Source organism: Streptomyces sp. NPDC014676, from assembly GCF_043084105.1.
GTDB lineage: Bacteria > Actinomycetota > Actinomycetes > Streptomycetales > Streptomycetaceae > Streptomyces.
This window is the reverse complement of the sequence record NZ_JBIBZI010000010.1, coordinates 115,013-228,429: the sequence shown is the minus strand read 5'-3', so window position 1 is coordinate 228,429 and position 113,417 is coordinate 115,013. Positions and strand designations below refer to the sequence as shown.

Annotated in this window: 97 protein-coding genes, 1 tRNA gene and 6 pseudogenes (2 of these 104 running past the window's edge); 50 read left to right on the top strand and 54 right to left on the bottom strand. The window is 72.4% G+C overall.

Features of this window, described 5'->3' with window-relative positions; all coding sequences use genetic code 11:
- From ACF1DX_RS26805 to ACF1DX_RS26780, 6 genes and pseudogenes are all read left to right on the top strand, one after another.
- Positions 1-264: the 3' portion of a winged helix-turn-helix transcriptional regulator gene (locus ACF1DX_RS26805; protein WP_391793689.1), read on the top strand. Its footprint begins 156 nt before the window's first position; only the last 264 of its 420 coding nucleotides appear in the window; the start codon falls outside the window, past its left edge; the stop codon is at positions 262-264.
- A 104-nt stretch (positions 265-368) separates the two neighbouring features.
- Entirely contained in the window at positions 369-1,031 is a 663-nt protein-coding gene (locus ACF1DX_RS26800; RefSeq protein ID WP_391793688.1) for a hypothetical protein, read from the top strand.
- 12 nt (positions 1,032-1,043) lie between these two features.
- The gene (locus tag ACF1DX_RS26795) at positions 1,044-1,238 is read left to right on the top strand and encodes a hypothetical protein (RefSeq protein ID WP_391793687.1); all 195 of its coding nucleotides are present in this window, start codon (positions 1,044-1,046) and stop codon (positions 1,236-1,238) included.
- Positions 1,239-1,286: 48 nt separating this feature from the next.
- Complete coding sequence (locus tag ACF1DX_RS26790; protein ID WP_391793686.1) at positions 1,287-1,457, top strand: hypothetical protein; 171 nt, start codon at positions 1,287-1,289, stop codon at positions 1,455-1,457.
- A 127-nt stretch (positions 1,458-1,584) separates the two neighbouring features.
- Positions 1,585-1,893, top strand: a complete 309-nt coding sequence (locus ACF1DX_RS26785) for a hypothetical protein (RefSeq protein ID WP_391793685.1) — start codon at positions 1,585-1,587, stop codon at positions 1,891-1,893.
- A gap of 63 nt (positions 1,894-1,956) precedes the next feature.
- Positions 1,957-2,433, top strand: a pseudogene (locus ACF1DX_RS26780) (DUF4291 domain-containing protein); the annotation flags it as partial.
- 333 nt (positions 2,434-2,766) lie between these two features.
- On the opposite strand, the gene ACF1DX_RS26775 reads toward ACF1DX_RS26780, so the two are convergent.
- The 4 genes from ACF1DX_RS26775 to ACF1DX_RS26760 all read right to left on the bottom strand — a co-directional run bounded on the left by ACF1DX_RS26775 (position 2,767) and on the right by ACF1DX_RS26760 (position 6,987).
- Positions 2,767-4,290 (bottom strand): fused MFS/spermidine synthase, encoded by a 1,524-nt coding sequence (locus ACF1DX_RS26775; protein ID WP_391793684.1) that lies wholly within the window; start codon positions 4,288-4,290, stop codon positions 2,767-2,769.
- 436 nt (positions 4,291-4,726) lie between these two features.
- On the bottom strand, positions 4,727-5,782 hold the full coding sequence (locus ACF1DX_RS26770) for a PP2C family protein-serine/threonine phosphatase (RefSeq protein ID WP_391793683.1): 1,056 nt from the start codon (positions 5,780-5,782) through the stop codon (positions 4,727-4,729).
- A gap of 210 nt (positions 5,783-5,992) precedes the next feature.
- A complete protein-coding gene (locus ACF1DX_RS26765) occupies positions 5,993-6,451 on the bottom strand; it encodes a Fur family transcriptional regulator (RefSeq protein ID WP_391793682.1) in 459 nt (152 codons plus the stop codon).
- Positions 6,448-6,987, bottom strand: a complete 540-nt coding sequence (locus ACF1DX_RS26760; RefSeq protein ID WP_391793681.1) for an ATP-binding protein — start codon at positions 6,985-6,987, stop codon at positions 6,448-6,450. Before ACF1DX_RS26760 ends, ACF1DX_RS26765 begins: the two co-directional genes overlap by 4 nt.
- Positions 6,988-7,377: 390 nt before the next feature.
- On the opposite strand from ACF1DX_RS26760, the gene ACF1DX_RS26755 reads away from it, so the two are divergent.
- Entirely contained in the window at positions 7,378-8,112 is a 735-nt protein-coding gene (locus tag ACF1DX_RS26755; RefSeq protein WP_391793680.1) for a D-Ala-D-Ala carboxypeptidase family metallohydrolase, read from the top strand.
- Between the two features lie 124 nt (positions 8,113-8,236).
- Here the strand turns inward: ACF1DX_RS26755 and ACF1DX_RS26750 are convergent, their stop codons facing one another.
- Positions 8,237-8,608: an STAS domain-containing protein gene (locus ACF1DX_RS26750; RefSeq protein ID WP_391793679.1), complete on the bottom strand. Its 372-nt coding sequence runs from the start codon at positions 8,606-8,608 to the stop codon at positions 8,237-8,239.
- Between the two features lie 28 nt (positions 8,609-8,636).
- Complete coding sequence (locus ACF1DX_RS26745) at positions 8,637-9,833, bottom strand: PP2C family protein-serine/threonine phosphatase (RefSeq protein ID WP_391793770.1); 1,197 nt, start codon at positions 9,831-9,833, stop codon at positions 8,637-8,639.
- A 641-nt stretch (positions 9,834-10,474) separates the two neighbouring features.
- Here ACF1DX_RS26745 and ACF1DX_RS26740 point away from each other — a divergent pair.
- A pseudogene (locus ACF1DX_RS26740) lies at positions 10,475-10,906 on the top strand (MFS transporter); the annotation flags it as partial.
- Here the strand turns inward: ACF1DX_RS26740 and ACF1DX_RS26735 are convergent.
- Together ACF1DX_RS26735 and ACF1DX_RS26730 are read right to left on the bottom strand one after the other, a co-directional pair.
- A pseudogene (locus tag ACF1DX_RS26735) lies at positions 10,898-11,672 on the bottom strand (transcriptional regulator); the annotation flags it as partial. The pseudogenes ACF1DX_RS26740 and ACF1DX_RS26735 sit on opposite strands and share 9 nt — an antisense overlap.
- Positions 11,673-12,301: 629 nt before the next feature.
- On the bottom strand, positions 12,302-13,906 hold the full coding sequence (locus ACF1DX_RS26730) for a CocE/NonD family hydrolase (protein ID WP_391793678.1): 1,605 nt from the start codon (positions 13,904-13,906) through the stop codon (positions 12,302-12,304).
- 180 nt (positions 13,907-14,086) lie between these two features.
- Between ACF1DX_RS26730 and ACF1DX_RS26725 the strand changes: the two genes are divergently transcribed.
- Positions 14,087-14,803, top strand: coding sequence for a TetR/AcrR family transcriptional regulator (locus tag ACF1DX_RS26725; protein ID WP_391793677.1), 717 nt, complete (start codon positions 14,087-14,089; stop codon positions 14,801-14,803).
- A 340-nt stretch (positions 14,804-15,143) separates the two neighbouring features.
- Here ACF1DX_RS26725 and ACF1DX_RS26720 read toward each other — a convergent pair whose 3' ends face one another.
- Entirely contained in the window at positions 15,144-15,701 is a 558-nt protein-coding gene (locus tag ACF1DX_RS26720; protein ID WP_391793676.1) for a TetR family transcriptional regulator, read from the bottom strand.
- Between the two features lie 262 nt (positions 15,702-15,963).
- Here ACF1DX_RS26720 and ACF1DX_RS26715 point away from each other — a divergent pair, with 262 nt between their 5' ends.
- Positions 15,964-16,836, top strand: a complete 873-nt coding sequence (locus ACF1DX_RS26715) for an SGNH/GDSL hydrolase family protein (protein ID WP_391793675.1) — start codon at positions 15,964-15,966, stop codon at positions 16,834-16,836.
- Positions 16,837-17,157: 321 nt separating this feature from the next.
- Here ACF1DX_RS26715 and nadE read toward each other — a convergent pair whose 3' ends face one another.
- Together nadE and ACF1DX_RS26705 are read right to left on the bottom strand one after the other, a co-directional pair.
- Entirely contained in the window at positions 17,158-17,988 is an 831-nt protein-coding gene (nadE, locus tag ACF1DX_RS26710) for an ammonia-dependent NAD(+) synthetase (RefSeq protein WP_391793674.1), read from the bottom strand.
- Positions 17,989-18,209: 221 nt separating this feature from the next.
- Positions 18,210-18,512, bottom strand: a complete 303-nt coding sequence (locus tag ACF1DX_RS26705) for a hypothetical protein (RefSeq protein ID WP_391793673.1) — start codon at positions 18,510-18,512, stop codon at positions 18,210-18,212.
- Positions 18,513-18,537: 25 nt separating this feature from the next.
- Here ACF1DX_RS26705 and ACF1DX_RS26700 point away from each other — a divergent pair.
- Together ACF1DX_RS26700 and ACF1DX_RS26695 are read left to right on the top strand one after the other, a co-directional pair.
- Positions 18,538-18,609 (top strand) — tRNA-Pro (locus ACF1DX_RS26700).
- A gap of 3 nt (positions 18,610-18,612) precedes the next feature.
- Positions 18,613-20,913 carry a hypothetical protein gene (locus ACF1DX_RS26695; protein WP_391793672.1) on the top strand — a complete coding sequence of 767 codons (2,301 nt, stop codon included), beginning with the start codon at positions 18,613-18,615 and terminating at the stop codon, positions 20,911-20,913.
- A 199-nt stretch (positions 20,914-21,112) separates the two neighbouring features.
- Here ACF1DX_RS26695 and ACF1DX_RS26690 read toward each other — a convergent pair whose 3' ends face one another.
- The 5 genes from ACF1DX_RS26690 to ACF1DX_RS26670 all read right to left on the bottom strand — a co-directional run bounded on the left by ACF1DX_RS26690 (position 21,113) and on the right by ACF1DX_RS26670 (position 24,340).
- Positions 21,113-21,451: a peptidase inhibitor family I36 protein gene (locus ACF1DX_RS26690; protein ID WP_391793671.1), complete on the bottom strand. Its 339-nt coding sequence runs from the start codon at positions 21,449-21,451 to the stop codon at positions 21,113-21,115.
- 6 nt (positions 21,452-21,457) lie between these two features.
- Entirely contained in the window at positions 21,458-21,793 is a 336-nt protein-coding gene (locus tag ACF1DX_RS26685; protein WP_391793670.1) for a beta/gamma crystallin domain-containing protein, read from the bottom strand.
- A gap of 175 nt (positions 21,794-21,968) precedes the next feature.
- Positions 21,969-22,802: an alpha/beta fold hydrolase gene (locus tag ACF1DX_RS26680; RefSeq protein WP_391793669.1), complete on the bottom strand. Its 834-nt coding sequence runs from the start codon at positions 22,800-22,802 to the stop codon at positions 21,969-21,971.
- 57 nt (positions 22,803-22,859) lie between these two features.
- Positions 22,860-23,699: an alpha/beta fold hydrolase gene (locus ACF1DX_RS26675; protein ID WP_391793668.1), complete on the bottom strand. Its 840-nt coding sequence runs from the start codon at positions 23,697-23,699 to the stop codon at positions 22,860-22,862.
- Positions 23,700-23,890: 191 nt separating this feature from the next.
- On the bottom strand, positions 23,891-24,340 hold the full coding sequence (locus ACF1DX_RS26670) for a DUF5707 domain-containing protein (RefSeq protein ID WP_391793667.1): 450 nt from the start codon (positions 24,338-24,340) through the stop codon (positions 23,891-23,893).
- A gap of 240 nt (positions 24,341-24,580) precedes the next feature.
- On the opposite strand from ACF1DX_RS26670, the gene ACF1DX_RS26665 reads away from it, so the two are divergent.
- The 3 genes from ACF1DX_RS26665 to ACF1DX_RS26655 are packed head-to-tail and all read left to right on the top strand — an operon-like array spanning position 24,581 to position 27,953.
- Positions 24,581-26,917, top strand: a complete 2,337-nt coding sequence (locus ACF1DX_RS26665; protein WP_391793666.1) for a histidine kinase — start codon at positions 24,581-24,583, stop codon at positions 26,915-26,917.
- Positions 26,914-27,597: a response regulator gene (locus tag ACF1DX_RS26660; RefSeq protein WP_391793665.1), complete on the top strand. Its 684-nt coding sequence runs from the start codon at positions 26,914-26,916 to the stop codon at positions 27,595-27,597. The genes ACF1DX_RS26665 and ACF1DX_RS26660 overlap by 4 nt, the downstream gene beginning before the upstream one ends.
- A 44-nt stretch (positions 27,598-27,641) precedes the next feature.
- Positions 27,642-27,953, top strand: a complete 312-nt coding sequence (locus ACF1DX_RS26655; protein ID WP_391793664.1) for an SCO4225 family membrane protein — start codon at positions 27,642-27,644, stop codon at positions 27,951-27,953.
- A 77-nt stretch (positions 27,954-28,030) separates the two neighbouring features.
- On the opposite strand, the gene ACF1DX_RS26650 is transcribed toward ACF1DX_RS26655, so the two are convergent.
- Positions 28,031-30,025, bottom strand: a complete 1,995-nt coding sequence (locus tag ACF1DX_RS26650) for a flavin monoamine oxidase family protein (protein WP_391793663.1) — start codon at positions 30,023-30,025, stop codon at positions 28,031-28,033.
- A gap of 289 nt (positions 30,026-30,314) precedes the next feature.
- Between ACF1DX_RS26650 and ACF1DX_RS26645 the strand changes: the two genes are divergently transcribed.
- From ACF1DX_RS26645 to ACF1DX_RS26635, 3 genes and pseudogenes are all read left to right on the top strand, one after another.
- Complete coding sequence (locus tag ACF1DX_RS26645; RefSeq protein ID WP_391793662.1) at positions 30,315-32,213, top strand: NAD-binding lipoprotein; 1,899 nt, start codon at positions 30,315-30,317, stop codon at positions 32,211-32,213.
- Between the two features lie 142 nt (positions 32,214-32,355).
- Positions 32,356-32,472: pseudogene (locus ACF1DX_RS26640) on the top strand (3-oxoacyl-ACP reductase); the annotation flags it as partial.
- Positions 32,469-32,627, top strand: coding sequence for a hypothetical protein (locus ACF1DX_RS26635; RefSeq protein ID WP_391793661.1), 159 nt, complete (start codon positions 32,469-32,471; stop codon positions 32,625-32,627). The pseudogene ACF1DX_RS26640 and the gene ACF1DX_RS26635, both read left to right, overlap by 4 nt.
- A gap of 156 nt (positions 32,628-32,783) precedes the next feature.
- Here the strand turns inward: ACF1DX_RS26635 and ACF1DX_RS26630 are convergent, their stop codons facing one another.
- The gene (locus ACF1DX_RS26630) at positions 32,784-34,844 is read right to left on the bottom strand and encodes a BTAD domain-containing putative transcriptional regulator (RefSeq protein ID WP_391793660.1); all 2,061 of its coding nucleotides are present in this window, start codon (positions 34,842-34,844) and stop codon (positions 32,784-32,786) included.
- Between the two features lie 154 nt (positions 34,845-34,998).
- Between ACF1DX_RS26630 and ACF1DX_RS26625 the strand changes: the two genes are divergently transcribed.
- Positions 34,999-35,880, top strand: a complete 882-nt coding sequence (locus ACF1DX_RS26625; RefSeq protein ID WP_391793659.1) for an alpha/beta fold hydrolase — start codon at positions 34,999-35,001, stop codon at positions 35,878-35,880.
- A 244-nt stretch (positions 35,881-36,124) separates the two neighbouring features.
- Here ACF1DX_RS26625 and ACF1DX_RS26620 read toward each other — a convergent pair whose 3' ends face one another.
- The 4 genes from ACF1DX_RS26620 to ACF1DX_RS26605 form a co-directional block, all read right to left on the bottom strand.
- The gene (locus ACF1DX_RS26620; RefSeq protein WP_391793658.1) at positions 36,125-36,505 is read right to left on the bottom strand and encodes a VOC family protein; all 381 of its coding nucleotides are present in this window, start codon (positions 36,503-36,505) and stop codon (positions 36,125-36,127) included.
- A gap of 213 nt (positions 36,506-36,718) precedes the next feature.
- On the bottom strand, positions 36,719-37,342 hold the full coding sequence (locus tag ACF1DX_RS26615; RefSeq protein WP_391793657.1) for a histidine phosphatase family protein: 624 nt from the start codon (positions 37,340-37,342) through the stop codon (positions 36,719-36,721).
- A gap of 153 nt (positions 37,343-37,495) precedes the next feature.
- Positions 37,496-40,087 (bottom strand): MXAN_6230/SCO0854 family RING domain-containing protein, encoded by a 2,592-nt coding sequence (locus tag ACF1DX_RS26610; protein WP_391793656.1) that lies wholly within the window; start codon positions 40,085-40,087, stop codon positions 37,496-37,498.
- A gap of 1,058 nt (positions 40,088-41,145) precedes the next feature.
- Positions 41,146-42,390, bottom strand: a complete 1,245-nt coding sequence (locus ACF1DX_RS26605; RefSeq protein ID WP_391793655.1) for an MFS transporter — start codon at positions 42,388-42,390, stop codon at positions 41,146-41,148.
- A 132-nt stretch (positions 42,391-42,522) separates the two neighbouring features.
- Between ACF1DX_RS26605 and ACF1DX_RS26600 the strand changes: the two genes are divergently transcribed.
- Positions 42,523-43,458, top strand: a complete 936-nt coding sequence (locus ACF1DX_RS26600; RefSeq protein WP_391793654.1) for a LysR family transcriptional regulator — start codon at positions 42,523-42,525, stop codon at positions 43,456-43,458.
- 104 nt (positions 43,459-43,562) lie between these two features.
- Here the strand turns inward: ACF1DX_RS26600 and ACF1DX_RS26595 are convergent, their stop codons facing one another.
- Positions 43,563-43,856, bottom strand: a complete 294-nt coding sequence (locus ACF1DX_RS26595) for a hypothetical protein (protein WP_391793653.1) — start codon at positions 43,854-43,856, stop codon at positions 43,563-43,565.
- 109 nt (positions 43,857-43,965) lie between these two features.
- On the opposite strand from ACF1DX_RS26595, the gene ACF1DX_RS26590 reads away from it, so the two are divergent.
- The 3 genes and pseudogenes from ACF1DX_RS26590 to ACF1DX_RS26580 all read left to right on the top strand — a co-directional run bounded on the left by ACF1DX_RS26590 (position 43,966) and on the right by ACF1DX_RS26580 (position 46,041).
- Positions 43,966-44,499, top strand: coding sequence for a hypothetical protein (locus ACF1DX_RS26590; RefSeq protein ID WP_391793769.1), 534 nt, complete (start codon positions 43,966-43,968; stop codon positions 44,497-44,499).
- Positions 44,500-44,912: 413 nt separating this feature from the next.
- Positions 44,913-45,554 (top strand): annotated as a pseudogene (locus tag ACF1DX_RS26585) (GAF domain-containing protein); the annotation flags it as partial.
- 55 nt (positions 45,555-45,609) lie between these two features.
- Positions 45,610-46,041, top strand: a complete 432-nt coding sequence (locus ACF1DX_RS26580; RefSeq protein ID WP_391793652.1) for a hypothetical protein — start codon at positions 45,610-45,612, stop codon at positions 46,039-46,041.
- A 315-nt stretch (positions 46,042-46,356) separates the two neighbouring features.
- On the opposite strand, the gene ACF1DX_RS26575 is transcribed toward ACF1DX_RS26580, so the two are convergent.
- A complete protein-coding gene (locus tag ACF1DX_RS26575; RefSeq protein WP_391793768.1) occupies positions 46,357-47,736 on the bottom strand; it encodes a DEAD/DEAH box helicase in 1,380 nt (459 codons plus the stop codon).
- A gap of 564 nt (positions 47,737-48,300) precedes the next feature.
- Complete coding sequence (locus tag ACF1DX_RS26570; RefSeq protein WP_391793651.1) at positions 48,301-49,239, bottom strand: SDR family oxidoreductase; 939 nt, start codon at positions 49,237-49,239, stop codon at positions 48,301-48,303.
- A gap of 241 nt (positions 49,240-49,480) precedes the next feature.
- Here ACF1DX_RS26570 and ACF1DX_RS26565 point away from each other — a divergent pair, with 241 nt between their 5' ends.
- The gene (locus ACF1DX_RS26565) at positions 49,481-50,323 is read left to right on the top strand and encodes a helix-turn-helix transcriptional regulator (protein WP_391793650.1); all 843 of its coding nucleotides are present in this window, start codon (positions 49,481-49,483) and stop codon (positions 50,321-50,323) included.
- 423 nt (positions 50,324-50,746) lie between these two features.
- On the opposite strand, the gene ACF1DX_RS26560 is transcribed toward ACF1DX_RS26565, so the two are convergent.
- Complete coding sequence (locus ACF1DX_RS26560; protein ID WP_391793649.1) at positions 50,747-51,706, bottom strand: DUF1152 domain-containing protein; 960 nt, start codon at positions 51,704-51,706, stop codon at positions 50,747-50,749.
- Positions 51,707-51,797: 91 nt separating this feature from the next.
- Between ACF1DX_RS26560 and ACF1DX_RS26555 the strand changes: the two genes are divergently transcribed.
- Positions 51,798-52,028 (top strand): hypothetical protein, encoded by a 231-nt coding sequence (locus ACF1DX_RS26555; protein WP_391793648.1) that lies wholly within the window; start codon positions 51,798-51,800, stop codon positions 52,026-52,028.
- Between the two features lie 79 nt (positions 52,029-52,107).
- Here ACF1DX_RS26555 and ACF1DX_RS26550 read toward each other — a convergent pair whose 3' ends face one another.
- Both ACF1DX_RS26550 and ACF1DX_RS26545 read right to left on the bottom strand, forming a co-directional pair.
- Positions 52,108-53,460 carry an APC family permease gene (locus tag ACF1DX_RS26550; RefSeq protein ID WP_391793647.1) on the bottom strand — a complete coding sequence of 451 codons (1,353 nt, stop codon included), beginning with the start codon at positions 53,458-53,460 and terminating at the stop codon, positions 52,108-52,110.
- Positions 53,457-54,365: a carbon-nitrogen hydrolase family protein gene (locus ACF1DX_RS26545; protein ID WP_391793646.1), complete on the bottom strand. Its 909-nt coding sequence runs from the start codon at positions 54,363-54,365 to the stop codon at positions 53,457-53,459. Before ACF1DX_RS26545 ends, ACF1DX_RS26550 begins: the two co-directional genes overlap by 4 nt.
- A gap of 111 nt (positions 54,366-54,476) precedes the next feature.
- Here ACF1DX_RS26545 and ACF1DX_RS26540 point away from each other — a divergent pair, with 111 nt between their 5' ends.
- Positions 54,477-55,106 (top strand): TetR/AcrR family transcriptional regulator, encoded by a 630-nt coding sequence (locus tag ACF1DX_RS26540; protein WP_391793645.1) that lies wholly within the window; start codon positions 54,477-54,479, stop codon positions 55,104-55,106.
- 364 nt (positions 55,107-55,470) lie between these two features.
- Here the strand turns inward: ACF1DX_RS26540 and ACF1DX_RS26535 are convergent, their stop codons facing one another.
- Positions 55,471-56,340, bottom strand: a complete 870-nt coding sequence (locus ACF1DX_RS26535) for a hypothetical protein (RefSeq protein WP_391793644.1) — start codon at positions 56,338-56,340, stop codon at positions 55,471-55,473.
- Positions 56,341-56,559: 219 nt separating this feature from the next.
- On the opposite strand from ACF1DX_RS26535, the gene ACF1DX_RS26530 reads away from it, so the two are divergent.
- On the top strand, positions 56,560-56,856 hold the full coding sequence (locus ACF1DX_RS26530; RefSeq protein WP_391793643.1) for a GlsB/YeaQ/YmgE family stress response membrane protein: 297 nt from the start codon (positions 56,560-56,562) through the stop codon (positions 56,854-56,856).
- Between the two features lie 111 nt (positions 56,857-56,967).
- On the opposite strand, the gene ACF1DX_RS26525 is transcribed toward ACF1DX_RS26530, so the two are convergent.
- Positions 56,968-57,756 (bottom strand): MBL fold metallo-hydrolase, encoded by a 789-nt coding sequence (locus tag ACF1DX_RS26525; RefSeq protein WP_391793642.1) that lies wholly within the window; start codon positions 57,754-57,756, stop codon positions 56,968-56,970.
- A gap of 96 nt (positions 57,757-57,852) precedes the next feature.
- Between ACF1DX_RS26525 and ACF1DX_RS26520 the strand changes: the two genes are divergently transcribed.
- Positions 57,853-58,449: a CGNR zinc finger domain-containing protein gene (locus tag ACF1DX_RS26520; protein WP_391793641.1), complete on the top strand. Its 597-nt coding sequence runs from the start codon at positions 57,853-57,855 to the stop codon at positions 58,447-58,449.
- A 215-nt stretch (positions 58,450-58,664) separates the two neighbouring features.
- Here ACF1DX_RS26520 and ACF1DX_RS26515 read toward each other — a convergent pair whose 3' ends face one another.
- Positions 58,665-59,531 (bottom strand): endonuclease/exonuclease/phosphatase family protein, encoded by an 867-nt coding sequence (locus ACF1DX_RS26515; protein ID WP_391793640.1) that lies wholly within the window; start codon positions 59,529-59,531, stop codon positions 58,665-58,667.
- Positions 59,532-59,975: 444 nt separating this feature from the next.
- On the opposite strand from ACF1DX_RS26515, the gene ACF1DX_RS26510 reads away from it, so the two are divergent.
- On the top strand, positions 59,976-60,851 hold the full coding sequence (locus tag ACF1DX_RS26510) for a PhzF family phenazine biosynthesis isomerase (RefSeq protein WP_391793639.1): 876 nt from the start codon (positions 59,976-59,978) through the stop codon (positions 60,849-60,851).
- 229 nt (positions 60,852-61,080) lie between these two features.
- On the opposite strand, the gene ACF1DX_RS26505 is transcribed toward ACF1DX_RS26510, so the two are convergent.
- Both ACF1DX_RS26505 and ACF1DX_RS26500 read right to left on the bottom strand, forming a co-directional pair.
- The gene (locus ACF1DX_RS26505) at positions 61,081-61,248 is read right to left on the bottom strand and encodes a hypothetical protein (protein ID WP_179167568.1); all 168 of its coding nucleotides are present in this window, start codon (positions 61,246-61,248) and stop codon (positions 61,081-61,083) included.
- A 456-nt stretch (positions 61,249-61,704) separates the two neighbouring features.
- Complete coding sequence (locus ACF1DX_RS26500) at positions 61,705-61,947, bottom strand: hypothetical protein (protein ID WP_391793638.1); 243 nt, start codon at positions 61,945-61,947, stop codon at positions 61,705-61,707.
- Between the two features lie 171 nt (positions 61,948-62,118).
- Between ACF1DX_RS26500 and ACF1DX_RS26495 the strand changes: the two genes are divergently transcribed.
- Positions 62,119-62,763 (top strand): hypothetical protein, encoded by a 645-nt coding sequence (locus ACF1DX_RS26495; protein ID WP_391793637.1) that lies wholly within the window; start codon positions 62,119-62,121, stop codon positions 62,761-62,763.
- Between the two features lie 48 nt (positions 62,764-62,811).
- Here ACF1DX_RS26495 and ACF1DX_RS26490 read toward each other — a convergent pair whose 3' ends face one another.
- Positions 62,812-64,353 (bottom strand): SulP family inorganic anion transporter, encoded by a 1,542-nt coding sequence (locus ACF1DX_RS26490; RefSeq protein ID WP_391793636.1) that lies wholly within the window; start codon positions 64,351-64,353, stop codon positions 62,812-62,814.
- Positions 64,354-64,727: 374 nt separating this feature from the next.
- Here ACF1DX_RS26490 and ACF1DX_RS26485 point away from each other — a divergent pair, with 374 nt between their 5' ends.
- A complete protein-coding gene (locus ACF1DX_RS26485) occupies positions 64,728-65,141 on the top strand; it encodes a MerR family transcriptional regulator (protein WP_391793635.1) in 414 nt (137 codons plus the stop codon).
- Between the two features lie 32 nt (positions 65,142-65,173).
- Here ACF1DX_RS26485 and ACF1DX_RS26480 read toward each other — a convergent pair whose 3' ends face one another.
- Positions 65,174-65,794 (bottom strand): TetR/AcrR family transcriptional regulator, encoded by a 621-nt coding sequence (locus tag ACF1DX_RS26480; protein WP_391793634.1) that lies wholly within the window; start codon positions 65,792-65,794, stop codon positions 65,174-65,176.
- Positions 65,795-65,885: 91 nt separating this feature from the next.
- Here ACF1DX_RS26480 and ACF1DX_RS26475 point away from each other — a divergent pair, with 91 nt between their 5' ends.
- Positions 65,886-66,827: an aldo/keto reductase gene (locus tag ACF1DX_RS26475; RefSeq protein WP_391793633.1), complete on the top strand. Its 942-nt coding sequence runs from the start codon at positions 65,886-65,888 to the stop codon at positions 66,825-66,827.
- 75 nt (positions 66,828-66,902) lie between these two features.
- Positions 66,903-67,364, top strand: a pseudogene (locus ACF1DX_RS26470) (SMI1/KNR4 family protein); the annotation flags it as partial.
- A gap of 7 nt (positions 67,365-67,371) precedes the next feature.
- Here ACF1DX_RS26470 and ACF1DX_RS26465 read toward each other — a convergent pair.
- Positions 67,372-68,136, bottom strand: coding sequence for an SDR family oxidoreductase (locus tag ACF1DX_RS26465; RefSeq protein ID WP_391793632.1), 765 nt, complete (start codon positions 68,134-68,136; stop codon positions 67,372-67,374).
- 101 nt (positions 68,137-68,237) lie between these two features.
- Here ACF1DX_RS26465 and ACF1DX_RS26460 point away from each other — a divergent pair, with 101 nt between their 5' ends.
- The 3 genes from ACF1DX_RS26460 (at position 68,238) to ACF1DX_RS26450 (ending at position 71,187) form a co-directional block, all read left to right on the top strand.
- A complete protein-coding gene (locus tag ACF1DX_RS26460; RefSeq protein ID WP_391793631.1) occupies positions 68,238-69,086 on the top strand; it encodes a helix-turn-helix transcriptional regulator in 849 nt (282 codons plus the stop codon).
- 312 nt (positions 69,087-69,398) lie between these two features.
- Positions 69,399-70,181 carry a DUF899 domain-containing protein gene (locus ACF1DX_RS26455; protein ID WP_391793630.1) on the top strand — a complete coding sequence of 261 codons (783 nt, stop codon included), beginning with the start codon at positions 69,399-69,401 and terminating at the stop codon, positions 70,179-70,181.
- A 235-nt stretch (positions 70,182-70,416) separates the two neighbouring features.
- Complete coding sequence (locus ACF1DX_RS26450; protein WP_391793767.1) at positions 70,417-71,187, top strand: GNAT family N-acetyltransferase; 771 nt, start codon at positions 70,417-70,419, stop codon at positions 71,185-71,187.
- A gap of 119 nt (positions 71,188-71,306) precedes the next feature.
- Here ACF1DX_RS26450 and ACF1DX_RS26445 read toward each other — a convergent pair whose 3' ends face one another.
- The 4 genes from ACF1DX_RS26445 to ACF1DX_RS26430 all read right to left on the bottom strand — a co-directional run bounded on the left by ACF1DX_RS26445 (position 71,307) and on the right by ACF1DX_RS26430 (position 76,883).
- Positions 71,307-71,906: a hypothetical protein gene (locus ACF1DX_RS26445; protein ID WP_391793629.1), complete on the bottom strand. Its 600-nt coding sequence runs from the start codon at positions 71,904-71,906 to the stop codon at positions 71,307-71,309.
- 9 nt (positions 71,907-71,915) lie between these two features.
- Positions 71,916-72,185, bottom strand: coding sequence for a hypothetical protein (locus ACF1DX_RS26440; protein ID WP_391793628.1), 270 nt, complete (start codon positions 72,183-72,185; stop codon positions 71,916-71,918).
- Positions 72,186-72,288: 103 nt separating this feature from the next.
- On the bottom strand, positions 72,289-74,046 hold the full coding sequence (locus ACF1DX_RS26435; protein ID WP_391793627.1) for a lectin: 1,758 nt from the start codon (positions 74,044-74,046) through the stop codon (positions 72,289-72,291).
- A 17-nt stretch (positions 74,047-74,063) separates the two neighbouring features.
- On the bottom strand, positions 74,064-76,883 hold the full coding sequence (locus ACF1DX_RS26430) for a lectin (RefSeq protein ID WP_391793626.1): 2,820 nt from the start codon (positions 76,881-76,883) through the stop codon (positions 74,064-74,066).
- Between the two features lie 356 nt (positions 76,884-77,239).
- On the opposite strand from ACF1DX_RS26430, the gene ACF1DX_RS26425 reads away from it, so the two are divergent.
- The gene (locus ACF1DX_RS26425) at positions 77,240-77,680 is read left to right on the top strand and encodes a DapH/DapD/GlmU-related protein (protein WP_391793625.1); all 441 of its coding nucleotides are present in this window, start codon (positions 77,240-77,242) and stop codon (positions 77,678-77,680) included.
- 29 nt (positions 77,681-77,709) lie between these two features.
- Here the strand turns inward: ACF1DX_RS26425 and ACF1DX_RS26420 are convergent, their stop codons facing one another.
- Together ACF1DX_RS26420 and ACF1DX_RS26415 are read right to left on the bottom strand one after the other, a co-directional pair.
- Positions 77,710-78,522: a class I SAM-dependent methyltransferase gene (locus tag ACF1DX_RS26420; RefSeq protein ID WP_391793624.1), complete on the bottom strand. Its 813-nt coding sequence runs from the start codon at positions 78,520-78,522 to the stop codon at positions 77,710-77,712.
- A 238-nt stretch (positions 78,523-78,760) separates the two neighbouring features.
- A complete protein-coding gene (locus ACF1DX_RS26415) occupies positions 78,761-80,470 on the bottom strand; it encodes a SpoIIE family protein phosphatase (protein ID WP_391793623.1) in 1,710 nt (569 codons plus the stop codon).
- 458 nt (positions 80,471-80,928) lie between these two features.
- Here ACF1DX_RS26415 and ACF1DX_RS26410 point away from each other — a divergent pair, with 458 nt between their 5' ends.
- The gene (locus ACF1DX_RS26410) at positions 80,929-81,132 is read left to right on the top strand and encodes a DUF2087 domain-containing protein (RefSeq protein ID WP_391793766.1); all 204 of its coding nucleotides are present in this window, start codon (positions 80,929-80,931) and stop codon (positions 81,130-81,132) included.
- Positions 81,133-81,242: 110 nt separating this feature from the next.
- Here the strand turns inward: ACF1DX_RS26410 and ACF1DX_RS26405 are convergent, their stop codons facing one another.
- Positions 81,243-81,728 (bottom strand): hypothetical protein, encoded by a 486-nt coding sequence (locus tag ACF1DX_RS26405; protein WP_391793622.1) that lies wholly within the window; start codon positions 81,726-81,728, stop codon positions 81,243-81,245.
- A gap of 594 nt (positions 81,729-82,322) precedes the next feature.
- Positions 82,323-82,883: a peptidoglycan-binding protein gene (locus tag ACF1DX_RS26400; RefSeq protein WP_391793621.1), complete on the bottom strand. Its 561-nt coding sequence runs from the start codon at positions 82,881-82,883 to the stop codon at positions 82,323-82,325.
- Positions 82,884-83,523: 640 nt separating this feature from the next.
- Between ACF1DX_RS26400 and ACF1DX_RS26395 the strand changes: the two genes are divergently transcribed.
- On the top strand, positions 83,524-85,032 hold the full coding sequence (locus ACF1DX_RS26395) for a hypothetical protein (protein WP_391793620.1): 1,509 nt from the start codon (positions 83,524-83,526) through the stop codon (positions 85,030-85,032).
- Between the two features lie 5 nt (positions 85,033-85,037).
- Here ACF1DX_RS26395 and ACF1DX_RS26390 read toward each other — a convergent pair whose 3' ends face one another.
- Positions 85,038-86,489, bottom strand: coding sequence for a hypothetical protein (locus tag ACF1DX_RS26390; protein WP_391793619.1), 1,452 nt, complete (start codon positions 86,487-86,489; stop codon positions 85,038-85,040).
- Between the two features lie 1,068 nt (positions 86,490-87,557).
- Here ACF1DX_RS26390 and ACF1DX_RS26385 point away from each other — a divergent pair.
- Positions 87,558-87,743: a hypothetical protein gene (locus ACF1DX_RS26385; protein WP_391793618.1), complete on the top strand. Its 186-nt coding sequence runs from the start codon at positions 87,558-87,560 to the stop codon at positions 87,741-87,743.
- An 11-nt stretch (positions 87,744-87,754) separates the two neighbouring features.
- Here ACF1DX_RS26385 and ACF1DX_RS26380 read toward each other — a convergent pair whose 3' ends face one another.
- Complete coding sequence (locus tag ACF1DX_RS26380) at positions 87,755-88,681, bottom strand: ketopantoate reductase family protein (RefSeq protein ID WP_391793617.1); 927 nt, start codon at positions 88,679-88,681, stop codon at positions 87,755-87,757.
- Positions 88,682-88,801: 120 nt separating this feature from the next.
- Here ACF1DX_RS26380 and ACF1DX_RS26375 point away from each other — a divergent pair, with 120 nt between their 5' ends.
- The gene (locus tag ACF1DX_RS26375) at positions 88,802-90,844 is read left to right on the top strand and encodes a DUF4139 domain-containing protein (protein WP_391793616.1); all 2,043 of its coding nucleotides are present in this window, start codon (positions 88,802-88,804) and stop codon (positions 90,842-90,844) included.
- A 6-nt stretch (positions 90,845-90,850) separates the two neighbouring features.
- Positions 90,851-92,410: a DUF4139 domain-containing protein gene (locus tag ACF1DX_RS26370; RefSeq protein WP_391793615.1), complete on the top strand. Its 1,560-nt coding sequence runs from the start codon at positions 90,851-90,853 to the stop codon at positions 92,408-92,410.
- A 153-nt stretch (positions 92,411-92,563) separates the two neighbouring features.
- On the opposite strand, the gene ACF1DX_RS26365 is transcribed toward ACF1DX_RS26370, so the two are convergent.
- Positions 92,564-94,051 carry an MFS transporter gene (locus tag ACF1DX_RS26365; RefSeq protein ID WP_391793765.1) on the bottom strand — a complete coding sequence of 496 codons (1,488 nt, stop codon included), beginning with the start codon at positions 94,049-94,051 and terminating at the stop codon, positions 92,564-92,566.
- A 268-nt stretch (positions 94,052-94,319) separates the two neighbouring features.
- Here ACF1DX_RS26365 and ACF1DX_RS26360 point away from each other — a divergent pair, with 268 nt between their 5' ends.
- From ACF1DX_RS26360 to ACF1DX_RS26345, 4 genes are all read left to right on the top strand, one after another.
- Positions 94,320-95,180 (top strand): hypothetical protein, encoded by an 861-nt coding sequence (locus tag ACF1DX_RS26360; RefSeq protein ID WP_391793614.1) that lies wholly within the window; start codon positions 94,320-94,322, stop codon positions 95,178-95,180.
- A gap of 130 nt (positions 95,181-95,310) precedes the next feature.
- Positions 95,311-96,282: an alpha/beta fold hydrolase gene (locus tag ACF1DX_RS26355; protein WP_391793613.1), complete on the top strand. Its 972-nt coding sequence runs from the start codon at positions 95,311-95,313 to the stop codon at positions 96,280-96,282.
- A 137-nt stretch (positions 96,283-96,419) separates the two neighbouring features.
- Entirely contained in the window at positions 96,420-97,307 is an 888-nt protein-coding gene (locus tag ACF1DX_RS26350) for a diiron oxygenase (protein WP_391793612.1), read from the top strand.
- A gap of 47 nt (positions 97,308-97,354) precedes the next feature.
- Entirely contained in the window at positions 97,355-98,881 is a 1,527-nt protein-coding gene (locus tag ACF1DX_RS26345; protein WP_391793611.1) for an FAD-dependent oxidoreductase, read from the top strand.
- A 91-nt stretch (positions 98,882-98,972) separates the two neighbouring features.
- Here the strand turns inward: ACF1DX_RS26345 and ACF1DX_RS26340 are convergent, their stop codons facing one another.
- Positions 98,973-99,950, bottom strand: coding sequence for a GlxA family transcriptional regulator (locus ACF1DX_RS26340; RefSeq protein WP_391793610.1), 978 nt, complete (start codon positions 99,948-99,950; stop codon positions 98,973-98,975).
- 131 nt (positions 99,951-100,081) lie between these two features.
- Here ACF1DX_RS26340 and ACF1DX_RS26335 point away from each other — a divergent pair, with 131 nt between their 5' ends.
- Both ACF1DX_RS26335 and ACF1DX_RS26330 read left to right on the top strand, forming a co-directional pair.
- A complete protein-coding gene (locus ACF1DX_RS26335; RefSeq protein WP_391793609.1) occupies positions 100,082-101,044 on the top strand; it encodes an NADP-dependent oxidoreductase in 963 nt (320 codons plus the stop codon).
- Positions 101,045-101,183: 139 nt separating this feature from the next.
- Entirely contained in the window at positions 101,184-102,275 is a 1,092-nt protein-coding gene (locus tag ACF1DX_RS26330) for a DUF475 domain-containing protein (RefSeq protein WP_391793608.1), read from the top strand.
- Positions 102,276-102,280: 5 nt separating this feature from the next.
- On the opposite strand, the gene ACF1DX_RS26325 is transcribed toward ACF1DX_RS26330, so the two are convergent.
- Positions 102,281-102,769, bottom strand: a complete 489-nt coding sequence (locus ACF1DX_RS26325; RefSeq protein ID WP_391793607.1) for a hypothetical protein — start codon at positions 102,767-102,769, stop codon at positions 102,281-102,283.
- A 137-nt stretch (positions 102,770-102,906) separates the two neighbouring features.
- Between ACF1DX_RS26325 and ACF1DX_RS26320 the strand changes: the two genes are divergently transcribed.
- Complete coding sequence (locus tag ACF1DX_RS26320; protein ID WP_391793606.1) at positions 102,907-103,416, top strand: hypothetical protein; 510 nt, start codon at positions 102,907-102,909, stop codon at positions 103,414-103,416.
- Positions 103,417-103,540: 124 nt separating this feature from the next.
- Positions 103,541-103,891, top strand: a complete 351-nt coding sequence (locus tag ACF1DX_RS26315) for a hypothetical protein (RefSeq protein WP_391793605.1) — start codon at positions 103,541-103,543, stop codon at positions 103,889-103,891.
- Here ACF1DX_RS26315 and ACF1DX_RS26310 read toward each other — a convergent pair.
- The 5 genes from ACF1DX_RS26310 to ACF1DX_RS26290 form a co-directional block, all read right to left on the bottom strand.
- Positions 103,867-104,874: a TIGR01777 family oxidoreductase gene (locus ACF1DX_RS26310; protein ID WP_391793604.1), complete on the bottom strand. Its 1,008-nt coding sequence runs from the start codon at positions 104,872-104,874 to the stop codon at positions 103,867-103,869. The two genes, ACF1DX_RS26315 and ACF1DX_RS26310, sit on opposite strands and share 25 nt — an antisense overlap.
- Before the next feature lie 384 nt (positions 104,875-105,258).
- A complete protein-coding gene (locus ACF1DX_RS26305; protein ID WP_391793603.1) occupies positions 105,259-106,998 on the bottom strand; it encodes a hypothetical protein in 1,740 nt (579 codons plus the stop codon).
- Positions 106,995-110,522 (bottom strand): DUF5682 family protein, encoded by a 3,528-nt coding sequence (locus ACF1DX_RS26300; RefSeq protein WP_391793602.1) that lies wholly within the window; start codon positions 110,520-110,522, stop codon positions 106,995-106,997. Before ACF1DX_RS26300 ends, ACF1DX_RS26305 begins: the two co-directional genes overlap by 4 nt.
- A 5-nt stretch (positions 110,523-110,527) precedes the next feature.
- Positions 110,528-111,697: an AAA family ATPase gene (locus ACF1DX_RS26295; RefSeq protein ID WP_391793764.1), complete on the bottom strand. Its 1,170-nt coding sequence runs from the start codon at positions 111,695-111,697 to the stop codon at positions 110,528-110,530.
- A gap of 35 nt (positions 111,698-111,732) precedes the next feature.
- A protein-coding gene (locus tag ACF1DX_RS26290) for a hypothetical protein (protein ID WP_391793601.1) crosses the window boundary here: on the bottom strand, positions 111,733-113,417 show its end. It continues 3,364 nt past the right edge of the window; only the last 1,685 of its 5,049 coding nucleotides appear in the window; its start codon lies beyond the right edge, outside the window; its stop codon occupies positions 111,733-111,735.

The window sequence follows — 113,417 nt, the reverse complement described above, 5'->3', positions numbered from 1 at the left end:
CGACGGCGCGAGTTGCGTGCCGCCATCGGCGGCCTCAGCGACAAGGTTCTGACCGACTCCTTGCACCGCCTGCTCACGAGCGGACTGATCGAGCGCCATGCCCACGCCGAGGCGCCGCCACGTGTCGACTACGCCCTGACCGGCTTGGGGCAGAGCTTGGTCGAGGGCCCGATGCTGGCGCTGGGACACTGGGTGATCGAGCATGGTGACGAACTTCTTGAGGCCCAGGAGTGCGGCCGCAAGAGGTCTGTGAGCGAGGCTTGACGTGGGTCATCAGGCCGCGTTCACAGACTGCAAGGGCACGCGCTTGAGCGCCGGGCTGCATCAACTCCGTTGGGCGAGCCTGCCGGAATGTGGATCATGGAGCCGTGACGAAGTGGATGAAGAAGGCGGCTCCGGTCGAACAGTCGGAGTGTGAGCCCGAGCTTTCGGCGTACCAGCAGGCGATGCGGGACCGGCTTCTCGCGGCCCCCGTGGTGCCCGCTCCTGAGCCTTGGCGGCCCGTCTTCGAGTACACATACGGCGTTGCTGTCGGCGGACTGCTCGGGATCGGTTTCGCGACGCATCCCGACAGTGGTCACGATCTGGTGATGGTCGTCTCCTCCGACGGTCACGGTCTCTTCGACGCCGTCACCGGGGAGAAGATCGCCAGGGACCGCGATCCCGACCCCGAGGACAGCACCCCCGATGCGGTTGCAGATCTGTCCTGCCCGGGGCTGGGGCCGATCACCGGAAGCCGCGTGCGCATCGCGGGGCTCTTCGGCGGAGGGCTGCACACCACCACCGGGGACGGCTGGACCCTGGAGGTCGTCACACCGGCCTGGCCGAACGACCGTGTCCTACTGTCCAGCGACGGCGGGCTGCCCCACGCCGGTCCGTACGGAGAGCAGTGGTGGCACATCTTCCACGCGAACTACTCCACACTCCGCACAGTCGGCTTCTCGCCTTCCGGACGCACCATCGCCGTGGCGACGAGCAGCGACCTCTCCCTGTGGACACGGGGGACGGCGACCCGTGTCCGCTCCCCGTGAGAAAGGACGGCGATGGACGAGGACGAGAGCCTGCGCCGATACGGTCTGTACCCCGTCGGGGTGGACCTCGAGGAGGTGCGGAGTCTGCTCACCGCGCGTGCCCGGCTGGCGGAGTGCGCACAGGGCGACGGGGACACGGAGCTGATGAGACGGTGCTGCGTTCAGTTGTTCAACGCCGGGAGTCCCGACGACGTGCTGCTCGTCTGACAGGCCAAGACCGCCAGTACGGACGCCGACTGCTCGATCGACATCCAGTTGCCGTGCGGAGGCGGACTGCCCAGGACCAAGGCGTATCTGCCGGAACAGCGCTCACCCGAAGCCGACGCGGCGCTGCGACGACTGAACCTCTGTGAGGCAGCCGGCGACTTCGAGGGCTTCTCCGTCGAGGCGCACGCCGCCCGGCACGCCGCCTACTACGCGCCCTGATGCGGGACCGGCCCCCGCCGGGCGATCTCCCTTCTCGCGGGTCCGGCCGGTGGGGCATGATGCTCAGTCGTCGACAGGACAGGGGTCCCGCCCGCGCCGTACCCACGGACGCCTGAGAGGATGCCGCATGACCCACTACCTGCGATTCTTCTTCGAGGCGGGCGTAGACACCCCCCTGTGGCCGGAGGAGGTGGACAGCCCGTACGGCTACCCCTGCGAGCTGGACAGGCTGCCGATCAGCCCGGCCACCCGAGAGGAACTGGCGAAGTTGTCCGAGTGGTATCAGTCGTCGATCGACTGGAAGTATCCGCCGGACCCCTCGCCGTGGTCGGACGAGGAGCGGCAGGCCTTCAAGCAGCGGGCGCACACGGCCCTGGACACTCTGCGCCGTGAGCTGGGTACGGGCTGGACGGTCTGGGACGAGAGCCTGCTCTGAGGGGAGTGGCGTCTCCGTCCGAGCGGTGATGGATCTCTGGCAGAAAGGGCTCATGAACACGGCTTGACGTGGATCAAGCCGTCCTTCCTGTGGATGATGTACCGCTGCGGGTGGGGCGGCAAGGAAGGCCAGGAGAGTGTCCTCGCCGTCGAGATCACCCGGGAGGGTTTCGAGTGGGCGCTGCGGCGCGCCTGCCTGTCCCACTACGAGCACGGGCTCCACACCGACCGCGTCACGTGGAAGCGGCAGTTGAGGCGGGCTCCCGCCCGGGTGCAGTGGGATCCCGAACGTGACCTGCGCCTCCAGCCGCTTCCGTACCGATCGCTCCAGCTCGGCCTCGCCGGTGAAGCCGCACACCTCTATGCCGACGAGTGGATCGTCTCCATAGCCGATGTCACACCGCTGGCCCGCGTGATCCACGCCCATGTACGGGACGGGGAACTGGACATCGCCCGGCGACTCCTGCCGCGTGAACGCCCCTACCCCGTGAGTGATGAGGATCTGGCCCACCTGCACCGGCAGGTCGGCACCGCCCATTGAGACGACTTCTCCTGCCGGATCCTCTGTGGCTTCCGGTGCCGCTTCGGAGGTGACGGGCGGGAGCAGCAGGCCGGCCACGCCTTCGAAGCCCCTTCCGGGCGGGTTCCCGCGCGGAATTCGCCGCCGACGGTGTGGGCTCGTTCGCGCATGCCCCATGATGCCGAAGCCCTGGCCCGGCGCGCCCGCGCAGGGGACGGCGGTGCGAGTCCGTACCGTTCCTCGTCGGGTCGACCGAGTGGTGTCCCCCGCCGCGCTTCCGGTACCGCCGCCGTCTGATGAGCGCGCACGGCTGCCGGGCCGAAACGGCCGTCCGTTTCGCGGTCCGGGACCGGATCACCGGCTGTAGGGCTGGAGGAGCTGGTCGACGGGCGCGTAATCGTCGGTGAGCAGTGGGGCGTCGCCGATCCAGGACGTGAGGTCGTCGCCCGTGGAGATTTCCCAGCCGGTCTTCCGGGCGTCCAGTGCTTCCCGCATCGCGCGCAGGTCGATCGTTCGATCGGAGGCGACCATCACCAGATTGCCTCCCTCGGGGGTGGTGCTCGGCCCGAGGCCGATGTCACCGGGTTCGCCGAGGAGGGCAACGTGCTCGAACGTCTCGCTCAGCGTGGCTGCTTCGGCACGTGCGAAGGCCAGATCACCGTGATCGATGAGGTTGGCGACGTACAGACCGTCCTCGTCGAGCACCCTCCGCACATCGGTCATCGCTTCCACCGTGGTGAGGTGCCACGGGACGCTGACGCCGCCGAAGGCGTCGCCGACGACGAGGTCGCGGCTGCCCGTGTCGAGTCGCCGCAGGCCCAGGCGGCCGTCCTCGGCGCGTACGTCGATATCGTGTTCCGGCCTCAGACCGAGTCGGTCGCGGTCGATGCGCACGACCCCGCTGTCGATCTCTGACACCAGACTGCGCGTTCCGGGGCGCGTGGCGGCGAGGTAACGGGGCAGGGTGAGTCCGCCGCCGCCCAGGTGGTGGGCGGCGAGCGGCTCCCCTCCGGGAAAGGCGGCATCGACCACCGACGCGATGGCACGCACGTACGTGAACTTCAGGAACGTCGGGTCGTCGACGTCGACGTAGGAATGCCGCACGCCGTCCAGGAGGAGGATGCGGCCGCTGTCCCGGTCGGGGTCGGCGACAACCCGTGCGCAGTGGTACCTGGTTTCGATGTCGCAGCCGCCCGGCGCGACCATGGTGGCGAGGCCTCCGGCGACGACCACCAGCGTCAGGGCAGGGGTGCCGCTCCACCCGCGCATCCGCCATGCGAGCAGCGCCGAGCCGACCACCAGCAGTGTTCCCAGACCGATCAGGATGCCGCTGACCGGTAACCGCGACACGAGGACGAAACCGGTCAGGACGGTACCGAAGATGGCACCGGCGGTTCCCACGCCGGACAGCCGGCCGACGACCGTTCCGGTTTCGGCGAGGCTGGTGAGTCGCAGCTTGGTCACCATGGGCGTCACCGCGGACAGCAGAGCACCCGGCACGAGGATGGTCAGCGACGCGATCAACAAGAGCACCGCGGGTGCCCGCTCCGCGGTGCCGCGCAGCACGGCGGGGGTGAGCGCCACGACCGCTCCCGACACTCCCAGCGAGGGGCCCAGGAGCCGGCGCGGATCGACCTGATCGGCTATGCGTCCGCCCAGCCATGAGCCCAGAGCGATCGCTGTGAGGGCGATGCCGATCACCATGGTGCTGGTCTCGAGGGTGAGGCCCAGGTAAGGAGCCAACAATCGCAAGGCGACGATCTCGACCACCAGGACCGCGGCCGATGACCCGAACACGAGCACGGCGGCACCACGCGGACCCAGGCCGTGGTGTCGAGGCGCGCCCCCGGCGACAGGCGGGGAAGGCAATCCGGTCACGGGCGACATCCTTCCATGCGACTCGCCGGCCGAGCGCCGCAGCGGAAATCCCGCGGTGTTCAGGGTGTCTGACGGGGTGCCGCATGGTCGGCGGTGATACGCCGGCCCCCCTGTTCGTCGATCACGGTCGTGTCGTTCTCCGCTGCGGCACGCCGCATTCGGCTGGGATCCCGCTGAGGACGCGGGCGGTGCGTTCGTCCTCGTCCCGTACGTCGAGAGGTCCTCGGAGCGCGGATGTGCCGCCGCGGCAGCCCTGGTCCCCGGTCGGGCATCCGCTCGCCGGCGCCGGCGTCCTTCGCGTCGACGAGGCGGGCCGCGTGCGGATCTCGCGGGTGGTTCGGTCACGACGACCTCGCCCGCCCGCCCCTCCGGAATCCATGGCTGCGCACCGACGGCGCGAGTGACGGCGGGCCCGCGCGTCACCCCGGGGATCGGGCTACCGCTCCGGAGCCCCGGTGTGCCGGCGGCGCACGGCGAGGGCCGCGATGTCGTCGTCGAGCTTTCCGCCCGCGTAGTGCAGCAGGTCCGCGTGCAGCCGGTCCAGCAGCTCACGGGGCGGTGTCCGGTTGTGCTGCCGCGCCCAGTCCGCCAGCGGGAAGAACGCGCCGGTCCGGTCGCGGGTCTCCGTCACGCCGTCGGTGTAGAACAGCACCTGGTCGCCCGGGACGAAGGCGGTGGTGTCCACGTAGTAGTGGTCTCCCAGGAGCGCCGAGAGGTTCAGGGGGGTCGAGGCGAGGGTGGGCTCGAGGACGTGGATCTCCCCGCCGCGCACGAACACCGGGGGCGGATGACCGCAGTTGAGGATTCTGACGTGCCCGCCGCCGTGCGGGATCTCGGCGATCAGGGCGGTGGCGAAGTGCTCCGCCTGGTCATCGGCGGGGACCGCGGCGCTGTAGCGGGACATGGTGCTCTGGAGCCGACGGATGAGGGCCCTGAGGTCGGGCTGGTCGTACGCGTTCTCCCGGAAGCAGTTGATCACCGCGGAGGCGACCCCCACCGCCGACAGGCCCTTGCCGCGCACGTCGCCGATGAGCAGCCGGACTCCGTGCGGCGTGTCGACGACCTCGTAGAAATCGCCTCCGATCCGGGCCTGCTCCTGGGCCGCCAGATACAGCGACTCGATCTCGACGTCCTGGACTCGGTGCGGCAGCGGTCGCAGCAGCACCTTCTGAGCCGCGTCGGCGACGAGCCGGACCTGGAAGAGCGTCTCCTCCCGCTGAAGTCGCAGATGGCTCGCGTAGGCGGCCGCCAAGGTGACGGCGGCGATCGCGGCAGCCGTGTACGGCGTCCCCAGATCGGAGTAGATGAAGCTGAGGCTGATCATGACCAGCAGGCAGAACGTCCCCAGCAGGACTGTCGGGAGCACGGGCCACAGTGCCGCGGCGAGGGCGGGTGCCGCGGGCAGCAGACGGCTGAAGGCGATCCCCCTCGGCGTGGAGAGCGCCAGGCCGGCGATGAGGACGGTGACGATCACCGGCGACAGCAGCAGCACGGCATCCCGTCGGCCATCGTTCGGACGATGACGACGTCGGAGTCTTCCTGAGCCGATCACAAATGGGATTCTATCGGTATGATACGGGCATCGATCGGCGACAGCGCAGGTACTCGTGTCCGGTGACCAGCCCCTCGTACGGTTCTCCGGCACGGCCGGACGGCAGCCCACGGGGCTTCCTCACCCGTCGTGGGGCCGCGACGGGCTCCGTCAGGAAACCGGCACCGCGGCCCGGCAGCCGGGGCACAGGCCCCAGAACGTGACGGCGGCCTCCTGGGTGTCGTACTCCTCCGGAAGCCGTGGCTCCATGCAGGGTGCCGCGCCCACCACGCACTCCACGTCACGGATGGAACCACAGGCGCGGCACACGAAGTGGTGATGGTTGTCGTGGCGCTCGGTCTCGTAGCGGGTGGGGTGTCCCGCGATCTGGGTGGTTCGGACCAGGCCTGCGTCCGTGAGGGCACGCAGCACGTTGTAGGTGGCCTGCAGGGACAGGCTGCCGGTGATCCGCTGAGCGCGCTCACGCAGGGTGTCGGCGTCGAGGTGACCACCCGAGTCGGAGACCGCCGTCAGCACGGCCATGCGCGGAGCGGTCACTCGCATGCCCGCCGCGCGCAGCCGTTCGGCGGCCAGGGCCATCGGCTCGTCGGCCGTACCGGACGCCGTCATGCCGCCTCACCCTTCGCGTCACCGTCGAGACCGGGCGCGCAGGAGCCGCCGGAGAGCTCGAACCACACGCTCTTGCCCTCGGCCCCGCCCTCACAGCCCCAGCGTGCGGCCAGCATGTCCACGAGGGCGAGTCCGCGACCGCTCTCGTCCTCCGGGCCCGCGTCGGCCGGGCGGGGAAGGTCCGCGGTGCCGTCGCTGACCAGGCAGCGGAGGTCGGACACCCGCTCGAGGGTGAGGCGCAGCGGACCGGAGGCATGACGCAGTGCGTTGCTCACCAGCTCGCTGACCAGCAGTTCGGCGGTCGGTACGAGGTCGTCCAGACCCCACTGCGGCAGCACGTCACGTATGACGGTCCTCGCCGAGGAGCACGCGGTCGGCGACCACGGCAGGGACCAGGGCCCGCCCACGAACGATTCCACGCGGGTCTCGGCCGCCGCACCGGACGGCAGGGCGGTAGTCGATCGCTGAGGGCCGGGGACGGCCACATCGGCGATCGTTCCACCGGGGAGGGTCTCCCGGGGAGCTGTGCGATCCATAAGGGCGTGCTTTCGAGGACGGTGGCAATCTCTCCTACGACCGTACGCCTTTTCTTGAATCGGTCAAGATTGCGGATAAGGTCCTTTTTCATGACTGAGTACAGTTTCCGGCGCATGTACTGCGGCCGTCGCCCCACAGTGCCGGCCGGGCGGGGTGACAGTCGGCGGCAGGGCTCCGCCGGCGGTCGATCAACCGCCGTGGCGGCTGCGCAGGCCCTCCGGGCCCGCGGTGCGAGGGAAGGGGAGCCGGTCGTTCCCCGCCACGGCGCGCGTGATCCCCGCCGGACGCGGGAACGTCGGCTTCGCTTCCCCGGGGCACCGTTGACGCGCGTAGCTCATTGCCGCACGCTGGGCTCCGGTTGTTGTCGACTCGACGGTCGGGAGGCCGGAATGCTCAGACGCGCGTCACGCCCGCTTCTCTCATTTGTCATGCTCATGACTTTCATGGTGGCCGGGGTGGGCACCACCACCGGAACCGCGCACGCCGACTCCTGTTACAGCTGGAACCGCGCCCTCTCCCAGGGATCCTCCGGCAGTGACGTGACCCAGCTCCAGATCCGGGTCGCCGGCTGGGTGACCTCCGGCGAGCGGCTCTCCTACGACGGCCAGTACGGCGCGCGGACCGCCGCCGCCGTCAAGAAGTTCCAGGCCGCGTACGGACTGAGCGCGGACGGGGTCGCCGGACCCGCGACCTTCAGCAAGATCTACGCTCTCCAGGACGCCGACTGCACGCCCGTCCACTTCAGCTATGCCGAACTCAACAAGTGCAACTCCGACTGGTCCGGCGGCGCGGTCTCCGCGGCCACCGCCAAGTCGAACGCGCTCAAGACCATGTGGAAGCTGGAGGCGATGCGGCACGCCCTCGGCGACGTCCCGATCACCGTCTCCAGCGGCTTCCGCTCCCGCGCGTGCAACAACGCCGTCGGCGGTTCCGCCACCAGTCGCCACCTCTACGGCGACGCGGCCGACCTCGTGGGCTCGCCGTCCCTGTGCCGCCTCGCCCAGCAGTCCAGGACGCACGGCTTCTCGGAGATCCTCGGCCCGGGCTACCCCGGCCACAACGACCACACCCATGTGGCCTTCGACCCGTCGCCGTACTGGTCGGCTCCCACCTGCGGCATCTGACCCACCGAGAACGGACAGCGGGCGGGCCGGGCGGCCTCGCGCCGCCCGGCCCGCTCTCCGGGTGCGGGCCCGCTGCCGCTGTCTCCCACCGGGGCAGCGGCTGCCGGCGGTGTCGGGCGGGCGGTCAGTCGGGGACGGAGTCCACGGTGGCGTAGCTGGGCAGTACCCGGTCGGTCCCGGTCAGCGCCAGCATGCGGCGTACGCGTTCGCCGGGTGCGATCAGCGCCAGCCGGGCGCCGGTGTTTCTGGCCGTGCGGTAGGCAGCGATCAGGCAGGTGAGCCCGGTGGAATCCAGAAAGGCGACACCGGACAGGTCCACCAGCACGCTCTGGCCGCCGGTGAGCAGCAGTGGCCGCAGGACGTCGGCGAGCCGCGAGGCGGTGTGCAGATCCAGGGCGCCCTCGGCCGTGACGAGGTGTCGGCCGGCGCCCAGGGGGCGGGTGTGCACCCGTAGGGCGTCCCGCTGATCGTCGGGGGCGGGCCGGTCGGTGCTCATGGCCGCTTCTTTCCGCAGGGGCCGCGGTTCACGGCGTCAGCTCCTGCTGGTGGCCGCCGCGCCACTCGATGAGCAGGACGGTGGCGTCGTCGTCGAGCTTGCCGTCGTGGTGCTTCATGACGGCGGCCATCAGCCGGCGCAGGGTCTCGTGCAGGGTGTGCCGGCCGGAGTGGTGACGCAGGATGAAGTCGACGAACCGGTCCCGGCCGAACTCCGTTCCGTACCTGTCGCGGGCTTCGACGATGCCGTCGGTGTGGAGCAGCAGGCGGTCCCCTGGTTCGAGCTGGTCGATGGCCGTGGTGACCGGCAGGCCGAGGTCGGCGCCCATGGGGCCGGCCGGGGGGCAGGCCAGTTCGGTGACCCAGCGGTTGCCGCGGATCAGGATCGGCAGGTGATGGCCGCGGTTGATCCACGTCAGCCGGCCCGTATCCATGTCCAGGTGGGCGAGGATGCCGGTGATGTAGCGGCTGGTGCTGAACTGCTCGATCAGGGTCTGCTCCACCTGCCGGCTGGTCTCCGTCAGCGAGGCTCCCTGCCGGCGGGCGTTGCGGCAGGCGGCCACGGCGACGTTGGCGGTGATGCCGGCGGTGGTGTCGTGGCCCATGGCGTCGAAGACGCTCAGGTGGAGGGTGCTGCCGGTGACCGCGTAGTCGAAGGCGTCCCCGCCGATCTGGTAGGCAGGCTCCATCACCGCGCCCACGGTGGTGTCGTGGCCGGCGTAGGCAGGCGGCGGAGTGAGGTTCCGCTGCATCTCCGCGGCCACGTTCATCGGCTCGGTGCGCGTCAGACGCGCGTAGGAGTCACTGAAGGACCGCTTGCTCAGCAACAGCAGGGCCGTCATCGACGCCAGGTCGCGCAGAGCCTGCCGGACGGGTTCGGTGTCGGTGTCGGTATCGGCCCGCAGCACCCCCAGGCGCTCCACCCCGTCGGTGACGGCCACCCACCACCGCCGCCCGCCCGGACGGTCACCCGCCCCGTCCCGTTCGGATTCGGGGAGCAGTTCCACGCGCTGGTAGGCCCGGCCGGGCAGACTGCCCGAAACGGTGAACTCCTGCCCGCCGCCCCCGGCATCCGCTCCCTGACCGGTGAGCCGGCGCAACACCGTCTCCCGGATGTCGACCACGAAGACCGCCACGTCGTGCATGCCCGCCACGGCGGCATGCTCGGCGATCATCCCCGGAAGCTGTTCGAGCGTGACCGTATGACCGGCCTGCATCAGCCGCATCAGCGACACAGCACTGTTCTCGGTCACACCCCTGGTTCCCTCGCCGGGCAGGCGCGCACGCCATGGTCGGATACGCCACTCCGGGACTCCTTCATGGCCCGCCTCTTTCATGGCCGCTCATGTAGTACCCATCCTCGGACACCAGGCGGGCACCCGCTCCCGGACAGCACGCGCGGCCCGGCATTCCCTTCTCCTACGAGGCCCTCCACCACTCCGGCCGGGTGCACTCCGTCTGCCCGGGCGCCGGCCGCAGCGGCTTCCACGCGGGTTTCCGGGACGTGCACGGCGACCGTGTCATGACCGGCGTCGCGAGCCACGGGGCACATCGGTCTGCCGGCACGGGGATCACCGCGCGGGCACCGTGCCTCGCTCGGGCGGTCGCGGATCGCGTGCGGGGCGAGCGAAATCGCCTTTCGTGGCGGGTCGTCGACGGCTAGGGTCCGGATGCGGTGAGTCATCCACGAGGAGCTGAGACATGGTCGGTTTTCCGAGCGCGCGTTGACGTCGTCGGCCGTGAGCGGCCTGTCATCGCGTGCTGCCCTTGATGTCGCGGCACAGCGAGCCTTTCCCCGCCTGAACCGCCGGTGCGCCCTCCGTGTGCCCGGTGGCGGGTCTCGTTGTCGGCAACCCGAGGGAATACCGTGCCGTCCGCTTCCTCCGCCGTATCCGATTCCGGTCGACCCGTTCCGTCAAGCCTGTGGCGGGACGCCGGCTTCCGCAGACTCTGGACGGGGCAGACCGCCTCCCAGCTCGGTGAACACGTAAGTCTGGTGGTTCTGCCGCTCTTCGCCGTCCTGACCCTCGACGCCGGTGCCGGCCGACTGGGCGTCCTTCGCGCGGTGGGGCAGGCACCGGTCCTGCTGCTCTCGCTCTTCGTCGGCGCGTGGGTGGACAGGTGGCGCACCCGCACGACGATGGTGCTCACGGACGCCGGCCGGGCCCTGGCCCTGGGCGCTGCCGCCGTGGCGGGCCTCTTCGGCTGGTTGGGCCTGCCCGCCCTGTTCGCGCTCGCCTTCGCCGTCGGGGCCCTGTCCGTGTTCTTCGACGTGGAGTACCAGACGTCCCTCGACCGGACGCACCTCGTAGCCGAGCTCCGCCGCGTACGCCACGGTGGGCGTGGCGGACCAGGCCGGGCCCTCGGGGCGTTCGCCCTTCGGCGCGAACGGGCTGGGCAGCAGACTCGTGTCCGGCTCCGCCCACTTGTCCTTGCCGACCTTCACCTCGACAGGTCGACGTGCGAGAGGTCGACCAGCCAGGAGCCGGGCAGCTTCGCATCGAACACCGGCGCCTTGACGTGCTCCGGCGCGCCGAGGCCGACGACCAGGCCGTTGGCTCCGGCGGCGAAGGCCGTGTTCACGTCGATGCCGACCAGGTGCCGCAAGGTGCACTCGGCCTCGGTCATCGGCCGCGCCCAGTCGTACGCCTCCTCGAACAGCTTCTCCGCCGGGCCGCGAACGTGGAAGCGCGGCAGGTCCGCCAGGAGGGGATGTCCCTCGGGGGCCTCACACGGGGCGCAGTCCACCGGGTCCTTGCCCAGCGAGCCGGGGTTGTGCCGGAGTGCCGACGGCCGTCGGCGTCGGGCTCGGAGGCGCGGGTCGGCAGGTGCAGGGCGGTCATCAGCTCCAGGCCGGTGACGGCGGTGGAGCCACGCGGCGTCATCACCCGGGAGGCGTACACGCCCAGGGTCCGGGCGGGATCCGCCGGCGGGAGCTGCCCGGCCTCGCCCCAGTGGCGGGAGTCGAGCGCGTGCCAGGGCGGGATGCACAGCTGCACGCAGGCTCGCTCGGAGCCCTGCGCGGGGCGGTAGATCCGCGCCCACGGCCCGAAGCCGCGCTTCGTCGACTACAGCATGAAGCGTACGGATTGAGTACGAGTCGAGTACGGACCGAGTACGGGTCGTATACGGATGCCGTTCGATCAGTACAGGGAGCTCGGGGCGGCGGTCAGTGGGCCCCGGCGGACCCGTCCACATGGACGCTGACGGCACCGTGGCGGTCACCGGCGCGACAGGCGCGGTCGAAGGGTCCATCGCCCTGTCCCACGGCGACGACCGTCCCGGCCCGGTGCGCGCCTGCAGCGAAGGAGCCGGCGACCGGGGTACGGCAGGGCGTCCTTCCCCTACTGGGCACCGCTCGACAAGGACGAGCCGCGCGCATCCGGGTCCTGTCCGTCATCAGCGGTCCGCGACTACCGGCATCTGCGGCGCACGGCCGGTCTCAGCCTTGCCGCGCGGCCGCCGTCGGCACAGCGCCGTGGAGACGGCCGCGGTGTCCCGCACCCGCCTCGGGCGTGTCCGTGACTCCCTCGCCATCGCCCGGCTCGCCCTCCAGCAGGTCGAAGTGGATCACGACCCCCGGGCTGCCGCTGCGTAACCCCGACTTGGTCGGCCTGGACGGCGAAGAGGGCGTAGAGGATCGAGCCGGGCCGGACGGCCCGGCTCGTCGGTCCCTTCCCGGCGAACAGGGGAATCACTCGAGCCCGGCGCCGCAAGGGAGCATCAACACCGAGTCCGTGTGAACCGTGATGCGCACCGGTGTGAAGGTGGTGGCGTCCACCGGCGATTCCCCGGTGCCGGGATTACGGGCGTAGCGGGGACTCGCGCCTCCGCTGATCTGCCAGCGTATGCGGTGACCTGCGGCGAAGCGATGGGCGGTGGCGCTCATCCCCACGGTGACCTGCGAGGGCGCGGGTCCGGTTGTCCGAAGTCGGCCCAGTCCGTCGCAGACGTTGACGGAGCGGCCTTGCGCGTCCACGTCGCACAAGCGGGCGAAGACGTCGGCGTGCCCGGTGTCCGTGGAGATGCTCAGCCGCGCGGAGACCGGGCCCAGGATGTCCACGGGTTCGGTCAGTGGTGGGCCGGTGAACGTCAGGACGTCGTCCCGGGCCTCCAGAACGCTGTTGTCGCGTGGGCCGGCGGTGCGGGAGAGCAGGGGGCCTCCGAGGGAGGGGGTGGGGTCGGCCGGGTCGTAGCGGAACGTCGTCAGTGGCGCGGATTCCGTGGGGGGCTGCTGGGTGAGATGCCCGTCCGGGGCGGGGTACCACGAGGCGGCAGCGGAGGCCGGCGGCCAGTCGTCGAGGTCCCGCCAGGCGTTCTCGCCGTTGATGTGCACGCGTACCGCGGTGGGGCGCAGGCCGGAGGGGTCGGCGCACAGGTGGGCGCGCAGCCAGGCGAGGCTTTCGGCGAACACCTCGGGCCATCCCTGCTGCAGGGCGGAGGTGTGGGTCCAGGGGCCGACGAGCAGGGCGGTTTCACATCCGGCCCGACGCAGCCGGTCGTACTGCTCGAAGGTCTGGTCGACCAGTACGTCGTGCCATCCGGTGATCAGGGCCGTGGGCACGCCGAGCCGCTCCGCCGACTCCGCCAATGACGCGCCGTTCCAGTAGGCGTCCTTGGCGTCCGGGTGCGCCATCACGTCGCGCAGCCAGGGCACTTCACCTCCCAGGACGGACTCGTACGCCCCGCGCAGGGGCTGCGCGGTGGTGACGTCGCGCAGGCGGCGCTGCAGGCGCAGCGTCGCCTTCAGGAACGGCGCCATGCCCTGGTGCTGGTAGGTCATGCCCGCGCCGACGGCGAGGACGTTCTCCAGGCGCAGCGCACCGTCCGCGTGGAACAGGGCGTAGGGGTCGTGCAGTCCTACCTGCACCACCATCGCCTTCAGTTCCGGCGGTGGGTCCAGAGCGAGGGCCCATTGCACGTAGCCCAGGTAGCTGGGGCCGACCGTCCCCAGCGTTCCGTCGAACCAGGCCTGCTCGCGCAGCCAGGAGACCGTGGCCCGGCCGTCGGCGGCCTCGTTGCGCCACAGATCGAACATGCCGCCCGAACCACCGGTGCCGCGGCAGCTCTGCAGGACCACGTGGAAGCCCTGCTCGGCGAAGAGCAGGCCGTACTGGGGCGACCACGGCAGGCCTCGGCCGTAGGGCGAGCGGACCAGGAGGGTGGGGAAGTCGCCCCGGGCCCGCGGGAAGTAGTGGTCAGTGATCAGCGAGCTGCCGTCGGCGGCCGGTACCACCAGCCCCGGCTCCCATCCGACCTCGTGCCGCTTCGCCGGCAGACCTCGCCAGATCGCCCTCATCATCCGTGAGGACAGCGGTGGTTTTCCGGCGGGTGGCACCCGGGCAGGTCCGGTCACGGCATCGGGCGTGCGTGATGGCATCGTTCCCCTCCTCATTTCCGTACGCTGTACGAGAATAGAGGATGCTTGGATGACCTTCGCAAGGACCACCCCTGCAATCGGAGGAAGGAGCACAGGACCGTGCCCGGTGACCAGAAGTCCAGCGCCGCGAGCGTCGATCCCGAACAGCTCTGGCTGCGGCCCACCGAGTTCCGCAGAGGCCGCAGGCCCTCCTTCAGCCGGGAGGCGATCACCGCGGCGGCCGTCACCCTGGCGGACACCGAAGGCCTCGAAGCGGTCACCATGCGGCGGGTCGCCGCCCGGGTCGGAGCCGGTGTCATGTCGCTCTACAGCTACGCCCCCGACAAGGAGACACTGCTGGAACTGATGGTCGACCACGTCAGCGGCGAACTGACGGTCACGGACCCGCCCAGCGGCGACTGGCGTGCCGATCTGAAGACCGTCGCCCACCTGCAGCGCGCCCACATGCTGCGCCATCCCTGGCTGCCCGTCGCCTTGACCACCCGTCGCGTTCCGGGCCCCAACACGCTGGCCTTCCTGGAACACGCGCTCGCCGTCCTACGGCCCACCGGGCTGGACGGCGCGGCGAAGCTGGAGGTCTTCGCCCAGCTCACCGCGTTCGTGGCCGGACACGTGGCGTACGAGATCGCGCAGGCCGCAGCCGCACGGTCCCCGGAACGGGCCGCAGCCGAGGCCCGCTACCTCGCCGCTGTCGCCGCCGACGGCTGCCACCCGGAGCTCGCCGAAGCTCTCTCCGCCCCCGGACGCCCACTCACCGCCGAAGCCACCTTCAGCCGGTTCCTGGGCCGCCTGATCGACGGTCTCGGCGCCGACTGACGCAACGCGCCCATGGACGCGTCCCGCCCGCGGGGCCCGGAGGAACGAGCCGACGGTACGGAGCCCGTGCGTCGCCACAGGGCGGACCGCGACGCCGATGCCCGGCGGGCCCGTGCCGGAGGGCCGAGTGCGTCGTCGTACAGTCGGCGCGGACAGGCTCCGGCCCCGCGCCGCCACCAGCCGCCCGGGCCCGGCCGCGCTTCGAGAACGAAGCCGGTTTCCCGACGGCGCCGCCCACCGACGGCTCGGTGCTCCCGTCGCGGTCGTCCGGACAGCTCGAACGTACGCGAGGACGCCCGCCCGGTGCGCGTCCTGCGCGAGATCCGGTGCCGTGACGACATCAGCGGCGGCGAGGAGTCAGCACCCCTTGGAAGAGTGCGCCGTACCGTGACACCAGTTCCGTACGGTCCATTCGGAGCAGCCCCTCGTCCCCGACCACCCACAGTGCGTACAGCAGGCCCCCCGCCAAGGCGGCCGCCATGCGCGCGCGGACGTCGGCGTCGGGGCCGGACAGGCGACGGCGCAGCGGTGCGACGAAGAGTTGCTCGTGCGTATCGCGCAGACGTTCGCGGATCTGCGGTTCGCCGCCGCTGTGCACCAGGGCCAGGAAGACGCCCCGCGCGGAACCGCCGAGCTCGACGAGGAGTCCGGCGAGCCGGTCTCCCAGGTGTTCCAGTGGCACGTCGAGCAGTGGCTCGTCATCGATCGTCAGGTGCATCGTCTCCAGGAACAGGAGTTCCTTGCTCTTGAAATGACGGATCACCAGTGCGGGGTCCGTGCCTGCCGCCGCCGCGATCCGGCGGACGGTGGTCCTGGAGAAGCCCTGGTCCCGGAACAGCCGGGCAGCGGCCGAGTGGATGGCCTCGCGGGTCGTGGTACTGGAGCCGGTCTGCAGCATGCGGGACAGGATAGGGGTCCCGGCGCTTCGCAACTGCGGGTTCGCGCGTCTGCGGGGTGAGCCGGAAGTCTTCCGTGAGCGTTTCGAGAAGTCTGGTCAACAATGTTGACTCCCCGCCGGGGGGCCTGCACATTACCTGACGGTAGAACTGTTCGGTAATGACGCGTCCCAGCGCTCCCCCACGCTCGAACCGCTCCGTTCGCACCAACGGCACGCCCCGTCGGCTGCCGCCCCACCGCTCCGTCCCGAGAAGAGGGATCACATGCCGAAGCACGCCCTGCGGAATGTCATGGCCACATCATCCGCACTCGTCGGTGCGCTCGCCCTCAGCCTCACGGGCGGCACCGCACACGCCTCCGCGTCGCTGGACTACGTCGCCCTCGGCGACAGCTACAGCGCCGGCTCGGGCGTGCTGCCCGTGGATCCCACCAACCTGCTGTGCCTGCGCTCCACCGCGAACTACCCTCATGTGATCGCCGGCCGTACGGGCGCCCATCTGAAGGACGTGACCTGCGGCGCCGCCCAGACGAAGGACTTCACCACATCGCAGTACCCCGGAGTCGGGCCCCAGGTGAACGCGCTCGGTGCGGGCACCGACCTGGTGACGCTGACGATCGGCGGCAACGACAACGGCACCTTCATCAACGCCATCACGGCCTGCGGTACCGCGGGCGTCCTCAGCGGAGGCAAGGGCAGCCCCTGCAAGGACCGGCACGGCACCTCCTTCACCGACCAGATCGACGCGAACACCTACCCCGCGCTGAAGACCGCCCTGCAGGCCGTTCGCGCCGAGGCCCCCAACGCCCGCGTGGCGGTCCTGGGTTACCCGTGGATCACACCGGCCGAGGCCGATCCCTCCTGCTTCGTGAAGCTTCCGATCGCCACCGGTGACGTGCCGTACCTGCGCGGCATACAGGCGCACCTCAACGCGGCCGTCGAACGTGCCAGTGAGGAGACCGGCGCCACCTTCGTGGACTTCTCCCGGATCTCCGAGGGCCACGACGCGTGCAAGCCCGGCGGGACCCGCTGGATCGAGCCTCTCCTCTTCGGCGGAAGCCTCGTACCCGTCCATCCCAACGCCCTCGGAGAGCGGCGCATGGCCGAGCACACCATGAGCGTCCTCGGCCTGAGCTGACGGCGGCGCGCCCCACCCTCGACGACCGGTCCGCCCCGGGGCCGACATGGAACCCGGGGCGGGGCCGGCGTCGCCGGGCCCACCGCAGGGATCAGATCATCCAGGAACGCGGCTCAGCCGCAGTGGCGTGGACGCCCGCCCGGACGTCCGGGGGCCTGGTGTCTCCCGGGGGTTCGTGAAGCGCTGTCCCCGGTGGCCGAACGGTTCCCGGGTCGTGTCCTTCACCGCCTCGGCCGAACGTCACCGTCCCGGCGGGGCATTCGCTCACCCACCCTGGTGACGAACGCGCCGGGACGCGATCCGGGGGACGGCGCCGCCTGGTCAGGGGGTGATGGGCAGCCGGCGCTTGTGGTCGGTGAGGTGGTAGCGGTGGACGATCGTCTCGAAGGCCTGCTCGTCCACCGGCTTGCCCTCCAGGAAGTCGTCGATGACGTCGTAGGTCACTCCGAGCGCGTCCTCGTCGGCCTTGCCCGCGTCGAGGCTCTCCAGATCGGCCGTCGGGATCTTCCACACCAGCGCGGCGGGTGCGCCCAGCGCGTCCGCGATGGCGCGCACCCGGCGCTTGGTCAGGCCGGCCAGCGGAACCAGGTCGGCGGCGCCGTCGCCGAACTTGGTGAAGAACCCGGAGACCGCCTCGGCGGCCTGGTCCGTGCCGACGACCAGGCCGCCGTACGCACCGGCCACCGCGTACTGGGCGATCATGCGCTGGCGCGCCTTGATGTTGCCGTGCACGAAGTCCTGGTGGTGGACGTCACGGAAGCGCACCCCGGCGGCCAGCGCGGCCTCGAGCGCGGCGTCGCCGGCGGGCTTGATGTCCACGGTCAGCACGTGGTCGGCCCGGATGAAGGAGAGCGCGAGCTGGGCGTCGTGCTCGTCTGCCTGGGCCCCGTAGGGCAGGCGCATCGCGTAGAACCGTGCTTCGTGTCCGCCGGCCCGCGCCCGTTCGACGGCGAGCTGGCACAGTCGGCCCGCGGCGGTGGAGTCGATGCCACCACTGATACCGAGCACGAGGGCACGCAGACCGGTGGAAGTCAGCCGCTCGGCGAGAAAGGCCACCCTACGCTCGATCTCCCGCTCGGCCTCGAAGGTCTCGGCGACACCCAGTTCCCGGGCGATCTCCTTCTGCAGGGCGATGGACGCCGGCTCACTCACGTCTGCTCCTCGTTCCGGCTCACGATGTACTGTCGCCTTCCCTGCTACCCGGAAGCCCTCCGGAGAATCCGGACAGGCGGACGGCGGCGACCTCGGCCAGACGGGTCTCGGCTTCGCCGAGGGCGCGGTGGTCAGCCCCTCGATCCGCTCGCGCGGGCTGTCGGCCCGTGCGGTGGTCCCTCCGTGTTCGGTCCGCAGCAGCCGCAGGAGTCCGGAGACGTTCACGCGGGCGGCTCCACCTCGGCGCGCCGGGCGGAGGCGGGGGTGGCGAGGCGGCGGAGCACGAGGGCGCCGCCGCCCTGGTCGACCAGGGCTTTCTCCAGGCGCATCCCGCATCGTCCGGCCACCTGGTCCGGCAGGACGGTGCCGTGCACCGGCGTCCCCTGCGCCGAGGCGCCCGGAACGCACCGCATCCGGTCCTGCTGCCACGCGATCCGCAACTCGCCGCACTGCTCCGGACCGGCTTCCTCCGTGAGGTGTTCGGGCGCTGCTGCCCGCAGAAAACCCGATTGCGGGGCGATCACCCCCACGTCTAACGTCAACCGTCATCGACGTGTAGCTCAGCAGCAGAGCACCGGGCTCGGGACCCGGAGGGCGCAGGGGCGGAACCTGCCACGTCGGCTTATGAACGACAACGCTGAGCAGCAGCCTCCCACCGTGGCCCTGTCCTCTCCGCAGGCCCAGCCGGCCAAGGCCTTCGTGACCGCGCTGACCCACGAGGACGCCGGCACCCGGCGCCGCGCCGAAGTGCGCGGGCAGCGCTGGCGGGAGGTCCTCACGGGACTGGTCACAGGCCGGTTGTCGGTCGGTTCGCGTACGCCCGTGGACGGGCTTCCGGCCTGGGTGACCCTTGAAGTGGTGCGGGGCGGCTTCGCCACCGGGACCGCGAGCGCGGGCGGCCCGCTCCAGGCGTACGAGACCGAGGCCGCGCGAGGTTTCGGGGTGCCCGCCGAGCGGCGCGCGCTCTTCGCCCACTGTCTCACCGAGCCCGGACTCGCCTGGCTGGGCGACCGGTTGGACAGTGGCCGCTACGAGATCGGCGTGCCCGAGGAGGCCGCGCTGCTCACCATGGCCTGGCTGGTCCGGCACGGGGAGACCGACGCGGCGCTCGACCTCGTGGCGGAACTGGAACCGTTCGCCGACCGGCTGCGGTTCCTGCCCCGCCCGGCGGACGGGCCCGTACCGGTCACCACCGCGGCCGTCCACCGGTGCACCGTCTCCGAGGCCGTCGACACCCTGATACGGCGGCGGCCCAACGCGGCCGTCGAGACCCAGCGCGAGGCACTCGCCGTATGGCAGCCGTTCGGCGACGAGCTGCTCGTCCACTGGCTGCGTACGGCGCGGGACGGACGGGTCCTCGGACTCGTCCCGGACGCCGACTGGCTGGCGCACGGCGAGATTCTGCTCAGCCGTTACCGGCTGCTCGCCGCGGAACACACCCGCTGCACCAAGCACCGCGGTCCCAAGGGGAATCTGGGCATTCTGCGCGGCGCGCTGGAGGAGACCGTCGCCGGACGGCCGCTGGACGCGCGCCGGCTCGGTCTGCTGCGGCACGCGGTGGAGTCCATGGTGCGGCGGCGCGGCCTGCCCGGCTCCACCGCTCACACGGCCCTGCGCCGGAGCCAGGCCGAGCAGGCGGCGCTTCCCTCCCACCACGCCCTGGCCCAGCTGATGCTGCGTCGGCTCGCCGTGCTCCCGCAGGAGACGGGCATCACCGATGTCGCCCCGCTCCTGGGCGCGGTGAGCGAGGAGGAGAGCCGGGAGACCGGCCTGCCCGCCGGAGCGGTCGTACCGCCCGTGATCCGCCAGGTGGTCGGGTCCACGTTGAGCGCACCGCTCGGCACACTGGTGGAGCGGGGCGTCGTCCCGTCCGCCGAGGTCCTGGCCGAGCTGGTGCCGCAGCTGGTCGCCGCCACCACCGCGCAGGCGTACGGCGACGAGACACTGCGAACGCTGATGACCGCGAACTACCGGGCGTTCCGCAACCGCCGCTCATTGCTCCTGCTCAACCTGGAACGGCAGGTGCGCGTCGAGGAACTGCCCTGGGTGCGGGCGGTGTCGGGGCAGCGGTCCGCGGTGCCGGGCAAGCCGGACGGTGAAGGCGCGCTCGTCGTGCTGCGGCAGCTGGGCGAGCTGGCCGTGCAGGCCTTCCCCGGCACGATCCTGCCCAACCCGCTGGTCCGTGAGTTCGGCGTTCTTGAACGCCGGTGCGACCTGGGTGCTCCGTTCGTGGAGGAGCTGGCCGCCGACATCTTCATGGGCACGTTCAGCCCGAAGTTCCTGACGGCGGCACGGATCGCGGGCACATTGCTCGGCGGCACGCTGTACGAGCGTTACTACGGCGTCGACTACGCGGCGATCCGCAATACGGCGATCACCGAGACCGCTACGGCCCTGACCCGTTCCCACGGTGCCCGTACCTCTCCCGGCTTCGCGCGGCTGTGCGCCGAGCGGGCCGGGACGGCGTCGCGGTCCTGGTCGGTCGCGGCGAACGGCATGGTGATCGAGCAGGCGCAGATCCTCACCACGCACAATCTGGCCACGCTGGTCCACCGGGTGGGCATCACCCCGCGGACCGGCTGGGCCGACCTGGCACGCCGCTGTTTCGTGACCGTGTGCCTGCTGGTCTCCCGTGTGCACCACAACCCGCGGCCGTTGGGCACCATCAAGGACGCCGCGTACGCATGGCGCCAGATGGTGTTCCACCTGTCCCTGTGCCCGCCAAAGGAGCAGCGGCAGGTCATCGCGGGCCTGGGCGAGGCGACGGCCCGTCACCCGGCCCACGTCGCGACCCGGCTGGCCCCCGCCCTGGCGGGCCTCGCCCTGGTGGCCGAGGGCGGCGCTTTCGGCGGTGACGGAACGGCGGACGGCAGCCGCGCCCGGCGCTTTCTGGGATGGAGCACCGACGGTCACTGGATGCGGTGAGGGCGAAAGCGCGGGCGCGGCGGGTGACGCGGCCGTCGGATCGGCGTCCGCGGCACGGCGGATCGAGTCCAGGTGTCGACGGTGGTCGAACCGGCAGGTCCCCGTGGTGAGGAAGCAGGCCTGAACCCGGTCGGGTCGCGGGCGGTCCGGCTGTTCAGCGGGGCCACCCGCGCCGGCCTTCATTTTTCGGCGGTCGGGCCTACGCGGACGCGAACCGGAAGCCGGTCAGCTGGTCGTTGTGTATCCGCATGGCCGCGGAGGCGGCGCCCGGCCCGTAGCTGCCCAGGTCGTCACCGTAGTTCTCGTGCCGGTACGGGCAGACGGCGCGGTTGCTCCGGTTCCAGAACGAGGTCGTGCGGTCGTTCATGTAGCTGCCGACGTCGGGTGTGTCACGGTTGTCCGAGAAGAAGCGGCCTCCGTGGCTGCTGTGCTGCCAGACGCAGAAGTGCCCGGAGGGGCACTGGCGAGCACCACTGCGGACAGCGGGACGCGGCGAAGTCGTGGCCCTTTCACAAGTTTCCCTCTCGTGGTCGGACACCGGTGGTCAGTGGATCTGCAGGGCGTACAGCGTGGCGTCGAGGTTCTCGACGTCGCGGATGGAGGACCACTTGTCCATGGACCTGATCTCGTTGCCCAGCCATACGTGGATGCTGTTGTCGCCGGACGTGATGCGCTCGACGTCGAGCAGGCCGGGAGTCACGGTGCCCGCGTCGGCGAAGCACTTGGTGTCGGTGCCGCCGTTGTACCAGACCTTGACGAAGTCCGTCCTGGTGCCGCAGTCGGTCTGGTCGATCGCGGCGGCCGGGGAGGCCGGCAGCGCGACCGTCATCGCTCCCGCAGCCGCTGTGGCGAGCGAGAGGCGCAGGGTGGAGCGCTTCATCGGCGGAGTGTCCTTTCGTGGGCGTTGCGGTGCCGCGGAGCAGCACCGTTCATGAGGGGCGCCCTGTGCGGCCGTCCCGTGTGCCGCACGACCGCGACGGCACCCCGCCACCGCGGCGATGGTGGCGGGGTGCGTGCGGTTCGTTTCCCGGCGGTGGCAGGCCGCCGGGTGTTCGTCACTTGGCCAGGAACGTCAGCAGGGCGTCGGTGACCTCCTGGGCGTGGGTCCACAGCAGGCCGTGCGGGGCGCCGTCGAGGACGACGTAGTCGGCCTGCGGGAGCGCCTTGTGGAACGGCTCACCGGTGGACTCGATCGGCAGGATGCGGTCGGCGGTGCCGTGCAGGATGAGCGCCGGTACGTCGATCTTGGGGATGTCGGCGCGGAAGTCGGTGGTCCAGGTGGCCACGCAGGCCAGGGACGCGTACCAGGAGGCGCCGGCGGCGGTGTTCCAACTGGCCCGCAGGGCTTCCTCACTGATGCGCGTGCCGAGGTTCTCGTCGAGGTTGTAGAAGTTCTCGTAGAAGGCGGTGAAGTAGGCGTAGCGGTCGGCGGTGACGGCCTGTTCGATGTCCTGGAAGACGCCGCCGTCGACGCCGCCTGGGTTGTCGTCGGTCTTGAGGAGGAAGGGCTCCAGGGAGGCCAGGAAGGCGGCCTTGGCGACCCGGGCGGAGCCGTAGGTGCCCAGGTAGCGGCCGACCTCGCCGGTGCCCATGGAGAAGCCGACCAGGACGGCGTCGCGCAGGTCGAGCGTCTCGAGCACGGTGTCGAGGTCGGCGGCGAAGGTGTCGTAGTCGTAGCCGGTGGTGGGCCGGCCGGAGCGGCCGAAGCCGCGCCGGTCGTAGGTGATGACCCGGTAGCCGGCCTTCAGCAGGGCGGCGGACTGCTTCTCCCAGGAGTGGCCGTCGAGCGGATAGCCGTGGATGAGTACGACCGGCTGCCCGGTGCCGTGGTCCTCGTAGTAGAGCTCGATGTCGGTGGTGTTCTCCTGGCCGACCTTGATGAACGGCATGGTGGTTGCTGCCTTTCGGTGCTGGATGTGGTGCGGGGGGGGTGGAATCGGGCGCGGTCAGCGGACCGTGCGGGCGGCCTTCTCGACGATGCGGGTCACGGCGCCGGGGCGGGAGACGGACACCGCGTGGGAGGCGTCGATCTCGGTGGTGCGGGCGTGGGCCCGGTGCGACATGAAGCGCTGGGCGGCCACGGGGATGTTGAGGTCCTCGGTGGTGACCAGGGACCAGGAGGGGATGGTCTTCCAGGCGGCCCCGGTGGACTTCTCCTCGAGCGCGGTGGCGGCGATCGGGCGCTGGCCTGCGGCCATGAGCCGGGCCTGGCCGGCCGGTACGTCCGCGGCGAACTGCTGGTGGAACTTGTCCTGCTCGATGTAGACGTCGGCGCCCCGACTGCCGTCGGGCAGCGTGTAGTTCACCGAGTCGATCACATTGCCGAGGGTGCTGCCGGGGAACTTGTCCGTCAGCCCGAGGGAGCTCTCGCCGGTGTCGGGCAGGAAGGCGGCGACGTAGACGAGGGCCTTGACCTTGTCCTCCAGGCCGACGGCGGCCTGGCTGATGACGGTGCCGCCGTAGGAGTGGCCGACCAGGACCACGGGTCCGTCGATGTGGCGGACGACGCCGCGCAGATGGGCGGCGTCGCTCGCCGGACCGCGCAACGGGTTGGCGGCGGCCACGACCGGGTAGCCCGCCCGCTCCAGGCGCTGGACGACGCCGTCCCAGCTGGAGGCGTCGGCGAACGCGCCGTGCTCCAGCACGATCGTCGGCCGGGTCTGGCGGTGGCGGGGTGCCGCGCCGGCCTCGCCGGGCAGGGTCACGGCCGTGACGGACAGGCCGACGGCCGTGACGCCGAGCAGCATGAGCAGCCGGGCGGACGGGGTCGGTCGGGTGATGCGCATCTTCGACGTCCTTCTGTGTACGGGCTGTTGCCCGGATCGGGTCGGGCCGGCGAGACGGTCCCGACCTCGCAGGAAACATAGCCTCAAATTAAATTGTGCACAACTTAATTGCCTGAACAGCACGGCCGGGGCAGGAGCATGCTGACGTCGCCGGGGCCGGACGCCCGGAGGTGTCCGGCCCCGGTGGCAGGTCAGCGGGTGACGTCGAACGTGGCCGCGCGGGGCACGAACGTCGTGTCGCCGTCCTTCGCCGTCGCCAGCACCGACACGTACCAGGTGCCTTCCGCCAGGTCGGCCGCGTCCCGCTGCGTCATCTTCAGCGTGTAGGTGCAGCGGGACGTCCCGTCCGAGGTGCCGCGGCACGTGGCCTTGTCCACGTACCGCAGTTCCTGCTCGGTCGGGTCGAGTTCGGAACTCGCCGGCCACGCGATGACCCTGACTTCGCGGACACCCGAGTCGTCGCTCACGTCCGCGGTGAACGAGAGCTTCCCCTCGCTCTTCCGGGACGGAGCGACGTAACCGGCGGAGCCGTTCTCCACGGTCGGCTCCGTGGCGGTGGAGGCCATGGCGTAGCCGCCGGCGGCGAGGGCACCGAGGGTGACGAGGCCGATGGCGGACGGGACGAGAACGTGCTTGGACATGAGGGATCCCCCTGCTTGCGAATGGCGTTTCGATGGGCGGGAAAGCTCGGGAACCGCTGGTCGGTCGGCCGCTTTCCCGATGTGATCGAGACTATGGCCGCAAGCACCGCCCGTTCCTCCCGCCACGGGACGATTGCCGTGTCGAACCGCGGGTGCAGCATCTCCACCCCAGGTAAGAGAACGGGGTCCGCCTCGAGTTCGAGGACAGCCGCTCGCCTGCGGCCATAACCTTGATCTCTTATGAAGAACAACGACGACCGGTTCCTGCCCCTCGTGCTGCTCGGCGTCCAGGCCGCGGTGTGGCCGGGGACGGATGTGATCCGCGGGAGCGTTCCGGCGGGGGCCGATCTTTTCGTGGCGGCCCTCGTCGCCGGGCTGGTGACGGCCACGCTTTCGCTGCGCCGTTCGAAGCCGGTGATCACCCTCGTCCTGGTCGCCGCCGCCTGTGCGCTGGGAGCCGGTCCCCTGCCCACCGGCGCCATGGCGGTGCTGGGAACAGCGGGTGTGGCCCTGGCCCTGTTCACCGTGGCCGGTGAACGCGACGCCTTCACCGCCCTGTTGTGCGTGACGGCGCTCGCCCTCTGGCAGTCCCTGTACGACATCACCCTGCACGGGCTCAGTGACCGCGACGGACTCGACCTCGTCCTGACGGCTGTGCTGTACGCCGCCGCGTCCGCCGCCGGCATGCTGGTACGGCGGAGTCGGCGCACCCGGCTGGCCGCCGAACAGCGTTTGAAGCGGGCCGAGATCGAGCGTCACCGGCTCCCGGCGGTCGAGCGGCGGCGGATGGAGAGGGAGTTGCACGACGTCAGTGCCCACCATCTGACGGCCGTGGTCGTCACGGCGGGTGCGGCACTCGGGCTGCGCGACCGCCGACCCGAACTGGCCGAGGAGGCCCTGCGGTTCGCTGCCGAGACGGGCCGTGAGGTCACCCGGGCGCTCGGCACGGTGAGGGCGCCGGCGCCCTCACGGGAACAGCAACCGTCGCCGAGGGAACGGATGCTGGGGCTGGTAGCCGGCTTCTCCCGGCTCGGTCAGCACGTGGAGTGCGAGATCGACGCGCTGCCGGACGGTGCCGTCGGGGACGCGGCGTACGGCATCGTGCGCGAGGCGCTGACCAACGTGGCGCGGCACGCGCCCGGTGCGCACACCACCGTGACCTGCCGGTACGACGACGCCCGCACGGAGGTCGTCGTCACCAGCGCCGCACCGCCGGCCGGTTCACCGGCGCACGGCGCCGGCCTCGGCTCGGGGCGCGGCCAGGGCTTTCTGCGCTCGCGGGCCCGGGAAGCGGGCGGCACCCTGACCAGCGGCCCGACGGCGGAAGGCGGTTGGGAGGTGAGCGCGGTCCTGCCCGGCCGGCTCTCCACCGCCTCGGTGAAGCGTCCGGTCCCGTGGCGGTACCGTCTGGCGCAGCTGACGGCCGCGACCGGTCTCGCCGTGCAACCGCTGCTTCCCGTGCTGGTCATCCGGACGGAATCCGCGTCGAGCGGTCCGGGGGTGTCGGCAGGCGTGCTCTTCGCGTTGCTGGCCGCGGGGCAGGCGCTCGCACTGCTGTGGCGGCACCGGGCGCCCCGCACCGCCCAGGGGGTCGTGTGCGGTCTGGCCCTGCTCTGGCCGGTGGCGATGGCCGTGGGCGAGTACACCGGCTGGGTGCTCCTGCCTCCCCTGCTGAGCATGGCCGCCACCTGCGCGGTGATCGCCTCCGCCGCGGCCCGCACGATCACCGGCCCGTCCGTCGCCGACGGTCGCCGGCGCCTGCCCGCGTGGACCGGCCCGGTGGTGGCCACGACGGTGCACGCGGCGGCCACCACCGCCGCCCTTCTGCACCGGGGCGCGTCCTTCCCCGGCTGGGTGCTCGCCCCAGGGGCAACGGTTCTGGCGGCACTGGTGCTCGGCGCGGCCTGGTGGGGCGGAACCCTGCGCGGGCGTCACCGCCGCGCCGCCCGCAGCGCGCAGGCGGAACATCTCGCGGCCTGGACCGAGGAGGCGGTACGGGACGCCTGGGCCGAGCGCCGCCGGATCGCCACCGGGCTGGAGACCACCGTGCTGGCGCGGACCGCCGACATGATCGCGCAGGCCGAGGCGGGCCGGCTCGACGAGGTCGCCGAACGCGCCCGCGAGGCCCTCGCCTCGATGCGCGCCCTGCTCGACACGGTCCGGGACACCGAGGCCGTGCCCGCGCTGCGGCCGCAGCCCACCCTGCAGGCCCTCGACCTCCTCGGCCAACAGATCCGGGCCACCGGCCGCGATGTCGAAATACGGCTGACCGACCGCATACCGAGACGACTGCCCAGCACCGTGGACCTGGCTGCCTACCATGCCTGCGAAACGGTGCTCGCGGCCGGCGGCGAGGAGCCGATGGCGGTGGAACTCAACGCGGACGACGCCGCGTTGACGATCACGGCGATCGGCGTTCCGGACACCGTACGTTCCGCCCTGCGCCGGCAGTTGTCGGCGCGGGCGGCGATGGCCGGCGGGACGGTCGCCGTCGGCCCGTCGGGTCCGGTGCGCGTCCTGCTGCCGCTGACCGCGGCACCGGCCGCACCACGGGACGACGAGGAGGGACAACGATGAGCCTCAGGGTGCTGGTCGTCGACGACCAGGGCATCGTACGGGCGGGGTTCGCCGCCGTGATCGACGCCGAGGAGGACATGACGGTCGTCGGCGAGGCCGCCGACGGTGCCGAGGCGGTACGGCTCGCCGGGGAACTGGCACCCGACGTGGTCCTCATGGACGTCCGCATGCCCGAACTGGACGGCATAGCCGCCACCCGGATCATCACCGGGCGTCCCGACGCGCCCCGTGTCCTGGTGCTGACCACCTTCGACCTCGACGCGTACGTGTTCGACGCGCTGCGCGCCGGCGCCTCCGGTTTCCTCCTCAAGGACGTGCACCCCGGCGAACTGCTGAACGGCATCCGGGTGGTGGCCTCCGGTGAGAGCGTCCTCGCCCCGTCCGCCACCCGCCGGCTCATCGGCCATTACGCCTCCGGACCGAGCACCGCGATTCCGGGCGGCAGCACGCCCCGCGAGCTGAACAGCCTGACCGTCCGCGAGCGCGACGTCCTCGGCCTGATCGCCGCGGGACTCACCAACACGGAGATCGCCGAACGCCTCGGCATCACCGTCGGTACGGTGAAGTCCCATGTGAACGCGCTGCTCCGCAAGCTCGGACTACGCGACCGGGTCCAGGCGACGATCCTCGCCTACGACCTCGGCCTCGCCCACCCCAACCCGCCCCACTCCCCCGCCTGACACCCCACCGGCCACCGGCCACCACGATCCAGGAGTCCACCACCATGACCGGTCCAGGTCCGTCCGTCCTGCACGGTGTACGCCGTGCCCTCGGCACCGCTGCCGCCCGTATCTACCTGGCGGGCTGGGCACTGCTGCTCGGATGGGCGCTCGTGGTCGCCTCCGAGGGGTCCATGGCGGTTGTCATCCCGCTGTTCGCCACCCTCCCGGCCAGTCTCGTCCTGCTGATCGTCCTTCCCGAAGGCGGCATGATGTTCCTGCTCTCCATCGTCCTCGGAGCACTGATCAACGCCATGGTCATCGGCTGGTGCGCCCGTGCGCTGCGCCGTGGAGACACCCCGGACACGGCATCCTGACGGCGGGCGCCACCGCAGGCCGCAGCGCCGGTGCGCCGCGGCCCGTGCCCGCGTCGTGGGTCGGGGAACCGCTCGGCTCATGCCGTGTGGATCTCCAGGGCGGCACGCACGGCGGACTCCACGGCTCCCTCGATCCACGCCGGCTTGACGGACGTGTGGTCCCCGGCGAAGTGCAACGGCCCTTCACGTACCGGGATGACGGGCAGCAGTTCCGTGTGCTGCCCGGGCAGGAGCACGGACGCCTCCCCGTAGGCGTAGGGGTCGCGCAGCCAGCTCTGCGTGCGGCCCGCGCCGGTGTAGAAGACCTCGATGCGCCGGCCGTAGACCTGCTGGAGGCCGCACAGGGCGTGCGGGTACCGTGCCTCGTCGTCCAGGGAGTCCCAGCGCAGTGCGTCGTCCGCCCAGCTGTAGGAGGCCAGGACCACGCCCCCCGCGCTGCCCGGAACCGGGTGGGAGGGGTGGAACATGAACCGGTTGGCGTTGTCCGACACCGATCCGCCTCCCACGACGTCGACCGCCTCCGGCTGGTCGCGCGTCAGCGCGCGGTGGGCGGCGTAGTGGGTGCGCTGGCCCGCTGAGATGTGCCCGTCGGGCACCGAGGGGTGGGCGCCGAGCAGGCTGCCGTCCGCGGTGGCGCGGCCGGTGCGGTAGGCGTCGTACAGGCCCGGCTCGACGGCGTTCAGTTCGCGCTTCCAGTCGGCCTCGCCGAATTCCCACCAGCGGCGGCTGAACTCCAGCAGCACCTTGGTCGCGCTGTCGTAGTGCAGCTCGCAGACGGCGCGGCGCTTGCCGTACGACATGGGCGGCTCGATCTGCACGTGGCGCAGTCCGGAGAACGGCACCGTCACCACGGCGACGTCCGCGGTGAACTGCTCGCGTACGACGGGCCCGTCACGGCCCTCGGACACGGTGTCCACCCACACGTGCGGTCCCTTGCTCCGGACGTGCTCGGTGTCCGACGAGGCGCGGTCGGGGTGGTGGTACTCGATGCGCGTGACACGGCGGTCGAACCGCACCTCCTTGCGCACGCGTTCCAGCAGGGCGTCCGGCAGTACGGCCGTGCCGCCCTCCAATTCGAAGAAGGGCGTGTCGGGGCTGATGAGGGAGGAGCCGATGAAGCTGTGGATGAAGGACAGCGGGAGGCGGGAGGTGAGGTTCTCCAGGGTGCCGATCAGGTCGATGGTGCGCTCGTCGAGGCCGGCGTGCTCGGTCAGGAAGCGGAACATCGACCAGTCGCCGAACCGCTGCACCACGCGGGCCCAGCCCTTCAACTGCTCGGGGAGCGGCTTGCCGACCCGTTTGCCGTCGCGGTCGACGTGACTGAACTCGTCGCGCACCGGGTCCAGTACGGAGCGCAGGATGGTGGCGGCGGGGGTGTCCCAGTGGGCCCGGGGGACGCCGAAGGACCGGTTCACGCGCCGGGGTGCGCGGGCGTAGTCGGCGCGCCGCACGCGGATGCCGTTGACGTGGATCCAGGTGCGGTGGGCGGGGCGGCCCTCGGTGTCGACGTCGACGTAGTGGAAGCGCCGCTTCTTCAGGTCGAACCGGTCGATCAGCTCCATCACCAGGGGATGGCTGCCGGGGATGCGCATCGCGCCCGCCTCGGCGTACTGACGGGGATCGGCGAAGGGCTGTGCGGCGTGTTCGTGGCCGCCGGTGCGGAAGGTCTTGACGCGTCCGCCCGCGCGGTTGCCGTTGGCCTCCAGCACCGTCACCCGGTGGCCGGCCTTCTTCAGCAGCCAGGCGGCCACCAGTCCGGCCGGGCCGGCGCCGATGATCAGGACGTCCCTGGGGCGGGTCCGCCGGCGTGCCGGCAGTCCCTCCCGGAGGACGCGTCGGTAACGCGGGACGAGGGGGTGGTCGTCGGAGTCCAGGACGAGCAGTGCGCGGGCGACGGCGAGGCACCGGTCGAAGTCGGGGCCACGGCTGTCGTCCGGGGCGGCCGGTGCGGGCATGGCCGCGGCGGCACCGCCGGTCAGGGCCGTCGCCACTGTGGCCGTGCCGGCCGCCGCCGTGAAGCTCCTCCGGGAGAAGCCGCCGTTCGAGCGCACCACCGCGTGATCTTCAGTCATAGCGGCCTTTGTACTGGTGGCCGTGACCGGACACCCTTCTTTCGTCCCGGAGTTGACCCGAAGGAGCGAAGCGGCGACGAACCCTGACGTCACGGCGGGCCGGCCGGTGCGGACGGCTCGGGGAACCCGAAGGAATGAATGCCGGGCGACCCCGCGATGCCGTCGCGATCTTTCCCGCACACTGCCAGGTGCGTATCCACATCCGTGCTCTCCGGCGGGCTCGCGCGGCGCGTCGCGTACGCGGCGCCGCGCGAGCCCGCCGGAGTGCGGGGCGACCTAGGGGGGAAGGGTGGCGCAGCCGCGCGCTCGGTTCGGCGACAGGGCCCGTTACTGGTTCGACAGCACGCTGACCCGCGGTGCCTCCGCCCTCGTCGGCTGGATGGCGCTGCTGTGTCTGGCCGTCGTCGTCCCGGCCAGCGCGGTGCTGGTGTGGACCGACCCCGACGCGCCGGCGTCCCTGACGGACCGGTTCGCGCAGGTGTGGCGCCTGACCGGGGAGACACTGCGGCTGGGCGGTTCGACGGGTACGCCGCTGCGGGTGACGTTGTCGCTGCTGCTCGCGCTGGTCGCCCTGCTGTACGTCTCGACCCTCGTCGGTCTGATCACGACGGCGCTGACGGAGCGGCTCACCGCGTTGCGCCGGGGCCGTTCCACGGTGCTCGAACAGGGGCACGCCGTGGTCCTGGGGTGGTCGGAGCAGGTCTTCACGGTGGTGGGCGAGCTGGTGGCCGCCAACGCCAACCAGCGGCGGGCGGCGGTGGCCGTGCTGGCCGACCGGGACAAGACCGCCATGGAGGAGGCCCTGAGCACGAAGGTGGGCCCCGGCGGCCGTACGCGGCTGATCTGCCGCAGCGGTCCCACCACCGACCCGGCCGTGATCGGCCTGACCAGCCCGGAGACGGCCGGTGTCGTGCTGGTGATGCCGCACGACGAGCCGGACGCCGACGCCGAGGTGGTCAAGACACTGCTGGCGCTCAGGGCGGCCCTGCCCGCGGAGGCCGCCCTTCCGCCCGTCGTCGCCGCCGTCCGGGACGACCGCTACCGCCTGGCCGCCCGTCTCGCCGCCGGGCCGGGCGGCGTCATCCTGGAGAGTGACACCGTCACCGCCCGGCTGATCGTCCAGGCCGCGCGCCGCCCCGGACTCTCCCTCGTCCACCAGGAACTCCTCGACTTCGCCGGCGACGAGTTCTACCTGATCACCGAACCGGCCCTGGCCGGACGGCCGTTCGGCGACGCGCTGCTGTCCTACCCGACGTCGAGCGTCGTCGGGATGGTGCGCTCGGGCACTCCCCTGCTCAACCCGCCGGAGCAGACGCCCCTCGCCGCGGACGACCTGCTCGTCGTCATCTCCCGTGACGACGACACGGCCTGGCTCGGCGACTGCGCGGAGCTGGTCGAGAAGGGGGCGATGGTGTCCGGGCCACCGGCACCCGCGCGAGCGGAGCGGGTTCTCCTGCTGGGCTGGAACCGCCGGGCACCGCTCATGATCGACCAGTTGCGCCGCCGTGCCCGGCCCGGATCCGCCGTCGACGTGGTGGCGGACGACGACGAGGCGACGGTCCGGCAGGTGGACGAGGCCGACGCGCACGGCGGCACCGGCCTGGCCCTGACGCTGCACCACGGGGACGTCACCCGCCCCGAGACCCTGCGGCGTCTGGACGTCCACTCCTACGACAGCGTGATCGTGCTCGGCCGGGACCCCGCTCCCGGACAGCCGCCGGACGACCCGGACAACCGCACGCTCGTCACCCTCCTGCTGCTGCGCCAGCTGGAGGAGGCCACCGGGCGCGAACTGCCGGTCGTCACCGAGCTGATCGACGACCGCAACCGGGCGCTGGCCCCCATCAGTCCCGGAGCCGACGTGATCATCAGCGGCAAGCTCATCGGCCTGCTCATGGCACAGATCTCCCAGAACCGTCACCTGGCGGCGGTGTTCGAGGAACTGTTCTCCGCCGACGGCACCGGGGTCCGTCTGCGGCCGGCCGCCGACTACGTACGGCCCGGGTGCGAGACGTCCTTCGCCACGGTCGTGGCCGCGGCACGTCATCGCGGTGAATGCGCCATCGGTTACCGAAGCCGCGACGGCTCGTCGACGGGTCCCGGTCACGGCGTGCGGGTCAACCCGCCCAAGGCCGAGCGGCGCCGGTGGACGGCCGCGGACGAGGTGGTCGTCATCGGCAAGGACTGACGGACGGTTCCGCTCGGCTGCCTCAGGGCGGGGACAGGACCGTACGACGACATCGTCCTCCCCGCGTGGGCCGAGCGGCCGGACCGGGAGCCGGAGCCGGCGGCCGTGACCGGGCGGCCCGCCCACCGGGCTCCGTGGAGGCCTGCTGTCGGACGAGTCCTCGTTCATCACGGGCGTCGAGATCCCCGTGGACGGCGGGCTCACCGCGCACGGCGGCGTCAGGTCGGTCTCCGACGCGCCGCGCGAGGGTGGCTCGTGAAGCGGCTGGAGGACAAGGACGCCCTGGCCTCCGGCACGGCCCGCGGCCAGGGCCGGGCCGCCGCGCCGCGGTGCGCGGCCGAGGGCGCGCTCGTGGTGGGCGGCGACCTGCTCGCACGAGGAAGCCGCCGGGACCCAGCGGCTGATCACCCGTGAGGCGGCACCGCCCTGACTCCCGGCCCCCTCGACGTCACCGACGATCGGAACGGGCGCCCGGCCTGCGGCGGCGGTACCTCCGGCGCGTCCGGGCGCGGTCGTTCCGTGCCGGTGCCCGGGAGCGTGCCGCTGTCCTTCGCGTCGTGGCCGCCGCTCCTACGCGCCGTCGTCCGCCGGCCCCGTGCAGGACGGGTTCCGCCCGCCGAGGGCCGCGTCGGCGGCCCGCAGATGGCGTGCGACCGGGCCGAAGGAGACCAGGCCGCTGCCGCCGCCGGCCGACTCGCCGTCGGCGGCGGCGAGTTCGTCACGGGCGCGGCGCAGGACCTCCTGGTGTCCCACGGCCGCGGCGGTGCGGGCCAGTACGCACCAGAGTGCCTCCTGGAGGTGGTCGTGGGGTGGCCGGGGAACCGTCGCGAGTGCCTGCCGGGCCCGCTCGGTGGCGCCGGAGGCGGCCAGCAGCAGGGGGACGAGCCACGGCCGGTAGGGGCCGGCGTCGAGGCCGGCGAAGTCGTCGGGGTCGGGCAGGGTGCCGTCCCGCATCGACGGGACGAGCGCGACGAGGGCGGCCGCTCCCCGGGTGAGTCCGGGCATGCCGTGGCCCGCGGTCTCCGTGAGGAGCTTCGCGTACCGAGGGCGGGCCGCCGGCCATCCGTCGGTCTCGCAGGTGCGCAGGGCCCGGTACCAGGAGGTGAACACCGCGGCGAGGGGCCGTTCGTCGCGGTGCGCCAGCCGGTCGGCCTCCTCGGCCTCCGCGTCCGCCGCCGCGAGGTCACCGAGACCGGCGAGGGCCTGGACGCGGACGAGGCGGCCCAGAACCTCGTGGCCGGGCAGGTGATGGTCGACGGCCAGCCGGGTCAGTTCGGCGCCGAGGGCGTCCCGGCGGGCGGCCGATCCGCAGGTGGTGAAGGACTGCATGAAGGCGCCGTTGAGGGCGAACGCGAGCACCGCGGGGTCACCGAGGCGGCGGGCGAGGCGGACGGCCTCCTCGGCGGCGCGTTCGGCGCGCAGCCGCCACGGTTCGGCGGCGGCCCCGGCGGCCGCCCGGGGAAGCGGCGCGTCCGCGGCGGCGTCGCCGCGTGACTCGACGGCGACGACCGACAGCAGCCGGGCCCGCAGCGCGGGCGGTCCGTCGGGGCCGAGCCGGGCGGCGGCGCGGGAGGCGGCCCGGACGTGCCCGTCGGCGTCGGCGGGGTCGTCGGCCCGGGTCCAGACCGCCGGGACGTCGTAGGAACCGATGATCCTCGCGGCCAGCTCCGTGTCCCCGGTCGTCTCGGCCGCGGCGACCAGCTCACGCCGGTGCTCGCGCGCCTCGCGCAGGCCGTCGGCGCCGGTCACCGCGAGGTCTCGCAGCAGGCCGGCGGTGGCGTACAGCCGGGCCCTGGAGCGGGCGGGCACCGAGCGGTCCCACGCGGCGGCCGTGCGGTCCCAGACGCCGTCCGCCGCCCCGGCCGGCTCGGTCGCGGAACCGGCGGTGCCGCTGAGTATGCGGGCTTCGGCGCGGACCAGAGCGGCTCCGGTGCCCGGTCCGTACGCGCTGCTGAGGGCCTGACGGGCGTGGAGCAGGGTCTCCAGGGCCTCGCCTCGGCGGCCGGACCGGTCCAGGGCGGTCGCCAGCAGCACCCATCCGTCCTCCCGCCCCGGGTGCGCGGTGACGTGGGCCCGCAGATCGACGACGGCGTTCCGGGCGGCGCCGGTGGCCAGGAGGGCGTCGGCACGGCGCTCGACCGCGTCGAGGCGGAGCGCCTCCAGCCGGGCCTGTTCGGCGGCGGCCCACGCGGCGGCCGGGAAGTCGGCCAGGACCGGCCCGCGCCACTGGGCGAGCGCCCGGTCCCACAGGGCGACCGCCGCGTGCGGTGGCGCCCCGGCGGCCCGCGCGGCCGCGTCCTCGAACCTCCAGGCGTCCACCGCCTCGCGTCCGGCGCGCAGCACGTACCCGGGGCCGTCGGTGACCAGCAGCCGTGACGGCTGCCGGGGAGGGCGCCCGGGTTCCAGGGCGCGGCGCAGCGCCGCGACGAAGGTGCGGAGTGCGCCGATCGCGCCGGCCGGGGGTCCGTCCTCCCACAGGTCGGCCACGAGCCGGCCGACCGGGACCACCCGGTTGCGGGCGATCAGCAACCGCCCGAGCACCTCCCGGTGGCGGGGCGCGCCGAGCGGCAGGGGCGCGCCGTCGGGGTCCCAGGCGGCGACCGGCCCCAGCAGTCCGAACTCCACACCCACGGCACGGTCCCTTCGAGCGCGGCGCCGTCCCCGGGGGTGCCGCGTGTCCACTCATCGATCGCTGATCCGGGGCCCGCAGCCTGGGTGACGTCCCCGGACGACCCGGGCCGCCGGGCCCGGGACGTCCACTCTGCCACGAGCCGCAGGAGTCGCCGTGACCCACCCGAGCATCCCCGGATTCACCGAGCACCGCGTACCGGTCGGCGACGGCCTCGCGCTGAACGCCGCCGTCGGCGGCAGCGGTACCCCGGTCGTGCTGCTGCACGGTTTCCCGCAGACCCACCTGATGTGGCGGCACGTCGCCGCCGATCTCGCCGCCGACCACACCGTCGTCTGCCCGGACCTGCGCGGCTACGGCGCCAGCGACAAGCCCGCGGAAAGCGGCCCGGACGTCTACTCCAAGCGCACCATGGCCCGGGACGTGGTCCGTCTCGCCGCCCGTCTGGGACACGACCGCTTCGTCCTGGCCGGCCACGACCGCGGCGCCCTCGTCGCCTTCCGCGCCGCGATGGACCATCCGGGCACCGTGTCCCGGGCGCTCTTCCTCGACGTCCTGCCGACCCTCGACATGTGGCACGCCCTGCACGGCGTGTCCGGCGCGGTCGGCTTCCACCTGTATCTGATGGCCCAGGCCCCGGGCCTGCCGGAACAGATGATCGAGGCGTCCGCCGACGCCTTCTTCGGCCACTTCCTCGACGCCTGGACCGACTCCCCCGACGCGATCCCCGCCGCTGTCCGCGCCCGCTACCTCGCGGCGTCCGCGGCGGCCGTGCCCTCCATCGTCGCCGACTACCGCGCCTCGGCCGGCGTGGACGTGGACCACGACACCGCCGACCGGGAGGCGGCCAACTGGCTGGCCATGCCGGTCACCGTCCTCCAGCGGGACTGGGGCGCGGCACTCGGCTACCACGCCCAGGGGCTGTGGAGCGCCTGGGCCGGGGACCTGCGGCACCGCACGGTCTCCTGCGGCCACTTCATGGCCGAGGAGGATCCCGCATTGGTCGCCGACGAGATCCGGGCCCTCCACGACCGCTGACGGCCACCGCCCGCTCTCTTCCCCGGGCGACGTGCCCGGCTTGCGTCTTCGCGCCATGGCCTGGCCGACGACGTGCTCGACGGCAGCGCGCGTAGCTGGAGATCATGCCGGGGAACCGGATGGCGGCCGGTTCGGGATCGCCCGGCACGACCACGCCGGCTTCACGCTCGGCCCGGTGCCGGCGAGTACGCGGACTTCGGGCCAGGCCCCCGGCACCTGGTGCCGGGGGCCTGGCCGATGAGCGTCAGAGCGGGTTGAGGCGAGCCTTGAGCAGGCAGAACTCGTTGCCTTCGGGGTCGGCCAGGACATGCCACTGCTCCTCCCCCGTCTGGCCGATGCCGGCCGGGCGCGCACCGAGCTTCAAGAGGCGTTCGAGCTCGGCCTCCTGATCGCGGTCGGTGGCGTTGACGTCGATGTGCAGCCGGGACTTCCCCTTCTCCGGCTCGTCCCTGCGGCTGAGGAAGATCGTCGGCTGCGGACCGCCGAACCCTTCGCGCGGCCCGATCTCCACCGAGCCGTCGTCCTCGCGATCGAGTACGACGAAGTCCAGGACCTCGCACCAGAACCGCGCCAGCACCTCGGGGTCGCGGCAACCGAGCACGAGCTCACCGATACGACACGCCATGACGAAACCTGCTCTCAGCCTGGGACCCGCCGGGAAGGCCACACGCGAACCTCATGGGAGCCCGGCGGTGAAAACAATCCTGCGACCGTACCGGACGAGACGAGCGCGGACGAGGTGTTTTCGGGGGCGCTCTGTCCGGGCAGCCGGACAGGGCCGTCGGCCATGCGGCAGGGAAGCCGGCCTTGAGGCGCGACAACGCCCTGCCGGTGGCCTTCAGATGTGCAGCTCGGGGGGAAAGCCCGTCCAGCGCAGCTCGGTGGGCAGATGCCGCATGTCGTTGGAGAGGAGGACGGAGGCGGGCCGGCCGGGCGCGTAGCGGATGACCGTGAGTGCCGCGTTGCAGTGGTCGAGGCCGAGCCACCGCCACCTCGGCGCGTGCATGGCGTCCCGGACGAGCCAGGCGACCAGGAAGTTGTGGGTGACGACCAGTTCGTGCCGGTCCTCTTCACCGTCCGCCGCCCCGGTGAACAGTTCCAGCGCCCTGCGGGCCAGCCCGGGTCCGTGCTTCCGCTCCTCGTCGTCGGCACCGGCGAGGAAGCGGAGGTGGAAGTCCGCTGACTCGGCCGGGAGTTCGGCCCTTTCCGGTATGTGGGGCACGTAGTCACCGGCGACTTCCGAGACGTGCAGGGGGACGCTCTTCAGTTGGTCGCCGATCAGGCGTGCGGTCTGCTCCGCCCGCGGCAGGGGGCCGTGGTGGACAGCGGTGAGGGGGACGTCCCGGAGGCGCCGGCCGAGCAGGGTGGCCTGCCGTCGGCCGGCCTCCGTCAAACCGCTCTCGTCCGGTGACGCCTCGCCGTGCCGGACGAGATAGAGGTAGCGGGTGGCGGTGCCGGTCATCTCAAGCTCCTTCGGACCTGCAGGCGATCTTGCGCATCGACGGACGCTGTCCCTCCGGGCGCTGGTTCCCTTCACGCTTCGAGGAGACCTGCCCCGGGAGCACGCCGCCGTCGGCGGACCACCCGGTCGTGCGTCCCCGGCCTCGGCGCCGGTTCACCCGAGTTCGGCGACCAGGTCGCCGGCCGTCACGCGGGCCAGGGTCTCCGAGGCGTCTCCGGGACCGGGGAACAGCCGGTAGAGGGTGCCCGATGCCCGCGCCGGCCCGACGCCGCCGTGGACCGTCGCCAGGAACACCCGCTTGCCGGAGGCGAGTTCGGCCGCCGCCGTGTCGGGGTCGGGGTGCCGGCGATGTTCCTCGCTGTCCTCCGCCGAAGACACCCTGGTGGCGAACGCGGCCACGTCCTCGTCCGGACGCCGCCGGTACCGCAGCAGTACGGGCTCCGGTTCCCGGGACATCACGGCCACCTCGGCGGAGCGCGCAGCCGCTCGCCAGACCGCGAGGTCCCACAGGGTGGTCCGGCTGCCGGAGCCGAACTGCTCCCACAGGTCCCGGGCCACCGCGGCCAGCGCGCCACCGCCGTGCGAGCCGATGCTCTGGAAGCCGCCCGTCGACGGCAGATGGGTGTCCGTCCACAGCGCCCGGCGGCGGCCCAGGTCCACGATCATCGGCAGGCACACCTGCGAGTCGCCCGCCAGGTCGAAGCGCTGACGGACCGTGCGCGGATCGTAGGACGCGTCCCGCGGGCCGTGTGCGGGCAGCGCCATGAAGCCCGCGAAGGCGTCCGGCAACTCCTCGAACGGCACGTTGTTGTAGCTGAAGACCAGCGGGACGGCATAGACGTCCCCCCGTTCCGCCAGCCGCTCCAGGTCCAGGTCCACGTACTCGGTGGCGCCCCGCGGCGCGGGGGCGGACGTGAGGTCGCCGGAGTGGACCGCGGCGTCCGCGCCGTACACCAGGTCGGTGTAGTCGCACAGTCCGGTGAACCGCCACTCGGCGTCGAAGAACGCGACGGAGAGGTCCAGGTCCGTGCGGTTGCCCTGGGGTTCGGTCCAGTGCAGGAACAGCCGCAGCACCGCGCCCTCGGGCAGGGTCTGCGTGCTGCCCCGGGGGACCGCCACCAGGGCCTTCGCGGTGGACCGCTCGGTGAACGGCACGGTGAGGTCGGCCAGGCCGGCATCCAGCACCGACAGCTCGTACGGCTCCCCGGCGGCGAACCGGCGCAGCACCTCCGCCCGCAGCAGCGTGATCGCCTCCGTCACCAGCCCGGAGGGCAGTGGAGTCCGCCGCTCCGGAACAGTCAGGGCCCGGGTGACCTCCCCGCGCGGGAAGAACACGCGGCGGCGGCCGGTGCGGTCCTCGGTACGCGTCCGCAGCGCTCCGAGCGCCGACAGCAGCGGGCCCGGACCCACCTTCGGCAGCCCGCGCAGGAGGGCTTTCTCGAGTTCGGGTTCGAGGGTGTCGGCGGTGTGCAGGCGGAGCAGCAGGTCCAGGCGGCGGACCAGTTCGCCGGGGCGCTCCCCGGCGAGAGCCGCGGCCCTGCCCGCGTCGCCCTCGGCCACCGCCTGTTCCAGCCGCCCGGCCCAGGTGGCCGGGCGGATCCGGGTGCCGTCCACGCGGACGGCGTCCGGGTGCGCGGCGGCCGTCTCCAGCAGGGCGGCACCGAACGCGGTACCGGGATCCACCGGGGTGCCGCGCAGGACCGCGAAGGCGAGGGCGGCGCGCGGATGCCGGGCGTGCCGCTCGAAGGGGTGCAGGACCTCCGCGGCCCGCTTCCACTCCGTGGGGTGCCGCAGCACGTCCTCCACGAGGTAAGGCGTCGGCAAGTCGTCGAGGACCGAGAGCAGTTCGCGGCGCAGTGGGCGTGGCGGGCTCGTGAACCGCGACGGCGTCACCAGTCCCGCGTCACCGCCGGAGAGCACGGCGAGCAGCCGCAGCACGTCGGTGGCGGTGGTGAGCCGCTCGGCCAGCAGTTTTCGTGGTGGCAGGCCGTCCGGTGCCTCGCGCACCAGCGCGCCCAGCACCATCGCCTTGGTCTCCCGGACCGGGATGTCCTGGGGCAGCAGGCCCTGGCCGGCCGGGGTGAGGGGCAGCAGCGTCAGCAGGTCGTCGCGGTCCTGCGGGGAGAGCGGGGTCCGGCGGGTCAGCAGGGCGTCGACCACGGCGGTGGCGTCGGCGGCCCGGTCCGTGCCCAGGCGCAGCAGCCGCAGGGGGCCGGGCACCGGTGCCTTGGCGGCGCCGACGGCGCGGACCGGCCGCAGGAAGGGGTCGTCGGCGTCGATACGGCGGTGGCACACCGGGCAGCCCGCGTAGTCGGACCCGTCCCAGCACAGCCGGCACACCAGGTGCGCGCAGGGCGAGACGGGGAACACCGTGCGTGCCTCGCCGCACAGCACGCAGGGCTGTTCCGGCTGTTGCAGCAGATAGGCGAAGACCCGGTCCACGTACAGCGCCTCGGTGTTCCGCGGCACGGTGCGCGGGAACCGGCGGAAGAGCGGGACGTGGGTGCGGTCGGAGCCGAGCAGGTCGTCGGTCAGCCCGACCAGGCGGGTGTGCGCGACGGCCAGTTCCTCGGAGCTCAGCGAGTCGAGCGCCGCGTGCAGTCGGGGAGAGAGGACGTGGCCGCGGCCGAGCAGTTCGGCCTCGAGCCGGCGCAGTGCCGGTCCTGTTCCGCCGCCGGGCGCGAACGCCCCCTCCACGTACACGGTCTGGATACGGCGCAGCAGTACGGACTCGGCAGCGAGCAACAGGGGAACCCTCCACGACGACCAGGACAGAGGAACGGGGGCGGAGAGTGGGCGCGCTGGGTCTTTTTGCAGAAGGTGAGAAGGATGCGCGTCAGGGAGCCGCCCCCGTTGCACCCGATCCCATCACATGCCTGCGCGGCCGCCAAACGAATAAACGGTCCCCCAGGTGTGAGCGCCGGGCAACCGTGCGCCGCTTCCCGTACCGGTCCTTCGGCGGTGTCAGCGGGAGCGCCCGCGGCGCCGGCCGGTTCGGGATCGAAGCCTTCGTCGTAGGCGCAGTTGGAGAACTTGTGGTCGAGGAGCGGGCCGCCCTCCGATGTCCGGCGCGGCTGGATGCGCCGGTCCGTGGCCGGATCACCGGTGTCGCGGAGCCGCAGCGGGATGTCGATCCGGGATCCGATGGCGGCGTGCGTCGTGTCCGGCACCTTGCCGACGACCAGGTTCGGGACGCCGACGACCGCCTTCGCCGTCGCGGTGGCACCGGTCGCGTGCCCGGCGGTGACGGTGTACTCGGTCGTGCCGGTGTCGCCGAGTGCCGCGCCCGTGGCCGCGCGCAGGGTGAAGTCGGCCGACCGGATCTGCGTGGATGCCTTGCCGACGCAGGTGAAGACCTGCCCGTCGGTCTCGCACCTCGGGTCGTCGGCCGAGACGCCCGCGATGCCCGCCAGGTCACGCGCGTCTCGTTGGTGGGGAGGGGAACCTGCGCCCCCGCCGTCCCAGGACATCCGGCTCACATGGGCCGACTGTGCCGCCGGTCCCACGTCGATCTGCTCGCCGGCACTGATCGTCGCGTACGCCTGCGTCGGCAGAGGGGACGGATCGGCGGCCGCAGCGGTCGCACCGGGTGCCAGGGCGAGCACCACGGCAGCCGGCACTGCCCCGGACGTCGTGCGCTCGGGCTTCATGCGTGTTCGATGCACGCGGTGCCCCGAAGGCTGCCGCAGACGCGCCTGTTTCCCTGGGCGCGGCTGCGGGAGTCGTCGGCCCCTCCGACGTCGGCTCGGCCCGCGCCCCGGCCGGCCGGCGCAACCCGATCGTGTAAGGGGTTCGGCGGTCCGTCAGGCTCGGTTCCGTGCCGGCTTCGGCTCGGCGGGAAGGGCTTCCTCGCGGCGGCGGAGCAGCAGCGGGGTCGCCAGCAGGAGCGCACCGGCCAGTCCGACGGCCGTGCGCGGACCGAGCAGGCTGCCCAGCACGCCCCACAGGGCCGTCAGAAGTGCGGTCGTGGCCTTGGTCGTCACCGCCCAGGCGGTCAGTGTGCGGGTGACCCGGTCGGTCACGATGCGGTGGAGGCGGTAAGTGGCGTGGACGGGGTTGAAGACCCCGCAGCAGAGGATGAGCCCGAACTCGACGCCGATCACCAGCAGCAGTCCGCCGGTGCCCGGTCCCAGGAAGGCCAGGCCGATGGGCCAGACGGCACGCAGCGACCCGGCCGCGACCAGGACCCGGTGCTGCCCGAACCGGGTGACGAGCGGCCGGGCCAGCCGTGATCCGAGCAGCCCGCCGATCGAGGGAGCGGCGAAGGCGAGGCCGTACTGCCACGGTGCGAACCCCAGTTGTCCGAGCATCTGGACGGCCAGCAGCGGTTGGACGGCCATCACCAGGCCGTTGAACAGGACGGTGTTGAAGAACAGGGGACGCAGGGCCGTGTCGGAGAGGATGTACCGCCAGCCGTCGAGCAGATCCCCTGCGCGCACGCGTGCGGCCTTCCGGCGCTCGGGCCGCGGCTCGTGCCCGCCCGTCGCGCGGATGCCCAGAGCCGAGAGCAGGTGGCTGACCGCGTCGGCCACCACCGTCGCCACCGGACCGAGCAGCCCGATCGCCGCACCGCCCAGCGGCGGCCCGACGATCGTGATCGTCCAGGCCGTGGACTCGAACCGGGCGTTGGCGACGAGCAGGTCCTCGGCCGGCAGCAGGTTCTTCAGGTACGCGCCGGAGGCCGCGCGGAAGGTGATGTCGGCCGCCGCGACGACGACCGAGACCAGCAGGAGCTGAAGGAAGGTGAGCGCGCCGAGCGCGAACGCGGCGGGGACCGTCAGCAGCGCCGCGAACCGCATCAGGTCCATCGCGATCAGCACCTGCCGCTTGCGGCGGAACTCCGTCCACGGGCCGAGCGGCACGGCCACGGCCGCGCCCACCGCGGCCCCCACGGAGGACAGCGCGGCGACCTCGGCCGGTCCGGCGTGCAGTACCTGGACGGCGATCAGAGGGAACGCGCCGAAGGCGAGCCATGTGCCGAGCGCGCTGGTCCCGTACGCTGCCCAGAACCATCCGAACCGCCGCCCCAGCCGGTGCCCGCTCCTCATGCCCGATCCCCCTGCCCTTCACCCGCACAACCGATCCGCGATCGGGAGTATCCAAGCGAGGGCTGTAGCCAGGGATCAAACAACCGGAGGAGCACGGGCCACAACCACCAGTTGTAACCTTAGGGTGTCGGCGTGGACCTCGACGCCGTACGGACCTTCGTCGCCGCCGCGGACGCGGGGCGGTTCCAGGAGGCCGCCGCCGAGCTGGCGGTCACCCAGCAGGCCGTGTCCAAGCGCATCGCCGCGCTGGAACGCGACCTCGGCGTGCGGCTGTTCATCCGCACCGCCCGCGGCGCCCGGCTCAGCATCGACGGGCAGGCGTTCCTGCTCCACGCACGCGAACTGCTGCGCGTCGCCGAGCGCGCGCGGGCGTCCGTGCGCCCCGGCCACCGTCCGCTGCGCGTCGACGTGATCGCCTCGCGCAGCGCGCCGTCGGGCCTGATGCGCGCCTTCCACCGGGCCCGTCCCGAGATCGACCTCGACGTGGTGTGGCTGTTCGACATCGAGACGGCCGTCGCCGCCCTCCGGTCCGGAACGATCGACGCGTCCTTCCGTGCCGTCGCCATGCCCGGCCGGCCCCTTCCCGAGGACATCGAGTCGGTCCGGGTGCTCGACGAGCCGCTCCAGCTCCTCACCGGTCCCGCCCACGCACTGGCGGGCGCCCGGTCGGTGACCGTCGCGCAGCTCGCCGGGCACCGGATCTGGATGCCCGGCATCGTCCCCGGGACCGAGTGGGCCGCCTACTACGACGACCTCGTCGCCGAGTTCGGCCTCACCATCGAAGCCACCGGCCCCAATTTCGGCTCCGACGCGCTCCTCGACACCGTCGCCGACACCCCGGCCCTCGCCACCCTCATGAGCGAGGGGACCCGCCTCGTCTGGCCCGCCGGCCACGACCTGCGCCGCATCCCGGTCACCGACCCGACCCCCGTCTACCCGCACTCGCTCCTGTGGCACCGCGACAACCCCCACCCCGCGCTGGCCGTGCTCCGCGCCCATCTCGCCGCCGCGCCGGCGGGCCACGACGCCGCCGGGACCTGGACACCCGGCTGGGCGACACCGCGCTGAACGCCGTCGCGTCCACCGAACCCGCGCCCGGTGCGAAAAGAACGCACCATGGGAAGCGGACGCGGGCGCGGCCTGTGGGCCGAGCGGCTGTTCCGGCGTTCCGCTCAGGGCCGGGAGGTGGCGACCCTGACCCCGAACCCGATCAGGACGACACCTGTGACGCGGTCCATGGCGCGTCGTACGGCAGGCTTCTCGAAGAAGGTACGAGCCCTGGCCGGCACCAGCACGTAGCCGCCGAGCCGGACGAGCAGTCCCGCCGTGATGCCGCCGACGGTGCGCGGGCCGCCCTGCCGGCCGGACGTGACGGCCCGCTTCGTCACCACCGCCATGTCCGGGCCGGGAACCACGGTGGTCAGGACAGCGAGCACACCCATGGCCGCGAGGAGCTGAACGAGCACGGGTTCAGTCTCACACGCGGGATCACCGGCGGTTTCCGGGGGACGGCCTCGTGGAACGATCACGCCGCGTTCCATGTCCCCGGCGAAGGCGAAGACGAAGGCGATGGCGATGCGTCACCGTGCTCACCGCTTCCACCGACCGGCCACCCCGCGGCGGGCGACATCGCGGCGGCCGTCGGAGACGACGCTGTTCAGCGGCGTCTACGGGCTGGTCCTGGCCAGTGCGCTGGCGGCCGCGCTCGATTCTCCCGGCGAGGCGGACGACCCCGGCTCCGACGCGCTGTGGGTCCTGCTCACCGCCCTCGCCTCCGCGGCCGCCCACGGCTACGCCCATGTCGTCGCACACCGGTTGTCGGCGGACGGCGGCGGTGCCCGGGCCGGGCTGCGCGCCATGCTCGCCGAGTGGCCCGTCGTCGTGGCGGCTGTCCCCACCGTCGCACTGCTGCTGACCGCGGTGCCCTCCTGGTGGACGGAGACCAGGGCGGTGAACACCGCCCTGGTACTCAACACCCTGCTGCTCGCCGTCTGGGGCGCGTGGACAGCCCGCGGCGCGGGCCGTGGATGGACGGCTTCGCTCCGGGCCGGGATCACCGACATGCTGATCGGCCTGGTGATCATCGTGGCGAACGCCCTGATCAAGTAACGGACGCCCTTGCCGTCGCCCTCGCCCTGCCCGGCCCCCGTCCGGGGGATCCCGGCGCACCGGCGGTACTCCCGTTCAGGACTGCGGTCGCTTCCCGTGGTTCGCCGCGTGGTTGCGGCGCGACTTCTTCTTGCGGCGCCTCTTCGAGGACATGCGCGTCTCCCTGGTGACATACAGCCGTGAGACCACGTCTCACCCGGCGGTTCCCGGACCGGCGAACGGCGACGGCCCGTCCGGCAAGTGTTCCTCGCGGCACCGGGCACCGCCACTCGTACGCCGGCCGGCCGGGTCGCCGGAGCCGGGGACCGCCGTGCCGGCGGCGACGGGCAGGGACCGCCCTCGTCGACACGGTTGTCGCCCCGCGTGCGCCGGGCGACGATGTCCCCCAGCGCATCGCCCCGCGGGAGGCCATGGTGACCGATCCCTGGGTGGCCCTGGAGCCAGGAGCCGACCCTGCCGAGCGCGTACGTGTGCTGCACCGGGCGCACGATGCCTTCACCGAGGCCGGTACGGTGCCGCGCCCGGTGCGCGGCGTGGTCGCCGAGTCGTGGCGGCGCTCGGCGCGCGCCGGGGTGCACCCGGACGGCACCGCCGACATCGAACTGACGGGCAGCGACCTCGGGGCCTGCCGGGCCGAGCACCCGCTGGCGCGTGTGATGCCGCTGTTCCGGGAGTTGCTGGGCACGTTCGCCTCCGACGGCCGGCACCTGCTGGCGGTGTGCGACGCGCACGGCAGGCTGCTGTGGGTCGAGGGGCACACGTCGACGCTGCGGCAGGCGCGGCGGATGAACTTCGTGCCGGGCGCCCGGTGGTCGGAGAGCGCGGTCGGGACGAACGCGCCGGGCACGGCGGTCGCCGTGGGCCGTCCGGTCCAGGTGTTCGCGGCCGAGCACTTCGTGCGGCGCGTACAGCCGTGGACGTGCGCGGCGGCCCCGGTCCACGACCCCCGCACCGGGCGGCTGCTCGGTGCCGTGGACATCACCGGCGGGGACGGCCTCGCGCATCCGCACAGCCTGGGGTTCGTACAGGCCGTGGCACGTGCGGCGGAGTCCCGGCAGGAGCGGGCCGCGATCCGCGTCGGTGGCACCGGCGGTCGGGCATGATGCCGTGGTGAGCACCATCGTCGAGTTCTTCATGGCGCCGGATGACGCGTCCGCCGCTCTGGCCCTTCGAACCGGCCCGAGACGTGCCGAGTCGCTCTCCTTCGGCAACTTCGATGCCGAAGAGGCCGTGGTCGAGTGGGAATGCCTTCTCGTGGGTGGCGGTTTCGAGGAACTCGTCGAAGCCGGCGAGCCGTGCATCGTCGCCGGCCGGGACGATGCCGGGTGCGTCGTCTTCGCTGTCTCGCCCCGGCTGTCCGCCGCACTCGCCGACGCCGAGCGGTCCCGGTTGCGGGATGTCGCTGTCGCGTGGGCCGCGCGGCGTGCGGAGGACGGCGAGGTGATCGGCACGGAGATCGCCGAAGTGATCCTGGGAGATCTGGCCGCTCTCGTCGGCGACGCCCGGTGCCAGGGCCAGGGTGTCTACTGCTGGGTCGCGTAGGGCTTCGGGTTCGGCGCCGGATCGTGACGGACGTGGCGGTGGCGGGGAACGGAACCGGATGCGCGATCGGCGTGCCGGCCGGCTTTCCGGTCGTCCCCGGGTCTCCGACCGGCTCGGACGGCCATCCCGCTCAGAGCGGTCTCCACCGCGCGTACCCGGTCGGGAGGCTCCGCGAGTTCCTTGGCGGCGACGGCCACGAGGCACGCGGGTGCCTCACCGTCCGGCAACGCGCTCACCTGTCCGGGTCCGGTGGGTCGCTTCGCGGCGGTGTCGCTCGTGGACGAGGACACCACCCGGCGGTCCGGGCGGCCGGAGTCAGCCGCCGCGCCGGACCCGGGCCGCCTTGCGGGCCTCCGCGAGCTTGCGGGCCTCGCTGCTCTTGCGGGACGGCCTGCCACCGGAGCCGCTCTTCGCGTCCTTGGCGCTGCCCAGGCCGCGGAACGGGACGTTGTGGTTCTTGGGGCGCGCCACGGCCGGCCCGCCGTCGAGGGACTCCCCGGAGGGGGCCCTGGCGCCGGTGATCCGGCTCAGCTCCGCCTCGCCGGACCGCACCTTGGTGACCTTGGGGGCGACGCCGGCGTCCGCCATGACCTGGCTCGTCTCGCGGCGCTGTCCCGACAGGACGAGCGTCACGACGGTGCCGGAGCGGCCGGCCCGCGCCGTGCGGCCCGCGCGGTGCAGATAGTCCTTCGGGTCGGTGGCCGGGTCGACGTTGACCACGAGGTCGAGGTCGTCGACGTGCAGGCCCCGTGCGGCGACGTTCGTCGCCACCAGCGCGGTGACCTGCCCGTTCCTGAACCGGTCCAGGGTCCGGGTGCGCTGCGGCTGGGACTTCCCGCTGTGCAGGGCGGCGGCGGCCACGCCGCTGGCCCGCAGATGCCGTGTGAGCTGGTCGACGCCGTGCCTGGTGTCCAGGAAGAGCAGGGCGCGGCCGTCCCGGGCGGCGATCTCCGTGGTCACGGCGTACCGGTCCGGGCCGTGCACGACGAGGACGTGGTGCTCGATCGCGGAGAGCGCGCCGGACGAGGGGTCCACGGAGTGGACGGCGGGGTCGCGCAGGTAGCGCCGCACCAGTTGGTCGACGTCACGGTCGAGGGTGGCGGAGAACAGCATCCGCTGCCCGTCGGGGCGCACCTGGTCCAGGATCCCGGTGACCTGCGGCAGGAACCCCATGTCACACATCTGGTCGGCCTCGTCCAGGACCAGGATGCGCACACGCCCCAGCCGGCAGCCCCCGCGTTCGACGAGGTCGTGCAGCCGGCCGGGCGTGGCGACGACGATCTCGGCGCCGTCCCGCAGCGCGGCGGTCTGCCGTCCGACGGACACTCCGCCCACCACGGTCGCGAGCCGCAGTCGCAGCGCCTCGGCGTACGGGGTGAGCGCCTCGCCGACCTGCTGCGCCAGCTCCCTGGTGGGCACCAGAACGAGCGCCAGCGGCTCTTTCGGCTGCGCGCGCCGCCCTGCCGTCCGGGCGAGCATCCCCAGGCCGAAGGCGAGCGTCTTGCCGGATCCCGTACGGCCCCGGCCCAGGACGTCCCGTCCCGCGAGCGCGTTCGGCAGCGCGGCGGCCTGGATGGGGAAGGGCACGGTCACACCGTGCTCGTCGAGCACCCGCAGAACCTCGGCCGGCAGCCCCAGCCGTGCGAAGGACGTCACCGTGGGCAGCCCCGGAGCGGCCCCTGACGCCTCGGGCACACGGTCCTGCCGCCGGACATCGGTACGTGCTGATTCGCTCACAGAAAGCCTTCCTCCGAGGGACCGTACCGAGGAAGGCCCGGCAGGACGCCGTCACCGGCCAGGGGCACCGGCACAGCGACACCGCAAACAATCAACACTAGCACGGAGCACGCCGCGGGCTTCCCATGACCTCCCCGGCGCGCCGCGGATCCGGCAGCCTCCGCGCGACGCGGAAGAACTCCGGACGCTGCCGGCCGGCACACCGGGCCGCGGGACAAGGTCCGAGCCATGCGGAACCTCACGCCGGCCGTACGCGTGACGCACGTTCCTGACCTCCGCCGCTCCCCCGGGCTCGTAGGCCGTGCCGCACGCTCCCCGCCGACCACGCGCCGTCACGGCGGGGCCAGGTATCGCACGGGGGCGGAAACGCGGCTGGAGCCGCCGGCCGGCCCGCATGAGTGAAGGGCGCGTCGTCGACACGGCCGGGAGCCGGCCCGGGATGCGACGGGAACGTCGTCGACGAGGACCGGACCGGGTCAGTAGCCGTCGGCGCGGGCTCCGCTGTGGACCGGTCGTTCGCCGTCACGCGCAGCGCACCCCGGACAGTTCCTCGGACCGTTCCCAGATCCGACGGGCGTCGTCCGTGCCGCGCAGACGGCTGTAGAGCCTCTGCTGCGCGGGCGGGCCGCCCAGGTGGCCCGGGCCGCCGGGGCCGTAGAACGCTCCGCGTTCGGCGTGCGGCGACGTGGCCGCGTACAGCGCGGACAGTGGTGCGGTGCGGATCGTGCCGAGGAGGACGCCCCGGGCGGACAGGGCGCGGATGACGCGTACGCCCAGGGTGTCCTTCCCGCGGCCCATTTCGGGGCGGGCGGCGAGCAGGTTCGTGGGGGCGACGCCCGGGTGGGACAGGTTGCTGGTGATGCCCCAGTCACCGGCCGCGCTGCGGCGGTCGAGTTCCAGGGCGAAGAGCCCGAGGGCGATCTTCGACTGGCTGTAGGCGCGCATGCCGCCGTAGGAGCGTTCCCAGTTGAGGTCGTCCCAGTTGATGGCGTTCCGGTTCGCCGCGACGCTGATCTGCGAGGTCACGCGCGCCCGGCCGGCCCGCAGCAGGGGCAGCAGGTGGGCGACGAGGGCGAAGTGGCCGAGGTGGTTGGTGCCGAATTGCAGCTCGAATCCGTCCGCTGTCGTCCGGCGCTCGGGCGGTGTCATGACGCCGGCGTTGTTGACGAGCAGGTGGATCGGGCGGTCCTCCGCCAGCAGGGTCCTGCCCAGCGCGGCCACGGAGGTGAGCGCGGACAGGTCCAGTGCGCGCGGTGACACGTCCGCGTCGGGGACCTGCGCACGGATCGCGGCGAGCGCCGCCTCGCCCTTGTGCGGGTTGCGGACCGGCAGGAGCACCTCCGCGCCGGCGGCCGCGAGGCGGGTGGCGATGCCGAGTCCGATGCCGTCGCTCGCTCCGGTGACGACCGCGCGCTTGCCGGACAGATCGGGGACGGTGATGTCGGTGTCGGTGCGTGCCATGGGTTCGCTCCCTCGTGGTGTCGGTGCTTCCACCGTGACCGAATCCGCCGGCGCGGTGCAGGGCCTGCCGATCCCCTGATCGCGAGGCCGGGGATACGGCGGCCTTCCGCGGTTTCCGCGGGTCGGCGCCTGGTGTCGAGCAGGCTGTGGCCCTCTTGGGCAGCGGAGAGGGGGATCGACGATCCGTGGCTGCGCCGCCGCGACGGCGATAGAAAGGGAAACGGCACGAAGGAGAGGACCCATGGAGATCGATCGGGCCGGGCTGGCCGCCTTCCTCCGGCGTCGGCGGGAACTGCTGCAGCCCGAGGACGTCGGACTCCCGCGGGGACAGCGCCGCAGGACCAGCGGCCTGCGCCGCGAGGAGGTGGCGGCGTTGTGCCACATGTCGACCGACTACTACGCGCGGCTGGAACGGGAACGCGGACCGCAGCCCTCGGAACAGATGATCGCCTCGATCGCGCAGGGCCTGCGTCTTTCCCTCGACGAGCGTGACCATCTGTTCCGTCTGGGCGGACACAACCCACCCGTCCGCGGCACGGCCGGCGAGCACATCGGCCCCGGCCTGCTGCGCATCCTCGACCGTCTGGCCGACACCCCCGCCGAGATCGTCACCGAACTCGGGGAGACCTTGCGCCAGACCCCGCTCGGTGTGGCCCTGACCGGCGACACCACCCGGTTCACCGGACCGGAACGCAGCATCGGCTACCGCTGGTTCACCCTCCCGGCCACCCGCGCGCTGTACGCACCGCGGGACCACGACCTGCTCTCCCGCATGTTCACGTCCGGACTGCGCCAGATCGCCACACTGAGAGGCCCGGACTCCCGCGCGGCCCACTACGCCGAGCTCCTCCTGGGGCGCAGCGAGGAGTTCCGGAGGCTGTGGGACACGCACGAGGTGGGCGTCCGCCCCGGCCAGGTCAAACGCTTCCTCCACCCCGAGGTCGGGCCCCTGGAGCTGAACTGCCAGTTCCTCCTCGACCCCGACCAGTCGCACCACCTCCTCGTCTACACCGCCTCCCCCGGCTCCGAGAGCTACGACAAGCTGCGCCTGCTCTCCGTCATCGGCACCCAGACCGTCGGCTGACCGCACCGCGGACGCGCACCCGCGTCCCAGCTCCGGCCGGCGGTTCCGGGGCGTTCCCGGGCCGGCCGGCGCGGTCGGGGTCCGCCGTCGAAGCGGGGTGGCCACGTCGTGGCCGGGGTGAAGTCGTCGGTCATGACCGGGCCGCCGGTGGTGAGCGGGCGAGCGGGGTCCGCGGTTCCGTCGCCCTTGGCCCGGCCCCCGCCGTCGGGCCCGCGGGAGAACGCGAAGCCGTGCGTACCCGCCGCATCGACGGCCTGCCGGACCGGCGCAGGCAGTGTGTCGTCGTCCCGGCAGGCGTCGGTTCCCCGAAGAGACATGCCGCGTCATTGGCTGCGGCACCGTCCCGTCGGGGCCTCGCGCGGCCGCACCTCCGTGCCGGACTTCTCCGCGTCCTCCGGAGGCCGTCCGCGGCCGGTCCGGTCGCTAGTGGGGGAAGGTGCGGGGCGGGCGGGTCACCGTGGATTCGCGGAACTCCGCGATCCGGGAGTGGACTTGGCGCATCAGGTAGGTGTCCTCGATGCGGTCCAGATAGAGGCACCGGACAGCCAGGCCCGGCAGGTCGAAGGCGAAGTACAGGGACATCAGCGGGTTCACGAACAACTCGCTGCCCCGCGTGCGGTCGGTGAACCGGACGTCGCCGAACGAGCCGCGCACGGCTGCCGCGATCGAGCCGTTCACGATGCTGGGGTGCTCGGGGGTGTGGTGCTGGGCGTGCGCCACCGCGTCCAGGTACAGGGCGCCTTCGCGGGTGGCGCGTGGTATCGAGAACGCGCCGAGGTACGCGCCGTCGCGCTCCAGGGCGGCGATGTTCTCCAGGACCTGTACGTGGTTCACGCCGTGGTAGGCGTCCACGCCGAACCCGACGGACACCACGACCCGGTTCGGTATGCCGTCCAGCGCGGCGAGCGCCGCCACGCTGGCCAGGTCCTCCTCCGGTGTGCCGAGACCGGCCTCGTCACCGCGCAACAGGATGTCGGTGCCGCCGTCGACCAGCACCACGGCGTCGATGCCGTGCAGTTCGGTCAGTGCCTGGTAAGCGGCGCGCAGCGGGCGTACGCCGGTCTGCGGGAAGGCGTACACGGTGGGCGGGTAGCCGTGCCGGCGCAGCCACTGGGCGAGGGTCCGCTCCGGGAAGTAGCTCTGGTGCGGGGCGGAGTCGGGAGTGATGACGGCGAGGTCGTCAGCGGCCCAGTCGTCGGCTGGAAGACCGGCGAGCGCGCTGAAGGAGAGGTTCGCGAGGTGCACCTCCTTCCCTTGGTGCAGGAGGGAGAGGGCCACCGGCAGGCCGGAGTAGATGTCGAAACCGCCGCCCGCGCCCGCGACCAGGATCCGTTCGGAATCGGCGAGCCGGGCGAAGAGCGGGTTGGTGTGGAGGGACGTCACGACGGTCATTGTCACCCGGCGCCCCTCGGACCCGGGGCGTCGCCTCATATTCCGTGACGCCCCGTGTCCGGGCGTGCCACCATGCCGTTCCATGACGCCACGCGACCCGGAGGACGGGATACGGGAACTCCTCCACGAACTCTGTGTCGACCTCGGCTTCTGCCTCCCGCCCCACGAGCAGCAGCGTCTGCGGGAGGCACCGCCCGCCGACGCGGACAGCTTCGCCGACGCCGTGTTCGCCGCCGAGGGAATGAACCCCGGTCATCACACGCGGCTGTGGCACCAGGTACGGGAAAGAATCGACCGGCGCCTGCACGGATGAGGAAACCCCGGGGCAGGCGGACACGCGAAGGGACTCCGTACGCCCCGCGCGGCCACGGACGCCGCGCGGGGCCGTCCTGTCAGTGCGAGGCCGTGGCGGAGTCCTCGGAGTCGGGCCGGAGTTCGGGTGTGGGGCGGCGGAAGCCCTTGGTGATGACGGCGAGGTAGACGACACCGATGGCGAGCCAGAGCAGTCCCAGTTCGGTCGCGGTGGAGCCGAGTTGGGTGATCAGGTAGACGTCGACGGCCGCACCGGCCAGGGGGAGGAGCACGAAGCCGAGCAGTGAGGGGCGGTTCCCGGAGCGCCATTGCCGTACGGCGTGGGCGATGACGCAGATGTTGACCAGGGTGAAACCGAGGAACGCGCCGAAGTTGATGAACGAGGTGGCGTCGGCCAGGGACAGGTTCATCGCGAGCAGCGCGACCGCGGCCACGATGAGGACGTTCGGCACCGGGGTGAGCAGCTTGGCGTGCAGACGTCCGAAGACGGGGCGGGGAAGGACGTTGTCACGGCCCATGACGAACATCAGGCGGCTGGTACTGGCCTGGATGGCCACGCAGGAGGCGAAGCCGCCGAGCATGGTGACGGTGTTCGCGACGTCGGCGAAGCCCTGGCCGCCGACGAGCGTGAAGACGGCGTAGCCGGCCGAGGACTCGTCGGCGAAGGTGCCGCCGGGGTGGGCCCACTGCATCACGAAGGAGAGCGCCACGAAGATCACGCCTCCTGCCAGTACGGTGAGGACGATGCCGCGCGGGATGGTCCGCCGGGGGTCCCGCGCCTCCTCGCTGAGGGTGCTGACGGCGTCGAAGCCGAGGAAGGCGTAGGCGGCGACGGCCGCGGCCGCGGTGATCGCGGACATGCTGGTGGAGCTGTTCCAGAGGGCGTGTCCGGCCGCCGCGGCCCCGCCGTGGCCGAAGCCGTGGCGGACGCAGAGCACGGCCAGGACCAGCAGGCAGCCGGTGACGGCGATCAGCAACGTCTTGTTGACCTTGTCGGCGACCTTGAGGCCGATGACGTTGACGGCGGTGGCCGCCACGATGTTGATCACCAGCCAGAGCCACTGCGGTACCGACGGGTACTGCGCGTGCAGGTAGATCGACTGCACCAGGAAGGCCACCATGGGCAGGAACAGGTAGTCCAGGAGCATCGCCCAGCCGGCCAGGAAGCCGAACCGCGAGTCGAGCATGCGCCGCGCGTAGGTGTAGACGGATCCCGAGGACGGGATGATCCGGGCCATCCTGGCGTAGCTGAGGCCGGTCAGCAGCATCGCACCGGTCGCGACGAGGTACGCGGCGGGGGCGGCACCGTGGCTGGTCGCGGCGATGACGCCGAAGGTGGAGGTGACGACGGCCGGGGCCATGTAGGCGAGGCCGAACAGGACGATGGACAGGAGACCGAGGTTGCCTCTCATCCGGGTGGGCTGACCGGTCATGGTGTGCTCTCTCCAGGGGCGGGGGCGGAGCCGGGGCGGGTACGGCCGCTCCAGGTGGCGGGGTCGATACGGCCCTGGTAGAGGGGCAGGGCGAGCGGGCTGTCATCGGGCCGGAACTGCTGCCAGGGACGGTTCAGGGCCGCGGTGCCGAACTGCCGGATGTTACTCACCTCGTCGAGGTCGACGACATCGGTGAGGGACGTGTCGCCGTCGTCCGGAGCCTGCGAGCGGACGGTGCCGGAGGGGTCGACCAGCAGGCTGCGCCCGGTGCCCACGGGGGCCGCGCAGTTCACGCTGGCGGTGAAGACCTGGTTGACGATGGAGTTGGCCCGGGCGAGGACGATCTCCTGGGCCCGGTCGCTGGTGCCGGTCTCGACGAAGTTGAGCACCAGCTCCGCCCCCATCCACGCGAGGTGGCGGGTCGTCTCGGGAAACCACGCGTCGTAGCAGATCGACAGGCCGATACGGCCGACGCCGGGCATGTCGAAGACGGTGAACCCGTCGCCGGGGACCGTGGTCTCGTAGGGCCGCCAGGGGAAGACCTTGCGGTAGGTGGCGACGCGCTCGCCGCGCGGGGAGTACACCACGGCGGTGTTGCGGATACGTCCGTCGTCACCGCGTTCGTAGACGCTGCCCGGGGCCAGCCACACCCCGAGGTCGGCGGCGATCCGCGCGAGCGCGGTGTCACGGGGGCCGTCCAGCGGTTCGGCGGTGGCCTCCGGCAGGTCCGCGGGATCCAGCGGGGAGCCGCTCGGGGCGCCGCACAGGTGCAGCTCGGGATAGACGACCAGCGGCTGTGCGGGCAGGCCCCGCGTGCGCCGGGCGACATCGGCGGCGAAGCCGTCCAGGTCGTCGGCGGGACGCCGGGCGGCCTGGGCCATCACAAGGGGAAGAGGACGCGACATGGAGCACCAGGTGTGTGAGCGGATTAATTAAACGAAATTTAGTTAACGAATCCGCCGGGGGTCAATGGGTGTGCGCCGGGAAAAGAGACCGCGTGTGCGAGCATGTGGACCATGCCCCGACCGAGGAACCAGGCGGAACGGCGTGCCCAGCTGATCGACGCGGCCGCACGGGCCGTCATCAGCACGGGGGCGACCGCCCTCAAGCTGCGGGACGTGGCCGCGGAAGCACAGGTCACTCCGGCCTCCGTGCTCTACTACTACTCCGACCTGCAGGAACTCTTCTCAGCGGTCTTCGAGCACGCTGCCGCGACCTACTTCGACACCCGCAAAGAGGCGATCACGGCGGCCGAGGGGCCGGTGGAACAGCTTCGGGCGTGCATCCACAGCGGAGTGCCGTGGCCGGGGGCGGGCGAGCGGAGCACCCGGCTGCTGTTCGAACTCTTCCCCGTCGCCCTGCGCAATGAGGCGGTCGGCCGGGCGCACCAGGTCTTCGTCGACCAGCAGACCGACCTGTACCGCCAGGTCCTCGCGCACGGCGAGGACGACGGACACTTCACGCTCACCGCCGCCCCCCGCGCGCTGGGCAGGTCCTTCGTCGCCCTGGAGGACGGCTACGCCATGGACCTGCTGATCGGCACCGCGACGGCGGCCGAGATCGAGACACGGCTCCTGGCCCACGCCCGCACGGTGACCGGCAACCCCGCCTTCGTCCGCCCCCCGGCCACCCACCGCACCCGCTGACGGCGTCCCCTCTCCCGCACCCGCACGGCGGTGACGCTCCCGCAGGCGTCCGCTCCCATCCGTCAGGACGTCCGCGAGGAGGGGAGCGAGCTGCCGCCCCGCCCGCGGGACGTCTCCGACGACCGTACGCCGGCGGGGAGAACGGAAGCCCGCGTACGCGGCGGAACGCACCTGCCGAGGTGCGGGGGCCCTGGGGCGGCATGACGGAGAACGCGCTGCGGCAGGGGTGCCGGTGACGGCTCCGGGCGGGAAGGCGGAGCAACGGCCCACCGGTCGCCCCGGGTTCCCTGTGCCCGTACGAGGACGTCGGCGGGTCAGGAGGTGAGACCCGCCCGGCCGTTCCCACCGGCCGGGTGTCCGCGGCTCAGCCCCGCTGCCGGCTCCGCTGGAGGGCCTTGTCCGTCAGGTCGGCCACCTGTCCGGCCGGCGGGGCCTCGGCGTCGGCCTCGGCGCCGAAGTCCGAGAACTCCATCACGGTGCTCATCTCGAGCTGTTGCGGCGCCGCGCCGCCGTCCGGCTTCGCGGAGGCGGAGGCCGGGGCCTTGACGGTCATGTCCACCTGCTGGCGACGGATCCGCCCCTCGTCGTCGAGCCAGACCTGCATCGGCAGCGTCGGGCCGAGCTGCTCGCGCATCCGGTCACCGCCCGGCAGCTCGTTCACGTCCACCGAGACCCGGTAACGGGTGGTGTCGACGCCGTCGACCTTCTCGGTGCCGACCTCTGTGACGTCCTTGTCGGTGATCGCTTCGGCATAGGCCGCGGTCCGGGCCGGGTCGCCGATCCGCGGGTCGTTCACGCCCTGTTGGGCGGCGGCCTTCCGCAGGTCGATCTTGGTCCAGGGCTTGCCGCCCGGGGCGTTCCGGCCCTGGGCCTTCTGGTACAGGACCTCGTCGACCACGCGCTGCTCGATGCTCTCGCCCTGCGCATTGACGGTCATGACGCTGTCGCCCTCGGCCAGATCGAGGACGCCCTTGCCGTCCGACGTGATCGTCTCGCCCTCCGCGGCGAGCCTCATCCTGATCGTCATCCGGGCCGACCCGGCTTCGGCCGTCTTCCCGTAGGCCGCTCGTACCGCTGTCGTGCTCCGGTCCTGGCTCCCGTCGCTCCTGCCGGCGCTCGACGACGCGCCGTCCTTCGCATCCGTCGACCCGCTGTCGTCCCCGCACCCCGTCAGCACACTCCCCATGACCGCGGCGACCGTGATCGCGGCCACCTTCGTCCCCCTGCGACGCATGTGGATCCCCTATCTCCTCGACGACTGCCGCTCGTCCACCGGACGACGGCGGACCGGCGACCCGTGTGCCCCTCGGAAAAGCGCGAAAACGCCCTTTTCCGGCGGAGGTTGGCGACGCGGGGCCTGATGCGAGCCGGTCACGCCGACCGCACACGAGTCGGTTAGGAGAAGCGATTCGGGGACACACGTACGGCGAACCGACTGCAAGGAGAGTGTGTGATGGGCATCATCGCGTGGATAGTCATCGGCCTGCTCGCCGGAGCGATCGCCAAGGCGCTCATGCCGGGCAAGGACCCGGGCGGAATCATCATCACCATGCTCATCGGTATCGCCGGAGGACTGCTCGGAGGATTCCTCGGCAAGGTGATCTTCGGGGTCGACTCGATCGACGGCTTCTTCGAGCTGTCCACCTGGATCGCGGCCATCGTCGGATCCGTCATCCTGCTGGCGCTGTACCGGCTGTTCACCGGCCGGGGGCACGGGCGTGGCCATGGTCGCGGGCACGCCCACGCATAACAGCCCGACGGCCGGCGCGACCCGCGCAGGGCGAACCGCCAGGACATGGGTGGGTGCCCCCCGTCCGAAGACGGGGGGCACCCACCCATGTCCTGGCGTGACCCGGCGGGTTCAGGCGCGCTGAACCCAGTTCTCGTCCAGCCGGTCGGCCAGGCCGGCGGCGGTGAAGGCGGCCTCCAGTTCGTCGCGGCCCTCGGTGAAGTGGGCCCAGCCGTCGTGGTGGACGGGGACGACCCGGCGGGCGCCGAGGATCCGTGCGGCTTCGGCTGCCTGGGCGCTGTCGAGGACGATCGGCCCACCGTCGAAGAGCATGGGGAAGCGGGGAGCCCCGGCGAAGAGAACGGCGACGTCCAACGGGGCGAAACGCCCGGCGATTTCCTTGACCGCGTCGAGGGATGCGTTGTCGCCGCTGACGTAGACCGTGGGCAGGCCGTCCCCGGTGAGCACGAAGCCGACGACCTGGCCGGTGACCGGCTCGACCTCCTCACGGAGGCCAGGACCGTGGACGGCGGGAACGCCGGTGACGGTGACCGTGCCTCCGTCGGGCCGGTTCAGGTCGACCGGCTCCCAGTCGGCCAGACCTCTGGCCGTGCCTCCCAGCCGCTGTGCACCGCCGGGGGTGGTGAGGGTGAGCGGGACGTCGGCGAGCATGGCGCGTCCGGACGTGTCGAGGTTGTCGGCGTGCTCGTCGTGCGAGAGCAGGACCACGTCGACGGGGCCGAGTTCGGCGGGGGTGGCGCCGGCGGGAGCGGTCTTGGTCAGGGTCGGGCCCGCCGAGGGGTGATCGCCGGGGCCGTCGAAGGTCGGATCGGTCAGAAAACGCAGGCCCCCGTACTCGAAGAAGGCGGTGGGGCCGCCCAATGTGCGGACCTGGATCTGCTCGGCGTCGTACGGGGACATGCGGATCACTCCTGGCTGGTCACGGATACAAGTCCATTTTTCCGTGACTCACGATAGGGAGACATCACGGAAAAACGCAAGCGTTACCATGAGCACGTGGAAGAGAACACGGTCGTCGACAGCACACCCACCGCGCTGCCCCCGGCTCCGGGCGCCGACCGGTACCGCTCGCTCGACTTCGCCGACACCACCGCGGCCCTCCCCGCCGGCCGGCGTTACGACCTGCTCGCCACCCCCGAGTCCGCCATGCGCTGGCTCGCCGCCCACGGCCTGACCGCCCCGGACGTCAAGCTGTACGAGGTGTGCGCACAGCGGATGCGTACGCTGCGCGGCCATGTGCGGGCCCTGTTCGCCGCCCGCGTCGACGGCACCGCCCCGCCCGAGCAGTCCCTGCGGGCCGTCAACGAGGCGCTCACCGCCGTACCCACCGCTCCCCTGCTCGCCTGGGACGGAGCGCGGGGACCGCGCCGCGTCCAGGCGCACCCCACCGACCAGGCCGTCGGCCACGCGCTGGCGGCCCTCGCCGCCGACGCCGCCGACCTGCTCACCGGCCGGGACGCCGGCCTGCTCGCAGCCTGCGGCTCCGCACCCTGCGACCGCTTCCTCGTCCGCACTCACGGGCGGCGCCACTGGTGCTCCACCCGCTGCGGCGACCGCGCCCGCGCCGCCCGCGCCCGGCGAACCCCGGAGTGACCGGCGACGCCCCCCACCCGCCGTCACCGCGAACGCGAGGCCGGGCTCAGGGCCCGGCACCAGGACGACGTCCCGGCCCTGCGGACCGAGCTCCACGACGACGTGGTCGACTCCCCGCGGGCCGGGGCGAGGGCGGGCCGTGACGGCCGGTCACACCCGGTTCCGAGGATCCGCGGCTCGGCCCATGCGAAGCCGGGGAAGGCGGCGGGAACGTACTAGGTCATGTCCACGTCGGTGTGCAGCATGTGGTGGTCCGAGTACGGGGTGGGCTCCACGCTGTGTCCGAGCGGGGTGACGCCCCGCAGGAAGACGTAGTCGAACTTGCTGTGCCAGTCGGTGGTCGTCTCGCAGGTGCCGGCGTACGAGGGCAGACACTGGGGATCCGTGTCCTCGGCCAGTGCCCAGATCGGGGAGAGTTCAGGAGCGTCCGGCACGGCGTTGAAGTCTCCGAGAACGATCGTGCGGTCGTGCCGGGCGATGACCTCGGCGAGTACACCGGCCTGGTCCGCCCTCACCTCTTCCTGACGTCGTTCGGCGAGGTGCGTGTTGAAGACCCGTACGGACCGGCCGCCCACCGTGGTGGTGACCGCCATGTACCCGCGGTCCTCGGATCCTCCGTCGGGGTACTCCGCATGGACGCGGTCCGTCATCGGTGCCGCCGAGAGGATCGCCTGGCCGAAGCCTCCCGGACTCCACGGAACTCCCCCGCAGCGGCCCCAGTTCCGCAGGACCGTCCCGTACTCGACGTGATACACCAGCCCGTAAAGGCGCCTCAGGTAGTCCCGGATCCTCTCGACGTCACGTACGCACGCTTCTTGCAGGCCGACGACCTGGGGCGCGTACGTCGCGATCTCCGCCGCCCGGTCCACGTTGCTCGTCTCGCAGGGGTTGCAGAGGTTCCACGTCATGACCCGGTTCGGCACGACGTCGCCGACGGCACCGTCGGGCAGTGGCCGGGCGAAGGGGACTCCGCTCGGCGCACTGGGCCCGAGGAGCACCATGCAGGCCACGATCGCGGCACCCGCGAGCAACCGCGCGCTCCCTCCGAGCACTGTCGCCTCCTCAAGGCACACACCTGGCATCCGACGCTTCCCCGCACGAGCTTATGGGACCGCCTCGCCCGCCGGACTCCCGGCCGGTGTGAAGGATCCTTCGACGAGGGTCCCGCCGCGTGGCGTGAGGTGGCCCCGCAGGACGCGGGCCCCGGATGCCCGGCGGACGCTCGGCCCGGCCGGGCCGGGGCAGCGGAACGAGAACGCCGATCCGGACGGACGGTCCGGCGGTCCGTCCGGCTTCGGACGGCGGCGCTCACAGCGCACTCCTGCGCCGGTGTCTCCCGTGTGACGATGCGGACCGCACGGTGGCGAGGCCCGGCGGTACTCGTTCGTCCCTTCCCGCCGCGGCGGGCGCGCCTGGGCCGTCATGCCGGACATCGCGTCCACCGCCACCGCCGGCGGGCAACCGCTTGTGCGCGAGCCGCCCCGCGTCCAGGAATAGCCGCGGGCTCGCGTCACGTTGCCGCGAGCATGACGACGAACGCGCCGCGGCCCGAAGTCCTGCGATACACCGCCTTCTCCAGCAGCCCCGACGGCGGGAACCCCGCCGGCGTCGTTCTGGACGCCGCCGCTCTGGACGACGGGGACATGCTGGCCATCGCCGCCGGCCTCGGGTACTCGGAGTCCGCGTTCCTCACCGCGCCCCCGAAGGACCTCGACGGTCCGCGGGGACGGACGTACGGCATCCGTTACTTCAGCCCCAAGGCCGAGGTGCCGTTCTGCGGACACGCCACCGTCGCGACCGCCGTCGCGCTCGCCGAGCGGACAGGCCCGGGGAAGCTGGTGTTCGCGACGCGGGCCGGCACCGTGCCGGTGGAGGTGACCGAGGAGGGCGGGACGGTCAGGGCCACGCTCACCAGCGTGGAGCCGCACGTCGAGGAGATCGCCGACGCCGGCCTCGCGGAGGCGCTCGCCGCCCTGGGCTGGCCGGCCGCCGATCTCGATCCGGCCTTCCCGCCCCGTATCGCGTTCGCCGGCGCCCGTCATCTCGTTCTCGCGGCGGCCACGCGCGCCCGCCTCGCGGATCTCTCGTACGACTTCGCGCGCCTCGAAGCCCTCATGCACCGCTTGGACCTGACCACCGTCCAGTTGGTGTGGCGGGAATCGGCCACCGTCTTCCACGTCCGTGACCCGTTCCCCGTCGGCGGCGTCGTCGAGGACCCGGCGACCGGCGCCGCGGCCGCCGCGTTCGGGGCGTACGCCCGCGAGCTCGGACTCGTCCCCGAGGACGCCGTTCTCACCCTGCACCAGGGCGAGGACCTGGGCCGTCCGGGCCGGCTCACGGTGACACTGCGCGCGGGTGACCCGCGCGTCCGGGTCGGCGGCACGGGGGTTCGCATCGGCTGAAAGGCCGTTCTCACACGCCGTTGCCGTCCGCGGTGGTGCGGCGGCCATGGGAAGCGCTTTTGCCTGTCCTGGGCGAGGTGTTGGCTGTTGACGCTTCCACCCACGCGCGGCGAGGACTCCTCCGTTTCCCGCTCCCGCCGTCGAGGCGCCCGGCCGGTGCGACCGGGGGCCGCGGCGGGCGGGACGGCGCGGGCCCGGTGACACCTGTACCGGACCCGCGCGGGACCGGTCAGCGCCGGCGGGACCAGCCGGTCCCGACTCCCGCCACGTGCAGGGCCAGGGCGGTCAGCCCCAGCAGCATGACGTTCACCGAAGAGAACACGTCGTTGGTGCCGATCTCCGCCGCGTTGATCAGGAACGCGATGAAGAAAAGCACCGCCGCGACCATACCGAGCATGAACGAGCTCCTCTCATAGGGATGAAGCCCGTATGCCCGCCCGTCACGCTCACAGACGCGCCGGCGGCCCCGGGCTTGCCGGCCGGCAGGCAGCCCCGTACGAGAACCCGGCCGGCCGGCCCCGGGACCCCACCCGTGCTGTCACTTCCGGCCGGGCCCGTGATCGTGAGAAGACACGGAACCGGCCCCGGCCCGGCGGTCGTCGAGGCCGGTGAGACCCGGCCCATGGGTCACCGGCCGGGCCGGGGACGAGCCGGCCGGTGGGGGTGCGCGATCCGGCCGCGTCCCCGTCACCGCCGCATCGCCCGCACGGGCACGGGCCGCCCGGCCGGGACACGGTGTCCCGGCCACCGGGCGACGCCCTCCCCGCCTCGGTGCGGCCGACGGACGCGACGGCACCGCCTTGGTCGTCGTTCGTCCGCGGATCCGCCCGCACCGGGCCTGCCGCCGTTCCCGTCAGGACCGCTCGAGCCGCGTGTCCGCCATGTCTCCCTGCCGGTCCGGCGAACGGCGCCTCCCGGCTTCCCAGAGGCACCAGGTCGACCACAGCAGCAGGACGAGGAAGACGGCGAGCAGGCCCAGCAACACCACGACCTGCCGTGCCGACCCGTGTTCCTGAACCAGGGTCAGCAACAGGCAGAGGGCCCAGGCGGCCACACCGCCCGCGTACAAGGCCCTGAGCTGTCGCAACTGACCCATCTCTTCCATCGTCGCCCTCCCGAGCCGCACCGTCACGCGTCACCCAGCCGGTACCCCCGTCCCGCGGCTTCACCGCACGCGATCGTGGTCGATCCGCGATCGGCTGTCGACGCGACCCGTCGTTGCCGGAGGGCGGACGGCGCGCCGTCGTACCGGTGGCAGAATCAGGCCATGGGCTTGAACATGGTCGTCGGTGTGCTCGTCGACGCCGAGGACGACCACGCCGACATGGTCCGCGCCGACTTCGCCGCGATCGGCGGGCTGCTGGAGCGTGCGGGACTGCCGCGGTGGGCCGAGCCCGGTCCGGCCGGGGCGAAGAGCGAGGAGTTCGAGGCGTGGGGCTACTCGGGCCTGCACACCGTTCGCCGTCTCGCCGTCCACCTCGCGGCGGGCGGGCGCCTGCCCGAGCCGTTGGGCGAGGGCTCGCGTGCGGTCGACGACCCGCTCCTGCGCGAGGTCTACGAGACTCCTCCCGGTGATCCTCCGGGACCGTTCGACCATCTCGTCCATCATTCGGACTGCGGGGGCTACTACGTCCCCGTCGACTTCGCCCACGTCGTCGTCGACGACGAGGCGCCGGGCGGCTGCCTCGGCTCGTCGGTACGGCTGCTCGCGGAAACCCGGCGGCTCGCCGAAGCCCTCGGTCTTCCCGAGGACCTGGATCCGCACTCCGAGGAGGTCTTCGAAGCCGCCGACGCCGAGGAGCCCGCCGCGGAAGGATGGCGGCGTCACGGTGTCGAGTCGTACGTCTGCCTGCAGCTCCTGCGGGCCGCGAAGGCCTCGGTCGCGACCGGAGCGGCCATCGCCTTCGTGTGAACCACGCCTCCGCCGTCCAGGTGGGTACGGCCCGCCGGCCGTGCACGGTCAGTGGCCGGCGGCCAGTTCACCGCTGAGCCTGCCGTGCAACTGGGCGCTGGGGTCGTTCAGGCCGATGATCTCGACGCTCTTGCCGCGCTGGGCGTACTTCGTCTCGATCGCATCCAGAGCCGCGACGGAGGAGGCGTCCCAGACATGCGCCGCAGACAGGTCGATGACGACCTTCTTGGGATCGCCCGCGTAGTCGAACTGGCCGACGAGGTCGTTGGAGGAGGCGAAGAACAGTTCGCCCGTGACCCGGTAGACCACCGTGCTGCCGTCCGGGTCGACCACCGCGGTGACCTCGGCGAGGTGGGCGACGCGCTTGGCGAAGACGACCATGGCGGTGATCGACCCGGCGACGACACCGACGGCGAGGTTGTGGGTGGCCACGACGCAGGCCACGGTGACCACCGTGACGGTGATCTCCCCCGCGGGCATCCGCTTGAGGGTCTTCGGGGCGACGGAGTGCCAGTCGAACGTCGCGAACGACACCATGACCATGACGGCGACCAGGGCGGCCATGGGGATGTCGGAGACGACGGGGCCGAAGACGATGCACAGCACCATCAGGAACGCGCCCGCGAGGAAGGTCGACAGGCGGGTGCGGGCTCCGGAGACCTTCACGTTGATCATGGTCTGGCCGATCATGGCGCATCCGCCCATGCCGCCGAAGAAGCCGGTGACGATGTTGGCGACGCCCTGGCCGATGGACTCCCGGGTCTTGTCGGAGTGGGTGTCGGTGATGTCGTCGACCAGCTTCGCGGTCATCAGCGACTCCATCAGACCGACCAGTGCCATCGCGAACGCGTAGGGGGCGATCGTCGTCAGGGTGTCCAGGGTGAACGGCACGTCCGGCAGGCCGGGAACGGGCAGCGAGGACGGCAGGGCTCCCTTGTCACCGACGGTCGGCACGGCGATCCCGGCCGCGACCGTGACGACGGTCAGGACGACGATGGAGACCAGCGGCGCCGGGATCACGGTGGTGACCTTGGGGAAGAACACCATCAGCGCCAGCCCGGCGGTGATCAGCGGGTAGACCACCCAGGGCACGTTCCGCATCTCGGGGACCTGGGCCATGAAGATGAGGATGGCGAGCGCGTTGACGAAACCGACCATCACCGACCGCGGGACGAACCGCATCAGCCTCGCCACCCCCAGCGCGCCCAGGACGACCTGGAAGACACCGGCGAGGATCACCGCGGCGACCAGGTGGCCGAAGCCGTGCTCGCGGTTCAGGGGTGCGATGACCAGGGCGACGGCGCCGGTGGCGGCGGAGATCATCGCCCGTCGGCCGCCGACGACCGCGATCGTCACGGCCATCGTGAAGGAGGCGAACAGGCCGATCGCGGGATCGACACCGGCGATGATCGAGAACGAGATCGCCTCGGGGATCAGGGCCAGGGCGACGACCAGGCCGGCCAGCACCTCGGTGCGCCAGACCTTCGGGTCGTTCAGCCAGTCCGGCTTGAGGCCGCGCAGCCGCGCGGCAGGGGTCACAGCAGCGGAGGACAAGAGGATGTGTACCTGTCGTGCTCGGGCACACCCCATCGGCAGGCCGGGGCGTGCGGGAAGGACACGCGGGGGCCGGGCCGGCGCCCCGCGGACGGCCCGCGGAGCGGGCCGGAAGTCGAAAGGGGGGGGGGGACGCGAGGCGAGGCGGCACGTGCGGGCGGCCGGGCGGCTCACATCCGAGGGCGAAGGGTCACGGCGGGCAGGCGGCGGCGATCGGCGTCATGGGCTCGCGCACGCTCTCTCCTGCAAGAATCGGATCTTCGCCGGGGGCGCCATCGGCCCCGGAACGGCAGCAGCGGGGCAGCCGGGCCGCCCTCACCGTCATCAACTCTACCCTAACGTTAGAGTAGAGATCGGTGGGGTCGCACGGGACGCGGTCCGCCACAAGGGGAAGGAACAGGGACACGGGCGTGGACGGCAAGCACATGCAGATCGGCGAGGTCGCCGCGCGTACGGAGCTGTCCCTGCGCACGATCCGGCACTACGAGGAGGCCGGACTGGTCATCCCCTCCGCCCGCTCCCAGGGCGGCTTCCGCCTCTACACCGACAACGACGTGCAGCGGCTCATGGTGATCCGCCGCATGAAGCCGCTCGGTTTCTCCCTCGAGCAGATGCGCGAACTGCTGGACGCCACCGACCGCCTCGACGCCGGTACGGAACTCGGCGCCGAGGAGCGGGAGAACCTGCTGGAGCGCGTCCGCGGTTACGAGCAGGCCGCCGGCGAGCAGGTCGCCAGGCTCCGCGTCCAGCTCGCCCGCGCCGAGGACTTCGCCGCCACACTGCGCACCCGCCTGGAGCAGAACTCCCCCGCGGCCCGCTCCTGAGCCGGGCGGCCCGGCGGCCCAGCGGGGGGACTTCAGCGGCCGTTCGGTCCCGGGGCCGGGCGCAGTGCGTCGACCAGCAGGTCGAGGAGCGGGCCGACCCTCTCCGGTGAGTCGATCGCCGTGGTCGAGAGGAAGACGCCCAGGAGCATCATCGTGACGTCGTCGGGATCGACGTCCGAGCGCAGCGAGCCGGCCTCCGCGCCGCTGCTCAGCATCTCGGCGATGGCGGCCGTGATGCGTTCGCGTGTGGCGGGCGTGGCGATGCTGCCCGAGGCCCAGCCCGCGCGCAGCGTGTCGGACATGCCGCGCTTGATCCTGAAGAACTCCGCGTACCTGGTCATCCAGGCGCGCAGGGCGGCCGAGGGTTCGAGTTCGGCGAGGAGCGCCGGAGCGCTGGAGACGACCTCGTCGAGTTCGGCGGCGTAGAGGGCCTCCACCAGCGCCTCGCGGGTCGGGAAGTGCCGGTACAGCGTGCCGATGCCGACGCCGGCCGCACGGGCGATCGCGTCCAGCGGGACGGCGTCCGGTGTGGCGGCGAAGGCTTCCCGGGCGGCGGCGAGCAGTCTGTCACGGTTCCGCCGCGCGTCGGCGCGCGCCGGCCGGTCCGGGGCCGCCGCGTCGCGGCCGGTGGCAGGGGAATCGGACCCAGACAAAACGGAGGACCTCCGGTTAGTGCTACGGTGACACGAGAAACGGAGTCACTCCGTTTTTCTTCCCCATGGTCTCACACGGAGGGCAGCACCCATGGTTTCCCCCGCCCGTTCTTCTCGGGTCACCGCGTCCGGCACGCGGCACGCCGGTGGTACCGGACGGCTCGCGGGCCGTACCGTCTCCCGGATCGGCTTCGGCGCGATGCAGCTGGAACGCCTCCATGGCGACCGCGCGGCGGCGGTCGCGTTGCTGCGCCGCTGCGTCGAGCTGGGAATCGACCACATCGACACCGCCCAGTTCTACGGCCACGGCTTCGTCAACGAGGTCATCCGCGAGGCCGTTCGCCCCGAGGACGGCGTCATGGTGGTCAGCAAGGTCGGCGCCGAGCCCGACCCCGACGGCCCGCTCCCCCTCCGCCTGGCGCAGCGCCCCGAACAGTTGCGGGCAGGTGTGGAGGACAACCTGGCGACTCTCGGGATGGAGCGGATCCCCCTGGTCAACCTCCGTCGTACGGACACCGGCCCCGGTCTGCGCGCCGAAGGGGACCAGGTCGTCCCCCTCGACGACCAGCTCGCCGTCATGACCGCACTGCGCGACGAGGGCAAGATCGGCGCGATCGGCCTCAGCAGTGTCTCCCTGGACGTCCTGCGCGGTGCCCTGCCCGCGGGCATCGCCTGCGTGCAGAACGCCTACAGCCTGCTGGCCCGCGACGACGAGGACATGCTCCGCCTGTGCCGGGAGGAGGGTGTCGCCTGGGTACCGTACTTCCCGCTCGGCAGCGCCTTCGCCGGTATGCCGAAGGTGACCGACGAGCCCGCCGTGCGCTCCGCCGCGCGTGAGCTGGGAGCCACCCCCGCACAGGTGGGTCTGGCCTGGCTGCTCCACCACTCCCCCAACATCCTGCTGATCCCCGGCACGGCCGACCCCGGACACCTGGAGGCGAACGTGGCGGCGGGAGCGGTCACGCTCGACGAGGCGACGCTCTCCGTCCTGGACGCCGTGCCGTCCCGCCCGGGAGACATCGCCCTCGGCTGAGAACTCCCGGCACTCGCCCCGCCGGACAGTTCTTGATCCCGGCGGACTGTCAGTGGTGGGTGACAGCATCGGAGCATGACGGAGAACTCGTCCTTCGGCTGGCGGCCGTTCCTGCTCGAGTGGAGTGGGGAGTGGGCGGATTCCCTGCCGGACGGCGAGGCGCGGGACGAAGCGGACGAAGCCGCCCGGCAGGCGCGGTGGCTGGGTTTCCCGCCCGCGTCCGAGGAGCGGATCGCGGCCCTGGAGAAGCGCCTCGGCCGGCGGATGCCGCCCTCGTACCGGGAGTTCCTGAAGGTCAGTGACGGGTGGCGGCACGCGGGCGGGTTCGTGTCGCTGCTGGCGGGGACCGCGGACGCGCGCTGGCACGACGACGAGTCGGGACTCGCGGTCATGTTCGAGGAGGACCTGGCCGAGGACGCCGGGCCCGAGGAGCGGCTGGAGGTGGACATCTGGCGGCGCGGGCTGCAGCTCGACGTCGAGTCCGACGTCACCTACGTCCTGCTGGATCCCGAGGACGTGGACGAGGACGGTGAGTGGGTTTGGCCTACTTCCCGTGCGGGTCGGTGCCGTTGAGCGTCTCGACGACCTGGTCGTAGTCGCCGCGGGCCTCGCCGTAGCGCAGGAACTTCACGCGCTCGACCTGAATCTCCTTCGCGTCGGGCCGGGTCTCGATCAGACCGATCACCTCGGTGACGAACTCGTCGAGCGGCATGGCGTGTTCGTTGTCCTCCTGCCCGGGCAGCAGCGCGGTGCGGACGGACGGCGGTTCGAGTTCCACGACCTTCACCGAGGTGCCGGCGAACTGCAGCCGGATGGACTCGCTGAGCATGTGGATCGCCGCCTTCGACGCGTTGTAGCTCGGCGTGGCCTTGAGCGGCGCGAAGGCCAGGCCCGAGGAGACGGTCATGATCGTGGCGTCCGGCCGCGCCTGCAGGTGCTCGACGAACGCGGCGATCAGACGGATCGGACCGAGCACGTTCGTCGTCACCGTGGACTCCGCGGAGGCGAGGAACGACGCGGGATCGCGCCAGTCCTCGACGCGCATCACGCCGGCCATGGTGACGAGGACGTTGAGGTCCGGGTGACTGTCCAGCACCTGCTTGGCGGCGGAGGTGATACTCGCGGCGTCCGTGGTGTCGATCCGCACGGTGCCGATGCCCGGGTGCTCGGCCGCGATCCGTTCCAGCAGCTCGGTGCGTCGGCCGCCGACGATGACGGTGTTCCCCCTGGCCTTCAGCTCGAGGGCGAGGGCGAGACCGATGCCGCTGGTGGAGCCGGGGATGAAGATGGTGTTTCCGGAGATGTCCATGACCCGATCGTCGCCGGTCCGCCGCCGCGGGGGCAGAGACCGGTTGTCGGGGGACCGGCGATCCCTGGCTCGGGTACCGGTGCCGGACGATAATCGCCTCCATGGACCGTGCAGCTCTGGCCGACTTCCTGCGCCACCGCCGCGAGGCGCTGCGACCGGAGGACCTCGGCCTTCCCACAGGCGCACGCCGGCGGACCCAGGGCCTGCGGCGTGAGGAGGTCGCGTCGCTGGCCGTGATGTCGACCGACTACTACACCCGGCTGGAGCAGCGGCGCGGGCCGCAGCCCAGTGAGCACATGCTGGCCTCGCTCGCCCGGGCGCTGCGGCTGACGGCCGACGAGCGCACCTACCTGTACCGGGTAGCCGGGCACAACGCACCGGTGTCGCTGTCGGCCTCGCCGCATGTCGCTCCCGCGCTGCTGCGGGTGCTGGACCGGCTCGACGACACCCCGGCGCTCGTCCTGACCGACCTCGGCGAGACACTGGTGCAGAACAGGATGGCCGCCGCCCTGTTCGGGGACGCGTCGAAGCACACGGGTCTCGCCCGCAGCGCGATCTACCGCTGGTTCACCGATCCCGCGGAACGGTCGGTCTATCCCGAGGCCGACCATGCCCGGCAGAGCCGCGCCCAGGTCGCGAACCTGCGCGCCGCCCATGGGTTGCGCGGCCCGCGCTCGCGGGCCGGTGAACTCGTACGCGCCCTCCGGAAGGCGAACGAGGAGTTCGCCGGACTGTGGGCCCGCCATGAGGTGGCGCAGCGGTTCGAGGACCACAAGACGCTCATCCACCCCGAAATCGGCGCGATCGAGCTGGACTGCCAGGCGCTGTTCACCGAGGACCAGTCCCAGACGCTGCTCGTGCTCACGGCTCCGCCGCGCACCGAGGGCCACGAGAAGCTGCGGCTGCTCGCCGTGCTCGGCCTGGACCGCTTCACCGAGGCGGAGCGCTAGGGGCGGTGCCGGCGCGGCTCCGCCAGGTCGTGCGGCCCGGCGCTGGTCGCGGACGCGAGGAGGCGCGCCCACGGGCGCCGGGGTGCGGGCGTCAGCCGGGGCGAGGAGCTGATGAGGACGCACGGCCACACCCCGGACCGGGACACGTCTCCCTGGCGGTGACCACAGGGCTTCCGGTTTTCCCTCCATGCCGCAGCAGCACGGGAACGTCTCTCCGCGATGAGTTCCGGCCCCGCCGCGAGTCTCCTCTGGTGACCGTCGTAAAGCGTCGTCGTACGGCGCCGCCCGGCACGAGGTACCACGGAGGACATCATGACGACCACGCCGGAAGACCCGGCCACCGCGCTGTCCGGACGCCCGCCCGTGGTCGACCTGGCCACCTGGCAGGCAGCACGTGACGAGCTGCTGGTCCGCGAGAAGGCCCACACCCACGAGGGCGACGCCATCGCCGCGGCCCGCCGCCGGCTGCCGATGGTGGAGTTCGACGGCACGGTCGAGGTCGTCGGACCCGACGGCCCGGTCCCGTTCCTGGACCTGTTCCAGGGGCGCGACGAACTCATCGTCTACAAGCACATGTGGTACGACGGCGCCCCGCACCAGGGGCAGTGCGAAGGCTGCACCACCACGGCCTGGCACCTGAAGGACGCCGTCTACCTCAACGCCCGCGGCGTCTCGTTCGCCGTCCTGACCACGGGCCCCTGGGACGAGGTGGCCTCCTATGTCGCGTTCATGGGCTACACCCAGCCCTGGTACTCGGTGCGCGACGTGGACGCGCCGGTCGGCGGCGACATGGGGTATCTGACCTGCTTCCTCCGCGACGGCGACCGCGCGTTCCTCACCTACTCCACGACGGGCCGTGGCAACGAGCGGGTCAACGGCTCCCTCGGCCTGCTCGACATGACGCCCTACGGCCGCGGCGAGACGTGGGAGGACAACCCCGAGGGCCGGCCCGAGGGGGGCGAACCGTGCTGGTCCTGGCGCTCGGACGCGGACGGGAACGCCACCTGGGGCCCGACCAGCCGCCCCGTACCGCAGTGGACCCGCCCCGGCGCGACCCCCGTGGAGACCCTCGGCCGCCGCGGTCACCACCACTGACACGTACGAGGAGCACCGCGCCCCGGTGGTGGTCACGGCCGTCATGATGGTCACGGTGCCGGTGGTCTCCGGCCAGGGGAACGAGAAGTGGCTCCGGCTGCCCGGTCATCCGTGAGCGGGGCCGTTCCAGCCGGTTCGGGCGTGCTTCGCCGGCCCCGGTGGGCAGACATGTCCCGACCGGTGATCGAGCAAAGGGGACAAGGTGACGCGGAACTCCGCTGACGCGGTGGAATCGATGGAGCAGCTCGCCACGGTCTGGCGGAGCATGGTGCTCGACCGGGATCCGGGCGCGGACGTACGGGACCTGCCGGGCATCGCGGTGCGCTGGGCGGAATCCCGGTTCGGTTTCTGGAACTGCGTCACGCTCACCGACGCCGGGGCGGACGCGGGCCTCATGGAGAAGCGGCTGGGGCAGGCGGCGGACATCATGCGGGCGAAGAGGCACGCGGGTTTTCTGTGGGTCTTCGAGGACCTCCTCGACTCCGGGGCACGCCCGCGCCTGACGGAAGCGGCCGAGCGGGCCGGTCTGGTGCACGCCTTCTCGGGCACCGGTATGGCCGGCGACCTGCTGCCGGTCCCTGAACCGGCGCACCCGGACCTGACGTTCACGCGGGTCCGCACGGACGAGCACCTGCGGGCCTACGCCGACCTCAACTCGCGCGCCTACGGCATGCCGCTGGAGGCCGGCCGCGACGGCCTCGTGGGCTCGAGGCTGTGGAGGGCGGGGGTGCACGCCTACCTGGGCGTGCGGGACGGCGTTCCGGTGACGTGCGCCGGGGCCGTGGAGGCGGACGGCCGCCTCTTCGTCGTACTGGTGGCCACGGACCCGCGGTGGGAGCGCAGAGGGTACGGGGAGGCGGTGACCCGCAAGGCCCTGTACGAGGGCGCCCGGGCCACCGGCCTGACCCGCGCCACACTGCACGCGACCGCCGCCGGGGCCCCCGTGTACCCGCGGATCGGCTTCGAACCGAACACCCCGCTGCACTTCTTCACCCTGGAAAGCTGACGGTCCGGATGCCGCCACCGCGCTGTGCGCGCTCTGCACGGTGATGCGCGAACGCGGCCTCCCGCGCCCCGGCCCACGGTGAGCGGCGTGCCGGTGGGGCTGAGGGAAGGCGGGGCGGACTACCCGTCGTGCGAGGGCCGCCGGGGCTCCCGTCCTTCCGGCGCCCCACCGCCGGCGTCCGCCCTACCGCCGGCGTCCGCTCCGCCGTGGCTCCCGCGGAGGGCCGCGCGCACCTCGCGCAGGCGCCGCACCTGCCGGCCGCCCTGCCAGGTCAGCAACGGCAGGACGATCGCGCCGAGCAGACCACAGACCAGCGCCTGCCGGACCTCGCCCAGGAGGAGCGGCGCGACGACGAACAGTACGTACATCAGGCAGAGGACCGCCAGGGCGGGGCGCCGGTGCCGGGTGCGGTGCAGCCGCTGCTCCACCAGGCCCAGCATGGCCTCCCGGTCGGCGGGCGAGGAGGGGATCTCCCCGTGGCGCAGCCGGCGGTCCAGGGTGACCAGGCGGTCGCCCGAGCCGCCGGTCGCGCGCTTCTCCCTGGCCCGCAGCACCAGCAGGACGGCCACCGCGCCCACCGAGGTCACGGCGGACCGCGCCAGCACCACGGGGGCCGGCTCCCCCGGCGACATCAGCATGATCACCGCCCAGCCCAGGAGGACGACGAGCAGTACCTGGGCCCAGATATGGCGGCCGAGGAAGGTGTTGAGCCGTTCCACCGCCGCCCCCTACCGTCCGGACCGGACGTCACCGCGCCGGACGCTTACCGTGCGGGCGGTCAGCGCGGCCGCCAGCAGCACGCAGGCGACCACGCTGTACGCCCATTCCGCCGTTCCGCGCACCACGCCGACGAGGCTCCACACCGCCCACAGGGCGAGCACCACGCACAGTGCCGTCGAGGCGATGTCGGCGACGCGTGCGCGTAACTGAGCACGCTGGCGCGTGCCCGGTTCGAGGTCACCGAGTTCCTGTCCGCCGTCCTCGTGACGCGCTCCCATGACCGGCCTCCTTGTGCACTTTGCCTTGTTCGTCTCCGACGCCCTACCGGCTACCCCTGGTCGAGAGCGTCAAGCGGCGGACGGGCCGGGGAAGTTGCCGGGATCAGGGCAGGGTCCACTTCTGGTTGGGGCCGGTGTGGCAGGTCCACAGATGGGCGGGGGTCCCGTCCTCCCAGGTACCGCCCGAGGCGTCCAGGCACTTGCCCGACTGCGGATTGCGCACCGTGCCGTCGGACTGGGCCGCCCACTTCTGCGCCCCCGTCCCGTTGCACGTCCACAACTGGATCCGCGTACCGTCCGCGCTCCCGCCCCCGGAGACGTCCAGGCACTTGCCCAGCGCCCGCAGCGAGCCGTCGTCGGCCACCGTCCACCGCTGCGCCGCCGAGGAGTTGCACGTCCAGATCTGCACCTCCGTACCGTCCGCCGTGCCCGCGTTGTCCACGTCCAGACACTTTCCGTCGACCCCCTTCACCTCACCCGTGCGTGGGTCGGACGGGGTTCCGGCCTGTTTGATCCGGATGTTGCGGAAGGCCGCGTCGTCGCCGTCGCCGTGGTTCTGGAGGCCGATGTGGCCCTGGACCAGGCTGCGCGCCGGGTCGGTGTTGGTGAAGTCGTTGATCTTCCGGCCGTTGAGGAAGACCTCCAGCCGCTCTCCGGTGACGCGGATCTCGTACGTGTTCCACTCCCCCGGCGGATTCAGCGCCGCGTCGCGCGCGGCGAGGTCGGCGGACCGGAATCCGTACACGGCTCCCGTGGTGCGGTCGGCCGCGTCGGTGGCGTCGATCTGGATCTCGTAGCCGTTGTCCACCGCCGACCAGGGGTCGTCGGAGGCCGGGAAGCCCACGAAGACACCGGAGTTGTCGTCACCGTTCAGCTTCCAGTCGAGCTTCAGCGAGTAGCCACCGGTGAACTCCCGGGCGTCGTACCAGAGCAGGCCCAGTCCGCCGTGCGAGGTGAGGGTACCGTCGGCCAGGGTGAAGCCGCCCGGTCCCGCCTGCTTCCAGCCGGTCGTGCCGGAGCCGTCGAACAGGGGCGTGTAGCCGGTCTCCGGACGGCAGTCGGCCTTGGTCGTGCCGGCCGCCCAGCGGATGCCGCCGAGCAGGTGACGGCGGAAGGCAGGGTCCGCGTAGGACTCCTCCGTGTGGCCGCCGCCGGTGTAGAAGGCCCGGCCGCCGGCGTAGTCCTTGCACCAGGCGATCGGGTGGTCGCCGGACATGGAGCCGCCTGAGTAGCTGGACTCGTCCAGCGAGGCCAGGACGTGGGCGGTGGTGCGGGGGTTGGTGCGGTAGTTGTACCACTCGTCGGTGCGCTGCCAGGTGCCGGCGAGGTGCGCGGTGGCGTCGTGCGCCCGGTCCTCGACCTCGACGGTCGCGGACTGGATGGCGGGGTGGGACTGGAAGAGGGCACCGGCCAGTCCTTCGTAGAAGGGCCAGTCGTACTCGGTGTCGGCGGCGGCGTGGATGCCGACGTATCCGCCGCCGGTGCCCAGGTACTGCTCGAACGCGGTCTGCTGGGCGGGGCCCAGGACGTCGCCGGTGGTCGACAGGAAGACCACGGTCCGGTACTGCGCGAGGTTGGCGGTGGTGAAGGCCGCCGGGTCCTCGGTGGCGGTGACGGTGAAGTTGTTCGCCGCCCCGAGGTCGCGCAGGGCCGTGACACCCTCGTCGATCGAGGAGTGGCGGAAGCCCGCCGTCCGGGAGAAGACGAGGATCTTGTACGCCGGGTCGGCCGCCGCGGTGGCCGTGCTGTCCGCGGTGTCAAGGGCCGCCGGTGCGGTGCCGGGCAGGGCCGTGGCCTGGGGTGTCAGGCAGAGCACGGCGCCGGCACACAGGCTGAGCGCTGTCTTGAACAGGGTACGCATCGTGGGTCGCCTCCTTTCTACGGCAGGGTCCACTTCTGGTTGGGGCCGGTGTGGCAGGTCCACAGATGGGCGGGGGTCCCGTCCTCCCAGGTACCGCCCGAGGCGTCCAGGCACTTGCCCGACTGCGGATTGCGCACCGTGCCGTCGGACTGGGCCGCCCACTTCTGCGCCCCCGTCCCGTTGCACGTCCACAACTGGATCCGCGTACCGTCCGCGCTCCCGCCCCCGGAGACGTCCAGGCACTTGCCCAGCGCCCGCAGCGAGCCGTCGTCGGCCACCGTCCACCGCTGCGCCGCCGAGGAGTTGCACGTCCAGATCTGCACCTCCGTACCGTCCGCCGTGCCCGCGTTGTCCACGTCCAGACACTTTCCGTCGACCCCCTTCACCTCACCCGTGCGTGGGTCGCCGGTGGCAGTGGTGAAGGAGAACTCGTCCACGTCGAAGAGCGCGCCGCTGCCGCCCTTGAAGACGAGGTACAGGGTGGTGGTACCGGCCGGTTGACCGGTCAGGGACGCCGTGACGTCCTGGAAGGTCTCCCAGTCGCCGGTGACCGGTGCGGTGGCCGTGCCGAGCAGGGTGCCGGTCGGGGAGCCGGCGCGGACCTCGAGGGTGCCGCCGGTGCCGGCCGAGGAGACGCGGGCGGTGAAGCCGGTGGTGTTGTCGAGGCTGTAGGGCGTGAAGGAGATCCAGTCGCCGCTGTGGATCTCGCCGACCGTCTTGCCGCCGTGCGCGTTGGTGTGGTTGATGACCTGGACACCGGCGGAGTCGCCGTAGTGCTCGGCCTGCCGGTGGCTGGGCTGGGTGATGTGCTGGTCGTGCGTGGTGAGCGCGGGCTGGCCGTTCGCGCCGTTGTCGGTGTACTCGGCGTCGAGGACGCCGAAGATGTTGGCGTTGGGGTCGTGTTCGCCGTCCGCCAGGGTGTGCAGTGTGCCGGTGCAGCCGGTGGCCGAGGTCTGCGGGTGTCCGTGGCTGTCGTGTCCGACGATGAAGGTGACCTTCACCTTGGCGCAGTCGACCGTGCCGTCCTCGGGGTCGGTGACGGTGACCTTGAAGGGGATGGCCGCGCCGAAGTCGTGGATCCGTCCGTCGGCGGGGGTGTCGAGCCGCACGGTGGGAGCGGTGTTGCCGACGGTGATCTGGACGGACGCCGTGGCGGACTTGCCGGTGGGGTCGGTGACCTTCAGCGTGGCGGTGTACTGGCCGTTGGCGGTGTAGGTGTGGGACGGGTCGGCGGCGGTGGAGGTGGCGCCGTCACCGAAGGTCCAGGCGTGGGCGAGCGCGCCCCCGTCCGGGTCGGAGCTGCCGGCCGAGGAGAAGCCGACGGTCAGGGGGGCCTTGCCGGAGGTGGTGTTCGCCTTGGCCTGGGCCAGCGGTGCGCGTCCGCCGGTCACGTGCTCGATGCGGTAGAGGGCCGAGTTGGCGTCGCCGTTGAAGTAGCCGGTGCCGTAGTCGAGGACGTAGAGGGCGCCGTCCGGGCCGAACGCCATGTCCATCACCTGGGTGCCGCTCCAGGGGAAGGCGTTGACGGCCTGCACGGTTCCGTCGCCGCCGGTCTCGATGCGCTTGATCCAGCGGCGGCCGAACTCACCGGCGAAGAAGTCGCCGTCGTACTCGGCGGGGAACTTCACCTCGGAGGCGGAGTTCGCGTCGTACCGGTAGACCGGTCCGCCCATGGGGGACTCGGATCCGTTGCCGAACTCGGGGACGGAGGCGCCGTCGTAGGGGATCCAGGCGGGCTGGACGGGCGGCAGGTCGGTGAGGCCCGTGTTGCGCGGCGACGTGTTCCTCGGCGCCGCGCAGTCGAAGGACGAACCGGAGGCTCCGGTGGCGAAGTCGTAGTCGACGTAGGCGTTGTTCTTTCCGGTGCAGTAGGGCCAGCCGAAGTTGCCGGCCTTGGTGATCCGGTTGAACTCGACCTGCCCGCCGGGCCCGCGGGAACCGCTGGCGGTGCCCGCGTCGGGGCCGTAGTCACCGACGTAGACGGTGCCCGTCGCCTTGTCGACACTCATCCGGAAGGGGTTGCGGAAGCCCATCGCGTAGATCTCGGGCCGGGTCCGGGCGGTGCCGGGTGCGAAGAGGTTGCCCGACGGGATGCCGTACGTGCCGTCGGCGTTCACCTTGATGCGGAGGATCTTGCCGCGCAGGTCGTTGGTGTTGCCCGAGGAACGCTGGGCGTCGTAGGCGGGGTTGCGGGAGGCCCGCTCGTCGATGGGCGTGTAGCCGTCCGAGGCGAAGGGGTTGGTGTCGTCGCCCGTCGACAGGTACAGGTTGCCCGCCGCGTCGAAGTCGATGTCGCCGCCGACGTGACAGCACAGCCCGCGGGAGGCGGGCACGTCGAGGATCTTCTTCTCGCTGCCCACGTCCAGGGTGCCGTCGGTGCGCAGGACGAACCGGGACAGCCGGTTGACGCCGTCGAACGGGGTGAAGTCGGATGCCGTTCCGTCGGCGGGGGCGTCGCCCGCCGGGGTGTTCAACTGGGGAGCGTAGTAGAGGTAGACGAAGCGGTTGGAGGTGAAGCCGGGGTCGGCGGCGACGCCCTGCAGGCCCTCCTCGTCGTGGCTGTAGACGTTCAGCCGGCCCGCGACGGTGGTGGTGCCGGACGCGTCGGTCCGGCGCAGGGTGCCGTCGCGTGAGGTGTGCAGTACGGAGCGGTCCGGCAGGACGGCCAGGGTCATCGGCTCGCCCATTTCCGCCACGCCCTTGGCGAGGGTGACCTGCTGGAAGTCCTCGGCCGCCGCGGCGGCGCCGACCGGCCCGGCCGGGGCGGCGGGGGCCCCGGCGGCCGGGCCCACGGGCAGCGCCAGGCCCATGGCACACGCCACGGCCGTCAGCAGCATGCGGACACGTCTGTGTCCAAGCGGTTTCGTGCGCACGGAAGTCTCCAGGAATATGGGGGGTGGCGGCAGACCACGGGTGCCTGCCGTGAAGGAGTACGGGCGCGCGCCGTCGCGCCGTCGAACACCGGACCGTCACCCCGGACAGGGTTATGACGGGTCCATTTCAAGAAAGTTAGCGGGCCTCGCGTGAACGCGTAACCCCTTTCGCGCACTGTCCCGCGTCTTCTTCCTCGCTTGGGACAAAGTGCCGGTGCCGCGCCGAGCAGATCTTCGAGTACAACCGCACCCCACCGGGCGAGACGGAGAAGCGCCGGTCACTGCTCGTCGCGATCCCCGGGTCGGTCGGTGAACGCACGGTGCTGCTGCCGCCGTTCCACGCCGGGTTCGGCAGCAACGTCCACATGGGTGACGACTTCTTCGGCAACGTGAACCTCACCTTCGTCGACGGTGTCGACATCCGCACAGGTGACGGTGTGATGATCACTCCGAGCGTGACCCTGACCACGACGGGACACCCGGTGCACCCCTCGCGGCGCACCGACTTCGGGCGGTTCTCGGAGCCGATCGTGATCGAGGACAGGGTGTGGATCGGCGGCAACGCCGTCGTCCTGCCCGGCGTCCGCATCGGATACGGGTCGGCCATCGGCGCCGGCAGTGTCGTCAGCCGCAGCATTCCCCCGATGACCGTCGCGCTCGGGGCCCCTTGCCGCGTGGTCCGCGCCATCACCGACGAGGACCTCGCCACACGTACCGCCGAAGGGCAGGCGGCGTCGTCCCGCCGTGAGCCGACACCCTGAGCCCCACAGCCGCTCCGGTCGAGAGGCGGTCAGCTCCGGGCCTCCTCGGGTTTCCGGCCCCAGACGGTCAGCAGGCCGGCGGAGAGCGCGGCGCACTCGTCGGAGTCCAGGTACCGGACCGCGGTGTCGACGGCGTCGTCGGCCAGGCCGGTGGCGAGCATCGCCGCTCTGCTCCGCTCCCAGGTGTCCGCCCAGAAGCGGCTGATGGGACTGCCGGGCAGCAGCGGCGGCACGTACATCTCGGCGGCGACACCCACGAGCCCCGCTCCGCGCAGCAGTTGGGGGTACGACGGCACCCAGGAGACATCGGTGCCGATGGTCTCCCGCAGCCCCTGCCACATCGCCCGCATCACCACCGTGTACGGCGTGCCGGGCGCCCGGTCGCTCGTCAGGTCGACCGCGTCACCGAGCACCACCACACCGCCGGGCGCGACGAGTCCGGCCAGTGCCCCGATCAGGCGTTCCCGCTCGGGCAGGTGCATCAGCACGAAGCGCGCGTGGACGAGCCGGAACCGGCCGGGGGCGAAGTCCGGGGCGGTGATGTCGGCCTCCAGCACGTCGAGCCCCGGCACGGACCGCTCGGTGAGGAAACGGACGTCGCGGTCCACGGCGAGTACGCTCGTCACCCCGGCCTCGTCCAGCAGCCGGCGGGAGACCGTGCCCGTTCCGGCGCCCACGTCGAGGCAGCGCCACCCCGGGCCGGCCCCGAGTGACCGCAGCCGCGCCAGGGTGATGTCGTCGTAGGCGAGGGCGCCGCGGTCGATGCGCTCGTCCTCGTGCGGCTGTCCGAAGCGGAAGACGTCCTCGCCGTACCGGCCGTGCCCGCGCGGTCCGGCGGTCACGTCGCCGCCCGCGTGACGCCGAGGGTGCCGTCCCCGGCGCGTTCCGGCGCCCGGCCGGCAAAGGACTTCGGCAGCGGGTCGTCGGACTGTTCCATGGCCGGACCCCGTTCAGGCGGTGTACGGTGCCGGGCGGCCCGTCGCGGGCCGCCGCCCCACCGATCCTCCCCCCGGGGCCCGCCGGGACGGCCGAGGCGCGCCGCGCCTGGGCCGGCCGGCCCCTCGGAGATTCCTCACGGGATCAGCTCTCGGGAACGCGCAGGGTCAGAAGGGCCACGTCGTCGTCGTTGTCGGCGGGGCGGACCTGGCGGAGCAGTTGGTCGGTGAACGAGGTGAGGGGGCGGTGGGCGAGGGCGGCTGCGTACTGGCGCAGCCGGTTCAGCCCCGTGTCGAGGCTCTGGCCGGGCGCCTCGATGAGGCCGTCCGTGTACAGCACCAGGGTGGACCCCGGCGGGAGCAGCGCTGTGGCGTCGGGTCGCCGCAGGCCCGTCTGGGTGCCCAGGAGGATGCCGTGGCCGTCGGTGAGGTAGCTCGCCAGGCCGTCCCGGCTGACCAGCAGCGGCGGAGGGTGGCCCGCGTTGGTCCAGGACAGCTGCCAGTGACCGTCGTGGGCCGCTTCGATCCGGCCGAAGACGATGGTGGCCATGGCGACGTCGGTGATGTGCTGGATCGCCTCGTCGAGCCGTTCGACGACGCGGCTGGGGGGCTCGTGCTGGGACCATGCGTAGGCGCGGAGCATGTTGCGGACCTGCGCCATGCCGGCCGCCGCCTCCAGGTCGTGGCCGACGACGTCGCCGATGGCCAGGGCGGTGGACGTGTCGGGCAGGGGGAAGGCGTCGTACCAGTCGCCGCCGACATGTGAGGCGTCGGGTGCGGGCAGGTAGCGGACGTTCATCTCCAGGCCCTGAACGCCCGGCATCTGGGGCAGCAGGTGGTTCTGCATGGTCTCGGCCACCTTGCGCTGACGCTGGTAGAGGCGGGCGTTGTCCAGGGCGAGGCCGGCCCGGCGCGCGATGTCCTCGATCAGCGGAAGGTCCGTGGAGGCGAAGGCCGCCGGAGTCTCGGTACGGCCCAGGGTGAGCGCGCCCAGGACCGCGCGCGGGCCGCGGATGGGCGCGATGGCCGCGGAGTGCATCCCCGTGGCGTGGAACAGGCGGCCCTGCTCGACCGCGATACCGGAATCCGGTGTCCCCTGGTAGGTCTGCGGGCCGGCCAGGGTGGAGGAGACCCCGCGCAGGGCTCTGGACAGGGGCATCGGGGATTCCTCGGGGATCGGCGGCATCGGCCCCTGCAGTTCCTCGTGCCGCACCAGCGTGCCGCCCTCGGCGTGGACCACGACGGTGCGCCACACCTCGTCACGTTCGGTGATCAGGTCGATGATCGCCCAGTCCGCCAGCCGGGGAACGACCAGGGCCACCAGCCGCCGCATCGCCTCGTCGACGTCGAGAGTGGAGGTCAGCTGTGCGGTGGTCTCGGCCAGCAGTGCCAGCCGTTGCAGTTCCGACAGCGACCGGACCGTCGGCTCCGGCTCCGGTCGCGGACCGGTGTCCCGTGGGTGCTCGGGGGTGTGGAAGACGACGAGTGTGGCGGCCCGGCCGTCGCCGATGTCGTACGGGGTGATCAGCCAGGAGATCGGCAGCACCGACCCGTCGGCCCGTGCGAAGTGGTCCTCGCCGCCCTGGGCCGGGTATCCGGCGTGGAACGCCTGTCGCATCGCGCATCGGATCCTCGGCAGCTGTTGCCCCTGCGCGTCCCGGTGCAGCAGGTCGTGCGCGTCCTGGCCGAGGAGCTCCGCGGCGGGCCGGTCCAGCAGTCCCTCGGCGCGGGCGTTGACGGCGATGATGCAGCCCTGCTCGTCGACGACGTAGGCACCCGCGCCGATGGCTTCCAGCGCGGCGGAAGCGGTCGGCACGGACAGCCCGTGGACCTCCCTGTACTCCGACCCTGTCATCGTGACCTCCTCGCCTGCCGGGCCGACGCCCCGCCCGCCGCCCGTATGCCCGGCCGCACGCGCCTTCTTCCGCTTTTCCGCCTTCCCCGTATGCCCATACGTGTGAAGATCCCACGTCGTCCGGCGACTTTGATGAAGTTCGCTCCGACGAGACCGGGCAGGAACACCTCATGTGACGCGCTCGACATGTTCGGCGTCCGGAAGTTCGCGCGGAAAACGACGGGCGTCCGCTGTGTCCCGGGGGGGGCGGCGTCCCGGTGAACTGGTCCGGGAGGTGCCGCTCCCGGAAGGACGGAGACGGAGCACGACGGGCGAAGACGTGGCCGGGCCGCGGCCCGCGCGGGACCACGGCACCGGGGACGAGCGGGTCGAGGCGGTGCTCCGCGCGTTCCCGCGGGACGGACGGCCGGTGAAGCCGCCGGCACAGTGGAACCGGAAGAAGCCCGCACCCGCGCCACATCGCGGAGCGCGCCTTCGGGCCGGGCCGGGAGTACGCGGAGAAGGAGGCCGGCGAAAGACTCCGCGCCTGGTGCGAAGGGGGCCGAATCGACCATGTGACTCTGCGCCGGTACCTCGTCGACCCGCGCCGTCCGCACCGGGGCGGCGGCGTCCACCGCCGTCCGGCCGAGGACGACGTCCGGCTCGTCGTCCGGTCCCGCTGATCCCCGGAGCACCGGCGGGCGCTCCGTCGTGCGGGGCGCCCGGGAGCCGTGTCCGTCACCGGCCGCGAAGGCAGCGGGCCGGCCCCGGCGAGGTACTGGACGCACGGGGATCAGGCGTCCTCGTCGGCACGGCCCTCCCCCGCCATGTACCGCCAGACCAGGGCGTGAGCGAGAATGATCAGGACGATCAGCATGAGGGCCTCGGTCTGGATGGGCCGCAGCCCGGCGTGGCGGGCGAGATCGGGGAACGCGCCGACGACGGCGATCAGCGCGTAGAGCAGTGTGGAGGCGGCCTGCTGCCAGGTGATGAAGTGGTCGCCGCGGGCGCGGGCCAGCAGCCGCAGGGTGGACACACAGCCGACCACGGAGAGGGCGATGAAGGCCGTCCGCCAGACCTGCGGCTTCTCGGTGCCGCCGACCTGGGCGAACAGGCCCATCAGGGCCGGCAGCAGAAAGGACAGGTAGACCCCGCCGACGACGCGGCGCAGGGCGGGTTCACGCATCCAGTCGGTATGGCTCTGCACCACGTTCCACCACAGGCCGACCAGGGTGAAGCAGGTGGTGGAGAAGAGCGCGTAGAAGGTACTGACGTCCATGAAGGACGAGAGTGGCAGCGTTTCTCGCACCCGCGGGCCGTACACGCCCCGCCCCCCGGCCGGTGCCGCCGGTACGGGCTACGCGCCGGCTCGCGGGAACCGGTGACGGGCCGACGGGCTCTCCCGGTCACCAGTCGGGGGGCACGTCGGAGCCGAAACGGCCGCCGGCCGGGCGTTTCCCGAAGTGGAGATGAGGGGGCCGTGTTGTCCCTTGTGGAAGAGTCTCACTCCTGGGAATGGCGCCGTCGCGGGCATGGCCCTCTCTCCTTTCCGCGGGGCTCGGCAAGGCGCCGGATGACGGTGCGGGATCGTCTGTCGAACGCGCGAGGTGTCACCGTACCGGCGCCGGAAGCGGTCGATCGGCGTGGAGGCCGGTAAGGAGTGACCTGCCGGTCGGCACAGCGGCGCCCCCGGCTCGGGAGGCACGGATCCTTCCCGGATCGTGCGCCGCCGACTGTCGCAGTCGCTCTTCTTCCACCATGCGCCCGGCGGGAGTGGTGCGCAAACCCGGGAACCATGCTGGCTCACGGCTTTTCTGACGAACCGTCCGCCGGTTCCGTTCCCGGGATCCTCCGGCACGACGCTCGCGACACCTCAGACGTCGGGGACGGCCAGCCTCTCCCAGCTGAACCGGCCGGGAACGCCGTCGGCGGAGCCGCCCTCGAGCCCCGGCTTCCGCTGCCAGGCGGTGTAGGACCTCACGTCGCCCGGTCCCCACACGTCGATATCGGTGCCGGACGTGTAGCGGTCGCAGTCCTCGGCGACGAGTCGGCCGTGCATTTCCGCGATGACGGGCGACTTGTGTCCCGCACGGAAGAACGACACCCCGGGGAACGGCTCGAACCGGGGCTCGCCGGGGGGCGGTCCGGGCGGCCGTGACACGAACGCCGGCCAGGAACCGGGGTCGACATGGTCGTTCTCCGGGACATGGGCATGGGCGTACCACCCGCCCCGCGACCTCCACTTGTCGGCCGGACACGTATGGCGGGACAGAGAAGTCGGAGGACCCACGGGCCAGACGTCCGGTACGTCCCAGGAGCTGATCCATGCGTGGAGGTCGTCCCAGCCCTCGCAAGGGGTGTCGACCAGCCGTGCGAACACCTTGCCGTTGACTCGGCAGTGGGGGAAGAACAAGGCCTCGATCTGGATGACCACCTTTCCGGCCCGGTTGGTACGAGTACCAACCGGCCGTGTCGGACAGGGCTTTGCTGCGGGAGGTGGCGGGGAAGAACTGGGCGAACGCTCCGGTGAAGGGGTCCCAGAGGATGTGCGGAGCCCGGCCTTTGCCGCCGCCGGTGAGGAAGCCTTTGAGGTTGCCGAAGGGGACCATGTCCAGGGGAGTTCCGGCGTCGGCCTCCCTGTCCGCCGTGATGTGCGCGATCGCCCTCGCCGGGAACTCGGGGTCGCACGGCGCGTGGTCCCCGACGTCCGTCTTGAGCGCCTGGGGCATCCATGGGTGGGGCATGATGAGATCCTTCCCTCTTCGCATCGCACATGCCGGTGGGGTGCGGCAGGGGTGGAAGGGGAAGCGGGCGCCAGGGCGGACAAGAGGCCCTGCGGCAAGCCCTCCCCCACGTCCCACGATGCGTCTGCCGGGGCCCGCGGCAAACGGGCGGGCCGATCGGCGGCAGCGTCCGGGACCTGATGTTCCCGTTGCGGGATGCGCCGGACAGGTGAAGAGTGGATTCATATCGGCTGCGCATTCTTCCGGCTTCGCATTTCTCGAAGCCGCCGTCGAAGGGAAGAATCGCCGACGGGCCGAAGCATCGCAGCACACAGCCTCTCCGGAACCATCATGGCCAGAATCTCCCGGCGGTATGTCTTTCACGCGGCCAACGCCTCCCTCCTGGCTGCGGCGCTCGCGTTGCCGGTCGGCATGACGATTGCCGTGCCGGATTCCCAGAGCCTGACCGGGGGCGCCGCCGCGGCTCCCGCTCAGACCCCAGAACCCCCGCCGTCCCCTCCTTCTCCACCGAGCGATACCACTGACGAAAACACAGCGCCTCCCTCCCCTTCGCCGACGACCGAGCCGAGCGATTCCGGCGATTCCGGCGGTTCCAGTGATTCCGGCGATTCCACGGACTCTCCGACGTCTCCCACCTCCACGCCGGACGAGACGTCTGACGACTCCCCGACGCCGGATCCCGGCGAAACGGACGGGCAGACACCCGAAGATCCGGCGGATCTGGAGACGGAATCCGACGAGGTGACGACGTCCCTGAGCGAGGAGAGGGAAAAGGTCCCCGAGGAACTCGCGCCGGCCGTGGACACCTTGATGGACATCGTCGGCGCCCTCGACGCCCCGGAGACGTTGCCGCAGGACAAGGAAGGAATCATCGAGAGCGCCGAGAACCTGGCCACCGCGCTGGAAGTCATCAGTGATCCGAACACCCCTCCAGAACTGCGGAAACAGTTGACCTCGCTGGTGAAGCAGGTGACCTCAACGCTCGAAGTGATCAACGACCCCCGGGTGCCGCCCGAAGAGCGGTCCATGCTCATCCTGGTGGTCAAGCGGACGACATCCACCCTGGACATCATCTGCGACCCCAAGACGCCGCAGAATTTGCGGGGAATGCTGATCTCCATAGTGGACGATACGCACTACGCCCTGGAGAGAAGTACGGACGGCACGCAGCCCGATTCGACGAACGGGAGTCAGGGTCCGAATGAAAGCAAGGGCCCGGACCAAGAACAATCGACCGCGATGCTGCTGGGATCCTCTTCGGAGATCGTGCACGACCGGAGGACACCTCCGAAGGAACGGGAAAAGCTGGCGCACATCACACAGCAGGTCAGCTCGTTGCTGAAGAAAGTCACCGACCCGAAGACGTCGCAGAAGGAGCGGTCCGAAGCCCAGAAGGAACTGGATGAGCGAACCACTCATATGAAGGAACAGCAGGAGGAGTCCGCGTCCGCCCAGGACCGTCCGGAGGAGTCCCTCGGCAAGGCGGCCGCGCTCTGCACCAGTGCCATATTCGAGGCCACCCCGGAGTCCAGCATCATGCGCGGGCTGGAGAAGCTGGTGCCCGCGCAGTGGGAGGACGAAGGGGTCAAGGACTTCTACAAGGCGAAGGAGAAGAGCAAAGAGCAGCTCGACGTCCTCGCCCGGTTGCGGAACAATGAGAACTCCCAGGCCCCGTTCGACGTCGTACCGCTCATCACCGCACTCGCCGAGATCGTGCCGCGCGACAGGCTGTTCGGGTATCTGACCGGCTCGGCTCTCTACTGCCAGCAGACCGCCTCGTATCTGGACAAGGAGTTCGGCATCACCGTGGGCACCTGGCTCACGCGGGCCGGCGGGTGACCGGGTCACACCCCCGCGGACCCCAGCAGTTCCGCCGCGGAGACCTCTGAATCCACCCGGGCTTTCGCAGCGCCGTACCTTTCCAGTTCTCTCCTTTCTTCCTGGTAGTCACCCAGCCCGGAGTAATCGAAGCGGAACGACGAAATGGAGGAGATGAAGCGGCCCTGCGGAGACCAGACAGCCGTCACATAGCGCGGCTTGCGTGTCACATTGATGAGGTTGTTGTTGTGCCGCACCCTTCCGCGGTAGATGAGCTGCTCCCCGCATACCGCCGGCGGACAGTAGTAGCCGCTGTTCTCCTCCCATGAGGGATGAGCGGACCTGAACTCCTCCACATCGATCTTGCCGCGATCTTTCCTCATGTAGGAGATCTGAAATTCAACACTCACGGTGTCGTATCTGGCATCCCTGGGGAGCTGGAACACACGTTTCATGGAATATTCCTGTCCCACGTCGAGCGAGCTGCCGGAGTCGGAGAACCGGCCACTGCTTATCGTGGTGTATCTGGGTTGGTCGACGTAGAGCTCCGCCTCCCCCTCACTCCTCCCCTGCTGCCCCACGCTCTCCCTCCACTCCGTCGTCAGATCCTCCTCGCCATGAGAATACTCCGCACCCCTGCCGCGCACCGTGTAGATGTCGTTGACGATATATACCGGGATTCCCCCCGTGTTTTTCATGTACAACGTCAGCGGGACGTGCACGTACGGGACGTTGCGGTCCTCCCACGCCTTCCCGAATTCCACCTTCAGAGTGAAGTGCATGGGGGCCGCCGCAGGCTGGTACATGGTGGAATAAGCGAGGCTGACGGCCGTCAGGAGCGCCGTGGCGACCACCCCGGCCGCGAATTTCTTGGGATGCGGGACACACTCCCACGATTTTTCACGCACAAGAAGGAAAAGCGCCCACAGGGACCAGCACAACAGGGGCATGTAGACCCATATGTGAGGTGTGTACTCCCTTTCCTCGAGCCAGAGGAAGAAGAGGAGGCTGTCGGTGGCCAGCACAATGATCACCCCGAGCAGGACAATGGCCCCGGAGGCCCCGTAGTACCGCCTTCCCCAGTAGTCCCGAGCCGCTATCGCCGCCGCTCCCTGCACCACGCCCGACAGGACGAACAGAACACCGGTGACACGTTGTGCGAAGGTCAGGGCCCCCGAGGCGTCCGGCCCTCCGATGACCGCGCTGAAAGTCATGGAGACAAGCAGTCCGGCCATCATGAGCGACATGACCGTGCGCCTTCTCCAGGCCCGGTCGGGCCAGGTCCCGCTGTCACCCCCGCGCCAGAATATGGACGACGGATCCTCCAGGTCCACGTTTTCCGGGTAACCGAAACGGCCGAGTACTTTTCGCAGTTCGTCCGGTGACCAGGCGCTGCCGACCGTCTCACCGCCGATGGTGACCCGGCGAAGGCCACGGCTGTCGGGCGGCTCCACGACGGCCCATGGACGGATGCGCATGACCCCAGACTCGAACCCGAGTCGGTGTGGTGCACCCGGGGCTACCCCGTTCGGAAGGAAGCCGGAGAAGTCTCCGTGTCACTCGCACGGGCGGAGCGACCGGGCGAGAGGCACGATGTCCGGACGGTGCGACAGGCGCCCTGCCAGGTCGCATAGGACAGTAAGACCATGAACCGTCACCGACGCCCGCCCCGGCGTGCCCCGTGGATCGCAGGCGGCGCCGCTGTGCTCGTCCTCGGTGGCATCGGCGTATGGGTGTGGGTGGCGCAGGACGGCGGCACGCCCAGTCCCACGCCTTCGGCCTCGAACGACCTGTCCCTTCCGACGCTGAACCCGTTGCCGTCCTGGACGTTCACGACGGAGCCGTCGAGCACGGCACGGCGGACGCCGACGTCCTCACCGTCCTCCGGGCCGACAGCGTTCCGGCCCGGTCAGCCGATCCCGCCGGCCCCGCCGACCCGGCGGCCGACGACCCGGCCGACGCCGCCGGCACAGCGGCCGACCGGCGAGCCGCCACCGCCGGTACAGCGGACGACGACCGAACCGGCGCCGCCGGGTCAGAGGCCCGCGACCCGGCCGGCGCCGCCCAGCCGCCGGCCGGTGCCCGACCGGACCGCGACCGGCGCGTCGGCCCTGCGTACTCCGGAGGCGAGACCGACCACACCACCGCCACCGGCGCGGTCCGCGACATCCCGGCCCTCATCGGGCTCCCCGACGTCCGCACCCTCGCCACGGTCCGCGACACCCGGACCCCCGCAGCGGCCCGCAACACCCGGACTTCCGGCAAAGCCCGTCACGCCCAAGCCACCGCCGAAGTCCGCGACACCCGAACCCCCGGCGAAGCCCGCCGCGCCCAAGCCTCCAACGAAGTCCGCAACGCCCGAACCCCCGTCAAAGCAGGCCGCCCCCGAACCCCCGCCGAAGTCCGCAACGCCGAAGCACCCGGCGTCACCCGCCCGCCCGGCGCCGACACGGACACCGACGACGCGGCCGGCGCCCTCGAAGCACGTACCGGCGCCGTCCGTCATGTCACCCGGGCCGACGCCCACGACCGGTGGCGGCAAACGGGTGACCACCACGTGGTACACCTCCCCGGCCGCGACGGCCGCCGCCCACCGCATGGCGGACGCCGACGCGGTCGGCGACCCCGCCTGCTCGATGGCGGCCGTGGGCCGGCCGGACCCCGGCCTGGTGCCGTGGAAGGGCCGTATCGGCATCGGGCACCACGGCGCGTACTGGTGCCTGGTCTGGTGAGGCCGCAGCCGTCACCCCGCCACCGCTCCGAGCACGTACGGGGACAGGATGTCGGCCACCGTCCGGTTGCGCGGCGCGGGGACGCCGAGCCGGGCCGCGAGGTCGGCCACTCCCCCGCTGAGCCAGGGCAGTTCGAGACGGTTGCCGTTCTTCAGGTCGTTGTGCATGGAGGACGTCATGTCCGCGGGCAGCGTGTCGCAGAAGGCCAGTTGACGCTCGGCGAACGTGTCGTCCAGCGCGACACCCGACGCCTGGGCGAGCGCCACGGTCTCCTCCATGATCTCGCGCAGCAGTGCCCGGGAACGCTCGTGGGAACGGACGACACCGATGGGCCCGCGGATGGTGGTCGTGGTGGCCGACAGCCCGACGAGGAAGACGAACTTCTCCCAGATCACCCTGTCGATCTCCGCGCTGGTCTCCGCCTCGATGCCCGCCTCACGACAGGCGGTCAGAAACCGCCGCACGACGGGCTCCTGACTCGGGTGACGGGCGCCGAGGACCATTCTCTGCAGGGTGCTGTTGTGCCTGACGACGCCGGGTTCCTCGATGAAGGCCGAGATGAAGCACGTTCCGCCCAGGACGGAGTCCGCGGGCAGGTGACGGCGGAGGATGTCGTCCTTGTGCACGCCGTTCTGCAGCGAGAGCACAGGGGCGTCCCCCGCCTTCGAGGAAGCCAGTCGTACGGCGATGTCCTCGGTGTCCCAGAGTTTCACGGCAATGATCACCAGGTCCGTGGGACCGAGTCGGGCAACGCTGTCGACGGCCGAACCGGGCGGGGTGCGCACGTCCCCCAGCGGGCTGCGGACCAGCAGTCCCGAGCCGCGTACCGCCTCCAGATGACGGCCCCGGGCCACGAACGTGACCTCGTGGCCCGCCGCGGCCAGCCGCGCCCCGAAGCAGCCACCGACCCCACCGGCTCCGACAACCGCGATACGCATGTGTGACCGCCTGCCTCCTCGACAACTGTTCCGGGCATTATGACGTTCCGCCTCGACCCGGCCCCGGGCCGGTCACCGCGTAGGCTGCCCTGGCACGGAAACGGCTGGGTGGGGGAGCACATGACGGCTGGAACGGCCCCGAGGTGGGCGTCGACTCTCGATTCGGTGGTGGTGTACGCGCAGGGCGCGCTCTGCCGCCGCCTGGCCCGGGGCACGGTGCCGGCGGGCGGACGCGTGCGGGTGGCGGGACTGCCCCGCTCGCTGGACCCGGGCTCGTTGCGGGCCCGCGTCGTCGGGGCGTCCGGGGTACGTGTCACCGAGGCCCGGGTGGAGGTGGAGGCCGAACTCCTCGACGCGGGACCGTCCGACGAGTCGCGGCGCGAGGAGGATCGGCTGCGCGACGAGTGGGCGGCGGCGCGAGACCGCCGGGACCGGCAACTGGGGCTGATCGAGGAGGTCGGGGCGCTCCGCCCGGTGCCGCCGGCCCGCAAGCGGGACGACCCGCATCGCCGTACCCCGGTCGACGCGTGGCTGGAGCTCTCCGAGTTCGTCGACGAGCGCCTGACCGGGCTGCACGGCAGGCTCCGTGAGCTGGAGGAGGAACTGGGCCGGGTCGAGCACGAGCTCACGGTCGCCGTGGACAGGCTCTCCCGTGCCTCCACCGACGCGCCCTCGGCACCGGTGGCCGCCTCGATGTGCGCGGTCCTGACGCTGGACGGCGCGGGCGGCGCGGAGGTGGAGCTGGAGGTGGAGTACGGGGTGCCCGGCGCCGTCTGGGTGCCCGCCTACCGGCTCACCCACCGGGAGGGCGAGAGCGACGGGTCCCTGGTGCTGCGGGCCTCGGTCGCCCAGCGCACGGGTGAGGACTGGACCGGTGTGCGCATCGCCCTGGCCACCGCCGATCTACGCCGTCGCACCGGCCTGCCCCGGCTCCGCTCGGTCCGCGTCGGACGCAGTCAGTCCGCTCCCGCGCCTTCGGGCTGGCGTGAGCACCCGGCGGGGCTGACCGATCTCTTCGCCGGTTACGACACGGCGGGCCCCCGCCCCGGCACGGGGCCGGCACCCGATGCTGTGGCCGGTGCCGCGCCCGGCTCCGTTCCCCCGCCCCCGCCCGTCCCGTTCCCGGAGGGCGCCTCCCCACCGGCCTTCGGCGGCGCCGTGGCGCCGGCGGCGCTGACGCGGGGAAGGCCGCGCACCGCGCGCCGCACGGCACCCGCCGCACCCGGAGCCGCCCCGGCCGCCCCGGCGGCCTACGGGGCGGCTCCGCCACCGCCCGCCGCGTCCGCGGCCTTCCCCGCGTCCGCGCCGCCGGTCCCCGTGGCCGGTCCGCCGCAGCCGGACGGCGCCGAACTCGACTACTCCGCACTCGTCCTGTGCGGCCCGGACGAGCCGGGCGGCCGCCGGGGCAGGCTGTTCCCCGGCTCCGGCTTCGACCCGGTGACCGCCGAGTACCGCCGCCGCGCCGAGACGGTGGGCGCGCTGCCCCTTCCCGGGCACGCCGTGCGGCCCCGCGAGTCGGCGGGCTCCTTCGACCACCGGTTCGATGCCGCCGCCCCCGCCGACATTCCCTCGGACGGCACCTGGCACACCGTCACCGTCGGCGAGATCCCGGTCGGCCTGCGCACCGAGTACATCTGCGTTCCGTCCGTGGAGCAGACCGTGTACACGACGCTGGTGCTCTCCAACGCCACCGATCAGGCCCTGCTGGCCGGTCCGGTGGAGGTCACCGTGAACGAGGATTTCCTGCTGACCGCCGCGCTGCCCACGCTCGCCCCGGGCGGTGTCTCCCGGGTGGGGCTCGGACCGGCCGAGGCCATCGGGGTCACCCGCCGGGTGAATCTGCACGAGTCGACCGCGGGGCTGCGCAACAACGTCACGGTGCTCGACCACCGCGTCCACGTGGAGCTGGCCAACCGGCTTCCGGTGCCCGTCTCCGTGGAGGTGCGCGAGCGCGTGCCCGTCACCTCCGACGCGGACATCCGGATCGAGGAACGAGCCGGCTGGGCGGCACCCGAGGACGGCACCGGCCCGGAGCGTCACGCGCCGGGCACCCGCCTGTGGCGGATCGAACTGCCCGCCGGCGGCACCACCGCTCTCGACGGCGGCTACGAAATCCGGATCCCGGCCGGCAAGGCCCTCACCGGCGGCAACCGCAGGAGCTGACCCAGCATGTCTACGTCATCGGAGCTCATCCCCCTCCCCGTCACCGCCGTCACCTGCACGGAGGACCGCGCTCACGTCGAGCGGACGGCCGTGCTCGATCTGGAGGCCGGCACGCAGCGGCTGCGTCTCGGACCGGTCAGCGCGCTGGCCGTCGACCGTACCCTCCACGCCGAGCTGACCGACGGCCACCCGGCGACCGTGCTCGACGCGCGGATCGTCCGTAGCTGGACGCCGCGCGGGCCGGGGCCCGCCGACGACGACTCCGCGCTGCGCCGGCGTGTGACGGCCCTGGAGGAGAGGCGGACGGACCTGGAGCAGCGGCGTGACCGGCTGCGTACCCGCCTCGATCTGCTCGGCCGTCTCGCCGCCGATCTGCTGCGGGAGATCGGCGAGGGCGCCGGCTTCGGAGAGGCGGAAAGGGACCGCTGGGACCGGGAACTGGACCGGGTGGACGGCGAACGCGACTCCCACGGCGAGCGGCTGCGCTCCGTGGAGGCCGAGTTGTCCGCCGTCACCGCCGAACTGTCCGAGACCCGGCGGGCCCTGGACCTCTCCGAGACGGAGCCCGCCGAGCTGGTCGGTCACATCGAGCTGACCGTGCGCGCCCCGGCCGCCGGGCAGGCCGGGCTGCGGCTGAGCCATCTCACACCGTGCGCGGTGTGGCGGCCCGCCTACCGGGCCGTGCTCGACGGGGACTCCCTCACGCTGGACACGGACGCGATCGTCTGGCAGCGCACCGGCGAGGACTGGTCGGACGTACGGCTGACCCTGTCGACGGCCCGCTCCGCGGGGGCCGCGGAACCGCCCCGGCTCGGCGAGGACCGGCTGACGCTCCAGGAGCGTTCCGCCGCGGAGCGCCGCACCGTCCACGTCGACCTGCGCGAGGAGGAGGTCGCGGACCTCGGTCCCGTCCCCGTGCTCGGACTGCCGGGCGTGGACGACGGCGGGGAGGTGCGCGTGCTCCACTCCCCCGCACCGGTCTCCGTGCCGGCCGACGGCCGCGCCCACCGGGTGCCGCTCTCCTCCTTCACCTCGCCCGCGAGGAGTGAGTACGCCAGTTCCCCCGAGCTGTCGCCCCTGGTCGACCAGGTGGTGCGGTGCGACAACCGGTCCGGCCACGCCCTGCTCGCCGGGCCGGTCGACCTCGTCCGCGGCAGTGGGTTCACCGGACGCGGCACCCTGGACTTCACCGCCCCCGGCGCCCCTGTCGAGCTCGCCTTCGGCAGCCGGGACGACCACCGGGTGCTGCGGCACACCGAGGAGACCCGCGAGACCGCCGGGATCACCCAGCGGACCGTCCTCACCCGGACCGTCCGCCTGCACCTCTCCAGGTTCTCCGCCCCCGGCGAGCACGACGACAGGACGGTCGTCGTCCGGGAGCGCGTCCCGGTCTCCGAGGTCTCGGCGGTGGAGGTACGCCTGCGCCGGGACGACTGCTCCCCCGCACCCGACGCGATCGACGCGGACGGCATCGTCCGCTGGAACATCCCGCTGCCCCCGGGCGGCCGGCGCACCGTCACCCTTGTCTACGAGGTCTCGGCGAGCAGCAAGGTCACCGGCCTGTGACCCCGGACGCGGAAGCGGGGCAGCCGGCCGGGGTGATCGGTCGCGGGTGAGGCCGCGGGTCCGGCACGGCACACGTGCCGGACGCGCGGCGGCCGTGTGTCCGGCGACGTCCGCCCGGTGGGCCCGGCGGCCGCGCCGGGTGTGCCCGCGCCGTCAGAACTTCGGTGTCGGTGCCTGTGACCGCACCAGCTCCGCCGCCTCCTGTTCCGTCTGCACCGAGGGCGGCGAGCCCTCCAGCGGCTGCTGGGCCGTCTCCTTCATGCAGGCCACCGCGATGACACCGACCAGGGCCGCGGCCATCGCGTAGTACGCCGGCATCATGTCCGAGCCGGTCGCACCGATGAGGGCCGTGATGACCAGTGGTGTCGTACCGCCGAACAGGGACGCCGACAGGTTGTAGCCGACCGACAGGGAGCCGTAGCGCACCGGTGTCGGGAACATGGCCGGCAGCGCCGCCGACATGGTGCCCAGCAGGCAGACCAGGGACAGGCCGAGCATCAGCATGCCGCCCGAGACGGCGAGCAGGCTGCCCTGCCGCACCAGCAGGAACGCCGGGGCGGACAGGACGAAGAAGCCCAGCATGCCGGTCATCAGCAACGGTTTGCGGCCGAACCGGTCGTTCAGCCGGCCCACCTGGTTGATGATCAGCATCAGCACCACCATGGTGGCCACCAGGATCAGCAGACCGTGGCTCTCGCTGTAGTGCAGCTCGTCCGACAGGTACGTCGGCATGTACGACAGCAGCATGTAGTCGGTGATGTTGTACGCGCCGACCAGGGCGACGCACAGCACCAGCGTCCGCCAGTGCTGCCGGAAGATCTTGGCGAGGTCGCCGTGGGCGGTGGTCTCCACCGCGCTCGCGGCCTCGGTGATGTGGACAGTGTCCTGCTCCAGCTTCAGATACGCCGGTGTGTCGTCCAGCTTCAGCCGCAGGTAGATGCCGACGATGCCCAGCGGCCCGGCGACCAGGAACGGGATGCGCCAGCCCCAGGCGTCCATCGTGTCGGAGCCGAGCCAGGCGGTGAGGGCCGTGACCAGGCCCGCCGCGCCGGTGTACCCGGCCAGCGTGCCCAGTTCGAGGAAGCTGCCGAAGTAGCCGCGCCGCTTGTCCGGGGCGTACTCCGCGATGAAGGTGGAGGCACCGCCGTACTCGCCGCCGGTGGAGAATCCCTGCAGCAGCCGGAAGAGGATCAGCAGCAGCGGTGACCAGAAGCCGACGGCCGCGTAGGTCGGCAGCATGCCGATGGCGGCGGTGCCGACCGCCATCAGGATCATCGTCAGCGCGAGGACCTTCTTGCGGCCGACCTTGTCGCCCATCGGCCCGAAGACCATGCCGCCGAGCGGGCGCACCAGGAAGGCGACGGCGAAGGTGGCGAAGGACGACAGCAGCTGCGCGGTCTCGCTCCCGGAGGGAAAGAAGACGCGGCCGATGGTGCCGGCCAGATACGCGTAGATGCCGAAGTCGAACCACTCCATGGCGTTGCCGAGCGAGGCCGCCTTCACCGCTCGCTTGACCGCCCGCTCGTCCGTCACCGTGATGTCCGAACGGCGCAGTGGCGGGTTCCGCCTGCGGCGGACGGCACGGAACAGGGCGGGGTGACGCCTGACCGCCTCGGAAGGGGGCGTGGGCTCGCTGTCGATGGGGGACGTGGTGGGGTTCCTTCCAGGTCATGCCGTAGCAAACGGAACGTATCAGCGTCATCGGGACGACGCCGGGAAGCACGCTCGGAATCGCTTCTTCCCGGTGATCCCTCCGCTACGCAGGTGTGTGACCGGGACGGTTCTCACCCGTGTGCCTCCGCTGCGCTGGTCACCCCGGCGGACCGGTGATGCGGTGGGAGGACAAGGGCGGAAAAGCGCTCGGGGCAGGTCGGCGCCGGGGCGCTCGTCCCATCCACAGGAGGCACTCGTGACCACCCCTCGCCCGATCGCCTGCTCGTCCCGTGTCCTGGCCGCCGTACTGGCCACCGGGACCCTGCTCACCACGGCGGCCTGTTCCGACGCGGACAACAGCGCGTCGGCCGGGTCGGAGACCGCCGCCGCGGCCGTCGCACAGACCGAATCACCCACGTCGACCCCCACGTCCCCGACCTCGTCACCGACGTCGTCACCCGGCGCGACACTCAGCGAGACGGGCGCGCGGAACGCGCTGATCACCTCGGCGGACCTCGAGGGCGACTGGACCCAGGCCGACAAGCCGCGGACCTGGCGGGACTCCCTGCTCGTCGGAGAGGTCGACGTGGCCGCCTTCCTCAGCGGGAAGAGCGACGCCCCGGACTGCCGGCAACTGATCGACTCGCTGTACGACGAGACCCTGCTGGGGACTCCGTCCGGGGCGTCGGCGCTCAACGGCTTCGAGCAGGGGGACTCCCGGCTCCTCTACCAGGTGGCGGCCTATCAGAAGGCGGACCTCGACAAGTCGATGAAGTCGCTGCGGTCGCTTCCCGACACCTGCGACCAGTTCACCGTGACCGGCGGGGACAACGGTGACCGCACCGTCCAGGTCGTCGAGATGTCCCTGCCCGAGGAGGGCGACGCGCGGCAGGGAATGACCGTGACGGTGAAGGGCGACAGCGGGGGTCAGCCCGTGACCCTCACCCTGGACGTGGCCGTCGTCCAGATCGGCGCGAACGCGATCACGGTCACCAACGGCGGGCTCGACGGCGCCGACCACGACGCCACCACGGCCGCCGTCGAACAGGGCACACCGCGGCTTCAGGCGGTCCTCGCCGGCCGCACACCGACGCCCACTCCCAGCGGAGTCGAGTGACCGCGGGACCGGGCGCGCGGAGACGACCGTGAGGGCGGCCCGTTCACTCGCCCGGCCCCTCCGACGGTGCTGGGCCACTTGGCCGCATGCAGTGTCGTGACAGCAGTCGTCCCCCTCGAAGAGAGCTGTCATGAAGTCCATACGGCACGTCTCCGCCCGCCGGTCACTCCCCCTGGCCGTCCTCGTCCCCGCCGCCGCGCTGATGGCCGCCGGCCCGTCCCCGGCGTCCGAGAGCGGCGGCGGTGCCGGCTCCGGCGCGGGCACCAGGCCGACCGTCGTGCTGGTGCACGGGGCCTGGGCGGACGACTCGGGCTGGGACGAGGTCATCCGGAGTCTGCGGGCGAAGGGGTATCCGGTGGTCGCCACCGCGAATCCGCTGCGTGGCCTCACCGGCGACTCCGCCTACCTCGCCGCCCGGCTGAGGACGATCGAGGGCCCGGTCGTCCTCGCCGCGCACTCCTACGGCGGAGCCGTCATCACCAACGCGGCGGCCGGCAACCCGAAGGTCACGTCCCTCGTCTACATCGCGGCGTTCGCGCCGGACAAGGGCGAGACGGCCCTGGAGCTGGCCGCCAAGTACCCCGGCAGCCGCCTCTCGGACGACCCCGGGGCCCCCTTCCCCACCGCCCTGGCGGCGGTCCCCCTCAGCAGCGACCCCGCCGACCTCGACACGTACATCAAGCCGGACAAGTTCAGTGACGTCTTCCTGAGCGACCGGCTGGCGGCGGACGAGGCGGACGCGCTGGCCGCCCGACAGCACCCCGCACACGTGGCAACCACCACGCAGGCGACCACGGCCGTCGCGTGGAAGACGATCCCGTCCTGGTATCTCGTCGCCACCGACGACCGCACCATCGGCACGGACAACCTGCGCTTCATGGCCGAGCGGGCCGGCTCGGCCACGGTCGAGGTCGACGCGCCGCACGCGGTGCTGGAGACCGACCCGGACGACGTGACCGACCTGATCCTGCGGGCGGCGCACGTCTCTCGTCCCGCCCTCGCCGCGACCGGCGCGGGCAACGGGGCCGCGGCCGTCGGCGGCATGGCGGTCCTGGCCGTCGCCGGCGGCACGGCCCTCGTGGTCCGCTCCCACCGGGCCTGACCCGGGGCCGGTGTTCCGGCGGCGCTCCTTTGCTACTTGGGGGTAGGAACGCGACTCCTCTTGCTATACAGTTCGTCAGCAAGGCGGGTGGTTACCCGCGGTAATACTGATCGGACTCGATGCGAGGAGCCCTCGGCATGGGGAACAGGACCTCCGACGACGGCGCGGCCCGGCGGCTGCTGGACTCGTCCGCGCAGCTCTCCTACGACCCGCTCACCGAGGTCGACTGGGACACGCCGCTCGACACGGATTTCCACGGCGCCAGCCCGGAGTGGAGCACGCTCTACGGGACGGCGTACTGGGACGAGATGACCGATGCGCAGCGCAAGGAGCTGACGCGCCAGGAGGCGGCGTCCGTCGCGAGCACCGGCATCTGGTTCGAGATGATCCTGCAGCAGATGGTGCTGCGGGACATCTACGCCAAGGACCCGACGGACGACACCGTCCAGTGGGCGCTCACCGAGATAGCCGACGAGTGCCGGCACTCGATCATGTTCGCCCGCGGCGCGAAGAAGCTCCGGGCGCCGGCCTACCGGCCGCACCGGGTCGCGCTGGAACTGGGCCGGTTCTTCAAGACCGTCGCCTTCGGTGAGGCCGCGTACGCGGCGATCCTGGTCGCCGAGGAGGTCCTCGACGTCATGCAGCGCGACTGGATGCGCGACGAGCGGGTCGTGCCCTTCGTCCGCACCATCAACAACATCCATGTCGTCGAGGAGTCCCGGCACATGAAGTTCGCCCGCGACGAGACACGCAGGCACCTCGCGCGTGCCGGACGGTTGCGCCGCCGGGTCCACGCCCTGCTGATCGCCGTCGCGGCCTACGTCATCGTCACCAGCATGGTGAACCGGAAGGTCTACGCGAACGCCGGCCTGGACGAGGCACGCGCCCTGCGCGAGGCGAAGGCCAACGAGCACCACAAGTCGATGATGCGGGCGAGCTGTTCGGGCCTGATGGAGTTCCTGGCCTCGGTGGGACTGCTCACCGGGCCCGCGCTCTTCTTCTACCAGCGCGCCCACCTCGTCTGACGACCCGCACCCTGCACCTGCCCCGGCCTTCAGCGGAGTGGACGACCATGGCCTTCGCGATCACCCAGACCTGCTGCAACGACGCCACCTGTGTGTCCGTCTGCCCGGTCAACTGCATTCACCCCACGCCCGAGGAACGGGCCTTCGGCAGCACGGAGATGCTGCACATCGACCCGAGGAGCTGCATCGACTGCGGCGCCTGCGCCGACGCCTGCCCGGTGGACGCCGTCCTCCCGCTCGACCAACTGACCGGCGGGCAGCGGGAGTACGCGCGGATCAACGCCGCCTACTTCGAGCAGGACCTCCCCGGGGGGACGGAGCCACCGGCGCGTCCGGGGCCGAACCTCCACGCCTGGGGCGCGCCGTCCTTCGACCGGGTGCTGCCCTCGGACTTCGGGCCGCTGCGGGTCGCGATCGTCGGCACCGGCCCGGCCGGCATGTACGCCGCCAGGGACCTGCTGCTGCACACCCGGGCCGAGGTGACGCTCGTCGACCGGCTTCCGGTCGCCGGCGGGCTCGTCCGGTACGGCGTGGCACCGGACCACCCGGCCACCAAGAAGGTGGGCGAGACCTTCGCCCGTTTCCTCACCCATCCGCGCGCGCGGACCTACCTGGGCCTCGACGTGGGCACCCACGTCACCGCGGAGGAACTCGCCGCCCACCACGACGCGGTGATCTACGCGGTGGGCGCCGCCGCGGACCGGCGGCTGGGCATCCCTGGCGAGGACCGGCCGGGCAGCGTCTCCGCGACCACCTTCGTCGCCTGGTACAACGCGCATCCGGAGGTCCCCGCGGACGCCGTCGGCCTGTCGTCCGAGCGGGTCGTCGTGGTGGGCAACGGCAACGTCGCCCTCGACGTCGCACGGATCCTGGTCTCCGATCCAAAGACGCTGGCCGGCACCGGGATCGCCGGCCACGCGCTGGCGGAACTGCGCCGCGGCAAGGTGCGCGAGGTGGTGCTGCTCGGGCGCCGCGGGCCGGAGCACGCGGCGTACACCGGGCCCGAGGTGCTCGCCCTGAAGCACCTTCCCGGGGTGGATCTGCTCGTCGACGACCACGATCCGCGCATCGGTGCGGCGATCGACGCCGCCGGCGCGAAGGACAAGGCGGCGGTGCTGCGGGGTGTGGCGCGGGAGACCGTCGACTGGTCCCTGCCGCCGGGTGCGGCAGGTGGGCGGCGGCGCATCGTGTTCCGCTTCCACTCCTCCCCCGTGGCGGTCCGCGGGGACGAGGGCACGCGTGCCGTGCGGGTCACCGGCGGTACCGCCGAGCTGGAGATCCCGGCCGGCCTGGTCCTGCGGGCGGTCGGCTACCGCGGGGTGGCCCCGGCGGGGCTGCCGTTCGACGAGGCCACCGGGACCGTGCCGCACCGGGCCGGCCGGGTGACCGGCCGGCCCGGGACGTACGTCGTCGGCTGGATCAAACGCGGCCCGTCGGGAGGCATCGGCGCCAACCGCGCCTGCGCGGCGGAGACCGTCGGCTCCCTGCTGGCCGACGCGGTGGCGGGCACCCTGCCCGCACCGGCCGACGGGCCGAAGGCGTTCCGCCGCCTCGTACGCCGTCGGCGCCGCTGAAGTTCCCACCTCCTGGCCGGGGCGAGGCAGAACGTCATGTCCCCGCCCGTGGACGCCGTCCTCGGACGTCCCGGGCGTCACCCGAGGGCGTTCACCCCGTCGCTGCCAGGTCCGGGGCGTTGTGGGCACGGCGGTAGGCCAGCGGGGACAGGCCCAGATGGTTGGAGAAGTGCTTGCGCAGGGCCACGGCGTCGCCGAAGCCGCTCGCCGTGGCCACGCGCGCGACGGTCAGCTCGGTGGACTCCAGCAGCCGGCGCGTCTGGTTCAGCCGGCACTGCAGCAGCCATTGAAGGGGGCTGGTGCCCACCTCGTCGCGGAACCGCCGGGTGAAGGTGCGTACGCTCATGTGCGCGTGCCGGGCCAGGTCCTCCAGCGTGAGGGGCTCGGCCAGCCGGTTCAGGGCCCATTGCCGGGTGGCCGGGGTGGAACGGTCGGCGTCCTTGGGCACCGGGTGCTCGATGAACTGCGCCTGCCCGCCCTCGCGCCACGGCGCGACCACGCACCGGCGCGCCGCCGCGCCGGCCACCGCCGCTCCGTGGTCCCGGCGGATCAGGTGCAGGCACACGTCGATGCCGGCGGCGCCGCCCGCCGAGGTCAGGATGCGTCCGTTGTCGACGAACAGGACGTCCGGATCGACCTCGACCCGGGGGAAGCGCCGGGCGAACGCGTCGCAGAGCACCCAGTGGGTGGTGGCCCGCAGACCGTCCAGCAGTCCGGCCGCCGCGAGCAGGAACGCCGAGGTGCACAGGCTGACGACACGGGTGCGCGGACCGATCCGGGCGAACGCCCCGGCGACCTCCGCGGGCAGTTCGCCGGTGGCGAGCAGATGTCTCCCGGGCTCCTGGGTGGCGATCACCACGGTGTCCACGCGCTCCAGGAGGGACTCGTCGTCGTCGACGACGATCCGGAAGCCCTCGTGGGTACGGACCGGCCGGCCGCCGAGCGAGCAGGTCGTCACGGAGTACAGCGGCGCGCCGGACGGATCGCACGCCGCGTCGAACACGCGCGAGGCGATCCCGAGGTCCATGGCGAGGACGCCTTCGAGAGCGAGAACGGCGATACGGTGCACCGTGGCCGGAATGGTACGACAGGTGGCCCTCCGGCCACTCACTCCGTCCAGGGGGTACGGGACGAGACTGGTGATCACCGGGCCCGGCCCGGTCTTCGTACACGCGGAACGGAACAGGAGACGAGAAGAACATGGGCGAGCGCACCATGCGTGCCGTCACCATCGGCGAGTTCGGCGGGCCGGAGGTGCTGCCCGTCGGGCGGATCGCGCGTCCCGAACCGCTGCCGACCGAGGTGCTGGTACGGGTGCACGCCGCCGGGATCAACCCGGTGGACTGGAAGACCCGCGCGGGACAGGGCATGGCGGGACCGCAGACGCTGCCGATGGTCCCCGGCTGGGACGTCTCCGGGGTCGTCGAGGAGGTCGGTTTCGGCGTCACCACGCTCGCGCCCGGTGACGAGGTGTACGCGATGCCCTGGTTCCCGCGCCCGGCCGGTGGTTACGCCGAGTACGTGACGGCGCCGTCGCGCCAGTTCGCGCGCAAGCCCGCCTCGATCGGGCACGCCGAGGCCGCCGCCCTGCCCCTCGCGGCGCTCACCGCGTGGCACGCGCTGGTCGACACGGCGGGTGTCCGGGCCGGTCAGCGGGTCCTGGTGCACGCCGCGGCCGGCGGTGTCGGGCATCTGGCGGTGCAGATCGCCAGGCATCTGGGCGCCGAAGTGGTCGCGACCGCCCGTGAGTCCCGGCACGCCTGGCTCAAGGAGCTGGGCGCCGACGAGACGATCGACTACACGCGGCAGCGGTTCGAGGACGTGACCGGCGGGATCGATGTCGTCGTCGACCTGATCGGCGGCCCGGACGCCACCGACGTACGGTCGGTGGCGGTGACCCGGCCCGGCGGCCTGGTCGTCTCCGTCCCGAGCGGTGTCTCCCCGGCGCTGGCCGCCGCGGCCGGGCAGGCCGGGGTACGCACCAGCCCGCTTCTGGTCGAGCCGGACGGAGCGGCCCTGACCACCATCGCCGGTCTGGTCGACGCGGGCGACCTCCGGGTGGAGGTCGAGCACGTGTTCCCCCTGGAGCAGGCCGCCGAGGCACACCGCCGGGGCGAGACCAACCACACCCGCGGCAAGCTCGTCCTGGACGTCACGCGGTGACCCGCCCGCGGCCGGCGGGCCGCCGGCGCGGTGCCGGCCGCTCTTCCGCGGCACCGGCGTAGTAGACATCCCTGAGCGGGGCACTGGAAGGGGACCCGTCGTCCGGCGACGAGCACGACGAGAGAGTGGGGAGTGCCGCGTGCTGCTGAAGACGTTCCGCTGGGCCTTCGCCGTCACGGGCCTCGGCCTGGTCGCCGGGGTGCTCTACGACGGCTGGACGGCTCTGGGGCTGGTCGCCGTCCTCGCCGTTCTGGAGGTGTCGCTGTCCTTCGACAACGCGGTGATCAACGCCGGCATCCTCAAGAAGCTCAACGCCTTCTGGCAGAAGATCTTCCTCACCGTCGGCATCCTGATCGCCGTCTTCGGCATGCGGCTGCTCTTCCCCGTCGTCATCGTCGCCGTCAGTGCGCGGCTCGCGCCGGCCGAGGCCGTCCACCTCGCGCTCACCGACAAGGACCGCTATCAGGAACTCGTCACCGACGCGCACCCGTCGATCGCCGCGTTCGGCGGGATGTTCCTGTTGATGATCTTCCTCGACTTCGTCCTGGAGGACCGCGAGGTCAAGTGGCTCGGCCCGGTCGAACGGCCGCTGGCCAGGCTCGGCCGGATCGACATGCTGTCGGTCTGCGTCGCCCTCGGGGTCCTCCTCGTCACCGCCGTGACGTTCGCCGCCCACGCCCACCAGCACGGCGGCGAGCACGTCGACAAGGCCCAGACGGTTCTCGTCTCGGGCGTCGCGGGACTGATCACCCATCTGGTCGTGGGCGGGCTCTCCGACTTCTTCGAGCGCAGGCTGGCCGCCGAGGAGGCCGGGGAGGACGCCGGGCGACGGTCCGAGGACGCCGGGGCGGGGCGGCCGGCGGTCGCCCTGGCGGGCAGAGCCGCCTTCTTCACCTTCCTCTACCTGGAGGTCCTGGACGCGTCCTTCTCCTTCGACGGCGTCATCGGCGCGTTCGCCATCACCAACGACATCGTGCTGATGGCGCTCGGCCTGGGCATCGGCGCCATGTACGTCCGTTCCCTGACCGTGTACCTGGTCCGCCAGGGCACCCTCGACGACTACGTCTACCTCGAACACGGCGCCCACTACGCGATCGGTGCGCTCGCCCTCGTCCTTCTCGTCAGCATCCGGTACGAGATCGACGACATCGTCACCGGCCTCATCGGCGTCGCGCTCATCAGCGCGTCGTTCTTCTCCTCCGTCCGCCGCAACCGCGCCGCACGCCGGTGAACTCCTCACCACGTCAGCGTCAGCGAACCGCCGGCCGGCAGGGCGTGCCAGCGGTCGGCGTACTCGTCGAACCGGGACACGATCCGGTCGACCACCGGGGGGATCCCACCCACCGTCACATACGCGGGCAACTGCCGCGCATGACCGCGCCGCACCTCCCACACGGGTACGGCGATGCCCGCCAGGTGCTCCGACAGGGCCATGTCCGCCCGCGCCCGGGGGGACGGCTTCACCGGCCTGGACTTGCGGCGCCTCGCGGCCCTGGCGCGTTCCGCCGGGTCGGCCGGCCAGAACAGGCCGTTGTCGCCGGCGGCCAGCCGCCCGTAGACCCCGAGTCCGATGCCCGCCTCCGCCTCGACCAGGAAGTGCACCAGGTCGTGCGGCAGGTACGGATGCCCGCCGGGCCCGTTGCGCGGGGCGAGCGCCGCCCCGGTCTCGCGGTGCACCGCGATGTCGTAGCTCGTGCCGGGGCCTTTGGTGAAGACGACGCGCATGACCGCACGGTAGGAGACGTCCGCCACCGGCCGCACCTCATTTCCGTGCCGGACCGTGCGGCACGGCGGGGTCGTGATGAACCCCGTGGTCCCGATGGGCCCGCATCGAACCGTCCGGGAACGGGCAGATTCGTACCATGTCCATCGACGCGACGGATTCGCCCGGAGTGCGGGTGTGTTCCCTGAAGCGGGACACTCCGCAGCCGGTCCCGGCCGGCAGCCCCTACACGGTCGTACGGTTCCCGTTCGGGTCCGCGGAGTCCACCGACCGGTTCTCCATGCACCAGGTGAACCAGCCGGACGGGTACGTGGTCACGGACTGGGACTCGGACGACCGTTCCGGGCTGATATGGCCCAGCACGGCCGGCTGGGGCGTCCTGTACGCGATGATCCAGTGGGAGGCCGGGAACTACGGCGAGCTGCGGGACCAGTTCGTCCGGGATCCGCTCGGCCTCACCCCGGCGCCCGACGACACCACGGGGACGGAGCACCGGCCGCCCAGTCCCGGCATGCAGTGCTGGACGAAGCAGTGGGGCGTCTTCGTCGACCCGGCCGTCCCGCTCGCCGTGCGCGCCACCCATGACGACAGCGTGGCGCGGGACATCGTCCTGGCGGAGTTCAAGCTCGTCGTCCACCAAGTCGCCTGACGGCTCATCCGGTGGGCCGTACTCCTGAGCGGATACGGCCTTCCGCCGAGGGTGTACCGAATGCGCGATTCCCTCCTTACGCTGCTCCGCGTCACGGCAACGGCGCACCGAGAAGGGGACGCACATGAGACGAACAGCCGTCACCGGCGCACTCCTGCCGGCGGTCACCGCCCTCGCGTCCCCCGCGACCGCCACCACCTCCGCCGTCCGGTCCTGTACGAGTCACTCCGTCCCCAGCTCCGGCTACACCCCCACCGACGGCTGCGCCCTCGACGACGACAGCCCTGTCCGCAAGGGGCCCCACGCCGGTTGCACCGCCATCTGGCACCTTGATCCCGGCGAGCCGATGACCTACTGGTGCTACGTGTACAACGAGGACGGAAACACGTGGACGTACGGCTACGTGGGTGGCGGACGGTACGGCTGGGTCTGGGACGGGCACCTCGCCGACTACGGTTCCAAGACCCCCTGGTGATCCGCCCGGCGTCCGGTGCGTGACGTCCCGCTCGTGCCCCGTCGCCCGCCGCGTCGGCGCCCCACCAGGTCGTGGGCGGCCTCCGGCCACGACGGGTACGCGAAGGTGAAGCCCGCCTCGAGCAGCCGGCCGGGGACGACCCGCCGGCTCTTGAGCAGCAGTTCCGTGTCCGAGCGCAGGACGAAGGCGCCCGCTTCCGCCATCCATCGCGTCGCGGGCAGACCCACCGGCATGCGCCACGCGGTGCGCAGGGCACGCATGAACGCGCGGTGCGGCAGGGGATCGGGGGCGGCCAGGTTCACCGGGCCGGCGAGGTCGTCCCGGTCGGCCAGGAACTCGACCGCGCGGACGAAGTCGTGGTCGTGGATCCACGACACGTACTGGGCGCCGCCCGCGACCGGGCCGCCGAGCCCGAGGCGGGTCATCCACGACAGGACGTCGAAGACGCCGCCCCGGTCGGGGCTCATCACCATGGCGGAGCGCAGGGCCACCTTGCGGGTGTGCGGAGTCACGGCCCGTTCCTGTTCCCGCTCCCATGCCTTGGCGATGTCCACGCTGTAGGACCAGTAGTCCGGCACGGCGGCCTCCGTCCCGCCGATCACTCCGGTGCCCTCGTCGTTGGGCGCGTCGAGGCGGTGGGCGTAGACGGTGGCGGTGCTCATCTGGAGCCAGACCCGCGGAGGGTGCGTCGCGGCGCCGATCGCCTCGCCCACGACACGGGCGGAGAGCACCCGTGAGTCCATCATGGCCCGGAGGTTGGCGGGTGTGTAGCGGCAGTTCACACTGCGGCCGGCCAGGTTGACCACGACGTCACTGCCGTCGATCACCTCGGTCCACGGCCCCGGTGTCCTGCCGTCCCAGTGAACCTGCCCGGGCCCCGCCGGCCGTCTGGTCAGCACCACAACCTCATGTCCGGCCGCGGTCAGCGCACGCTTCAGGACGGTGCCCACCTGCCCGGTCCCACCGGGAATCACGATCTTCATCCGGCCCTCCCCCTCCGTGTGAGGGCAACCCTACTCCAGAATTGAACGCGTTCAAAACTTTCGGTGCCGGTTGCGGTACGCGCGGGGCGAGATGCCGGTCGCCGCTTGAACGCGGCACTGAGGGCGCTCGCGGCCCCGCCGCCGCGCCCGGAGCGGGCGCGCCGCGGGTGGCGGCGGCCGACCTGGCCGGTCTCTCCTCGATGGCCGCCTTCGTACGGGCATGGCGTGGACCGCTCGACGTCCTCGTGGCCGACGCCGGGATCATGGCGGTCCCGGGCCGCCGGGTCGCCGCCGAGGGCTGGGAACTCGAGGACGACCAGGAGGCGACGACCGTCCCTGGAAGGACGCCACCGGCGCCTGCGCCGACGGAGCACGCCGGCCGGCCTACGCACCGCGCGCCTCGGTGGCGGACGCTCCCCAGGCGGCCGCGCACAGTGCCCTTTCGACCTCGTCGGTGTAGACGGCGGCGGCGAGCCAGGCCCGGGCGAAGCGGCCGGTGTCGGCCGGGAGCAGGCGGCCGAAGGAGTCGCGGGAGCGGTCCGCGGCGGCGGCGTGGAGGTCGTCGAGGAGATCGCCCGCCGTGGCGAGGCCGAGACGGCGCAGCCGGGCGCCGTCGCCCGGCCGGTTCCCGGCGAGGGCGAGGACACGGCGGCCCCCCGGTACCGCCTGGTGGACCCGGCGGCGCAGCAGGTGCAGCGGGGCCTCGTCCCCGGTGGACATGGCGCGGGCCGGTGGTGCGACGGCGCCGGCGGGCAGGTCCGCGCGCCGGAGGCGGTCCAGACCGAGGTCCACCCGGGCGCCGGAATCGGTGGGGTGCTCGGTGGCGAGCAGCAGGGCGCGGGGACACGGCCCCGGTGCCAGGCGCGCGACGATCCGCAGCCGGCTGCCCCCGGCGGCGGCGAGCAGGCGCAGGTTGTCGCGGTACGGGAGCGCGGGATCGTCGTGGGCGGTGGCCAGCCGCAGGGGCAGGCCCGCGCAGTCGGCCAGCAGGCAGTCGCCCGTCGTCTCCCACACCGTGCCCTCGAGGGTCACCTCCAGGAACAGCAGGTCCTGCCCGCCGTTCAGCGCCCGGGCCACCTGCTCGGCGGCGGGGACCGCCCACAGCCGGTCCAGCGGCTCGGCGCGCCAGTCGGCGCCGGAGGCGCGGACCGCCCGCACGCCCGCCCCCGCGCCGAGGCGGCCCGTCGGGGAGACGGTGGCCCCGGACACGGCGAGGCCCGCGCGCGACAGTTCCCGGTGGGTCAGGGTGGTGTCACCGATCCGTACGGCCCGGTCGGCGGCGCCGGTCGCCCGGGAGGGCCCGCCCGGCGCCACGTCCGAGACCGTGTACAGGCGTCCGTCGGCGTCGGCGGTCCAGGTGACCGCGCCCGCGTACCCGGTCGCGGTGAGGACGGGCTCGGAGAAGAGCCCGTACAGCCGCAGGGAGCCGTCGGGGCGGTACGGCTGCCGGGCCGTGCCGCGCAGTTCGGTCAGGTCCGGGCCGGTGGCGTGCGGGAGGCGGTGGGTGACGCCCAGGACTCCGGCCAGCGTGCCGGCGAGGTCGGTGAGGCGGTGCCCGGGGTCGGCGGAGCGGGCCGCGCGCACCCCGGTCACCACGGAGACCGCCGCGGCCGAGGCCCGTGGGAGGCCGGCGAGCCGGGCGGTGTGCGCGGCGTGCAGGAGTTCCGCCTGGAGCACGGCGCCGGCGCCGTCGGTGCCGGCTTCCAGGACGGCCGCGGCCGCGTCGAACACCGCCCGTGCGGCGGCGCGTTGTTCGGAGGTGGCGGTGTCGGGCTCCGTCGGTGCCGTCTCCGTCTCTTCCCGCGTTTCCGTGATCTCGGCGGGGGCCGGGGCCTCCTCGGCGACCGGTGCGGCCGAGGCCGCCGCCGCGCGGTGCAGGCAGTCGGGGGCCAGCAGGCATCCGCAGTGGATGGCGTCCGCGCCGGTCACCGTCCCGCCGGGCGCCCGCAGGACGACGTCGGTCTCGTCGTCGACGGCGATCCGCACGGTGTCGCCCTCCCGGACGACCGGACGCGCCAGGAGCTTGGTCACGCCCGCGTCCAGCCGCTTGCGGAGCCGGGGCGAGAGCGCCGCGACGAGTTCGGCGGTGACGGACGGGACGACCGGAGGCAGGTCCGGGCTCATGCGATCTTCTCCCCTACCCAGCGGGCGAGTTCGAGCGGGCTGAGGGCGGCGACGGGCATGCCGGCCGCGACGAGCCGGCCGGCGACTCCCGTGGAGTAGCGGGGCCGGCCGGTGTCGTCGAGGCTCGCGCAGCCCAGGACGTGGCAGCCGGCACCGACCAGTGCGCGGACCTCTGCGAGGAGACCGCCGAGCGGGTAGCCCTCCTCGAAGTCGCTGACGACCACGACGAGGGTGCGCGACGGCACGGTGACGAGCTCGCGGGCGTGCCGCAGTCCGGCGGCGATGTGGGTGCCGCCGCCGACGCTGACCTCCAGCAGCAGCGACAGCGGGTCGTCCACGTGTCCGGTGAGGTCGATGACCTCCGTGGAGAACGCCAGGAAGTGGGTGGAGAGGGTCGGCACCCCCGCCAGGACGGAGGCGGTCAGCGCGGCCCACACCGTGGACGCCTCCATGGACCCCGACACGTCCGTGACCAGGATCAGCCGCCAGTCGGCGGCCCGGCGGGCCCGGGTGCGGAACACCGGGTGTTCGGGGATCACCCGCACCGTGCCGTCCGGGGTACGGCGCGCGGTCGCCAGGTTGGCGCGCAGGGTGCGGGGGAGGTCCAGGCCGCCGCCGGGCCGTCGGCTGGGGCGGGGCAGGGCGGTGCCGTGCAGGGCGGGGCGCAGGCGGGTGGCGAGCTGCCGGGTCAGCGCGTCGACCAGCCGCCGTACGAGCGGGCGCAGTGCGGCCAGCCGGGCCTCGGGCAGTCCGCCCGCGTGCCGCAGGACGGTGCGCAGGAGGTCCACCGAGGGCCGTACGCTGTCCGCGTCCAGCTCGGCGAGGACGTCCCTGCGGCCCGACGCGGCGGCGGTCGCCAGCACTTCCTCCCGGATGCCGGGCCCGAACAGCGCGGCCAGTTCCTCGGACCACTCCCGCACCCCGGGATACGGTGCCTGACGTCCCCCGCCGGTTCCCGGGCCCGTGAGGTCTCCCCGGCTGCCTTCGCCGCGTCCGCTGCCGTACAGCTCGTCCAGCGCGGTGGCGAGCGGTGCGGCGGACGGCGGCAGCCGGTCGGCGCGGCGGCCGAGGAGGAGACGCCAGCGGTCGGCGGGGGCGAGGGCGTGCTCCCCGGCGGCCTCCGGGGCACCGCGCTCCGGGCGCTGCGGCGCGCCCTCCGCCGGACCGCCACCCGGTGGAGGCAGCAGGCCGAGCGACCGCAGGGTTTCGCGGGCCGCGAAGTCCGCCGCGGTCCAGGTGGCGAGGGCGGCCGGGTCGACGTCGTCCGTGTCGGCGACGTGTGCGGTGCCGAGGCGTTCCTCGACGGTCGTGAGGAGGCGGTCGCGGGCTGCGGGGCTCAGGGTGTCGAAGCCGCCGCGCAGTGCGGGGAGCCGGTCGAGGAACGCCCGGTCGGGCAGTTCGGTCACCCGGGTGAGCAGGGGCTCCAGCGCGGGGGGTGCCGCCTCCAGCAGGGGGCCGGCGGCGGTCAGCAGTCCGCCGAGCCGGGCGGTGAGGGCGGCGCGGGAGTCGGGGTCGGTGGCCCCGTCGATCCAGGAGGCCACGCGGTCGCCGAAGGCGCGGGCGTCCTCGTGTCCGAGCAGGACGCGTACGGCGCCGGCGGCGCCGCGCATCAGCGGGGAGCCTCCGGCGGACAGGCGGTCCAGGGCGTCGGTGAGTCGGATGCCGCCCAGCAGGTCGGCGCGGTGGGAGAGTTCGAGCAGGGCGTGGGCGTCGGCGGGGTCCTCGGACCCGGTCAGTCCGTCGACCTGCCGTACCGCCGCCGCCGTGAGCAGTTCCGCGGCTGCGGCGGCCCGGGTCTCGCGGTCCGGCTCGGCGGGGAGTCCGGGGACGTGGCCGGCCCGCAGCCGGTCGAGCAGGGCAAGTCCGGCGAGGAGTTCCGGCAGGGTGCCGGCCTGGGGCAGGACGTCAATGACGTCCTCGAGCCGTTCGTCCGCGAGTCCGGCCAGGCCGCACTCCGCCGCCCGTTCGAGCCCTTCGAGGGCCTGTGCGGCGGTCGGTCCGCCCTCGTCGCGCTCCTGGCGGCGCCGTTCGCGCAGGACTCCTTCGGCGGCCTGCGCGGGGGTGACTCCGCGCACTCCGGCCGCGGTCAGCACGGCCGCCGTGGCGGGGGTCCAGCGCACCTCCCAGCGGGAGGTGAGGGCCTCGGCGCCGCCCGCGCCGACGACCTCCCCGGCCTCCCCGTAGGGCACGCCACACACCGTGAGCCGGCGCAGCAGCAGTTCACGGCGCCGGTCGAGGTCGGACCGCAGCGGGTCGAGCCGCAGGTCCCGGGCGGGGCCGGGGCCGCCCTCCTCGGGGCCGGGCAGGCCGAGCCGGGCCAGTTCGGCCTCGACCGCGGGGACGAGTCCGCTGCGCGGCGCCCCCGGGGCGGGGCGCCCGGTGCGGGTGCCGACGAGCACGCGTTCCATCGCCCGTGCCACGGCCCGGCCGCGCCCGTACGGCTCGCCCTGCGCGAGCACCGTCTGGACCGCTTCGACCAGTTCGCCGCGGCCCGCCGCGGGCAGGCCGCGCAGCCGGGCGAGGTCGGAGGCGAGCCGGCTGATCTCCCGGGCGTCGGCCGGTCCCGAGGGGTGGCCGAGGCTCCTCAGCTCGGCGCAGACGCGTACGGCCGCCCGGGTCAGCGCCTCCTCCAGCGCGGCCGGGTCGCCCGCCGCGCGCAGGACCATGTCCTGCCACTCCGGGTCCCGGATGCCCGCCGGGTAGCCGGACCGCTCGTCGAGGAGGGCGTAGGTGTACGGGATCAGCGAGGTGTTCCACACGGGCCGTTGTCCGTCCGCGGGGGTCGTTCCGTCCTCGTCCCCCGCGTCCTGCCGCAGCAGCGCCGGGGCGTGGAAGGCGCCGACCACCACGGCGGCCCGCTCGCCCCGTGCGGTGGCCTCGGCCAGCCGGGCCCGCATCCAGCGTTCGCGCCGCAGGTCCAGCTCCGGTATGCCGCCCGAGGCGACCGCGTCCTCGCGCAGGGCCCACCCGGTGAGCAGGGCGGCCCGGCGCAGGGCCTCGGGCGGGGAGCCGGGGGCGGCCGTCTCGACGAGCCGGTCCCAGAGGTCGTCCCCGGGGCGGCCCGTCAGCCGGGTGCGCAGCGCGGTGGCGAGACCGGGGCCGCCTGCCCCCGTCCCCGTGGCCCGGCGTCCGCCGGTCCAGGCGCGGTCGGCGAGCGGCAGGTCGCAGGCGACCACCGGTACGCCGTGCCGGACGGCCCAGCGCACGGCGGCCAGTTCGGGTGAGAAGTCGGCGAACGGATAGAACGCCGGTCCGCCGTCGCCGTCGCCGGGTGCGGCGGCGAGCGCCACCGGTGCCCGGGTCTCCTCGTGCCCCAGCCAGGGCAGCCACTGCTGCGTCTCCGCGGGCAGTTCGACGAGCAGCACCTCCGGCTCCGCCTCGTCCAGCAGCGCGGGCACGGCGGCGGCCAGGGAGGGCGCGTGGTGCCGTACGCCGACGAGGTAGGGCGCGGACGGGCCGGTGAGGGCGGCGAGCGCCTCGTCGGGCGGGACGGGCGGGGCGGCGACCCCGTGGGAGAGGGACACGGCCGTCAGCCCTCCAGGACCGTGCGCAGGTCCCACAGGGTGCGCCAGGTGGCGGAGCCCTGCTCGGCACGGCGCCGGACGGGACCGTCCCAGTAGCCGCGCAGCCGGGCGGCGTCGGCGGGGTCGTCCTTGCGGACCACGCCGAGCAGATGGCCGGGCAGCAGTCCGAGGACGTCGCGGTCGCCCGGGAAGTAGGCCGCCGCGAGGGCGAGCGCGCCGGCGACGGACACGGCCTCGGCGGTGCTCATCACCGTCGACGGACGTTCCACCTCCCAGCCCTCCGCCGAACGGCCCTCGCGCAGGTCCCGGAACGCGGTGACCAGGGCCTCCAGCACGGCGTCGTCGACCTGGAACGGCGCCCCGGCGCGCTCCACGGACGCCCGTGCCTGGCCGCGCACCAGCGCGGTCTCCGCGTCGAGGTCGCCGATGGGGCCGACGGTCTCGAAGTTGAAGCGGCGCTTGAGGGCCGCGGACATCTCGGAGACGCCCTTGTCGCGGAGGTTGGCGGTGGCGATGAGGTTGAAGCCGGGTGCCGCGTGCGCCAGCGCGTCGTCGGTGCCGGCCAGTTCGGGTACGGCGATGCGCCGCTCGGAGAGCAACGACACCAGCGAGTCCTGCACTTCGGGCAGGCAGCGGGTGACCTCCTCGACGCGGGCGATCGCGCCCCGGGACATGGCGGTCAGGACGGGGGACGGCACGAGCGCCTGCCGGGTGGGGCCCTGGGCCAGCAGCAGCGCGTAGTTCCAGCCGTACTTGAGCTGGTCCTCGGTGGTGCCTGCGGTGCCCTGCACGACCAGGCCGCTGGTGCCGCACACGGCGGCGGAGAGCAGCTCCGACAGCATCGACTTGGCGGTGCCGGGTTCGCCGACGAGGAGCAGACCGCGCTCGCCGGCGAGGGTCACCACGCACCGCTCGACCAGGGCCCGGTCGCCGACGAACTTGTCCTCGATCACCAGGCGGTGCGGGACTCCGTCGGGTGTCCCGGCGCCCTCGGGCAGCTTCAGGGCCCGGCCCCCGCTGCCCATGACGAACGTGACGACCGCGCGCGGGCTGAGCCGCCAGGCGGGCGGGCGCGGCCCGTCGTCGTACGCGGCGAGGAAGGCGAGCTCGGTGGCGTACCGGTCCTCGGGCGGGACGATCTGGCGGGCCGGGGAGGGGGACGGGGTGGTGGTCATCGGCGCGGGTTCTTCCGGGTGCGGGTGGACGGTGGTCATCGGCGGCGGCCCTTGCGGGTGGCGCGGGTGGTGAGTTCCTCGTAGGCGGGTGCGTCGCCGGCGCGGACACGGTCCCAGGCGCGGGTGAACAGCTCGGGCACCGGTATCAGCGGCACCGCCTGGGAGTGGTCGTGGACCGGGTAGAGGCCCTGCTTCCAGACCTCCACCGGCAGGGCGGGGGACTTCAGGTCGAGCCAGCCGCACGGCAGGAAGAGGGTGCGTCCGGCGCGGGCCCGCTTCGCCTCGACGACCAGGCCGGTGGCGGCCAGTTCGGTGCGGGCCTTCTTCGTGCGGGCGGGTTTCCAGCCGGTCCAGCGGGCGCGGTTGCGGTCCGTCGGGTCGGGCAGGGCCAGCAGTTGCAGGTAGAGCGCCGCCGCGTCCTCGCCCAGGCCGTGGGTTTCGGCGACCTCGGTGACCAGGGCGGGGACGCTCAGGGTCGGGTCCTGGGCGTAGCCGGTGGGTCCCTCGGGGTCCGTTCCGGCCGCGAGGGCGCGGGCGAGTTCGTCGCCCAGGACGGTCCGCAGCGCGTGCATGCCGTCGCGCCGTCCGGGTCCGACGATTCCCTCGATCAGTCCGAACAGGGGGTCGTCCACCGTGCTGAGGGCGCTCGTGCGGACCAGGACTGCTTCCTGGTCCCCGTACCAGGGGCGCAGCACCAGCGCCTCGCCGACGTGGGTCAGTCCGTGCGCGTCGGCGCCGCCGGTGGCGGGCAGTCCGTACGCCTTGCGCAGTTCGGCGGCGGTCGGCGTGCCCTTCTCGGTCCACTCCAGGTCGAGGTCGAGCAGCAGCGCGGGGTCCGCGACGCGGCGGCGCAGCGCGGTGAGTCCCGCGGGCAGGGTGACGCGCAGGGGGTGCCCGTACGGCAGGGAGTAGGCGAGCCCGGCCAGGGCGGCCACGGCGCGCGTCAGGTGGTACCGGCCGGGAATGGCCCCGGGGTCCTCCGCCACGAGGTTGCCGTCCTTGTCGGGGCGCTGCACGGTGGTGCGGCTGAGCCAGGGGGTGCGGTGCGGGTTGAGCAGTTCCTCGACGGAGTCGGCGGACACTCCGGCCGGGGAGAGTTCCGCGGCGAGGTCCTCGGGCAGGCGGACGACCCCGTCGAGGCGTTCGGCCCACACGCGGCCCGCCGCGTCCGTGTCCGGTCCGGCGGTCCACAGGTCAGCGGGGTTCCCGGGGAGGAACGCGCCGATGAGCGCCAGGCGGTCGCCGGGCTCCAGCGAGCCCAGCAGCGCGTCGCCGAGCTGCTTCTGGCGCGGCTTCAGCCCGGTGGCGGCGATCACCTCGTCGGTGAGCTGCGACGGCCGCCCGGCGAGCAGCAGGGCCGCCTGGATGGGGCCCAGGCCGCCGCGTGTGGCCGCGGCCAGGGCGGCGGGGGCCTCCGGCTGCCAGGGCGCCGCGCCCTTGTCCCGGACGAGCGCGGTCACCGCGGCAAGCGCGTCGGCCGGGAACACCGGCGGGTGCGTGGTCTCCCGTTCCAGGGTGAAGTGCGCGACGGCGCCGAAGACGCCGGCCGGGTCGTGGTCCAGGGCGAGCCAGTCGACCCGTCCGGTGCGGTGGTCGACGTTCCGGCAGCCGAGGACGACGACGGTACGGCCTTCCCGGCGCAGCACCTGGCCGACGCGCTCCTGCTTGTCGTGCGGCTCGCTCAGCACCACCTCGCGCAGCGCGCCCGCGGACGTGGCCA

Excerpts from the sequence above, each read along its gene's own strand:
- ACF1DX_RS26680 (WP_391793669.1), bottom strand. The coding sequence starts at position 22,802 with ATGCCGTTCATCAAGGTCGGCCAGGAGAACACCACCGACATCGAGCTC.
- ACF1DX_RS26675 (WP_391793668.1), bottom strand. The coding sequence starts at position 23,699 with ATGCGCATCACCCGACCGACCCCGTCCGCCCGGCTGCTCATGCTGCTC.
- ACF1DX_RS26440 (WP_391793628.1), bottom strand. The coding sequence starts at position 72,185 with ATGGGAGCGCGTCACGAGGACGGCGGACAGGAACTCGGTGACCTCGAA.
- ACF1DX_RS26505 (WP_179167568.1), bottom strand. The coding sequence starts at position 61,248 with ATGCTCGGTATGGTCGCGGCGGTGCTTTTCTTCATCGCGTTCCTGATC.
- ACF1DX_RS26730 (WP_391793678.1), bottom strand. The coding sequence starts at position 13,906 with ATGAGGGCGATCTGGCGAGGTCTGCCGGCGAAGCGGCACGAGGTCGGA.
- ACF1DX_RS26355 (WP_391793613.1), top strand. The coding sequence starts at position 95,311 with ATGAAGTCCATACGGCACGTCTCCGCCCGCCGGTCACTCCCCCTGGCC.
- ACF1DX_RS26495 (WP_391793637.1), top strand. The coding sequence starts at position 62,119 with ATGGGCTTGAACATGGTCGTCGGTGTGCTCGTCGACGCCGAGGACGAC.
- ACF1DX_RS26490 (WP_391793636.1), bottom strand. The coding sequence starts at position 64,353 with ATGGGGTGTGCCCGAGCACGACAGGTACACATCCTCTTGTCCTCCGCT.
- ACF1DX_RS26525 (WP_391793642.1), bottom strand. The coding sequence starts at position 57,756 with ATGTCCCCGTACGACGCCGAGCAGATCCAGGTCCGCACATTGGGCGGC.
- ACF1DX_RS26660 (WP_391793665.1), top strand. The coding sequence starts at position 26,914 with ATGAGCCTCAGGGTGCTGGTCGTCGACGACCAGGGCATCGTACGGGCG.
- ACF1DX_RS26590 (WP_391793769.1), top strand. The coding sequence starts at position 43,966 with ATGCGTCACCGTGCTCACCGCTTCCACCGACCGGCCACCCCGCGGCGG.
- ACF1DX_RS26765 (WP_391793682.1), bottom strand. The coding sequence starts at position 6,451 with ATGACGGCGTCCGGTACGGCCGACGAGCCGATGGCCCTGGCCGCCGAA.
- ACF1DX_RS26650 (WP_391793663.1), bottom strand. The coding sequence starts at position 30,025 with ATGACTGAAGATCACGCGGTGGTGCGCTCGAACGGCGGCTTCTCCCGG.
- ACF1DX_RS26415 (WP_391793623.1), bottom strand. The coding sequence starts at position 80,470 with ATGACAGGGTCGGAGTACAGGGAGGTCCACGGGCTGTCCGTGCCGACC.
- ACF1DX_RS26325 (WP_391793607.1), bottom strand. The coding sequence starts at position 102,769 with ATGCGCGTCGTCTTCACCAAAGGCCCCGGCACGAGCTACGACATCGCG.
- ACF1DX_RS26550 (WP_391793647.1), bottom strand. The coding sequence starts at position 53,460 with ATGACCGGTCAGCCCACCCGGATGAGAGGCAACCTCGGTCTCCTGTCC.
- ACF1DX_RS26475 (WP_391793633.1), top strand. The coding sequence starts at position 65,886 with ATGGTTTCCCCCGCCCGTTCTTCTCGGGTCACCGCGTCCGGCACGCGG.
- ACF1DX_RS26535 (WP_391793644.1), bottom strand. The coding sequence starts at position 56,340 with ATGCGTCGCAGGGGGACGAAGGTGGCCGCGATCACGGTCGCCGCGGTC.
- ACF1DX_RS26785 (WP_391793685.1), top strand. The coding sequence starts at position 1,585 with ATGACCCACTACCTGCGATTCTTCTTCGAGGCGGGCGTAGACACCCCC.
- ACF1DX_RS26405 (WP_391793622.1), bottom strand. The coding sequence starts at position 81,728 with ATGGACGTCAGTACCTTCTACGCGCTCTTCTCCACCACCTGCTTCACC.
- ACF1DX_RS26720 (WP_391793676.1), bottom strand. The coding sequence starts at position 15,701 with ATGCTGCAGACCGGCTCCAGTACCACGACCCGCGAGGCCATCCACTCG.
- ACF1DX_RS26305 (WP_391793603.1), bottom strand. The coding sequence starts at position 106,998 with ATGAGCCCGGACCTGCCTCCGGTCGTCCCGTCCGTCACCGCCGAACTC.
- ACF1DX_RS26395 (WP_391793620.1), top strand. The coding sequence starts at position 83,524 with ATGGCCAGAATCTCCCGGCGGTATGTCTTTCACGCGGCCAACGCCTCC.
- ACF1DX_RS26515 (WP_391793640.1), bottom strand. The coding sequence starts at position 59,531 with ATGCCAGGTGTGTGCCTTGAGGAGGCGACAGTGCTCGGAGGGAGCGCG.
- ACF1DX_RS26295 (WP_391793764.1), bottom strand. The coding sequence starts at position 111,697 with ATGACCACCACCCCGTCCCCCTCCCCGGCCCGCCAGATCGTCCCGCCC.
- ACF1DX_RS26555 (WP_391793648.1), top strand. The coding sequence starts at position 51,798 with ATGACGCCACGCGACCCGGAGGACGGGATACGGGAACTCCTCCACGAA.
- ACF1DX_RS26565 (WP_391793650.1), top strand. The coding sequence starts at position 49,481 with ATGGAGATCGATCGGGCCGGGCTGGCCGCCTTCCTCCGGCGTCGGCGG.
- ACF1DX_RS26370 (WP_391793615.1), top strand. The coding sequence starts at position 90,851 with ATGTCTACGTCATCGGAGCTCATCCCCCTCCCCGTCACCGCCGTCACC.
- ACF1DX_RS26685 (WP_391793670.1), bottom strand. The coding sequence starts at position 21,793 with ATGAAGCGCTCCACCCTGCGCCTCTCGCTCGCCACAGCGGCTGCGGGA.
- ACF1DX_RS26750 (WP_391793679.1), bottom strand. The coding sequence starts at position 8,608 with ATGAGCACCGACCGGCCCGCCCCCGACGATCAGCGGGACGCCCTACGG.
- ACF1DX_RS26795 (WP_391793687.1), top strand. The coding sequence starts at position 1,044 with ATGGACGAGGACGAGAGCCTGCGCCGATACGGTCTGTACCCCGTCGGG.
- ACF1DX_RS26540 (WP_391793645.1), top strand. The coding sequence starts at position 54,477 with ATGCCCCGACCGAGGAACCAGGCGGAACGGCGTGCCCAGCTGATCGAC.
- ACF1DX_RS26655 (WP_391793664.1), top strand. The coding sequence starts at position 27,642 with ATGACCGGTCCAGGTCCGTCCGTCCTGCACGGTGTACGCCGTGCCCTC.
- ACF1DX_RS26715 (WP_391793675.1), top strand. The coding sequence starts at position 15,964 with ATGCCGAAGCACGCCCTGCGGAATGTCATGGCCACATCATCCGCACTC.
- ACF1DX_RS26500 (WP_391793638.1), bottom strand. The coding sequence starts at position 61,947 with ATGGGTCAGTTGCGACAGCTCAGGGCCTTGTACGCGGGCGGTGTGGCC.
- ACF1DX_RS26450 (WP_391793767.1), top strand. The coding sequence starts at position 70,417 with ATGGAGCAGCTCGCCACGGTCTGGCGGAGCATGGTGCTCGACCGGGAT.
- ACF1DX_RS26345 (WP_391793611.1), top strand. The coding sequence starts at position 97,355 with ATGGCCTTCGCGATCACCCAGACCTGCTGCAACGACGCCACCTGTGTG.
- ACF1DX_RS26435 (WP_391793627.1), bottom strand. The coding sequence starts at position 74,046 with ATGCGTACCCTGTTCAAGACAGCGCTCAGCCTGTGTGCCGGCGCCGTG.
- ACF1DX_RS26455 (WP_391793630.1), top strand. The coding sequence starts at position 69,399 with ATGACGACCACGCCGGAAGACCCGGCCACCGCGCTGTCCGGACGCCCG.
- ACF1DX_RS26310 (WP_391793604.1), bottom strand. The coding sequence starts at position 104,874 with ATGAAGATCGTGATTCCCGGTGGGACCGGGCAGGTGGGCACCGTCCTG.
- ACF1DX_RS26745 (WP_391793770.1), bottom strand. The coding sequence starts at position 9,833 with ATGCGGCTGATGCAGGCCGGTCATACGGTCACGCTCGAACAGCTTCCG.
- ACF1DX_RS26615 (WP_391793657.1), bottom strand. The coding sequence starts at position 37,342 with ATGACCGGCACCGCCACCCGCTACCTCTATCTCGTCCGGCACGGCGAG.
- ACF1DX_RS26335 (WP_391793609.1), top strand. The coding sequence starts at position 100,082 with ATGGGCGAGCGCACCATGCGTGCCGTCACCATCGGCGAGTTCGGCGGG.
- ACF1DX_RS26380 (WP_391793617.1), bottom strand. The coding sequence starts at position 88,681 with ATGCGTATCGCGGTTGTCGGAGCCGGTGGGGTCGGTGGCTGCTTCGGG.
- ACF1DX_RS26465 (WP_391793632.1), bottom strand. The coding sequence starts at position 68,136 with ATGGACATCTCCGGAAACACCATCTTCATCCCCGGCTCCACCAGCGGC.
- ACF1DX_RS26510 (WP_391793639.1), top strand. The coding sequence starts at position 59,976 with ATGACGACGAACGCGCCGCGGCCCGAAGTCCTGCGATACACCGCCTTC.
- ACF1DX_RS26755 (WP_391793680.1), top strand. The coding sequence starts at position 7,378 with ATGCTCAGACGCGCGTCACGCCCGCTTCTCTCATTTGTCATGCTCATG.
- ACF1DX_RS26605 (WP_391793655.1), bottom strand. The coding sequence starts at position 42,390 with ATGAGGAGCGGGCACCGGCTGGGGCGGCGGTTCGGATGGTTCTGGGCA.
- ACF1DX_RS26665 (WP_391793666.1), top strand. The coding sequence starts at position 24,581 with ATGAAGAACAACGACGACCGGTTCCTGCCCCTCGTGCTGCTCGGCGTC.
- ACF1DX_RS26320 (WP_391793606.1), top strand. The coding sequence starts at position 102,907 with ATGTCCATCGACGCGACGGATTCGCCCGGAGTGCGGGTGTGTTCCCTG.
- ACF1DX_RS26350 (WP_391793612.1), top strand. The coding sequence starts at position 96,420 with ATGGGGAACAGGACCTCCGACGACGGCGCGGCCCGGCGGCTGCTGGAC.
- ACF1DX_RS26695 (WP_391793672.1), top strand. The coding sequence starts at position 18,613 with ATGAACGACAACGCTGAGCAGCAGCCTCCCACCGTGGCCCTGTCCTCT.
- ACF1DX_RS26460 (WP_391793631.1), top strand. The coding sequence starts at position 68,238 with ATGGACCGTGCAGCTCTGGCCGACTTCCTGCGCCACCGCCGCGAGGCG.
- ACF1DX_RS26620 (WP_391793658.1), bottom strand. The coding sequence starts at position 36,505 with ATGGCGTGTCGTATCGGTGAGCTCGTGCTCGGTTGCCGCGACCCCGAG.
- ACF1DX_RS26390 (WP_391793619.1), bottom strand. The coding sequence starts at position 86,489 with ATGCGCATCCGTCCATGGGCCGTCGTGGAGCCGCCCGACAGCCGTGGC.
- ACF1DX_RS26530 (WP_391793643.1), top strand. The coding sequence starts at position 56,560 with ATGGGCATCATCGCGTGGATAGTCATCGGCCTGCTCGCCGGAGCGATC.
- ACF1DX_RS26670 (WP_391793667.1), bottom strand. The coding sequence starts at position 24,340 with ATGTCCAAGCACGTTCTCGTCCCGTCCGCCATCGGCCTCGTCACCCTC.
- ACF1DX_RS26570 (WP_391793651.1), bottom strand. The coding sequence starts at position 49,239 with ATGGCACGCACCGACACCGACATCACCGTCCCCGATCTGTCCGGCAAG.
- ACF1DX_RS26375 (WP_391793616.1), top strand. The coding sequence starts at position 88,802 with ATGACGGCTGGAACGGCCCCGAGGTGGGCGTCGACTCTCGATTCGGTG.
- ACF1DX_RS26430 (WP_391793626.1), bottom strand. The coding sequence starts at position 76,883 with ATGCTGCTGACGGCCGTGGCGTGTGCCATGGGCCTGGCGCTGCCCGTG.
- ACF1DX_RS26760 (WP_391793681.1), bottom strand. The coding sequence starts at position 6,987 with ATGGATCGCACAGCTCCCCGGGAGACCCTCCCCGGTGGAACGATCGCC.
- ACF1DX_RS26545 (WP_391793646.1), bottom strand. The coding sequence starts at position 54,365 with ATGTCGCGTCCTCTTCCCCTTGTGATGGCCCAGGCCGCCCGGCGTCCC.
- ACF1DX_RS26315 (WP_391793605.1), top strand. The coding sequence starts at position 103,541 with ATGAGACGAACAGCCGTCACCGGCGCACTCCTGCCGGCGGTCACCGCC.